The sequence below is a fragment of the Ruegeria sp. BB1 genome (genome assembly GCF_056539465.1).
This window is the reverse complement of sequence record NZ_JBQFVB010000013.1, coordinates 1-87,537: the sequence shown is the minus strand read 5'-3', so window position 1 is coordinate 87,537 and position 87,537 is coordinate 1. Positions and strand designations below refer to the sequence as shown.

The 87,537-nt window shown below is 55.2% G+C and carries 74 protein-coding genes and 2 pseudogenes; 31 read left to right on the top strand and 45 right to left on the bottom strand.

Annotated features, from left to right (window positions below; translation table 11 throughout):
• Window positions 1-303: 303 nt before the first annotated feature.
• Window positions 304-969, bottom strand: coding sequence for a sugar transferase (locus ACR0AL_RS20260; RefSeq protein WP_170352088.1), 666 nt, complete (start codon window positions 967-969; stop codon window positions 304-306).
• A 778-nt stretch (window positions 970-1,747) separates the two neighbouring features.
• Here ACR0AL_RS20260 and ACR0AL_RS20255 point away from each other — a divergent pair.
• The 9 genes and pseudogenes from ACR0AL_RS20255 to ACR0AL_RS20215 all read left to right on the top strand — a co-directional run.
• The gene (locus ACR0AL_RS20255) at window positions 1,748-2,830 is read left to right on the top strand and encodes an MHYT domain-containing protein (protein ID WP_480664433.1); all 1,083 of its coding nucleotides are present in this window, start codon (window positions 1,748-1,750) and stop codon (window positions 2,828-2,830) included.
• Between the two features lie 140 nt (window positions 2,831-2,970).
• Complete coding sequence (locus ACR0AL_RS20250) at window positions 2,971-3,804, top strand: FAD binding domain-containing protein (protein ID WP_480664431.1); 834 nt, start codon at window positions 2,971-2,973, stop codon at window positions 3,802-3,804.
• A gap of 14 nt (window positions 3,805-3,818) precedes the next feature.
• Window positions 3,819-4,313: a (2Fe-2S)-binding protein gene (locus ACR0AL_RS20245; protein ID WP_093963851.1), complete on the top strand. Its 495-nt coding sequence runs from the start codon at window positions 3,819-3,821 to the stop codon at window positions 4,311-4,313.
• Window positions 4,310-6,727, top strand: a complete 2,418-nt coding sequence (locus ACR0AL_RS20240; protein ID WP_170352090.1) for an aerobic carbon-monoxide dehydrogenase large subunit — start codon at window positions 4,310-4,312, stop codon at window positions 6,725-6,727. The genes ACR0AL_RS20245 and ACR0AL_RS20240 overlap by 4 nt, the downstream gene beginning before the upstream one ends.
• Before the next feature lie 53 nt (window positions 6,728-6,780).
• Window positions 6,781-7,647 carry an AAA family ATPase gene (locus ACR0AL_RS20235; protein ID WP_170551244.1) on the top strand — a complete coding sequence of 289 codons (867 nt, stop codon included), beginning with the start codon at window positions 6,781-6,783 and terminating at the stop codon, window positions 7,645-7,647.
• The gene (locus ACR0AL_RS20230) at window positions 7,647-8,834 is read left to right on the top strand and encodes a vWA domain-containing protein (RefSeq protein WP_480664429.1); all 1,188 of its coding nucleotides are present in this window, start codon (window positions 7,647-7,649) and stop codon (window positions 8,832-8,834) included. The genes ACR0AL_RS20235 and ACR0AL_RS20230 overlap by 1 nt, the downstream gene beginning before the upstream one ends.
• A 12-nt stretch (window positions 8,835-8,846) precedes the next feature.
• A complete protein-coding gene (locus tag ACR0AL_RS20225) occupies window positions 8,847-9,659 on the top strand; it encodes an XdhC family protein (protein WP_170352093.1) in 813 nt (270 codons plus the stop codon).
• 106 nt (window positions 9,660-9,765) lie between these two features.
• On the top strand, window positions 9,766-10,218 hold the full coding sequence (locus ACR0AL_RS20220) for an SRPBCC family protein (protein ID WP_170352094.1): 453 nt from the start codon (window positions 9,766-9,768) through the stop codon (window positions 10,216-10,218).
• A 100-nt stretch (window positions 10,219-10,318) separates the two neighbouring features.
• Window positions 10,319-10,423, top strand: a pseudogene (locus ACR0AL_RS20215) (IS5/IS1182 family transposase); the annotation flags it as partial.
• A gap of 216 nt (window positions 10,424-10,639) precedes the next feature.
• On the opposite strand, the gene ACR0AL_RS20210 reads toward ACR0AL_RS20215, so the two are convergent.
• From ACR0AL_RS20210 to ACR0AL_RS20185, 6 genes are read right to left on the bottom strand one after another with little or no spacing between them, the layout of a single operon-like run.
• Entirely contained in the window at window positions 10,640-11,434 is a 795-nt protein-coding gene (locus ACR0AL_RS20210; RefSeq protein WP_170352095.1) for a metallophosphoesterase, read from the bottom strand.
• Between the two features lie 2 nt (window positions 11,435-11,436).
• Window positions 11,437-12,246: a carbohydrate ABC transporter permease gene (locus ACR0AL_RS20205; RefSeq protein WP_170352096.1), complete on the bottom strand. Its 810-nt coding sequence runs from the start codon at window positions 12,244-12,246 to the stop codon at window positions 11,437-11,439.
• Window positions 12,243-13,136, bottom strand: coding sequence for a carbohydrate ABC transporter permease (locus tag ACR0AL_RS20200; RefSeq protein ID WP_170352102.1), 894 nt, complete (start codon window positions 13,134-13,136; stop codon window positions 12,243-12,245). The genes ACR0AL_RS20205 and ACR0AL_RS20200 overlap by 4 nt, the downstream gene beginning before the upstream one ends.
• A gap of 59 nt (window positions 13,137-13,195) precedes the next feature.
• Window positions 13,196-14,452 (bottom strand): ABC transporter substrate-binding protein, encoded by a 1,257-nt coding sequence (locus ACR0AL_RS20195; RefSeq protein WP_480664427.1) that lies wholly within the window; start codon window positions 14,450-14,452, stop codon window positions 13,196-13,198.
• Between the two features lie 56 nt (window positions 14,453-14,508).
• Window positions 14,509-15,525: an ABC transporter ATP-binding protein gene (locus ACR0AL_RS20190; RefSeq protein ID WP_170550624.1), complete on the bottom strand. Its 1,017-nt coding sequence runs from the start codon at window positions 15,523-15,525 to the stop codon at window positions 14,509-14,511.
• Window positions 15,526-15,527: 2 nt separating this feature from the next.
• The gene (locus ACR0AL_RS20185) at window positions 15,528-16,304 is read right to left on the bottom strand and encodes a DeoR/GlpR family DNA-binding transcription regulator (RefSeq protein ID WP_170637906.1); all 777 of its coding nucleotides are present in this window, start codon (window positions 16,302-16,304) and stop codon (window positions 15,528-15,530) included.
• Window positions 16,305-16,572: 268 nt separating this feature from the next.
• Between ACR0AL_RS20185 and ACR0AL_RS20180 the strand changes: the two genes are divergently transcribed.
• A complete protein-coding gene (locus tag ACR0AL_RS20180) occupies window positions 16,573-17,457 on the top strand; it encodes an HAD-IIA family hydrolase (RefSeq protein ID WP_170352100.1) in 885 nt (294 codons plus the stop codon).
• A gap of 81 nt (window positions 17,458-17,538) precedes the next feature.
• On the opposite strand, the gene ACR0AL_RS20175 is transcribed toward ACR0AL_RS20180, so the two are convergent.
• From ACR0AL_RS20175 to ACR0AL_RS20125, 11 genes are all read right to left on the bottom strand, one after another.
• Window positions 17,539-18,296 (bottom strand): IS5 family transposase gene (locus tag ACR0AL_RS20175; protein ID WP_170552435.1). Its coding sequence is split into 2 segments (ribosomal slippage): window positions 17,539-17,960 and window positions 17,960-18,296, totalling 759 coding nucleotides; the frame shifts between segments, so codons are not numbered across the junction.
• Between the two features lie 144 nt (window positions 18,297-18,440).
• Window positions 18,441-19,595, bottom strand: coding sequence for a Gfo/Idh/MocA family protein (locus tag ACR0AL_RS20170; protein WP_217360554.1), 1,155 nt, complete (start codon window positions 19,593-19,595; stop codon window positions 18,441-18,443).
• Entirely contained in the window at window positions 19,595-20,650 is a 1,056-nt protein-coding gene (locus ACR0AL_RS20165; RefSeq protein ID WP_170352000.1) for a sugar phosphate isomerase/epimerase family protein, read from the bottom strand. The genes ACR0AL_RS20170 and ACR0AL_RS20165 overlap by 1 nt, the downstream gene beginning before the upstream one ends.
• 27 nt (window positions 20,651-20,677) lie before the next feature.
• Window positions 20,678-21,736 carry a LacI family DNA-binding transcriptional regulator gene (locus tag ACR0AL_RS20160; protein ID WP_170351999.1) on the bottom strand — a complete coding sequence of 353 codons (1,059 nt, stop codon included), beginning with the start codon at window positions 21,734-21,736 and terminating at the stop codon, window positions 20,678-20,680.
• 7 nt (window positions 21,737-21,743) lie between these two features.
• A complete protein-coding gene (locus ACR0AL_RS20155; RefSeq protein ID WP_170351998.1) occupies window positions 21,744-23,366 on the bottom strand; it encodes a dihydroxyacetone kinase subunit DhaK in 1,623 nt (540 codons plus the stop codon).
• A gap of 11 nt (window positions 23,367-23,377) precedes the next feature.
• Window positions 23,378-24,370 carry an ABC transporter ATP-binding protein gene (locus ACR0AL_RS20150; RefSeq protein WP_480664424.1) on the bottom strand — a complete coding sequence of 331 codons (993 nt, stop codon included), beginning with the start codon at window positions 24,368-24,370 and terminating at the stop codon, window positions 23,378-23,380.
• A complete protein-coding gene (locus ACR0AL_RS20145) occupies window positions 24,363-25,460 on the bottom strand; it encodes an ABC transporter ATP-binding protein (RefSeq protein WP_170351996.1) in 1,098 nt (365 codons plus the stop codon). Before ACR0AL_RS20145 ends, ACR0AL_RS20150 begins: the two co-directional genes overlap by 8 nt.
• Before the next feature lie 2 nt (window positions 25,461-25,462).
• The gene (locus ACR0AL_RS20140; protein WP_480664422.1) at window positions 25,463-25,651 is read right to left on the bottom strand and encodes a hypothetical protein; all 189 of its coding nucleotides are present in this window, start codon (window positions 25,649-25,651) and stop codon (window positions 25,463-25,465) included.
• Window positions 25,648-26,586, bottom strand: a complete 939-nt coding sequence (locus ACR0AL_RS20135; RefSeq protein ID WP_170351995.1) for a carbohydrate ABC transporter permease — start codon at window positions 26,584-26,586, stop codon at window positions 25,648-25,650. The genes ACR0AL_RS20140 and ACR0AL_RS20135 overlap by 4 nt, the downstream gene beginning before the upstream one ends.
• Window positions 26,583-27,530 (bottom strand): carbohydrate ABC transporter permease, encoded by a 948-nt coding sequence (locus ACR0AL_RS20130; RefSeq protein ID WP_480664420.1) that lies wholly within the window; start codon window positions 27,528-27,530, stop codon window positions 26,583-26,585. Before ACR0AL_RS20130 ends, ACR0AL_RS20135 begins: the two co-directional genes overlap by 4 nt.
• 79 nt (window positions 27,531-27,609) lie before the next feature.
• A complete protein-coding gene (locus ACR0AL_RS20125) occupies window positions 27,610-28,929 on the bottom strand; it encodes an ABC transporter substrate-binding protein (RefSeq protein ID WP_170351994.1) in 1,320 nt (439 codons plus the stop codon).
• Window positions 28,930-29,316: 387 nt separating this feature from the next.
• Here ACR0AL_RS20125 and ACR0AL_RS20120 point away from each other — a divergent pair, with 387 nt between their 5' ends.
• From ACR0AL_RS20120 to ACR0AL_RS20105, 4 genes are all read left to right on the top strand, one after another.
• Window positions 29,317-30,096 (top strand): MOSC domain-containing protein, encoded by a 780-nt coding sequence (locus ACR0AL_RS20120; protein ID WP_480664418.1) that lies wholly within the window; start codon window positions 29,317-29,319, stop codon window positions 30,094-30,096.
• Window positions 30,097-30,327: 231 nt separating this feature from the next.
• A complete protein-coding gene (gene xylB / locus ACR0AL_RS20115; protein WP_480664416.1) occupies window positions 30,328-31,785 on the top strand; it encodes a xylulokinase in 1,458 nt (485 codons plus the stop codon).
• Window positions 31,782-32,729, top strand: a complete 948-nt coding sequence (locus ACR0AL_RS20110; protein WP_480664414.1) for an aldose epimerase family protein — start codon at window positions 31,782-31,784, stop codon at window positions 32,727-32,729. Before xylB (ACR0AL_RS20115) ends, ACR0AL_RS20110 begins: the two co-directional genes overlap by 4 nt.
• A gap of 1 nt (window position 32,730) precedes the next feature.
• Window positions 32,731-34,032 carry a cytochrome-c peroxidase gene (locus tag ACR0AL_RS20105; RefSeq protein WP_480649267.1) on the top strand — a complete coding sequence of 434 codons (1,302 nt, stop codon included), beginning with the start codon at window positions 32,731-32,733 and terminating at the stop codon, window positions 34,030-34,032.
• On the opposite strand, the gene ACR0AL_RS20100 is transcribed toward ACR0AL_RS20105, so the two are convergent.
• Together ACR0AL_RS20100 and ACR0AL_RS20095 are read right to left on the bottom strand one after the other, a co-directional pair.
• On the bottom strand, window positions 34,033-35,544 hold the full coding sequence (locus ACR0AL_RS20100; RefSeq protein ID WP_480649265.1) for a CRTAC1 family protein: 1,512 nt from the start codon (window positions 35,542-35,544) through the stop codon (window positions 34,033-34,035).
• Complete coding sequence (locus ACR0AL_RS20095; protein ID WP_480637876.1) at window positions 35,534-36,751, bottom strand: ROK family protein; 1,218 nt, start codon at window positions 36,749-36,751, stop codon at window positions 35,534-35,536. Before ACR0AL_RS20095 ends, ACR0AL_RS20100 begins: the two co-directional genes overlap by 11 nt.
• 151 nt (window positions 36,752-36,902) lie before the next feature.
• On the opposite strand from ACR0AL_RS20095, the gene xylF reads away from it, so the two are divergent.
• The 4 genes from xylF (at window position 36,903) to xylA (ending at window position 41,404) form a co-directional block, all read left to right on the top strand.
• On the top strand, window positions 36,903-37,922 hold the full coding sequence (gene xylF, locus ACR0AL_RS20090) for a D-xylose ABC transporter substrate-binding protein (protein WP_155150139.1): 1,020 nt from the start codon (window positions 36,903-36,905) through the stop codon (window positions 37,920-37,922).
• A 63-nt stretch (window positions 37,923-37,985) separates the two neighbouring features.
• A complete protein-coding gene (locus tag ACR0AL_RS20085; RefSeq protein WP_480664412.1) occupies window positions 37,986-39,284 on the top strand; it encodes a sugar ABC transporter permease in 1,299 nt (432 codons plus the stop codon).
• Window positions 39,284-40,087 (top strand): ATP-binding cassette domain-containing protein, encoded by an 804-nt coding sequence (locus tag ACR0AL_RS20080; protein WP_170351985.1) that lies wholly within the window; start codon window positions 39,284-39,286, stop codon window positions 40,085-40,087. The genes ACR0AL_RS20085 and ACR0AL_RS20080 overlap by 1 nt, the downstream gene beginning before the upstream one ends.
• A gap of 9 nt (window positions 40,088-40,096) precedes the next feature.
• Window positions 40,097-41,404, top strand: coding sequence for a xylose isomerase (xylA, locus tag ACR0AL_RS20075; RefSeq protein ID WP_170379767.1), 1,308 nt, complete (start codon window positions 40,097-40,099; stop codon window positions 41,402-41,404).
• A 973-nt stretch (window positions 41,405-42,377) separates the two neighbouring features.
• Here xylA and ACR0AL_RS20070 read toward each other — a convergent pair.
• The 5 genes and pseudogenes from ACR0AL_RS20070 to ACR0AL_RS20050 all read right to left on the bottom strand — a co-directional run bounded on the left by ACR0AL_RS20070 (window position 42,378) and on the right by ACR0AL_RS20050 (window position 45,912).
• Window positions 42,378-43,556 carry an acyl-CoA dehydrogenase family protein gene (locus ACR0AL_RS20070; RefSeq protein ID WP_480664410.1) on the bottom strand — a complete coding sequence of 393 codons (1,179 nt, stop codon included), beginning with the start codon at window positions 43,554-43,556 and terminating at the stop codon, window positions 42,378-42,380.
• Between the two features lie 192 nt (window positions 43,557-43,748).
• Window positions 43,749-44,768, bottom strand: a complete 1,020-nt coding sequence (locus tag ACR0AL_RS20065; RefSeq protein WP_480664408.1) for an AraC family transcriptional regulator — start codon at window positions 44,766-44,768, stop codon at window positions 43,749-43,751.
• A gap of 119 nt (window positions 44,769-44,887) precedes the next feature.
• A pseudogene (locus tag ACR0AL_RS20060) lies at window positions 44,888-45,682 on the bottom strand (acetyl-CoA C-acyltransferase); the annotation flags it as partial.
• A complete protein-coding gene (locus ACR0AL_RS20055) occupies window positions 45,628-45,771 on the bottom strand; it encodes an enoyl-CoA hydratase-related protein (RefSeq protein WP_302477241.1) in 144 nt (47 codons plus the stop codon). The pseudogene ACR0AL_RS20060 and the gene ACR0AL_RS20055, both read right to left, overlap by 55 nt.
• Window positions 45,772-45,912, bottom strand: coding sequence for a hypothetical protein (locus ACR0AL_RS20050; protein ID WP_302477243.1), 141 nt, complete (start codon window positions 45,910-45,912; stop codon window positions 45,772-45,774). It abuts the gene before it with no gap.
• A 1,670-nt stretch (window positions 45,913-47,582) separates the two neighbouring features.
• On the opposite strand from ACR0AL_RS20050, the gene ACR0AL_RS20045 reads away from it, so the two are divergent.
• The 3 genes from ACR0AL_RS20045 to ACR0AL_RS20035 all read left to right on the top strand — a co-directional run bounded on the left by ACR0AL_RS20045 (window position 47,583) and on the right by ACR0AL_RS20035 (window position 50,521).
• A complete protein-coding gene (locus ACR0AL_RS20045) occupies window positions 47,583-49,145 on the top strand; it encodes an arylsulfatase (protein WP_480664406.1) in 1,563 nt (520 codons plus the stop codon).
• Window positions 49,146-49,272: 127 nt separating this feature from the next.
• Window positions 49,273-49,647 (top strand): DUF4345 domain-containing protein, encoded by a 375-nt coding sequence (locus ACR0AL_RS20040; protein ID WP_480649257.1) that lies wholly within the window; start codon window positions 49,273-49,275, stop codon window positions 49,645-49,647.
• A gap of 16 nt (window positions 49,648-49,663) precedes the next feature.
• Entirely contained in the window at window positions 49,664-50,521 is an 858-nt protein-coding gene (locus ACR0AL_RS20035) for a DUF302 domain-containing protein (RefSeq protein WP_480664404.1), read from the top strand.
• A 162-nt stretch (window positions 50,522-50,683) separates the two neighbouring features.
• Here ACR0AL_RS20035 and ACR0AL_RS20030 read toward each other — a convergent pair whose 3' ends face one another.
• A complete protein-coding gene (locus tag ACR0AL_RS20030; protein ID WP_170351978.1) occupies window positions 50,684-51,550 on the bottom strand; it encodes a LysR family transcriptional regulator in 867 nt (288 codons plus the stop codon).
• A gap of 95 nt (window positions 51,551-51,645) precedes the next feature.
• Between ACR0AL_RS20030 and ACR0AL_RS20025 the strand changes: the two genes are divergently transcribed.
• Window positions 51,646-52,953 (top strand): aminotransferase class I/II-fold pyridoxal phosphate-dependent enzyme, encoded by a 1,308-nt coding sequence (locus tag ACR0AL_RS20025; RefSeq protein ID WP_480664402.1) that lies wholly within the window; start codon window positions 51,646-51,648, stop codon window positions 52,951-52,953.
• A 340-nt stretch (window positions 52,954-53,293) separates the two neighbouring features.
• On the opposite strand, the gene pcaF is transcribed toward ACR0AL_RS20025, so the two are convergent.
• Window positions 53,294-54,496, bottom strand: coding sequence for a 3-oxoadipyl-CoA thiolase (pcaF, locus tag ACR0AL_RS20020; protein ID WP_480664400.1), 1,203 nt, complete (start codon window positions 54,494-54,496; stop codon window positions 53,294-53,296).
• 378 nt (window positions 54,497-54,874) lie between these two features.
• Complete coding sequence (locus tag ACR0AL_RS20015) at window positions 54,875-56,299, bottom strand: phage head spike fiber domain-containing protein (RefSeq protein ID WP_170351975.1); 1,425 nt, start codon at window positions 56,297-56,299, stop codon at window positions 54,875-54,877.
• Between the two features lie 597 nt (window positions 56,300-56,896).
• On the opposite strand from ACR0AL_RS20015, the gene ACR0AL_RS20010 reads away from it, so the two are divergent.
• Window positions 56,897-58,981 carry a GumC family protein gene (locus ACR0AL_RS20010; RefSeq protein ID WP_480649251.1) on the top strand — a complete coding sequence of 695 codons (2,085 nt, stop codon included), beginning with the start codon at window positions 56,897-56,899 and terminating at the stop codon, window positions 58,979-58,981.
• A 188-nt stretch (window positions 58,982-59,169) separates the two neighbouring features.
• Window positions 59,170-59,931 carry a glycosyltransferase family 2 protein gene (locus tag ACR0AL_RS20005; RefSeq protein ID WP_170351973.1) on the top strand — a complete coding sequence of 254 codons (762 nt, stop codon included), beginning with the start codon at window positions 59,170-59,172 and terminating at the stop codon, window positions 59,929-59,931.
• A gap of 200 nt (window positions 59,932-60,131) precedes the next feature.
• Here the strand turns inward: ACR0AL_RS20005 and ACR0AL_RS20000 are convergent, their stop codons facing one another.
• The 6 genes from ACR0AL_RS20000 to ACR0AL_RS19975 all read right to left on the bottom strand — a co-directional run bounded on the left by ACR0AL_RS20000 (window position 60,132) and on the right by ACR0AL_RS19975 (window position 67,921).
• Window positions 60,132-61,958: a BCCT family transporter gene (locus tag ACR0AL_RS20000; protein WP_170351972.1), complete on the bottom strand. Its 1,827-nt coding sequence runs from the start codon at window positions 61,956-61,958 to the stop codon at window positions 60,132-60,134.
• Between the two features lie 121 nt (window positions 61,959-62,079).
• Window positions 62,080-63,087, bottom strand: coding sequence for an Ldh family oxidoreductase (locus ACR0AL_RS19995; protein ID WP_170352002.1), 1,008 nt, complete (start codon window positions 63,085-63,087; stop codon window positions 62,080-62,082).
• 52 nt (window positions 63,088-63,139) lie between these two features.
• Entirely contained in the window at window positions 63,140-63,790 is a 651-nt protein-coding gene (locus tag ACR0AL_RS19990; protein WP_170351971.1) for a DUF3726 domain-containing protein, read from the bottom strand.
• A complete protein-coding gene (locus tag ACR0AL_RS19985; protein ID WP_170351970.1) occupies window positions 63,787-65,478 on the bottom strand; it encodes a hypothetical protein in 1,692 nt (563 codons plus the stop codon). The genes ACR0AL_RS19990 and ACR0AL_RS19985 overlap by 4 nt, the downstream gene beginning before the upstream one ends.
• A gap of 14 nt (window positions 65,479-65,492) precedes the next feature.
• On the bottom strand, window positions 65,493-66,470 hold the full coding sequence (locus tag ACR0AL_RS19980) for a membrane dipeptidase (protein ID WP_170533864.1): 978 nt from the start codon (window positions 66,468-66,470) through the stop codon (window positions 65,493-65,495).
• Window positions 66,470-67,921, bottom strand: a complete 1,452-nt coding sequence (locus tag ACR0AL_RS19975) for an aldehyde dehydrogenase family protein (protein ID WP_480664399.1) — start codon at window positions 67,919-67,921, stop codon at window positions 66,470-66,472. Before ACR0AL_RS19975 ends, ACR0AL_RS19980 begins: the two co-directional genes overlap by 1 nt.
• A 107-nt stretch (window positions 67,922-68,028) precedes the next feature.
• Here ACR0AL_RS19975 and ACR0AL_RS19970 point away from each other — a divergent pair, with 107 nt between their 5' ends.
• On the top strand, window positions 68,029-68,931 hold the full coding sequence (locus tag ACR0AL_RS19970) for a LysR family transcriptional regulator (RefSeq protein ID WP_480664398.1): 903 nt from the start codon (window positions 68,029-68,031) through the stop codon (window positions 68,929-68,931).
• A gap of 55 nt (window positions 68,932-68,986) precedes the next feature.
• Window positions 68,987-69,124 (top strand): hypothetical protein, encoded by a 138-nt coding sequence (locus tag ACR0AL_RS19965; RefSeq protein WP_170351966.1) that lies wholly within the window; start codon window positions 68,987-68,989, stop codon window positions 69,122-69,124.
• A 91-nt stretch (window positions 69,125-69,215) separates the two neighbouring features.
• Here the strand turns inward: ACR0AL_RS19965 and ACR0AL_RS19960 are convergent, their stop codons facing one another.
• The 9 genes from ACR0AL_RS19960 to ACR0AL_RS19920 form a co-directional block, all read right to left on the bottom strand.
• Window positions 69,216-70,208, bottom strand: a complete 993-nt coding sequence (locus ACR0AL_RS19960) for an MBL fold metallo-hydrolase (protein WP_480664396.1) — start codon at window positions 70,206-70,208, stop codon at window positions 69,216-69,218.
• Window positions 70,209-70,329: 121 nt separating this feature from the next.
• Window positions 70,330-71,283, bottom strand: a complete 954-nt coding sequence (locus ACR0AL_RS19955) for a LuxR C-terminal-related transcriptional regulator (protein ID WP_480649236.1) — start codon at window positions 71,281-71,283, stop codon at window positions 70,330-70,332.
• A 136-nt stretch (window positions 71,284-71,419) separates the two neighbouring features.
• Window positions 71,420-72,913 (bottom strand): mannitol dehydrogenase family protein, encoded by a 1,494-nt coding sequence (locus tag ACR0AL_RS19950; protein WP_480649234.1) that lies wholly within the window; start codon window positions 72,911-72,913, stop codon window positions 71,420-71,422.
• The gene (locus tag ACR0AL_RS19945; RefSeq protein ID WP_170351962.1) at window positions 72,913-73,686 is read right to left on the bottom strand and encodes an L-iditol 2-dehydrogenase; all 774 of its coding nucleotides are present in this window, start codon (window positions 73,684-73,686) and stop codon (window positions 72,913-72,915) included. The genes ACR0AL_RS19950 and ACR0AL_RS19945 overlap by 1 nt, the downstream gene beginning before the upstream one ends.
• Complete coding sequence (locus tag ACR0AL_RS19940) at window positions 73,683-74,687, bottom strand: ABC transporter ATP-binding protein (RefSeq protein ID WP_480649232.1); 1,005 nt, start codon at window positions 74,685-74,687, stop codon at window positions 73,683-73,685. Before ACR0AL_RS19940 ends, ACR0AL_RS19945 begins: the two co-directional genes overlap by 4 nt.
• Window positions 74,688-74,699: 12 nt before the next feature.
• On the bottom strand, window positions 74,700-75,530 hold the full coding sequence (locus tag ACR0AL_RS19935) for a carbohydrate ABC transporter permease (protein WP_170351960.1): 831 nt from the start codon (window positions 75,528-75,530) through the stop codon (window positions 74,700-74,702).
• A 13-nt stretch (window positions 75,531-75,543) separates the two neighbouring features.
• Entirely contained in the window at window positions 75,544-76,410 is an 867-nt protein-coding gene (locus ACR0AL_RS19930; RefSeq protein WP_170351959.1) for a carbohydrate ABC transporter permease, read from the bottom strand.
• Between the two features lie 106 nt (window positions 76,411-76,516).
• Window positions 76,517-77,821, bottom strand: a complete 1,305-nt coding sequence (locus ACR0AL_RS19925) for an ABC transporter substrate-binding protein (protein WP_170351958.1) — start codon at window positions 77,819-77,821, stop codon at window positions 76,517-76,519.
• A 94-nt stretch (window positions 77,822-77,915) separates the two neighbouring features.
• Window positions 77,916-78,941, bottom strand: coding sequence for a LacI family DNA-binding transcriptional regulator (locus tag ACR0AL_RS19920; RefSeq protein WP_170351957.1), 1,026 nt, complete (start codon window positions 78,939-78,941; stop codon window positions 77,916-77,918).
• 122 nt (window positions 78,942-79,063) lie between these two features.
• Here ACR0AL_RS19920 and xylB (ACR0AL_RS19915) point away from each other — a divergent pair, with 122 nt between their 5' ends.
• Complete coding sequence (gene xylB / locus ACR0AL_RS19915; protein ID WP_480664394.1) at window positions 79,064-80,500, top strand: xylulokinase; 1,437 nt, start codon at window positions 79,064-79,066, stop codon at window positions 80,498-80,500.
• Here xylB (ACR0AL_RS19915) and ACR0AL_RS19910 read toward each other — a convergent pair.
• Window positions 80,497-82,092: a GMC family oxidoreductase gene (locus ACR0AL_RS19910; RefSeq protein ID WP_480664392.1), complete on the bottom strand. Its 1,596-nt coding sequence runs from the start codon at window positions 82,090-82,092 to the stop codon at window positions 80,497-80,499. The genes xylB (ACR0AL_RS19915) and ACR0AL_RS19910 overlap by 4 nt on opposite strands.
• A 108-nt stretch (window positions 82,093-82,200) precedes the next feature.
• Between ACR0AL_RS19910 and ACR0AL_RS19905 the strand changes: the two genes are divergently transcribed.
• From ACR0AL_RS19905 to ACR0AL_RS19890, 4 genes are all read left to right on the top strand, one after another.
• On the top strand, window positions 82,201-83,439 hold the full coding sequence (locus ACR0AL_RS19905; protein ID WP_170351954.1) for a TRAP transporter substrate-binding protein: 1,239 nt from the start codon (window positions 82,201-82,203) through the stop codon (window positions 83,437-83,439).
• Between the two features lie 68 nt (window positions 83,440-83,507).
• A complete protein-coding gene (locus tag ACR0AL_RS19900) occupies window positions 83,508-84,173 on the top strand; it encodes a TRAP transporter small permease (RefSeq protein ID WP_170351953.1) in 666 nt (221 codons plus the stop codon).
• A complete protein-coding gene (locus tag ACR0AL_RS19895; RefSeq protein WP_170351952.1) occupies window positions 84,173-85,531 on the top strand; it encodes a TRAP transporter large permease in 1,359 nt (452 codons plus the stop codon). Before ACR0AL_RS19900 ends, ACR0AL_RS19895 begins: the two co-directional genes overlap by 1 nt.
• Before the next feature lie 11 nt (window positions 85,532-85,542).
• Window positions 85,543-86,322, top strand: coding sequence for an IclR family transcriptional regulator (locus tag ACR0AL_RS19890; protein ID WP_170362725.1), 780 nt, complete (start codon window positions 85,543-85,545; stop codon window positions 86,320-86,322).
• Between the two features lie 88 nt (window positions 86,323-86,410).
• On the opposite strand, the gene ACR0AL_RS19885 is transcribed toward ACR0AL_RS19890, so the two are convergent.
• Window positions 86,411-87,388, bottom strand: a complete 978-nt coding sequence (locus tag ACR0AL_RS19885; protein WP_170351950.1) for an HpcH/HpaI aldolase/citrate lyase family protein — start codon at window positions 87,386-87,388, stop codon at window positions 86,411-86,413.
• Window positions 87,389-87,537 lie beyond the last annotated feature (149 nt).

Genomic DNA, 87,537 nt, shown 5'->3' with positions numbered 1-87,537 from the left:
ATCGGCGCCTCACTAACAACTTTCAAAACAAACGTCCCGAAACAATCCGCCAAAAAAAATATCCACAAAACACCTTGTGGCAATTCTGCAAGTAGACAGTTTGATACCCATTTTTTGGGCATTTTTAAAACATCTTAAAGTAGAGTCGTGCCCAAGCCATCTCCCCTTCGAAAAAGGGTAGAAGGCCATAGTTTCCTGACTTTCTTTAAGCTTGATCAGCTTGCCTGATCTGCGGCAGGCGTCTCAGATTTTGATCGCTGGAAAAATACGGATCTTCCGAAAGCCTCTACCGACGGAGATTGCTCAAGCTCCGCTTCGGCGTAGCATGATCGAAATGGTGCGCCACACGATCCAAGCTTCCATGATAAGCCCGGTATTTGCGATGTAGTACAGATCTGCCTCTACTTTTCGGCGTGTCGCATCTGTACCTTCGATATACCCAAGTTCAACCTGCGCCCAGCCACTGATTCCGGGGCGCACAAGGTGACGCGCCTGGTATCCGGGTATAAGCGACATATATTCTCGGGCATGCTCGATGTAATCCGGTCGAGGGCCTATCAAGCTCATTTCACCTTTGAAAACATTAATGATTTGCGGTAATTCATCAATGCGGGACTTGCGCAAGAAGCGACCAAGCTGGGTAATTCTGTCCTCTTCCAACGGGCAATCAGCACCCCGTTCAATTTTCTTGGTCGGGCGCATGCTGCGAAACTTGTATGCTGTGAATGGTTCGCAGTTTTTCCCCATACGCACCTGAGAATAAAATAGAGGCCCCTTGTTCCAAATTGGGTTCAAGACGAGCAGGACGATTCCAAAAAACACCGCGAGAGGCAACAGAACAAATACGCTCAGGACAAGATCAAACGCACGTTTTGCCAAGGCAAAAAAGACACTTGGTGCAGAGGCTGGAGCCCGCGCAAAGGCGGTGGATTCCCCGAGATCGTGCTCGGGTAAATTAAAATCAAACATAACTGCTCAAGAGCCTTAAGCTAATTATTTTTATACTCGTTTTAAGGGAGCACGTCTTTTTCTTAACCGTTTATCAACCACTTCAGGAGAGTGTCAATATATTTGAGTTAAATTTGCCTCAAGCCTTAAATGAATCGGATTCTAAGGCGTCTGGTTCACCGTCTTACCGGACCACTTTAGATCTGTTTGAAGGGTCCTAAGCATGTTGGAGAGGGCCCGAAGGAGCCCAGTCTAGCGAACCCATCTACGCGCGGTGTTCCTTACGTGTAATTGTCGGCGTCGAACAGCGATGCAAGGTGTCGGATTCAATTGCCAAGCCAAGGAATAGGGCAGGGGTAATCAACCCAATCGCCGCGCTCTTCAATATAACGCAGTCGAGCATTACAGCCCTATTGGTCATCGCGTTATTTTTCACTCATAAAGCTCTCCCGGATAGGTCGGTAGCAATAGGAGGCAGGCAAAATATCTGCAGCGGCGAAGCTTGCCTGGACGCAACTTGAATGGAATGTACCGTAATCGCCACCTTTCATGTCTAGAACTGCAACCACATTAACTATGAGCGATCCCTCTTCAGCCAGGACACTTTCGTGCAGACACGTTCCACCGCTGCTGCCGAATGGCGCGAACTCGGTGCCGGACACAGGACAGCTTTGCTAGCCTCACTGAGACTGATTCGAATTCCTCTGCGCGTGCTACTGCAGTCCGATCAGAGTAGATTGTACCGGGAATTTCAGTTTGCTAACGTCAGACACGCGCTGGGGAGGGCGTGTACACCTATATGCTGGACTATTCGCACAACGCCTGGCTTGTCGCGGCTTCTTTGGCCGTTGCGCTGATGGCCGGATTTACCGGCCTTTATCTGACGCATGGCGCGTCCCGGCTGGATAGCCAGCGCCGCAAGCTTGTCGTTGCTCTGGCTGCGGTCATTCTGGGCGGCGGTATCTGGTCGATGCATTTCGTTGCCATGCTGGGCCTGCAACTGCCGATACTGTTTTACTACGACGCTCTGATCACTCTGATCTCTGCGCTTGTAGCGATCCTGATGGTCGGGCTGGCGCTGCTGTTGCTGCATTTCCGTCCGCGTACGCCTCAGACGATGATCGGATCGGGGGTGATCGTGGGGCTGGGCATCGTGGTGATGCACTACATTGGCATGGCGGGAATGCAGCTATGCCGCCCCGTATACAATGTTCTGGACGTAGCTCTGGCGACGTTGGCCTCGGTGATCCTATCGGTCGCGGCTATTTGGGTTGCTTATGGCAACCGCACGCAACGCAATATTCTGCTGGGCACAGTTTGCTTTGGGTTGGCCGTTTTTACTATGCACTTTGTGGCGACCGGTCTGACCGATTTTGTGGCAAGTGACGCTGCCGGCGGTGCGGGGCCCGCGCTGGACAATCAGGTTCTGGCGATGGGCGTCACCGTTTCTGTTTTCCTGATCTGCGGAGCTTTTCTGCTGACCGGGATCTCGTTCATCGAACCGAAGGAAAAGCTGGCGCCCGAACGCACGCCGGAACCCGCAACCTTGCGCGCCGGTGTTCCGTTCGAGCGTGAAGGCCAGACATATTTCACGGAACCCGCCAGCGTTGCCGCCATCCGGGCCGAGGGGCATTATACTGTTCTCTATATGGGTGTTGAAAAACTATTCTGTCCATGGTCGATCACCGAGGCCGAAAACCGCCTGAAACCAGACGGGTTTTTGCGCGCCCATCGCAGCTATCTGGTGAACCCCAAACACGTCTCTAGCTTTGAACGTCACAAGGACAACGGCACCTGTTATTTTGACGGGGTCGACGCGTTGACCAAAGTGCCGGTCAGCCGGTCCCGCCTGACGGACATTCGCGAGGCTCTAGGCCTCTGATCGCAGTTCATGCAGCCCATTCGCATTTCGTGAAACAAGCTGCGCGACCTGTTTCCGATCGCTGGAAGCATTAAGTCACACGTTCTTTCCTACCTCGCAGGTTCCCCAAGGCACACCGCTCGGACCCAGGGAGGAAAAACATGATACCAGCCGGTTTTGAGTATCACCGGCCAGGCGACATCGCCACGGCCATCGGCATTCTACAGGAACACGGAGATGAGGCGCGCGTCATTGCGGGCGGGCACAGCCTGATCCCGATGATGAAGCTGCGCATGGCCGAGATGGGCCATCTGGTTGATCTGCAAGCCATTGATGAGCTGAAGGACATCGAGGTCGGTTCTGATTCCGTCACACTTGGCGCGATGGTAACTCAACATGAGTTGATAACCCATGATGGTCTGGCTTCGGCCGTTCCATTGATCCGCGAGGCGGCTTTGCAGATCGCGGACCCTCAAGTGCGCTATGTTGGCACTGTTGGCGGGAACGTCGCCAATGGCGACCCGGGCAACGACATGCCGGGCCTGATGCAATGCCTGAACGCCACGTTTGAACTATCGGGACCTGACGGCACCCGCAGTGTGGCAGCACGGGATTTCTATGAGGCCGCGTACTTTACTGCACGCGAGGATGAGGAAATCCTGACCCGGATTTCGATCCCCGTGCCAGGCTCCGGGGTGGGTCAGGCGTACGAGAAGCAGAAACGTAAGATCGGCGATTACGCGACGGCCGCAGCGGCAGTGATGGTTGGCAACGGACAGGCCTCGGTCGCGATGACCAACCTTGCGGACACGCCCATCTGGTCCGAAAGCGCAAGCAATGCGCTGGCCGACGGAGACGTCAGCGGCTGCGTCGCCGCAATGCTCGACGCAATTGACCCGGTGGCTGACAACCGCGGTCCCATCGAATTCAAGAAACACGTGGCCGCCGTGATGCTGCGCCGCGCCATCGACCTTGCGCAAAGCCGCGCGAGTTGAGGGGAGGAACAACCATGTCAAAAATGCACGTAAAACTAACAGTGAACGGCAAACAGGTCGAAGGTCTGGCCGAGCCGCGCACGCTGCTGATCCACTTCCTGCGGGAAGATCTGAAAATCACCGGTCCGCATATTGGATGCGAAACCAGCCATTGTGGGGCCTGCACCGTGGATATTGATGGCAAGTCCGTCAAGTCCTGTACAACCTTTGTGGCGCAGGTGAACGGGGCCGATATCACAACCGTCGAAGGGCTGACCAATGACGATGGTAGCCTTGGCGTTTTGCAAGAGATGTTTCGCGAACATCACGGGCTGCAGTGCGGCTTCTGCACGCCGGGCATGATCACCCGCGCGCATCGTCTGCTGCAGGAAAACCCGAACCCAACCGAGGAAGAAATCCGCTTTGGTATGGCTGGCAACCTGTGCCGATGCACCGGATACCAGAACATCGTCAAGGCGATCTCGGCCTCAGCTGACATGCTGAACGCTCAGAAGGAGGCCGCGGAATGAACGATCAAACCATGACCCCCGAAGAACGCGCCGCCAATCTCAAAGGGATGGGTAGCTCGCGCAAACGCGTCGAGGATGTGCGCTTTACCCAAGGCAAGGGCAACTACGTCGATGACATCAAGCTGGACGGGATGCTGTTTGGCGCGTTTGTCCGCTCGCCCTATGCTCATGCCCGCGTTGTCAGTGTGAACAAAGAGGCCGCGTTGGCCGTGCCCGGCGTTGTTGCTGTGTTGACAGCCGAGGATCTGGCTCCGCTGGGTTTGCATTGGATGCCGACGCTGGCAGGTGACAAGCAAATGGTGCTGGCCGATGGCAAGGTTCTGTTCCAGGGCCAAGAAGTCGCCTATGTCGTTGCTGAAAATCGATACATCGCAGCGGATGCGGCAGAACTGGTCGAGGTTGACTTCGAAGAATTGCCCGTTCTGACCGACCCGTTCGAGGCGCTGAAATCGGACGTTGTACTGCGTGAAGACCTTGCGGGTCAGACCGAGGGCGCCCATGGCCCGCGCAAGCATCACAACCACATTTTCACTTGGGAACAGGGCGACAAAGATGCGACGGAAGCCGTGCTGGGTGAGGCGGATGTCGTGGCCGAAGAGATGGTCTATTACCACCGGACCCACCCATGTCCGCTGGAGACCTGTGGCTGTGTGGCTTCGATGGATAAGGTAACCGGTAAGCTTACGCTTTATGGTACATTCCAGGCCCCGCACGCGATCCGAACCGTAGTGTCGCTGATCTCTGGTCTCGCCGAGCACAATATCCGGGTGATCAGCCCTGATATCGGTGGCGGCTTCGGTAACAAAGTTGGTGCTTATGCGGGCTATGTCTGCTCGGTTGTAGCCTCTATTGTCACCGGTCAACCGGTGAAATGGGTCGAGAATCGGATGGAAAACCTTATGTCTACCGCCTTTGCCCGCGACTACTGGATGCAGGGCAAGATCTCTGCGACCAAGGATGGCAAGATCACTGGTCTCTGGTGCCATACCACAGCAGATCATGGTGGATTTGACGCCTGTGCCGACCCAACGAAGTTCCCGGCCGGGTTCATGAACATCTGCACCGGGTCATATGACATCCCCACCGCTTATCTGGCTGTGGATGGGGTTTACACCAACAAGGCACCGGGCGGTGTCGCCTATCGTTGCTCGTTCAGGGTGACCGAGGCTGCGTATTTCATTGAGCGGATGATCGAGGTTCTGGCCATCAAGCTGAACATGGACGCGGCCGAGTTACGCCGGATCAACTTTATCCGCAAGGATCAGTTCCCATATCAGTCCGCGCTGGGATGGGAATATGACTCGGGTGACTATCACACCGCTTGGGACAAAGCGCTGAAGGCCGTGGACTATGATGGTCTGCGGGCGGAGCAGGCGCAACGGATCGAGGACTTCAAAGCCGGAAAGACCCGCAAACTGCTGGGCATCGGTCTGACGCATTTCACCGAAATCGTCGGGGCTGGACCAGTCAAGAACTGCGATATCCTTGGGTTGGGAATGTTCGACTCATGCGAAATCCGGATTCACCCAACCGGTTCCGCCATCGCACGGCTGGGGACGATCAGCCAAGGTCAGGGCCATGCTACGACTTTTGCTCAGATCATCGCCAGCGAGATCGGCCTGCCTGCCGATGACATCACGCTGGAAGAAGGCGACACTGATACCGCGCCTTATGGGCTTGGTACCTATGGGTCTCGGTCGACACCCGTGGCCGGCGCGGCAACGGCGATGGCCGCCCGCAAAATCCGCGCCAAGGCGCAGATGATCGCAGCCTACTTGCTGGAAGTGCATGACGACGACGTTGAGTGGGACGTGGATCGGTTCTCAGTCAAAGGTGCGCCTGAGCGGTTCAAGACGATGAAAGAAATCGCCTTTGCCGCATATAATCAGGCCATTCCGGGGCTGGAACCCGGTCTGGAGGCCGTAAGCTACTATGACCCGCCGAATATGACCTACCCGTTCGGGGCCTATATCTGCGTCATGGAGATCGACGTCGATACCGGCGAATGGGAGGTCCGGCAGTTCTATGCGCTGGATGATTGCGGGACCCGGATCAATCCCATGATCATCGAAGGTCAGGTCCATGGCGGCGTGACCGAGGCGTTGGCCATCGCTATGGGTCAGGAAATCGCCTATGATGAGATGGGCAACGTCAAGACCGGTACGTTGATGGACTTCTTCTTGCCCACCGCGTGGGAGACGCCCAACTACACCACTGATCACACGGTGACGCCATCTCCGCATCACCCGATCGGTGCCAAGGGCGTGGGCGAGAGCCCGAATGTCGGCGGTGTGCCTGCGTTCTCGAACGCGGTGCATGATGCTTTCCGCCCATTTGGCCTTGTTCAAAGCCACATGCCGCATGATCACTGGCGCATCTGGAAGATCGCCAATGGTCTTGGAATGCACGGCTAACAGGAAAGGCCGTCGCGTCGAAACTTGGTGCGGCGGCAATCCGGGAGAATGGCATGAGCTTGCAGGACATACAGCAAGGCCTCGCCGAGGTGGGCTATGTTGCCGACGACCGATTGGCTATGGCGTTGCATCTGGCGCAGACGCTTGGGCGTCCACTGCTGCTGGAAGGCCCGGCTGGGGTCGGTAAAACCGAGGTCGCCAAGGCGTTGGCAGCACAGCGCGCCGCGCGGTTGATCCGGTTGCAGTGCTATGAAGGGCTCGATGCCAGCCATGCGATTTATGAGTGGAACTACCAGCGCCAGTTGCTGGCTATTCGCGCAAGCGAGGCACAGGGTGGCACCAGCGAAGCGCAGTTGTTCAACGATGATTATCTGCTAAAGCGACCCTTGCTGGAAGCAATCAGCGAAGAAGAACCACCTGTTCTGCTGATTGATGAAATCGACAGGGCGGATGAGGAGTTTGAGGCCTATCTGCTCGAAATTTTGTCGGACTTTCAGATCACGATCCCTGAACTCGGCACCATCAAGGCGCGTTCGCGGCCCATCGTGATTCTGACGGCGAATGGCACTCGGGACTTGTCGGACGCGCTGCGGCGTCGGTGCCTGTATAGTTTCCTCGACTACCCATCGCGTGAAACGGAAATGGCGATCCTGAAAGCTCGCATGCCCGCAGTCGAAGGGCTGTTGGCGCGCCAGATTATTAGCGTTGTGCAGGCGCTGCGCAAAGAGGACTTGGAAAAGACCCCCGGCATCGCCGAGATGCTGGACTGGGCGGCCGCTCTTTCAGGGCTGGGCGTCAACGACATGGCGCAGTCCCGCAAAGACGTTCAGGCAACCCTTGTTTGTCTTTTGAAAACTGCAGCCGACTATGACGCAGCTCCGCCTGAAGTGATGGATCGCCTGATCGGAAAGGTGGCGTGATGCAGGTCACCCGCTTCCCCTCTCGCGCATCTGGTCTGTCGGATCGCATGTCCGGCTTCATCGAACATTTGCGTATGAACGGGATGCGAGTTGGTCCGGCTGAAACGGGGGACGCATTGGGTGCGCTGGCGGCGGTTGAGGCGACGGATGTCAGACAGGCCCAGCAGGCACTTTGCGCGTTGCTGGCTGGCGACGTCGACGATTGGCGGCGGTTCGATGATTTGTTCGAAACCTATTGGTTCAACACTGGCAAGCAACGCACGGGAACCGCCCAAACCGCGCATGTGCGGGTTCAATCTGCAAAGCCGATGATCTGGCAGCAAGAGAGCCAGGATAGTCAGGAATCCGAGACTGGCACGGATCAGGCCGCCGCACCTGATACCGGCGATGGGGAGGCCGTGGGGAGAGACGGGAAGCTAATCGCAACCCGTACGGCCAACCTGTCGCGCCGGGATTTGCGCGAACTGATGGATGAAGACGCCCTGAGGCAGGCGGAACAGGTCGCGACCGCCATCGCACGCGCCATCCGCGACCGCCGCTCGCGTAGGCGAAAGCAAGCTCTGCGGGGCTCTGCTTTGGACATGCGCCGGATTCAACGCGCCAGCCTTGCACGAGGAGGAGAGCCGATGGATCTGTATCGCCGCGCTCGCCCATCACGCCCAATGAGGATTGTGGCCTTATGTGACGTCAGCGGTTCCATGGCTGTCTATTCGCGGGTCTTTTTGGCCTTTTTGAAAGGATTGATCGGTAGTGGAGCTGAGGCAGACGCCTATTTGTTCCACACGCGTTTGATGCGTGTGACTGATGCACTGCGCGATCACGACACACTGCGCGCGGCTGGACGGCTATCACTCATGGCCGAAGGGTTCGGCGGTGGTACCGACATCTCGGGAAGCCTTGAGAAGTTTCTGAACGGATACGGTGCCCGGGCATTGAACGGGCGGACGATCGTTTTGATCCTCTCGGACGGCTATTGCAGCTCGTCACCTGAAGCCTTGGGAGAAGCGCTGGCTCAGGTTCGACGCAAGGCGCGGCGGATCGTCTGGCTGAATCCTCTTAAAGGATGGAAAGACTATCAGCCCATTGCTGCTGCCATGCAGGCTGCGGAGCCGTATCTGGATGCGCACTTACCGGCCAACACGCTCGACGCGCTGTCGGCGTTGGAACCCGAATTCCGAAAACTGTGAAAGGACACGGCTATGGCAGGTTTCGACATTTTCGACACGATTGAGGAGTTGCGTCAAAAGGGTGACGCCTTTTGCGTGGCAACTGTCCTTCGAACTGCCGACGCAACCTCGGCCAAGGCAGGTGGCAAGGCCGTGATTACGCGGGACGGGTGTATTTTTGGGCACCTGGGTGGAGCGTGCGTGCAGCGCGTCGTACGCGCATCGGCGCAGGAGGCACTTGCGGTTGGAATTCCGAAAATGATCCGCGTGAAACCTTCGGAAAAGGTAGTGGCGATGACAGATCCGGATGGTGTTGAGACCTTCAAAAGCGGTTGTCCTTCGGGCGGAACTGTCGACTTGTTGATCGAGCCGTATCAGCACACTCCGCGCCTGATCATATTTGGAGACTCTCCGATTGCACATGCGCTTGCCGCTCACGCGGCGCTGTCCGGGTTGCGTGTTTGCTTGCCTGAAGGTTCAGAAAGCTCGGTGGAATTCATCGGGTTTGATCCGAATGACCTAAGCGCATTGGGGGTTGAACCACGCGATTTCGCGGTGGTAGCCTCACAGGGGAAGGGCGATGGTGCAGCGCTGAAATCTGCGCTTGAATCACCAGCACGACGCGTTTCGATGGTCGCGAGCCACCGAAAGGCCAAGGTGTTGTGCGAGAGGTTGCAAGTGCAGGGAATGACCGTCGAGCAGACCAGTCGACTCAAGTCACCGGCCGGTCTGGATATCCATGCAATCGACCCGCACGAAATCGCCCTTTCGATCCTCGCCGAGATCATCCTCTGGCGGAATTCAGACAATTCCAAGGAGACATCGCATGATGAAAAAATGGCGTAAATGGTTGCAGTCCTTTCGGACTGTGAAGCCGGAACAGACCCCGGAAGAGGCGACCGAGACCGCACTTCGCGTTTTCCCAAGATGCTGTTGAGTAAAGGACTCTCAAATGGAACTAAATGACGAAATCCGAATCTCTGCTCCGCGTGACGTCGTGTACCGAGCGCTAAATGATCCGGATGTGTTGCGTGAGTGCATTCCCGGTTGTGAGGAATTGATCCAGCATTCTCCCGAGCATTTGGAGGCCAAAGTTGTGCTCAAAATCGGCCCCGTCAAGGCTCGGTTCAGCGGCGAAGTGACGTTGGACAACTCCAATGCTCCGGATGAGTTTTCCCTGACCGGTGAAGGAAAAGGTGGCGCTGCGGGCTTTGCCAAAGGGGGTGCGGATGTCAATCTTAGCACGGAGGGCGAGGAAACGGTTTTATCCTATACTGCCAAGGTCACAATCGGCGGAAAAATAGCGCAATTGGGCAGCCGGTTGATTGCAGGTACTGCAAAAAAACTTTCAGCCAAGTTTTTTGACAGGTTTGGGGAAATCGTCACCGAGCAAAACGTCGGTTAGGGTCAGGACTTCGGTAACGAGGTCTTCCCAATCAAGCGGTTTTGCGCAAAATTATTGATCCGCTGAAGCGGTGTTTTCAGGTCTTTACCTGTCCGACCTGCTATGGGAGTCGATCATGGATACTTTGAACCAAAGCAAAGCCGTTCCTCACAATCTGCAAATGATCGACAGCACCGTGATCCGCGCCCATCATCCACTTCCCGGCAGGGCATTGCGGTAACAATGTCCCGAGAGGGAGGCAGCGGGTGCCAAGCCATGGCCGCGATGATAAGTTACACCTTGGCACGCACTTTTTGTTGATCAGGCGCTGGCTGCATTGTTCGCACTGCGTGAAGGTGCACAATTACGAAAAATGCAGTTGCAGCGAATATCAGCAATGCGGACAAACTTGCCGTTCGTTTCCTGAGCCATGAAGTCCGCTTTAGAATGAAAACGGTCCCTCGGCAGTGTCTAGCGAAACAGCGCTCCATGTACCGCTCTTTCCGGTCTCGAGAACTGCGCAACCCGTAGGTCCAGAAAAAAACCCAACCGGAGCCACCGCGCGTCGGTCCAGTGCAAAACCGCTGCAAAGGCCCGGCGCTGTAATGGCAACGTGACCGCCAACGCGGCCAATGTGAACGCCGTGGACGTGCCCAGCCAACACCGTGATCTCTCCGGAGTGCACTGCAAGAATTTCTGCCAGATCGGAATGGTTTTCCAATCCGATAACATTCATGAAATCAATTCCGGTGCTAAATGGCGGGTGATGCAACATAACGACAACCGGCCCGTCAGACCCAGAAAGCTCCCGCTCCAAAAAATTAAGACTTTCCACGCGCAGCCTGCCACCGCCCTGTCCTTCAACCAGCGTGTCAAGCCCGATAACACGGGTATCGCCCACTGTGTCCGCCCAATCAATAAGCCCGTCCACCGGCATGATGTCCAAACCTGAAAATGCCTTTTGCATTGGCTTGCGCGCATCATGATTTCCAGGAACAACATAAATCGGCAGGTCAAACCGCTCCAGTTGTGCGCGCGCGAAATCGTAACTGTCCGGGCTGCCATCTTCGCTAACGTCACCAGTGACTAGAACCGCGTCGAGCGGGCCAAGAGCTTCGCCTCTTTCGATCAATCGGTCGATGACCCCAATCAGGATCGCGCGGGTATCAAGCACGCCTGAACACAAATCGCCGCGCGATACCGCGTGCAAGTCACTTAGATGAAGAAATGTCGCCATGACTATTTGATCCCCGCGCGCAGGAAGGCCTGAACGAATTGACGCTGGAACACGAGGAACGCGATCAACAAGGGCGCAACGGACATCATCGTTGCCGCCGAAATGACGCTTATATCCACACCATTTTCCGGTGCGCCGAAGATCGACAGGCCAACCGTCAGCGGTCGTGTGTCGGGCGAGTTGGTCACGATGAGCGGCCAGAGGAAGTTGTTCCAGTGGGTCGATACCGACACCAACGCATAAGCAAGATATGTCGGGCGTGCCAAGGGCACGTAGACTCGCCAAAGAATTCCGAACCAGCCGCAGCCTTCGACGCGCGCTGCCTCATGCAGTTCTATAGGAACGCCCTTAAACGCCTGCCGCATTAGGAAAATGCCAAAGGCAGAGGCCATATAGGGCATTCCGACGCCAAGAATCGTGTCAAACAATCCGAGGCGTGAAACCATTGCATAGTTTTCCACGATCAACACTTCGGGCAGGATGAAAAGTTGCATCAGCACTAGGATGAACACGAAATCCCGACCCGGAAACTGGACTTGGGCGAAGGCAAATCCTGCCAGCGTCGTGACGAAGAACTGACCAATAAGGATCACCGTCACTAAAAGGAAGGTGTTGAGGAAATAGCGTAGCCACGGCGCCCCCTCCCAAGCGGTGCGGAAATTGTCGAGCGTCCATGGCGACGTGATGTTAAAGTTGACCGCGTCAGAGGTGCTGTGGAAAGCCGCCCAAAAGGCAAAGACCAGCGGGGAAATCCAGATCACGGCCAACAACAATGCGCCAAAGGATTCGATATGTCTGGAAAATCCGCTCACTGGTAATGGGTCCGCTTGTCGAGAATGGTGAACTTGACGCCGGCAACTACGCCAAGCACGACAAGCACCAGGATGGTCATTGCCGCTGCGTGGGGCGCATCAAAGAAGGCAAAGGCCATTTCCCAGATGTAATAAAGGATAAGCTTGGAGGCGTCGTTGGGCCCGCCCTTGGTGAGGATGAACAAATGATCGATCAACTTCACAGAGTTGATCAACGCATTGACCATGATAAATAGCGTCGTCGGCATCAACAACGGCAGCACAATCCTGCGCGTATAGGTCCAGCGGCTGGCGCCTTCAATGTCGGCAGCTTCCTTGAGGTCCTCGGGGATCGTCTGCAAGGCCGCCAGATAGAAGACCATGAAAAACCCAGCCTCTTTCCAGATCGTCACGATAATTACAGCCCACAGGGCAGTTTCAGGCTGCCCCAGCCAGTTGATTGAGGGAAGGCCAAACAGACCGCCGATCTGGTCGAGCACACCCAATCCGGGAGTATAAAAAAACAGCCAAAGGTTAGCCGCTGCGATCATTGGCAAGACCGTGGGCGTGAAATAGGCGGTGCGTACAAACCCGCGCGCCGGGATCTTGGAGTTCGCCCAAAGCGCCATCGAAAGCGCAATTGCAATAGAAATAGGGATGGTCGCGCCCGCATAGATCAAGTTGTTCACGACAACTTTCCAAAAGGTTGGATCGGCAAACAGGTCGGCATAGTTCTCGCCGCCGACAAATTCGCTGGGGCGTCTTCTGGTTTCTCGGCTGAACAAGCTCGACCACAAGGTCGCAAGCGAAGGATAAAACGCAAAGGTCGTCAGCAGAATTGCCGCTGGAGACAACAGGATCCAACCGTAGATGGCCTGTCGACGACGCTCGATATTCACATGCTCTGCCATATAGCGACCCTCAAGGTTAGGTGCGTCGGGCATCTCTGCCCGACGCCAGGGAGTTGAGGTTACTGGTAATCACGCAGCAGGCGCACAGCCGATGTCTGGGCTTCTCCTAACGCGTCTTCAGCCGATTTTGCGCCGGTCAAAGCCGCCTGAATTGCGTTATTCAAACCCTCACGCACGCGTGCGGTTTCAAAGGTCGAGAACTCGGCAACCGCATTTTCCAGCTGGTTTCGGGCAACGAGAGCGGGTGGGAACTCTTCTGTATAGGATTTCAGCGCCTCGGTTTCATACGCCGCCGGAGACACGCCCATATAGCCGGTCGCGATGGACCACGCTGCCGCTTGCTCGGGTGAGGTCATGAATTCGATCAGCTTCATGGCCGCCGCGCGCTCTTCGTCTGATGTTTCCTTGAAAACATAGAAGTTGCCGCCGCCGGTAGGCGAACCCAGCCGCACATTGGCCGGAAGCTCGGCGACGCCAAAGTCAAAACTGGCGTTGTTCTTCACAGCCGTAAGGTTGCCGGTCGAATGCCACATCATCGAGGTCTGACCTTCGAGGAACGCCTGCCGCAGGGTACCCCATTCAACGGTGCCAGTGGGCATGATGCCATGCTCCTGCGACAGCGACTGCCAGAATTCCAACGTATCGACAACGGTTTCGTCATCGAAATAGGTGGTCAGGCCGTCATCGGACATCACCTCCTTGCCGTTCTGGATCGCCAACGCCTGGAACATCCAATAGGGATAGCCTGTCGATGGGATCATCAGGCCATAGGTGTCGTCGTTGGTCAGTGCCTTGCCCATGCTGATCAGCTCGTCCCAGGTCTTGGGCGGCGCCTCGGGGTCAAGACCTGCCGCACGAAACTGGTCCTTGTTGTAGTAGGCAACGATAGTTGAACGCTGGAACGGAATGCCCCAAGTTTTACCCTCGATCCGGCCATTGGCCATCAATGCAGGATAAAAGCTGTTTAGCCAGTCCGGGTTAACCCCGTCGATATCTTCGTAAGCCACGATCAGATCCTGCTCGATCAGATCATAGGCATCGATTGAGAACATCACCGCCAGCTGAGCCGGTTCACCCGATGCAAGTGCAGACAAGGCACGAACGCGCGTGTCATCATAGTTGCCTGAATAGATCGCGTTGACCTTGATGTCAGGGTTGGCGGCTTCAAAATCGGCAACGATGCCATCCACTACCTCGGTCAGCGCGCCGCCAACCGCGATAGGATAATACATTGTTAGTTCCGTCTCAGCCGCCGCCGCCGATGTCAGCGCAGTGGCCGAGACGGCAGCCAAACTTATTTTCTTAATAACGTTCATTTTTTCCTCCCAGTGATGACAGTTATTCTTGTCTTTCCAAAGTTTAGTTGCTTGACCTATCCGGCCAGTCGCTTGCCCATGTCGTCAAAGAAATGCAGGTCTTCATCGGCAAAGCTGATCTCCAGATCTTCTCCTGCCGGAATATGTTTTAGTCCGGGCATGGATACGGTCAGACCATTGGCAGCAGGATGTGACAGGCCAATGAAGGTCTCGGAACCCAGGAATTCGCATTCCGACACTTTACAAGTCAGCCTGCCCTTGCCCGATTCCACCACCTTCACCGCTTCGGCGCGAAGTCCAATTGTCGTGGCGCGCTCAAATCCCGGCACGCCTTCAGACTTGATCAGCGCCATTGGCGGGGCACCGACAAACTCGGCGACAAAGGTGTTAGCAGGCTTGTAGTAAAGCTCTTCCGGTGAACCTGTCTGCTGGATATGGCCGTCTTTCATCAGCACGACCATGTCGGCCATGCTCATCGCTTCGGTTTGGTCATGCGTGACGTAAACTACGGTGATGCCCAAATCGACCTGAAGTTTTTTGATGTCCTTGCGCACAGAGGCGCGCAGCTTGGCATCAAGGTTCGAAAGCGGCTCATCCATCAGGCACAGCGGCTGGTTTGCCACGATCGCACGTGCAAGCGCCACACGCTGGCGCTGACCACCCGACAATTCCCCCGGCTTACGCTGCTCATAGCCCAGCAAGCCAGTGATCTCGAGCGCGCGGGTCAGTTTCTCGCGCCGTTCCGCCGCACCGACTTTCCGCACCTTGAGGCCAAAAACAACGTTTTCCGCGACACTCAGATGCGGGAACAATGCATAAGACTGGAACACCATCGACAGATTGCGTTCTGCAGGGGCAGAAGTAGTGATGTCACGCCCGTCAATGACGATCCGCCCCTCATCCGGCAATTCTAGTCCCGACAGCAATCTCAGCGTCGTTGACTTGCCGCAGCCCGACGGGCCAAGCAGCGCTACGAACGAACCACGCGGGATCGAAAGATTAATATTCTCGACGCCAAGCTGCCCATTCCAGCGCTTAGCAATATTGTCGACGTGAACAAACGGTTCTGCCATATTCAGCGCTCTCCTTGTGAGTAAGTAATGGCTTCGCCCAAACTGTCTGCGAGATCGGAAAATTCAGGGCCCGGAGGACGGTCGCACACGACAACGTCGACATCCGAGATGTTGCCGCCCAATGCTGGCGCAATGCGACCAAATTTACTGCTGTCTATTACGAGAATCGATTTGGCTGCGTGCTGCTGCATTTTCATTCTCACCCGAACCTCAGCTGGATGAAATTCTAACAACCCACCATCATGCGCCACACCGGCAACGCCAAATATTGCGAACTCGGCACGAAACCTGTCAAAGAAGTCGGTTGCTTCTTCGCCGATAAAATCACGATCGGGCAGGCGCAGCTCGCCTCCTGGCAAAAGGATACGGTTTGAGATTTCATTACTCAGCGCCATCGCGGCACTTAGGTTGTTCGTGATGACCGTTAACTCCTGGTGGCCGGACAGTGCCTTAGCCACTTCGAGCGGAGTCGACCCAATTGAAAGGAACACGTTCGCCCCATTGGGAATCATGCTCGCAACAAGTTCGGAAACCGACCGTTTGCCACGTAAGTTCGTTCCGGCTCTCTGATCAAACGGGGTATTCAAACAGCTTTCAGCCAGCTCGATCCGCCCGTGCGCGCGTCGCAGGTTTTCACCGTCGCACAAAATGTCCAGATCACGGCGGATGGTTTGCGTCGAGACCCCTAGCATTTCCGCTAAGGCCCCCACACTGACACCGCCACGCTCTTGCACGATCTGCTGGATAAAATCCCTCCGTCTGATCTTCTTTGACGCCATTTATCCCCCTTCAAGTTGCCAAAACCATACCACCAAAAAACAACAAAACAACATTTTTTAGTCAAAACCACATGGAACGTTGAAGGGTGACTTGATCGCAAGTGTCGAAAAATTATAGTTTTCAAAGATTTGCGCGCAAAGCTTCAAAACCCGCTAGTGGCGACTTGCTAAAAATGTTGTTTTTTCTTCCATTTTATTTTGTTGATGTTACATTCCGAATTGCGTCAAACCTGTCGGGGACGCCCATCAAAAAAGGACATTTGGACACATGCTTGACGCCAACTCGATATTTTCGCGTTATCAGTCCATACGTCCCAGACTCCCAAAAGCAACATTCACCGCAGCCACTCTGGATATCGAGTCACTTCTGGATATTGGCAACGAAGTAGACGCCTTTGTTTTTGATGCTTTTGGCGTTCTAAATGTTGGGGAAACTCCGATTCCCGGCGCGGCAGCTCGTTTGAAAGAGCTCAGGAAGGGCGGACACCAGATTCGCATTCTTTCTAATGCTGCCAGCTATAATCACCAGGGCGCGACTGCAAAATTTCAGAAGCTCGGAATGCAGGTTGATGCAGATGAGATTGTAACCAGCCGAGACGCAGCCTTGGCAAACTTGAACGACGGTCTGTGGGGCTGCATCGCCTCGCCGTCTGACGACCTGACGGACATCTTATCCGAGACGATCAGGCTTGAGGCAGACCAGGCAGACTTTGACCGGGCTGACGGTTTCTTGTTTCTCTCGACCGAAATCTGGCGACAATCTCAACAATCCATGCTTTGCGACAGCTTGTTGGCCAACCCGCGCCCAGTGGTGATCGCAAATGCTGATCTGGCAGCGCCACGAGACTTCGGGTTCTCACTGGAGCCCGGTCACTACGGGCATTTGCTTGCAGATGAGGGCCTTCAAGACATCAGGTTCTTTGGCAAGCCATTTCCGGAAGTATTTGAAATGGTCGAAGCCACACTTCCAGGAGTTCCGCCCGAACGCATCGCGATGTGCGGTGACACTCTTCATACCGATATCCTTGGTGCAGCGGCACGGGGTTGGAGTACAGTCCTAGTCGCGCAAGACGGAGTGTTTTCGGGGCTGGATACTCGCACTTTTTGCGAGCAATCCAGCTTGACACCGAGCTGGCGCCTACTTCGCATATAGAAAACATCGTGATGCTCCCACTTTTGGAGAAGTATCAGACCGAAGGTTAGCCTTGGTTCGAACGTTGACTAGGGTCAGGACTCATAGCCAATAGATAACGAGTGCTGCGAGGACGATTGCTGACAGGAAGACCTTCGGGCACCTGTCGTAGCGGGTTGCCACACGCCGCCAATCCTTCAACCTGCCGAACATGATCTCGATCCGGTTGCGCCGTTTGTAACGACGCTTGTCGTACTTAACCGGTTTCTTCCGCTGCTTCCGGCCAGGGATGCAGGCGCGCATCCCTTTGTCTTTCAACGCTTCCCGGAACCAATCGGCATCATAGCCACGATCCCCGAGCAGCCAATCGACATCCGGCAGGCCGCTCAGCAGTGCCCGCGCACCAACGTAATCGCTGACCTGACCGGCGGTGATGAACAGGTTGAGCGGGCGTCCCCGGCTGTCGCAGATGGCATGCAACTTGGTGTTCATGCCGCCTTTGGTGCGACCGATCAGGCGTCCACGCCCCCTTTTTTGACGCCCAAACTGGTCGCGGTACGGTGGGCCTTCAGGTAGGCGGCATCGATCATCACGGTCTTCTCTTCACCGTGTTTGGTAGCCAGACCGGCCATCATCCGGGCGAAGATGCCTTTGTCGCTCCACCGCTTCCAACGGTTATAGAGCGTCTTGTGTGGGCCATACGCCGAAGGGGCATCGCGCCATCTCAACCCATTACGATTAATGAAGATAATGCCGCTCAACACACGTCGATCATCAACGCGTGGTTTGCCGTGGGACTTGGGGAAGAAAGGCTCAAGACGCGCCATCTGCGCATCCGTCAGCCAGAAAAGATCAGACATGGTCACCGCTCGATTTTCGAACCGTGAATCACGCAGCCAAGCGGAAATCAATGGGTCCTGACCCTAGAGGTTGGGTGCGCTTCGGTTTTTGGCAGATAGCCGTGCTGCCTTCCAAGATTTCTGCCTTATGCCCACAATCAGATTTTAAGTTAAGCTGACCCAAGCCGCATTCCTTGAAGAGCTTTGCACGCATGCGGCCACAAATTTAACACCATTGAGTCCGTCATGAACCGTTGGATAAACAACCGACCCGTCAGGTGAAATCCCATTTCGGAAGGCTTGGATTGCCTCTGCGGCCTCTCCATAGATATTCGCGAACCCCTCAAGATATCCCTCGGGATGTCCCGGAGGAACTCTACTCAACCGATTGGCTGCGTCACCAGCACCAGCACCATTTCGGGTTATCAAACGCTTGGGTTCGTTGTATGGCGTAAACCAAAGATAATTGGGATCTTCCTGGGCCCACTCCAGCCCACCTTTTTCGCCGTAGACCCGCAAACGAAGTGCGTTTTCATTGCCGGGAGCCACCTGAGACGACCACAGCATACCGCGCGCTCCACCTTCAAATCGAAGCAAAACGTGCGCGTTGTCATCGACTTTGCGCCCCGGCACAAAGGCCTGCAAGTCCGCCGCCAAGCTTTCCGCCTTCAGCCCGGTTACAAAGCAAGCGAGGTTGTAAGCATGAGTCCCGATGTCACCGGTTGATCCACCCGCGCCCGAGCGTTCGGGATCGGTTCGCCACTCAGCCTGTTTGAAATCCTGCTGCTCGGTCAGCCAGTCCTGGGGGTATTCAACCTGAACCACGCGGATCTTGCCGATATCTCCGTTAGCGACCATTTCACGTGCCTGCCGGACCATTGGATAGCCCGTATAGTTATGGGTCAGAATGAATAGGGCATTCGCGCTTTCCGCTGCTTTGACCAGCTTTTTTGCATCGGCAAGGGTCGAGGTGAGTGGCTTGTCACAAATTACATGAATACCGCGTTTCAGGAACTCGCGCGCGGCTGCATAGTGAACGTGATTTGGCGTGACAATTGAGACCGCCTCAATCCCGGATTTTAGTCGGGCTTCCCTTATCGCCATTTGTTTGAAATCTCCATAGACCCGTTCGAGCCCCAACGCCCGACCACTTTCAAGAGATTTCTCTGGCGTCGAAGACAAAGCACCGGCAACCAATTCAAACTTGTCGTCCAGTCGCGCCGCTATTCGATGAACGCCACCTATGAAGGCGTCGTTCCCGCCGCCAACCATGCCAAGTCGAATGCGGCCCGAGGTTTCTTCATTGCGTCCTGTGACCATCATTCAATCCCCAGCATTTTACGATTGGCTGCTTCGTCTGCGCCACCATCAGCGAAATCATCAAAGGCTTTCTCGGTAACACGGATAATGTGATCTGACACAAACTTAGCGCCTTCACGCGCTCCATCCTCGGGGTGTTTGAGGCAGCATTCCCATTCGACAACTGCCCAACCATCAAAGTCATTCGCCGCCATTTTTGAAAAGACCGCCCCGAAATCCACTTGGCCATCACCAAGCGACCGGAAGCGCCCGGCACGATCGACCCAGCTTTGATACCCGGAATAAACACCCTGCCGGCCGGTCGGGTTAAACTCGGCATCTTTGACATGGAACATCCGGATCCGATCTTTGTAGATGTCGATATTGTCCAGATAGTCGAGGCATTGCAGCACGTAGTGCGACGGGTCGTACAACATGCAAGCGCGTGGGTGATTGCCTGTCCGTTCAAGAAACATCTCGTACGTCACGCCGTCGTGGAGGTCCTCACCTGGGTGAATTTCGTAACAGACGTCAACGCCGCATTCTTCGGCATGATCTAGTATTGGCACCCAACGACGAGCAAGCTCCTCGAATGCCGTTTCGATCAAGCCAGCAGGGCGCTGCGGCCAAGGATAGACATAGGGCCATGCCAATGCGCCTGAGAATGTCGCATGCGCTGTAATACCCAAGTTTTTCGAAGCAGATAGCGCTTTTTTAACTTGGTCTACCGCCCATTCTTGCCGGGCTTTCGGGTTTCCTCTGACGCTTTCGGCTGCAAAACCATCAAACGCGCTGTCATAGGCCGGGTGAACGGCCACAAGTTGGCCCTGAAGGTGGGTTGAAAGTTCAGTGACTTCGACGCCATTTTCCTTGGCTTTGCCTTTGAAGTCATCGCAATAACTGGCGCTGGATGCGGCTTGTTCCAGGTCGAACAACCGGTCATCCCAACTAGGAACCTGAACGCCCTTGTATCCACAGTCAGCCGCCCATTTAGTGATCGCGTCCCACGAATTGAACGGCGCTTCGTCCCCCGCGAATTGCGCAAGAAACAATGCTGGACCTTTGATTGTTTTCATAAAATTTCCTCCCCAAAACCTGAGCCTCTATGGCGGTAAATTTTCCTTCAGATAGATATCGATACGGATACGTTCCTGTGCTTTGTTGAACGGAACCTTGTCCGAAGTTGCGCGTAATAGACGGACGGCAGAACGAACAATGTGCCCGGTATCTTGCGAGATTAAGGCGTCAAATGTGCCAAGCCTGAGCGCCTCACGACTGAGCGGAGTAAGCTCATGAGCTATGATCACCAGATCTTTGCTGAGTTTGTTCTCTGAAAGAAATTGAATCAGGCCCGCATTGCCCGCTGCTGACGAGTATATTCCGACCAGATCCGGATAGATTTCAAAGATTTCGGGCATCATCCTGTAAATCAGATCCGGGTCATCCCGACCCTCGACAGACGCTACGACTTCCAGGTTCGGAAATTCCTCAGCCACAACAAGGTCAAAGCCTTGACGACGCTCCAGATGGTCACGCGCCAAACGGGATCCTGTAAGAACCAAGACCTTGCCTTCACGATGGACAAATCTTCCCATCAGCTGAGCGGCGGTTCGTCCTGCCGAAACGTTATCAATTCCGACAAAGTGGTCTCGCTCAGAACTTGGCAAGTCAGACACCAAGGCAACAACCGGAACGCCTTTGTCCCTGAGCCTTTTTACAGCGTCGCGGACAGAAGGCGTTTCGGGCCCGAAAACGGCGACTCCGTCAACGTCCAAACTGTCGACAGCATCTAAAATGTTGACGATATCTTGCGGCTCGAACGGAGCAACGTTCTTTACTGCAACGCGCGTCCGTTGGATAAATTGGTCACGTGTTTGTTCAGCGATCTGACTGCTTATTGCCTCCACAAACTCGTTGTCCGTGTCTGGTAAAACAAAGAGGAAATTGTAGACGCGGTTTCGCGCCAGGTTGGCTGCGGCGGTGTCGCGCACATACCCCAGCTGATCAATCGCCTTCTGTACTTTCTGTACAGTCACTGCTCGCACGCCGGGGCGCCTGTTCAAGACCCGATCAACGGTCGCCAGGCTGACACCCGCCACGCGAGCGATGTCATTAACGGTTGGCTTTTTCACCAATTCTATTTTTTGTTTTTGATCTTCCACGTGTTCTTCAGCCCTCAATCTCCCGTGCCAAGCCTTCAAACAACAAAGCAACAGCTTCAGCGCCGGGATCGTTATGTCCAACTAGGTTTTCTTCGGGAACATAGGCCGCGCGGCCCGCCTTCGCACGACGAATATTTGCGGTGTTGTTCGCGCCTTCGCGGGCAGCTTTGGCTGCATGCGTCAAACCAGATGGCAGCGCGGCAAGTGCTGGTGCCAGGGCGTCAATCATTGTCCTGTCACCGACCTTGGCACCCCCAACCTGGCTGACGCGATTCAGGCCTTCGACCAGAGACTTCGATACCGAAGCCCCGCTCGCACAAGCATCACCAGCTGCGTTGAAGAAAATTGCGAGTATCACGCCAGAAGAACCACCCATTGTCTGGCTTAACTCATTTCCTAATGCCGGAAACAGTTGCGTCAGATCAGCAAGCGGCATGCGGTCAAGGCTACCTTGCAATGCTCTTGCGGCCGTCGCCAATGTGCTTCCTGTATCGCCATCTCCGGATTTCGCGTCCAGCTCGTTCAGGTTCTTCTCTGCGTTGATGAGCAGTTCAGACAACCGGGTGATCGTTTCCCTTGTGGCGGGATTGTTCGAAGGAATTGGATCGATAGGAGTCAGCCCATCAGGCAGAGGTGCGACTTTTATCGGGTCGATAGAATTGACGCCGGGCCAAGCCGCCAGGTCAACAGGCGCTTTAAGCGCCGATAAATCGTCCTGATCTACCGTCAGAATGGAAACAGAAAATCCATGCATATCCAGCGATGTCATCATTGGGGCCGGGCCTATGATGTGATGGGCAATACCAGTTTCGGACAAGGCATGCGTGAGGACAGCCATTTCCAACGGCGTTGTAGAACCCAGGTTGTTGACCAACGCCACACAACCCCCGGACCCCACCCGTTGTTTCAGCTTCTCCACAACTGTGGACATGGCCGATACAGCATTTGAGAATTCGACTTGCTGTACACCGGGCTCGCCATGGATACCCAAGCCAAGCTCTGCTTTTCCGGGGGCGATCCTGTCTTCTTTCGGAGATCCCGGAACGGTACAGGTGTCCAGGCTCATACCGATGCTGACGACCTTGGCTATGGTGCGTCTTGCTGCGGCGGTGACGGTGTCCAGATCAGCACCACTTTCTGCAAGCGCTCCGGCTATTTTGTGCACGAACAACGTACCTGCCACGCCACGTGGTTGCGGAAGGTCGGGCAGGGCGATGTCATCATCAACGACGACCATCTCTACCTTGCGACCCAATGCACGGGCGCGTTCAGCCGCTAGTCCAAAGTTCAGCCGGTCACCGGTGTAATTCTTGACGATCAGCAGGCACCCAGCTTCACCCGTGACCGCAAGAATGCCCGCCAAAACCGCTTCGACTGATGGGGATGCAAAGACTTCCCCGCAGACCGCGGCCGTAAGCATACCAGCACCAACAAAGCCCGCATGGGCGGGTTCGTGGCCAGACCCTCCACCAGAAACCAAGGCGACTTTCGACCTGTCCCAATCCGACCGGTAGACAACCTTGATATGCGGGTATCCGTCCAATCGGGTAAGTTGCCCTCCGGAGGAGGCTAGAAGACCATCAATGGCCTCTGTCACCAGGGTTTCTTTTGTGTTGAGGAACTGGGCCATGCTTTTGCTCCTTAATTCACTCGCGCGCCGGACGCGTCAAAATACAATGGGTTGTGTGGGCGGATTTTTATAGATTTTCCAGATGGATAGTCCTGATGGACATCAATCAAGGTCACAACCGGGTGACCGTTTAAGTCCAGGTGCAACCGCGTTTGATCCCCAAGATGTTCAGCGCGTATCACACGCGCTTCACTGCCTTCGCCTTCAATGATGTTTTCCGGGCGCAGGCCAATCTGCGGGCCTTTGTGATCGCCTCCGAACAACTCGGACGGCAAGATGTTGATCCGAGGCAGACCCAACCGGCTGGCTACGTAAACACTGCCCGGGTTTTCATAAATGTCCCGGGGTGTTCCGTACTGCACCAACCGGCCGTTTTCCAAAACCCCGATATGTGTCGCCATTGTCATGGCTTCGACCTGATCATGGGTCACGTACAGCAAAGTCGATCCCAGATCTGCCTGAATTCTCTTCAGTTCTACCCGCAAATCCGCCCGTAGCTTGGCGTCCAGAGAGCTGAGCGGTTCGTCCATCAGATATATCTGGGGGTCGCGCACAAGCGCCCGTCCAATTGAAACGCGCTGCATTTCACCGCCAGACAATTCAGTGGCTTTGTTGTCCATTTTGTGCGGGATCTGGAGGATCTCAGCGACTTCGTTTACCTTCCTCGTGATCTCATCCTCTGGTGTTTTCAGGATCGGCGACCGCAGAGGGAAAGACAGGTTTTCCCGCACTGTCATATGCGGGTACAGCGAGTATTGCTGGAAGACCATTGCTACATCGCGCTGAGCGGGAGTGTCTATTCCAACGTCACGCCCGGCGATGCGCACTGTTCCTGAGTCCAGTTTCTCAAGCCCTGAAATCAATCTCAGTGTTGTTGTTTTTCCCGCGCCAGTCGGACCCAACAACACCACAAAGGCACCGTTGGGGATCGTCATTGAGATATCATCCACCGCTGTGACGTTGCCGAATGACTTCGAGATGTTCTCCAAAACGACTTCAGCCATTGCTTAGTACCTCGTCGTTCAGAGCGGACCTCAACGCGCGCCCGGTAGATTTTTCAAACAAAGTTACTGCGGGGGAGCGGAACTCCAATCCCACTGTCTCACCGGGACTGACGACCTCGCGTGCATCAATGCGGGCTTTCAGTTCTCCGTTCGGACTTTGCAATGTTACGATCTGGGTGGTTCCAAGGTATTCTGCGGCCAGAACCTTGGCCCTGTATTCGCTCGCATCCGACAGAAAAACATGTTCGGGGCGAACGCCAAAAACCAAGTCACCTTCCGCCCCTTCCATCAATCTCGGTACGGCTTCGTCATGGCCGTTCAGTCGAACCGTTTCCGAGCCGGGTTCGACCTTTCCCTGAAACGGCAGGAAGTTCATCGAAGGAGACCCGATAAAATCCGCCACAAACATCGTCGCCGGTTTGTCGTAGATTTCCTGAGGTGTGCCAAATTGCTCGATCACAGCATTATTCATCACCACGATCTTGTCGCCCATTTGCATGGCTTCCAGCTGATCATGCGTGACGTACACAGTGGTCGCCCCCATGCGATCATGAAGCGCACGCAACTCTTCGGCCATGTGTTCCCGAAACTCAGCATCCAAGGCACCAAGGGGTTCGTCCATCATGAACGCCTTGGGCTCCCGAACAATCGCGCGACCCAGCGCTACGCGCTGTCTATCGCCACCTGAAAGTCCACCCACTGGGCTATCGAGTATGTCGTTGATCCCCAGAATTCCCGCGACTTCCTCTACTTTGGCTTTGACAGCAGCACGCGGCATGCCCTGCGATATCAGGGGGTAGCTGATATTCTTGCGCACGTTCATGTGGGGATACAGCGCGAACATCTGGAACACGAAGGCAATGTCCCGTTCTGATGGCGGCCGCTGGCTGATCTCTTCACCGTCCAGATAGATTTCACCCGACGTTGGAAGCTCCAACCCTGCAATCATCCGCAGTGTCGTCGTCTTTCCGCAGCCAGATGGCCCGAGCAGCATGAAAAACTCACCATCCTCAATCGTGAACGAGCTTTCGCGGACAGCCGTGAAGTCGCCGAACATCTTCTTTACGTTTTTGACTACGATCTGGGCCATTTCTACTCCGAGAAATGGCTGACGATGATGAACATGACGGTTCCGATCAGCGTGACGATGAAAGAGTAGGTGAAGGCCCAAAGGACAAAGGGCTGCATCAGCATAAAGACACCCAGTGCGATAAGGATGGTTGCGACCATCTCCCATGGGCCGCGGCGGAGCCGCATCAATCCGGTTAGAAAGTCGCTCATTTGCGCACGGCTCCGAATGTGATCCCACGCAGCAAATGTTTGCGCATCAGGATGGTGAAAATCATGACGGGGATGAGGAAGATCGTTGCACCGGCCGCCACGGCAGGCCAGTCCAGACCGCCGATACCGATAATGGTCGGGATGAACGGTGGTGCAGTCTGTGCGTTCGCGGATGTCAGCAGCACGGCAAACGCGTACTCATTCCAGGCGAAGATCAGGCAAAAGATTGCTGTTGAGGCTATGCCGGTCGCGGCTTGCGGCAGCACCACTTTGTAGAATGCCTGAAACCTCGTGTAGCCATCTATGAGGGCGGCCTCTTCGTACTCTCTTGGGATTTCGTCGATGAAACCCTTCAGCAACCAGACCGCCAGGGAAATATTCACACCCGTATACAGCAGGATCATTCCCAGATGCGTGTCGCTCAGCCCAAGGTTTCTGAACATCAGGAAGATTGGGATGGCAACAGCGACCGGGGGCATCATCCTTGTACTGAGGATGAAGAACAGCAGGTCGTCCTTTAGTGGGACTTTGAACCTGCTGAACGCGTAGGCGGCCAGCGTGCCAAGAAAGATACTCAAGAACGTCGAGCCGAATCCGATGATAACTGAATTCATAAAGCGCTCACCGAATTTGGATGGTCCGACAATCACCATGTCGTATTGGCGCACGATCTCATCGGCCCAGTTCTGCGGTGGGTTCGCTTCCAGAAATTCCTGCGTCTGCCGCGTGCGTGTGGTGAAGAGATTGACGTAGCCTTCAAGCGTTGGGTCAAAGACAACCTTGGGCGGGTAGCTGATCGCATCGGCTGGAGACTTGAAGCCAGTTAGCAAAATCCAAACCAGCGGGATCATCGTGATCAGCGCGTAAGTAATAACCAAGAAGCCTGCGATCCACTTGGACCGGTTCGAAGGTTCAGTGACGGAAAAATTACTCATCTCTGTTTCACCTTGTTCAGGGCTTTGACGTAGATCGACGCAAGGCCGAACACGGTGACGAAAAGGATGATCGCATAGGCCGAGGCATAGCCCGTACGCCACTTTTCAAAAGCCTCCCGCTTGAGATTGATTGAAGTGAGTTCCGTAACAGAACCGGGCCCTCCACCGGTTAGCTGAACCACTAGGTCGAACATCTTGAAGTTCTCGATCCCTCTAAACAGCACGGCCAGCATCAGGAACGGCAACACCATCGGGATGGTGATCGTAAAGAACTGCCGCAGCTTACTGGCTCGGTCGATCTCAGCTGCCTCGTAGATGTAGTCGGGAATGCTGCGCAGACCGGCCAGACAGATCAGCATCACGAAGGGGGTCCACATCCAGGTGTCGACAATCACGATTGCCCACGGGGCCAACGTGACCGATCCCAGCATTTCAAAGCTCGATGGGTCCTTGCCGGTAAACCAGGACACGATGTAGTTAAACAGGCCGATTTGAGGTTGATACAGGAACTTCCAGAAGTTCCCGACGACTGCAGGAGACAGCATCATTGGCAGCACGATAATCGTGGTCCAAAGATCGTTGCCCTTAAATTTCTTGTTGATCAACCATGCCAGAGAAAACCCGATCAGGACCTGGAAAAAAATTGTCCAGAACAGGAAATGCGCCGTCGCCTGCATATTCAGCCATGTGTCCGAGTCTGTCAGGATACGCTCGTAATTCCTGAGCCCGACATCTTTGACTTCACGCCCGATCCGGTTGGCCTTGTAGTTGGTAAAGCTTAGTTGGATGGTCCAGATCAACGGAAAGATGTTGATCGCCAGCAATAAGAAAATCGTTGGTGAGATGAATATCCAGGCGATCGCGCGGTCGGATAACCCTCGGATTTTTCGCGCAACTCGCTCGGGCGTTGCCTGCGCAACGCGATCTACGGTCCTGTCAGACATCTCTTTGCCAGTTCTTTTTGGTTTCGGACACACGGGTGAAGGTGGAGCGGGATAGCACCCGCTCCTAGCTGCCTCCAGACTACAGCTTGCCTTCGTCTTCGAAGACTTCCGTCCAATCTTCGATCAGAAGATCTAGCGCTTCTTGAGCTGTGCCTTGGTCGGCAACCACGTAGTCGTGGATGCGCTTCTGCATTGCCAGCAGCAGTTCCGCATAGGCGGGCTCTTGCCAGAAATCCTGAACTCCAGCCATTGCTTCCAGAAAGTCACCGGCAAACGGTTGGCTGTCTACGAAACCAGGATCTTCCAGAACCGAGTTATGTGCCGAATAGCCTCCAAGTTCCCACCATTTGGCCTGAACTTCCGGCTGTGCAAACCACTTAATGTACTCAAGTGCGGCGTCCTGTTTGTCAGAGTAGCTGACGACAGAAATACCTTGTCCGCCGAGTGTCGAGCCTGGCTGATTTTGTGGTGGGTTCACGAAGAAGTCGATCTTGTCACCGCCTGTATTGGGATCGGCATATAGACCAGGGAAGAACGCAAACCAGTTCATAGCCATAGCGACCTGACCGGACTTAAATGCATCCAAGCTCTCACCCATGTAGGAGTTGGTATATCCAGGAGGTGTCGCCGTTTTGTAGAATTCTTTATAGAACTCCAGCGCCTCAACCGCTTCCGGTGAGTTTACGGCGCCTTCCATGTCATATGAGCCCGGGGTGTTTTCGTATTTGAAGCCCCAAGGATACAGTGCTCCGGTCACACCCATGGTGATCCCTTCCGAGCCGCGCTCGGTAAAGATTGCTGCCCCATAGACGGTCTTGCCGTCGATCTCACGACCTTGGAAGAACTGCGCGATCTGCAATAGTTCTTTTTGAGACTCGGGCTCGCGTAAATCCTGACCAGTTGCTTCTTTGTATGCGGCTTGGATTTCAGGGTTTTCGAACCAATCCTTGCGATAGAACCAGCCATTTGCGTCACCCATCGCAGGCAGCGCGTAGTAATTTGGTGTACCCTTGGGCCAGGTTGAATAAGCGTAAACTGTGGCAGGTGCGAAGTCGTCCATGCTGATGCCTTCAGCGTCGAAAAAGTCGTTCAGTTGGACATAATGACCGTTTTCGGCGCCGCCGCCGATCCATTGGCTGTCACCAATCAGCAGGTCGCAGAGCTTACCCCCAGAGTTCAGTTCATTCAGCATCCGGTCCGCAAAATTTGGCCAGGGAACAAATTCGAAGTTCATCGAGTGGCCGGATTCTGCTTCGAATTCTTTTGATAGCTCAACAAGCGCGTTGGCCGGGTCCCATGCAGCCCAACAGAGTGTCAGATCTTCAGCATTTGCCTTGGTAGAAAGAGTAGTAGCGGCAAAGACTATTGCGCTGGCCGAGGCCAGTTTTGTGTAAGTCATCCATTCCTCCCTTTTTTGCGCCGTCAATCGAGGATGTGCGAATCGCGGCATACATCCAAGGCTATTTGAGGTACGCACCTCAAGTCCAGATATTTTTGAGGTTCGTACCTCAAGAGACCAGCTGAGATCGTAAATTTTGTCTCTTAGCTATTGATTCCTAAAGAAATTGTTCTTTGAACTTGATGCGCATGTATTTTTGGCAGCGAAGTATTGAATGGTCATATCGACTTAAATGGGCGCAGCCGTCATGCGGCCAACAGGTTCAGCGAACCCGCATCTGAAGCGTTCACAGATTATTTGGTCGATACCTTTGAGAATTCGAGATAGCGTCAAACAGCGCGAAAAACTCGGGACCGTGCATAACTCTTTTTGGTTAGGTGTTGACGTATGAGCAATCTCTCCATCGTCCGATTGAACCGCTACCCCATAAAAGGCTTGAGTTCCGAGCCTATGCGAACTGTGACGCTGCGAGCAGGAGAGGGCATTCCGGGCGATCGCCTGTTCGGATTTGCTCGCTACAACTCCGGTTTCGACATGCAGAACCCAATGCCACTGCCGAAAGATCGTTTTGTCGTTTTGTTGAACGAGGCTGCACTGGCAGGCATTCAGACCGGTTTTGAAATTGAATCCCAGTCACTTGAGATCAATGCGAACGGAAAGACACGACGCTTTGATATGCGAGAGTCTCAAGATCGGGAGAAGGCGGCAGAATTCCTTTCTTCTGAGATCGATTTAAAAGATCCAGAGCTTCCAAAGTTTGTTTCTTCTACTCCTCATAGGTTTACAGATGTATCTGTCGTATCGCCGCAAATGATGAACGCGATATCCGTTTTGAATCTGGCCTCTGTGAAAAAGTTGAGCGAACAACTGAACGCAGAAATTCACCCGGCGCGCTTCCGAGCGAATATTGAGATAGACGGAATACCTTCGTTTGCTGAGCTGGATGCAGTTGGATCAGTTTTAAGATTTGGCGATGTAGAATTGAAGATACTCTCACGTACGAAAAGGTGTGCAGCAACTGAAGTGAATCCGAAAACGGCCGAGCGCGACTTAAAAGTACCCTACCTTATTCGGAAATTGATGGGCCATATGGATATGGGCGTCTATGTCGAAGTGGTTAGTGGTGGAACGCTAACGGTCGGTCAAACCGGGGAAATACTCGCTTAAACCTTGCCTCCTGCCAAAGTGGCTTTTCTAAGAGGTTTGAGCCATGTTCGGTCAGACGATTAAACTCAACTCTTGCTCTGACTTTCTTTTGGCTATCCGGGGTATCGAAGGACGTCGAGTTCGAGCGTTCTGATCCAGAAACGATTGGAAGGCACTCCTTTGACGGAGCCTTGACAAGATTTCTGTTTCAAATAATTTTAGTCATTAAAATATTTAGTCAGGTGGTGCTCAATGTATCTGGGCTTAGATTTGGGAACGTCAGGTCTCCGCGGGATTCTGGTAGATGACTCAGGACACGTTGTCGGTGATGCCGAAGTCAGCATTTCCACCTCGACGCCCAAGCCTGGCTGGTCTGAGCAGGATCCTTTGGATTGGACCAACGCTTGCGACGAGGTTGTTGGGAAGCTTCGCGTCGGCAACCAGCAAGCATTCTCAAAATTGCGAGGTATTGGCCTAAGCGGACACATGCACGGCGCTACACTACTGGATTCTGATGGCGAAATATTGAGGCCCTGTATTCTTTGGAACGATACACGGTCAGCTGATGAGGCGAGGATACTGGATCAATCGCCAGAGATGCGCGCAATATCGGGAAACATCGTATTCCCCGGGTTTACGGCGCCGAAACTCGAGTGGTTGCGCAGCCACGAGCCGGATGTGTTTTCAAAGGTAGACAAGGTGCTGCTGCCGAAAGATTATTTGCGGTTTTGGCTTACTGGCGAATATATCTCAGACATGTCTGACAGCGCAGGAACATCCTGGCTTGACGTTGACACTCGGCAGTGGTCCGAAAGGGCGCTGGCCATAGGTCACATGCGTGTCGAGCAGATGCCGCGCTTGGTCGAAGGTAGTGATCCGGGTGGAGAGTTGAAGGTCCGTTTGAGGCAGGAGTGGGGGCTTTCGAATCCGGTTGTCGTGGCTGGAGGTGCTGGCGACAATGCTGCCGCAGCTTGCGGGATCGGGAGCATCAACGACGGCATCGGTTTTGTCTCACTCGGAACGTCTGGCGTGTTGCTTGTTGCGCGGGAAGCCTTTGCTCCTGATCCGGAAACAGCCGTACACTGTTTTTGTCATGCGGTTCCTGATCGGTGGATACAAATGGGTGTCATGCTTTCTGCAACGAACAGCATGAACTGGCTTGCTCGCAATCTAGGCGAACCCGTGGAAAGACTTGCTGCAGCTATGCCAGGAGAATTAAATGGACCTTCTGCGATCACCTTCCTGCCATATCTGTCAGGAGAACGGACGCCGCATAACAATAGCCATATTCGAGGCGCGTTTTTGGGCGTGGACATCTCGTCGGAATCCGCTGAGTTGACCCAGTCCGTAATGGAGGGTGTTTCTTTCGGAATGAGAGATTGCCTGGAAGCACTGAAGAGCACCGGAACCCAGCCAAATAGCCTTATGGCAGTTGGAGGAGGTGCGCGATCTCGGTTCTGGCTGGAAACCTTGGCTACTGTTTTGCAAGTTCCGCTGGAATTGCCAAAAGGCAGCGAATTCGGTGCCGCAATGGGCGCTGCACGACTCGCGATATGTGCTGCCAACGGCGTTGAACCGGCGCAAGTCATGACGCCGCCGGAAATTCAGGAACGCATTGAACCACGCGGCGATCTGATTGACGCCTACGAAAACGAATACCGGAGATACAAGCAATTCTATCAGGCGCTTGCGCCGCTGGCAGTAAGATGAAACCAGAAACGGGTAAAGCCTCTGGCATTGAAAATGCTATTCTCATCGATGGAAACATGCGTGTTTCGATCCTGAACTATGGGGCTATTACGCAGGGTTGGTGGTACAAGGACGTCCCGCTCATCCTTGGGTTCGAGGACCCAAATGAGTATCTCGCCGATACGCGTTACCTGGGCGCTATTGTTGGGCGCGTTGCCAACCGGATCAGAGGCGCGACGTTTGAATTGGATGGTGCCAGTTTTGAACTGAACGCCAATGAGGGCAAAAACACCCTGCATGGCGGCGACGATGGGCTGTCTAAACAGTTCTGGGAATTCGAACAGATTGCACAGAATGAGGCCCTGTTGAGTTACGTTTCTCGCGATGGGGAGAGCGGCTTTCCAGGGGAAATCAGGTTCGAGGTCAGGATCTGCCTACAGGGTTCACGCTTGGTCTATTCAGTAGCTGCACAACCTGACCGGCCGACGCCGATAAGCATTGCGCAACACAACTACTACACTTTGGGTGCCGCAGAAGGCGTAGACCAGCATACGCTTAAACTAACTTCAAATCGGTATCTGGACATCGACGATCAGGGTAATCCGTCGGGCAGAGTGCTTGCGACCAACGAAAACGGGTTGGATTTTTCAACGCCCAATATGATTGGAAGTGTGCCTGATGGGATTGATCACTATTTCTGCTTTGATCATGATCGCTGCCCAAAGGCTCCGGTGGCGGAACTCACTTCACCCTCTGGCCTTGCGTTGACAGTCTACTCTGACCAGCCCGGAGCACAGGTTTATTCGGGTTATGAGCTGACGAAACCACGTCGCGCTTCGCGTGGTGTGTGTATCGAGCCATCGGGTTATCCCAACGCACCGAATATCTCTTCGTTTCCCTCAATAATCTATACTCCGGAGAACCCGTATCGGCAGGAACTTATTCTAGAAGTTTCTAAGGAATGACATGAGAGCAGTTTCGCTATTCTTGATTATAGGCTCAACAATCTCAATGGTGGACGGTGCGCGTGCCCAATCGCTTGGTCCTTTGCCAGAGTTCCTCGATCCTGACTTTGTAAGTGCTGAGCTGGGGCGTTTGCTGTTCTATGACCCGATTTTGTCTGGCAACAAGAATATCAGCTGCGCGACCTGTCATCATCCCAGGCTTGGCACGTCCGACGGTGTTTCCCTTGGTATAGGGGAAGGGGGAATTGGGTTGGGTCCAGAGCGGACATTGGACCCAGAGAATACCCCGGAACAACGTATTCCTCGAAACTCACCGGGGCTTTGGAATCTTGGAGCCACTGAGTTCACGACGTTTTTTCATGATGGGCGACTAGAGGTAGACACAACGCAACCTGATGGTATCAGAACCCCGTTGGGTACTCATATGCGGTCTGGTTTCAAGTCCGCGCTGGCCGCACAGGCGATGTTCCCGGTTTTGTCGCCAGACGAAATGGCGGGTCACTATTCTGAGAATGACGTGAGCAAAGCGGTTCGCCTCGGATTTCTGACACAGCAAGGCGGTGCGTGGGATTTGATTGCAGAACGTGTTGCGGCCATTCCAGAGTACGAGCAGAGGTTTGAGGACTTAGCGCCGGATGATGAAATTACGTTCACGGCAATTGCCAACGTAATCGCGGACTTTATCGCGTTCGAGTGGCGCGCGGATAACAGCCTCTTCGATCGCGCGATGCGAGGTGAGGCTGAATTGCCAGAAGAGGCCGAAGTTGGCATGGGCCTGTTCTACGGAAAAGCTGGCTGCAGCAACTGCCATTCGGGCTGGTTTCAGACCGATCACAAGTTTCATTCGATTGCACTGCCGCAGATCGGTCCGGGAAAGGCGGCGCGATTTGAAAACCATGTCAGGGACGATGGGCGTCTTCGCGTAACCGGCGATTCCGAAGACGCGTTTGCTTTTCGTACGCCATCTCTGCGCAACGTGACCCTGACTGCGCCATACGGACACAACGGAGCCTATGCTGAACTTGAGGACATAGTACGCCATCATCTGGACCCGGTGGCGTCCTTGCGAAACTACTCGATCGAGATGGCCACCTTGCCGGACTTCCCCGGCTCTGACGACCAAAGGGCAATGTCGGATAATCAGCACTTGGGTGCGATTGCCCAAAGCAACAGCTTGTCGAAAGTAAGCCTGACGGATCAGGAAATCGACGCTCTTCTCAGATTTCTGGCAAGCCTTGAAGACCCGGCAGAGCGGTTAGGTGTGCCCGACCAAGTTCCAAGTGGGTTACCGGTTGAAAAGTAATCAGCGGTGAAGACGTATGATTTGGTTGGGCTGATAGTCCAACCACTCGTCTTTCGAACCATCCGGCCAGATCATACGAACCTGCACCTGGTCCTCACTCCCGAGCCCAAAATGCTGAAACCCAGCGATGCCACCAGCGTGACCGCCGCCGATTGTTAGCTCTCGGGTCTGAACACCCAGCGAGGTTTTGACTTCAACAAATCCACCAATCGCTACGTGATTGGATTGATCCTGAGTGACATCCAGCAATAGCCAGTTGCCACCTTGAGAAGTGTTCTGGCTGACTTCTAGCTCAGAACCTCGGTTGACGACCACCAGATCCAGCTTCCCATCGTTGTTCAGGTCAGCAATCGCCGCACCACGAGACTTAGCCATCGAGGCAGCACCGGCATCTGCTGCAGCTTCAATAAACTGTCCGTCGGAGTTCTGTAGTAGTAGGTTATTGGGGTCGTTCAGAGCTGCATCGGGCATCTGTTCTACGTTTCCCTTGGCCACGAATATATCGTCCCGGCCGTCGTTGTTGACGTCGCCAAACTGTGCGTGCCACCCGGTGGATGGCCTTCCGTCTCCGCCGATATGCGGTCTATGAGCGGTCGTACCCTTTTCGTAAGTCGCATCGAGCCAGGTCGGGCCGTTTGTCACTGGGTCAAAAATCTGGAGTTTCTGGTCACCCATCGAGGTCAGATAAACTTCGGGAAATCCGTCTCCTGTAAGGTCGCGAGAGGCGATCCCCATTCCCCAGATCGAAAATGGAAGCCAGCCTTCGTCTTCCGAGTATTGCCGAGGCTCGGGTTCCATCGCCCATAACTGCTCGTGACCGCCACGAACATAGTAGTGACGGTCGTTGCTGACGCGAAGATCAGCGCGGCCAGTTCGGGCCCAGTCCGAAAACAAAATAGAAAGTGAGCAGTAGCCGGGTTCAAGATGCAATGGCTCGTGATACAAGTCGCCTTCTGGGCGGTACAAAAGGATTGGCCCGCAGGATTCAAAAGGACCTTCGGGATCAAATCGATCAACATAAGTGCCAAACGCCAAGGTCGGTAAAGTTTGCCCGCTTTCCCATGTTGCCGAGAAGCCTGTGGTCCAGTGATCCTCGGACTGAAACCTGAGTTCAGTGAAAGGGCTGAATTGGCAGTCGGTATCGCCCCGAAGAAGCAGGTCTGGGCCAACACGCAAAATCGCCAAATCCACTATGCCGTCGCTATCAACGTCGAGAGGGTAGGCGCCGGTCACACCGGCCAGCGAAAGATCTTCAGGCGTCTTTGCCTGAAATGCTATCTGTTCCTTCGAGGTATTGATGAACAGTTGAGACCGGTTGGAACCGCCAGCCAAAAAGAGTTCTGGCAGCGAGTCCCCATTGCAATCGAAAACGGCCACACCACCGCCGACAAAATGCTCCCACCCGCCATCATAGACATGTTTTGGTACATCCACATTTGTAAACTGGGGAATAACAGTGTCCGCATTCGCAACTGTGCCCAAAGTCGCAAATATCGCAAACTCAAGACGCATTCGCCGTCAGCTCCTTGACCTTGAGAATTGAGATTTGTTCAATTCCATAGGCTGCCGCCCCCTTGGCCCACATCATGTCACCCCAGTGATGAACTTTGATCTGGGGCAAAGGTGCATCGACATTCACAACGCCGTTTTGAATGCGGGTCATAACTTCGTTGGAACACAAATGCTCAAAGCTCATTTGTGCCCCCGAGACGATAATGCACTCTGGGTCATACAAGTTGATCAGGTTGGAAATCCCGAGGCCAAACATCTGACCTGCGCGGGCAAGCACTGATGAAGCTCTGTCGTCACCTGAGTTGGCGCGGTCATGTATGTCGGAAACGGTTTCCATGTCGTTGGTATGACCGGTGACTGTCATCTCGCGGATCAAAGCATAGTCGCCCACATAGGCTTCTAGACATCCGCGTTGACCGCATTGGCAAAGGGCTCCGTCAAGTTGAACTTTGGTATGCCCAAACTCAGCGCCGCAGCCTCGTTCTCCACGGTATAGTTTGCCATCCAATACGATGCCAAGGCCAACACCGTGTTCGATCGTAACAACGAGGAAGTTCTTTAATCCCTTACACAAGCCAAAAAGCTGTTCGGCCTTGGCGACAAGATTGGCGTCGTTGTCGACGAATGCGGGGCAGGGCAGCTCATTTGAAAGCAAGTGGCTGAAATCAATATTTCTCTCAGTAATTGAGGATGACCAGTGGACAAAATTCTTGTTTGCATCGACCAGTCCAGCCACCCCGATAGAAACACCTGCCAAATGAGCGACAGTACGATCGATCTGACTGCAGGTTTCTTCAAGAGCTTCGCGGATCGCCGAAACAAATACTTGCGGCGACATTCTGGCGTGATCCAGAGCATATTTATGGGATGCGACTTCGTTACCTTCAAAGTCGACCAAGATAACGGAGATTACTTGCCGAGCCACCTTGAGGCCGGCCACAAGGTGCATCTGGCCGTCCAATTGCAGCAATACTCTGGGTCTGCCTCTCTTCCCCGACTTTGACTGTGCTTGGCTTTCAGTCTCCTTCACCAGCCCGGCCGAGATGAGATCAGCCGTGGCGGCGGTGACAGTCGCAGGGCTGGTTTGCAAGGCGGATGCAATATCGATCCGTGAGACGGACCCCTTGGCTCTGATGTGCTCCAATACCCGTAAGCGGGTCGTATTTCTTTGTTCCAAAGAAACCGGAGAGGCTTTGCTTTTCAGCATCTTGTCCTCGCGAATCTTGCTGTTGATCCAATCTATTTGAATTTGGCTGCGTCTTGTAGAGTAAATATTTTACTGACTGAAATAAATATGGTATTCAAATTTGTGAGAGCCGCGAATCGAAATGCGATGGCTCGGCATATGGGAGGAAATCATGAAGAGAATTCTCAGCTTTTCGGCTGTGGCCACTTTGTTGGCTTCGACCGCATTCGCAGAGCCAGTGGTCGGCGTAAGCTGGTCCAACTTTCAGGAAGAGCGTTGGAAAACAGACGAAGCGGCCATCAAATCGGCGCTTGAAGCAGGGGGTGCCGAGTACATCTCGGCAGACGCGCAGTCGTCTTCCGCAAAGCAGCTTTCGGACATTGAAAGCCTGATCGCCCAGGGTGTAGACGCGCTTATTATTCTGGCCCAGGACGCGCAGGCAATCGGACCGGCTGTTCAGGCTGCAGCGGACGAAGGTATTCCAGTCATTGCCTATGATCGCCTGATTGAGGACGACCGTGCGTTCTATCTGACCTTTGACAATGTGGAAGTCGGCAGAATGCAGGCCCGGGCTGTTTTTGAAGCCATGCCCAAGGGCAACTACGTGATGATCAAAGGCTCTCCTACTGATCCGAACGCAGATTTCCTGCGCGGTGGTCAGCAAGAGATCATCGGAGCAGCCGTCGACAGCGGTGACATCGTAATCGTTGGTGAGGCCTATACGGATGGCTGGTTGCCGGCGAACGCGCAGCGAAACATGGAGCAGATCCTGACCGCGAATGAGAACAACGTGGATGCGGTTGTTGCGTCAAATGACGGTACTGCAGGCGGTGTTGTTGCTGCGCTGACCGCACAGGGCATGGAAGGCATTCCGGTTTCCGGTCAGGACGGCGACCACGCAGCATTGAACCGTGTCGCACTGGGAACGCAGACGGTTTCGGTTTGGAAGGATGCTCGCGAACTTGGAAAGGCCGCTGGCGAAATCGCTGTCGCATTGAGCGGTGGGACAAGCCCTGCTGATGTCGAAGGCGCAGTTAGCTGGACATCACCGGGTGGGACCGAGATGAACTCGGTTTTCCTAGCGCCTGTTCCAATCACTAAGGACAACTTGTCCGTGGTTGTGGATGCCGGATGGATCCCGCTGGAAGATCTTTGCCAAGGCGTTGAAAACGGACCTGCGCCTTGTAACTAAACCACTCAGCCCTGGGCCTCTTAGTCTGGGCCTGGGGCAAATGCTGAAAATGAAAGATCGGAAATGACCGAAACTTCGTCTCAGCCGATACCTGAAAAAGCGAAACCCAGCCTGTTCCAGCAACTGGAACTGGACATGCGACTTTTGGGAATGATCGGCGCGTTTGTCATCCTGTGCATCGGATTCAACATCTTCACAGATGGAAGGTTCCTGACGCCGCGCAATCTATTCAACCTGTCCATCCAGACGGTTTCAGTGGCCATTATGGCTTGCGGAATGGTGTTCATTATCGTCACGCGACACATCGACTTGTCGGTTGGCGCACTATTGGCAACAACCTCGGCTGTGATGGCAATGACGCAAACCGAGCTTTTGCCGCAGGTACTTGGTATGGGTTTGAACAACCCGGCAACCTGGGCGATCACAATCGTTGTCGGGTTGTTTGTCGGCACACTGATTGGTGCGTTTCATGGCTGGATGGTTGGTTATCTGACGATACCAGCGTTCATCGTTACGCTTGGTGGATTTCTGGTTTGGCGAAACGTGGCGTGGTATTTGACCAGCGGCCAGACGATTGGTCCTCTGGATAGTACATTCCTGATGTTTGGCGGGACCAACGGGACATTGGGAACGACGACAAGCTGGCTGTTCGGCTTGTTTGCTACTGCGATTGCCATCTGGGCTTTGTGGAGTGGGCGACGCGCAAAAGCGTCACATGGTTTCCCGGTAAAACCTGTTTGGGCCGAGGCCACTCTGGCCGGGATAATCGCAATTGCTATCCTTGGGTACGTTTACATCGTAAACAGCTACTCCATTCCGACGCGCCGGCTGCAACGTATGTTCGAAGCGCGCGGCGAGACAATGCCAGAAGGGCTGGTTGTAGGATACGGCATACCGATTTCTGTCCTCATACTAATCATAGTAGCGGTTACCCTGACGATCGTGGCACGGAAAACCCGGTTTGGTCGATACATCTTTGCCACTGGTGGCAACCCGGATGCGGCAGAGCTTTCAGGTATCAACACTCGGCTGCTGACCGTGAAAATCTTTGCTTTGATGGGTTTCTTGTGCGCCGTGTCCGCGGTGGTCGCCTCGGCCCGCTTGGCAAACCACTCGAACGACATTGGTACGCTGGACGAACTTCGGGTCATCGCCGCTGCAGTGATCGGAGGAACCGCATTGTCGGGCGGCATCGGTACCATCTATGGCGCGATCCTTGGTGCATTGATCATGCAGGCGCTGCAATCGGGCATGGCAATGGTTGGCGTTGACGCGCCGTTTCAGAACATCGTCGTCGGCAGCGTCCTCGTGTTGGCCGTCTATATCGACATCGTTTACCGCAAGCGACTGGGGGCCAAGTGATGCAAGCTCAGGATACTCAGAAAAAAACTTCCGGCACTGGGCGTGGGTCAGGCGCGCCGCCATTGGTCGAGATGCGCGATATTTCGATTTCCTTCGGTGGGATCAAGGCCGTCGACCATGTGTCGGTCGATCTCTATCCGGGTGAAGTCGTTGGCCTGCTTGGCCATAACGGGGCCGGGAAGTCCACTCTGATCAAGGTTCTGTCCGGCGCCTATCAGATGGATCACGGTGAGATCCTGATTGATGGCAAGCCAGTCGAGATTGGCAATCCCCGTGACGCCCGGGCGAATAACATCGAAACGATATATCAGACGCTCGCCTTGGCCGACAATCTGGACGCGACATCGAACCTGTTCCTGGGGCGTGAGATGACGACGCCTTTTGGTTTGGTCAACGACGCAGCCATGGAGGCCGAGTGCCGAAAGATCATGGCTCAGCTCAACCCGAACTTTCAGAAGTTCAATGACCCGGTCTCCGCCTTGTCGGGCGGGCAAAGACAATCAGTGGCGATCGCTCGGGCTGTCTACTTCAACGCACGTATTCTGATCATGGATGAGCCGACAGCAGCGCTCGGGCCGCATGAAACTCAGATGGTGGCGGATCTGATCCACCAGCTAAAGGCGCAAGGCATCGGGATATTTCTGATCGATCACGACGTGCATGCCGTCATGGAACTGTGCGACCGCGCCTCGGTCATGAAGAACGGAAAACTGGTTGGGACGGTCGATATCGCAGACGTAACTGATGACGATCTATTGTCGATGATCATTCTCGGCAAGCAGCCAGCACAAAAAGCAGAGTAGGGGGCAGAAATGCCAAGTGGATTTTTTGAAGGGATCGAGAAGGTCCAGTTTGAAGGCGTGGACAGCAAGAACCCGTTGGCCTTTCGTCACTACGACCCGGATGAAATCATCATGGGCAAGCGTATGGAGGACCATCTGCGGTTTGCGGTGGCCTGGTGGCATTCATTCGCGTGGGAGGGTGGAGACCCCTTTGGTGGACCTACGTTCGAACGCCCATGGTATCCTCAGGACGATATGGGCCGGGCCCGCCAGAAGGCAGATATTGCATTCGAATTGTTTGAGCTTTTGGGGCAGCCATTCTTTTGCTGGCACGACGCTGATATCCGGCCTGAACAGGGAAATTTTGCCGATAACCTGCGCACATTGGAAGAAATCACCGATTATATCGGTGAAAAGATGCAAGTTTCTGGCACGAAACTGCTTTGGGGTACGGCCAATATGTTCAGTCATCGTCGCTGGATGTCTGGCGCCAGTACCAATCCTGATCCCGACGTTTTTGCGTTCGCTGCAGCGACAGTAAAATCCTGTATGGATGCAACTCACAAACTAGGCGGTGAAAACTATGTTCTGTGGGGAGGTCGTGAGGGCTACGAAACCCTTCTGAACACGGACCTGAAAACTGAATTGGACCACATGGGCCGTTTTCTGAACATGGTCGTAGAGTACAAACATAAGATCGGGTTCAAAGGCACCATTCTTGTGGAGCCGAAACCTCAGGAGCCTTCCAAGCACCAATACGACTATGACGCAGCTACTTGCATCGGTTTTCTCAGGAAGTATGGGTTGGAGAACGAAGTGAAACTAAATCTCGAGCAGGGCCACGCGATCCTTGCCGGGCATAGCTTTGAGCATGAAATTGCGGTTGCGGCTGCTGAAGGGATGCTGGGTTCGATTGATATGAACCGCAACGACTACCAATCCGGATGGGATACAGACCAGTTCCCGAACAATACACCGGAAGTTGCCCTAGCTTACTATTACATCCTGAAAGCTGGTGGTTTTACCACCGGGGGCACAAATTTCGACGCCAAAATTCGCAGGCAATCGATTGACGCTGTCGATCTGGCGGCGGCTCATATCGGCGGAATGGATATATGCGCACGTGGTTTGAAAGCAGCGGCTGCAATGATTGAAGATGGAGGTTTGGAAAACGCGCTTTCGCAACGCTACTCCGGTTGGAAGTCTCCCAAAGCGGAGTCCATGTTAGGCAGTAGTCTGGATGAAATTTCCGCTCGCGTTTTAAATGAAGGAATAAACCCAGAGCCGCAATCTGGACGCCAGGAAATACTAGAGAATTATGTGAACAGATTTGTCTAACTGCCAAACTTGGGTGTTTTCCACTGCTGTCAAAAGTCATGCCAAGCCGTCTTTGGTGCTGAGGGCACGAATGGAGGTTTTGTTCATAACCCGTCCATATAGACAAAACCCCTCCTTAATATGGTTGAATGGCCTCAATTCGTTTTGGGTCACAAATGATTGACGTTTGGGTCGCTAATGAGTGACGTAAATTATTGATTTATTAAAGTTTTATCTGTCGATTGAGTCAAATATCAGTGGCGTTCCACATTTCCTGTTGGACGTCACACGAACCTGACCCAACCGTCATAGTTGGACTAGATACTAGGTGAACGTTCGACATCAGAAGGCACCCCCCCAATGTTGGACATCAGTTGAATTTGATCTGACTTCCCTTTCGGAAAATCAGAGCTGATTTGCAGGTCAGACAGCGAAGCTGCCTGTGCCTGCTAATCTGCCACGTGGCGATCGCGGGAGGGGGCGAGGCAACGCTATTCGACAATAGTGGTGCGGCCCGCAGGCGCAGCCGAGGACACGGTGTTGTCTAATAGGGTTGCCCGAGGGGGAAGGCAGTGTCTTACCCCTGATGGCCAGGGGCGTTTGGCTTGTCCAAATCCCGTTGTCTCACAAAACAAAAGCATGAGCGCAGTACGCTATGCCACCGTTGGGAACGTTTACCTCAACACTCAATGGTCGGCAAAAAGTTTGATGTAACTGTTCTTAGTTCAGAGCGTCGTTAGAGGCTTTGAGCCCTTACCAGGCCTTCTCCCATTCCAATAACTTTTGCTCATGCAGCAAGCCACGAACCGCAATATGCGGACAGTCTGAGTGGCTTAGTTAGAGGCAGAGAAGCGGACAAAGGTTGAATTCGCTGCGGTTGCACCAAGGTCTGCAATATCGAGTAACCGGCCGCATATGCGCGGCTGGTCTTTCAATTTTACCGCTCTCTGAGGAGATTTTCAGGTCGGTTCCGCTTCACCGGGGGGTGGGACGTTCAGCCGGTTTCACCAAATCCTTTCGGTACTGGCAGATCAGGCAAGGACGCCGCTCGTTTTTGCAGGGCCCGCCCGATAACTACACGGCTGATTTCGGTTGTCCCGTCCACAATCCGCAGCATTTGCGCGAGGCGGGACAAACGATCCAGACCATAAGGCTGCAGCAGACCCATGCCGCCCAGCACTTGCGTGCAGGTATTTGCAGCCTTCACTGCGGCATCTGGCACAAACCGTTTGGCATGGGCGGCCATCAGTGGGCCCTCGGGCGTGCCAAGGGCCTCTGCCGCCTTGCGGTACAGTAGCTTCGAGGCTTCAAGATCGGTCGCAACCTCGCCCAGCATCCACTGGATCCCGTCCAGATCGAGGTTCCTGCCACCAAACATCTTGCGGTTCTTGGAATAGGACAGCGCCGTATCTAATGCAGCTTGCATCAATCCACAGCATCCTGACGCAATCGAAACGCGGGCAATATCGATCGCCATGAGTGAGCCTTGCAGGCCCTGGCCAATGGGCAGGATGATATTGTCTTCGCTCACCACGACATTGTCCATGTACATCTCGGCCAGAGGCAGGAAGTTGTAGGACGGGGTGTCGTAGAGCGGGCCAAAACTGAGGCCCGGAGCGTCGGCGGGAATGGCGATCATCGCCATATCCTTGTGGCCGGGTGCATCACTGGTTTTGACCACGGTGAAATAGATATCAGCCTCGGTCGCCAAGCTGACCCATGCCTTCGCACCGCTGATCGTCCATGTGCCGTCATCATTGATCACGGCTCGCGAATACATGTTTGTGGCATCCGATCCCGATTGCGGTTCGGTCAGCGCAAAGTTCGCCAGTTTGCGGCCAGAGGTCAGATCCCGCGCCCACTTTTCCTTGAAGGCATCTGTGCCATAGCCGCAGCCCGCGAAGGTGCAGATGTTATGCATCGACAGGGCAAAGGCATAAGCGCCATCTCCGAGCCCCAGTTGTTCGTAGACCTGAATGCCCTCTGAAAGTGGCAAGCCCTGGCCGCCAAACTCTTCGGGGGCGTACAGCCCAGTCAGGCCAGCGGCCCCGGCCTTGTCCGACGCATCACGGGGCCATGTCTTCGTGGCGTTCCAGGCGTCCACATTTGGCAGGATGACCTGCTCGGCGTGGTCGCGTGCGGCCTGGAGTATGGTGGCGAGTTTGTCTGACATTGGTGGATCCTTTCAAGGGCGATTGTTCTCAGATGACGCCACAACCCGGCAATCGTGGATGGCCAGACTGATGAGCTATGAAGGCGAAACTTCAGCTGAAAATGCTTCTCTGCGGCAAGATTTAGCGAGCCAGCCCGTTAAGCTCTATCTCGTGCGCTGACAGATAATTGTCCAAAAGTGACAAATGGCCGCTTATGTTTGTGATTTGCGGTATGAGCTGGGCGTGCTTCCGGTCCAGCGTTGAAAGGCCCGGTGGAAATTGGCCGCCGACGAAAATCCGACATCATGTGCGATGGCTTCAACGCTTTTGCGCCCCGCCTGAAGATCACGGATTGCGATGTCGCGCCGCAGGGCATCCTTTATGGCCTGAAACGACGTGCCATCCGCGTGTAGCCTGCGGATCAGGGTGCGCGGGGTCATGTGCATTGCGGATGCTGTCTGTGTTAAGGTCGCCGAATCCCAACCTGTCTGACCCAGATACGTGCGCACCCGCAGCGATTGGGTGTGTTCGCGGGAAGAGGTAAAAATCCAGTCTCGCGGCGCGTTTTGCAAAAACCGGTCAAGACCAGCTGTGCTTCGAGTCTGCACAGGGCCCATTACATTCGGATCAAACGCGATGGCGGTGGCGGGTTGGCCAAACCGCAGCGGTGCAGGAAAGATAATCGCGTAATCCTGATCAAAGTCCGGGCGATCAAACGCGAAATCAACGGCTTTAACCTGAACCTCATGCCCTGCCAGCCAAGACATGAGCCCGTGGGCAAGTTTGAGGATCAGCATGTGGCCAAACCGTTGTACAGGCGCATCTGTTTGCGGGTTCAGGCTCAGTGTGAGGGCGCTGTCAGCGTCATCCAGATCAAACTGATAGTCATCCAGCAGCAAATTCCAGAAGGTCGAAAACCGGTAAAGTGCAGATGGCAAGGATGTGGCTTCGCGCACTGTCGTCAGAAGGTGTTGCAGGGCACGCGGTCGCACGGGCCTGCTCCAAAGCCCCATCATCTCATCGCCGGTCTCAACTGCAGCAAGTTGATACAGGCAAACGATCTGATCCAGCGTGACGCGACCATTCGGCGAGCGCGTATCCGCGTTCAGACCGGACCGGCTAAGCAGCGACGCCATCTGCGCCTCTGGGCATAGGGCACGCAGCGCCGCCAGCCAGTCATCGACAAACTGGCTGGAAACCGTGGAAAGGATCGTTGGCGTGACATTGGTCATAACGCCTCAGGAGGTATCACCAATTCCGGTCGACATGAAATGCAGGCTTGCAGATAGCGGCCTTCGCAGCTGACAGAATGTCAGTGTCTCAACCAGATAACGCTCTGCGTGAACTCATTTCAGTGGGGTCCGGCGACTTCGAACAACGCTGCGGCCCCCATGCCTCCGCCAACACACATGGAGGTCACCACGTATTTTACGCCACGACGCCTCCCCTCAAGCAGAGCGTGCCCGACTTGTCTCGCACCTGTCATGCCGTAGGGGTGGCCAATCGATATCGCACCGCCGTTCACGTTGTAGATTTCGGGATCAATCCCAAGATGGTCGCGGCAATAGAGGACCTGGCAGGCAAAGGCTTCGTTAAGCTCCCAAAGGCCGATGTCTTCGATGCGAAGACCTGCATTCTTAAGCAGCTTTGGAATGGCAAAGATCGGGCCGACCCCCATCTCTTTCGGTGCGTTTCCTGCAACAGCCATGCCGCGATAGATACCTAGCGGTGTGAGGCCCTGCTGCTCAGCCACTTTGCCTCCCATGAGCACACAAGCCGAGGCCCCGTCAGAGAGTTGGCTTGCGTTTTCGGCAGTAACCACGCCTCCTTCGACAACCGGGTTCAACTGGCCAAGAGTTTCGGCCGTCGTGCCCGGCCGGTTGCCCTCGTCTTTTGACAAGGTCACCTCTTCCAGGGTTTCCTCTCCGGTTTCGCGGTTCTTGACCCGCTTAATCGCAGTGATCGGGACGATCTCATCTTCAAACGTACCAGCGGCCTGAGCCCGGGCGGTCCGACCTTGGGAAAGTGCAGCGTATTCATCCTGGGCGTCACGACTGATCCCATAGGTCCGCGCCACATTTTCCGCCGTCATCAGCATCGGCATATAGGCATGTTCAGATTGGTCGATAACGTTTGGATCATTTGCGTTGCCGCTTCCAGCCCGGCAATCCTTGGCAGCCTTTGGGTGCCCCCGGCGCCTGGCAGCAGCCCCAGCTTGATCTCGGGCAGCCCCATCTATGCATCCGGCGTGGCGACACGGTAATCACAGGCGAGTGCGATCTCCAGCGCACCACCCATCGCGGCGATAATGGGTTTCTTGCTGGTTTTAATCGTTACACACAGGTCTGGCAGGTCCGGCTTGTCCCAACCAGCCATATGTACCCGTCAAAAACGCAAACAACGCCAACAGGTAAAGGGCAGCAAATACGATGGTGGTCATTCTACAAACCAAGTCGAGCTTTACACAGAGCGAGTCAGTGCTGCGCAACCGTACTCAGCTACGCACCAAACTGGTCACAGAGCGCCTTCGTCGCCAAGGAACTCGATACCAGCTGTCGCGCCATCACTGTAAGCAATACAATTCCAAGGAGCACGGTCCTCGCCAACGCCGACGGTTACTTGTGTTCCCGCCTCGCTAAACGCAGACGACAGCACCACGACTTGCGAATTGTTCGTCGTATTGGCGACATCTCGCAGACATGCCTGCTGGGCAGGAGTCAGTTCTGAGGACGCAGTAGAGCTGCCAGTATCTTCACATGCTGCAACGGTTAGAGACCCAATTAGTACAGCTGTGGGGGTCATAAATCTCTTCATTCTTGTTCCCTCGTTGGTTCTGCCTAACATTTGGTCAAAGATGCACTACAAAATCAACTATTCGATTGTGTCGACATTTCTGCGCGATAGCGGGCGCTAAACGGGAATGATCTCTTTCGATGGCAAGAGTCTTTCGGGCGGCAGGTCCATTCAAGCTTCCGTTTTGGGCACGATGCATGCCGTAGCTGAAGCACTCTAGAATGACGATAACGCGGGACTAAGCCGCCTCTTACACGGCCGTCAATTTAAGCCGGAAAACCTCGTCTCATGATCAGAGCTTTTTGCATTTACTAACTTTCTGAACGGTGTTGTGAATTTTGGCGTAAAATCACAAGCCGTTTTGCGGAATATCTTTATATCGGCTGTGTTCCTGCGCGGGCGTAAAGTCCCGAACAGACAAATAGACTGGTCTGTCCCATGACCAGACTATCCCCGCGTTGCCAATCATCCCAGATTAGGGTGACGCGGGGAACTTTAAATCCAAGCGGCGGTCCTTGCCGTATTAAGCTTAACCCAATCCAATAGTGATTTGTGAGGGGGTAACGAGTTACGGCCTCGCCATTGTGCGGGGCCTTTTTTGTTGAAGGTAAAAAAGGCCAGCTTCACAATGCGGATCCACTCACACACTTGCATTGCGAAGCTGGCAAACAACTCTCCTACAGGGGGATGGTTAGTAGGAGGTGGCAGCACAATTATGGGACTGTGCAAGGCGAAATAACTACAGAATGACAGGATGCGCTAGGCGTTCATCGGTATAGGTTGGGTATCCGAAAGTATAGTTACACTCGAACAAGCTTAATCTGCGGTGCCAGCTTCGAAACACCCTCTCCGCACGGTGCAAAAAAGCTATACACCAGAACTTTCGGAAGGAGATGCCCGCCGGAGACGGCGGCATAGATAGGATATCTGACGTATTTTATGAAAACTGGAAGCGCCCAAAGCAGCTAGATACCCATTTTTTTCGGTTTTTCCGAGAGTTTACTACTGATGGCTTGGCCTAACTCACAATTCTGGCTCTTTTGGTAGGCGCCAAACTTGACACAAAAGGAAGGTCTGTATTGGGCTCGAACCCGTTGTTCGCTAAATCGCGACGAGTGTATGTTTGCAGACTTTGCGGCCGAAGATGTTTTAACACAAGATATGTTTGGCCTGATAAGTTAACGAATTAAACTGTTCCTCCAAGCCGATGTTTTTCCTATCGTTGGTGAGAAATTGCGTGTCGGGAGGTCTTAATGAACAAGCTTATCTCAGTAGCGGGTGCGGTCTGCTTTGCTTTAACAGGAGCTTGGGCCGACGAGCATGCCCCGCCCAACATTCTTGTCATCATGGCAGATGACGTGGGTTGGGCGAGCGTCGGCGTTTACCACGGAGGTGTCAAAAGCATCGAGACGCCGAACTTGGATCGCCTCTCGTCTGAGGGCGCTCGTCTCACAGATTATTATGCCGAGCCAAGTTGTACTGCCGGTCGATCAGCTTTCATGACCGGACAGTTGCCTATTCGGACTGGTATGCACACGGTAGGGCTGCCGGGGGATCCGATAGGGTTAAACCCAGATGATCCGACGCTTCCAATGTTCCTGAAAAAATTAGGGTACACGACGGGGCAGTTTGGTAAGAACCACTTGGGCGATCTCAACGAGTTCCTACCGACTATAAAAGGTTTCGACGAGTATTGGGGCTGGCTCTATCACTTGAATGCCATGGAATATACGTCTGATCCGGATTGGCCAGACGATCCAGAATTCAACGCGCAATTCGCACCGCGCAACATCATTCATTCTTTTGCCACAGACGAGGAGGACGAAACAGTCGATCCGCGATTTGGAAAAGTCGGGAAGCAGCGCATCATTGATGACGGACCTGCGCCGCCGGAACGCCAAAAGACTTTGGATGACGAAGTGACATCTTACACGAAGGACTTCATTTCTCGTGCAGTTGAGTCGGACACTCCGTTTTTTGTCTGGATGGCTCCAGCCCGTGCACACGTCTGGACCCACCTCAGCCCCGAATACGAAGCTATGTTGGGCAATGGGCGCGGACTTCAGGATGTTGTCATGAAGGAGTTGGATAACAACGTTGGTAACGTTCTCAGCCACCTTGAAGATCTGGGAGTCGCCGATAATACCATAGTGATGTTCACTGCCGACAATGGCCCGGAAACACTGACGTGGCCTGATGGTGGTACGACACCGTTTCATGGGGAAAAGGGTACTACCTGGGAAGGTGGCTTTAGAGTTCCTGCTATTATTCGCTGGCCGGGCAAAATTCCTGAAGGACAGGTTTTGAACGGCATCTTCAGCGGAATGGACTGGATGCCAACATTTGTAGCTGCGGCTGGAGGTCCGACAGATCTAAGAGAAAAGCTCCTAGAGGGATATGAAGGCTATAAAGTGCATCTCGATGGCTACAACCAACTATCTTACCTGACAGGTGAGGACGAAGAGAGCAATCGCCGCGAGCTGATTTACTATCAGGGTACGGACCTCCAAGCCGTACGCTACAACGATTGGAAAGCGCACTTTGTCGTTCAAAACCACGGCTGGTCAGGCCCGAAGGAAGAGTTGGTCGCCCCCTTGCTTTTCAACCTTCGCCGCGATCCTTACGAGAAAGCAGCGGAGGAAAGCGGGATGTACGTCCGCTGGATGGGTGAGAAAATGTGGGCATTCGGCCCAGCCGCCCGACTAGTGCAGGCACATCTCGCTACCTTCGAGGAGTTCCCTCCGCGCGGGAAGCCGGTCGCCAATCAAGACCATGTTGAAGAACAGACATCAACCGAAGGCGGCATCTCTCAGTAGAGGAAGCGAGGCAACCAATACGCCTTTCTCACTGCGGCGTGGGCATCCGGCTCGGATCATCGGATGCCCCAGAAAACCGATTAGGAATTTTGCAAAAAAGCGAAACCTCTACGAGAAGGAGTCCTCCATGAGTGCTAGATTAGTCCTTCTGCTTGCGGCCGTTGGCCTCGTGCCAATCGCGTTATCATACGGTCTGATGCCCGGCAGTTCGGTCCCAGCTTTGCTGGGATTTCCGGTGGAAGGGACCAACCAAACCCACGTGTTCCGCGCGATTATGGGTCTTTACCTGGCAAACGCGTTGTTTTGGTTGGCGGCCGCTTCGAAACCAGAATTACAACGCCCCGCGCTGTGGGTACTTTTTTTGTTTATGTCGGGACTGGCCGTTGGACGCATGCTAAGCATTCTTATCGATGGAGTTCCAAACGGGTTACTTCTATTTTATCTTGCGGCCGAGATAGCTTTTGCAGCTCTTGCGGCGGTTTCCCTGAGAAAAGTACAATGAAACAGGAAGTGTCAAAGTGCTGAGGTTTTTCTTTGTTCTCTCGATGATTACAACTGCGTCGGTTTCGACATCCGGTCTGGCACAATCGTCATCTGTCCAGGCTGCGGTGGACAAAAATTTTTTAGAGCTTGAGATTGCCGTTGACGAGGCGGGACCTACTCCAATCGCATCGATAGACCACTCGCGTCTGGCTAAAGCCGAAGGCGTAGAAATGCCCGCGTCTCGTGTGCTCATTTTCTCTGATCCTGAGATAAACACACCCATTCTGAAAGAGACCGTGCGAGCAGGTTTGGACCTTCCTTTTCGTGTTCTTTCCTTCGATCAGGATGATCGCCCGCAGATTACCTACACGGACTCCCAGTTTCTCAAAATCCGGCATGGGCTCACGGACGCGTCTTCGGTGCGTGTATTTCAGAGCAAGATGCTCGAAGTTCTAAACGACTTGGATGCAACACCAGCGCCGACCAACGGGTTGTTTGCCGACTATGGGGTCATCGAACTGCGATCTCAGCTCAGCGTACCAGAGGCAGTCGAACGTCTCAGGACAGCTGTGATGGGACAGGACGATACTGTCTGGTTTGGGGAAATCGATTTTGCGACCGGAGCATCCCAACTAGGGGTGGAACTGCCGGATGCAGTTCTCTTACTGTTCGGCGGACCAGCACCCGGTGGCATAGCTATGGCGGGCTTTCCGGCAATTGGTTTGGATGCCTTTTGCCAAAAACTTTTGGTTTACGCGAATGAAGAAGGCGGCTCCGTAGTCATTTTCAATGACATCGCTGCCCTCGCGGAGTTGCACTACGGTTTTTCAGCCGAACCTCATCACGGATTGAACAAACGGCTTACCGCAACATTTCGCACGGCAATTGAGTAGCCGCTGTTTGGAAAACGCACTAGAAACCCGTTACCGATTGGCCATCTTTTCGTCGTCCGCTTTGGGCTCTTCTTCCTCTTGGGACACATCGCAGAGAAAGGCCGGTGCGAGCCCAAACCTACGAAATGCTGCACCACGCTCGAATGGGGGCCTTGGGAACTTCTAGTAAAGCAGCGAAACGACTTGATCAGTTTCGGGTCTTCGCCTCGAGTCTTCGGGCAGTCGAGCGCACAAATGACGCCCCGTATGGCAGGTACGCTCGCTGGTACGTTTCAGCGAACCGTTCGCGAGCGCTTCTTCGATCAGGCACAGGTGCCCGATCAAGACGCCGGCACCGGCTTTGGCCTCTTCCACGGCAAGGCTGTAGAGGGAAAACTTCGGACCGTGTATCGGATCGCTTGTGGGCGTGGATGTCGCCTTTGACCAAACGGCCCAGTCATCTGCCCATGTCTGGTCGTGCAGAAGCGTCGTTGTCTCGAAGTCTACGACCCGTTCAAGAAGCGCGGGTGCGCACACCGGTACAATCTCATCGGCACAAATTGAGACCTGATCGGGCGATCCATCGGGCACATCGAAGAAAATCGCCAAATCGAACAGTTCTCTCGACAGGCTCGGCGGGGTTTCCATGGCGGTGACCGAGAAGTTGATCATGGGCAATTGCGCTCTGACCTTGCTCAGTCTTTTCGGCAACCAAAGCTGAGCGACGGAAGGAAGGGCTGCGATGTGAAAATCCACGTCCGGACCAAGGTTGCGCAAGGCGCGCGTTGCATCCGCCAACGCGTCAAAGGCAGATGTGAACCTTGAGACCAGCGATGCTCCGGCCTTCGTCAACTCCACCCCTTGGGCGTTACGGCGAAAGAGTGACATGCCTGCCCAATCTTCCAACGTCTTGATATGCTGAGAGATCGCGCCGGGAGTGACGCAAAGCTCATCCGCAGCCGCAACAAAACTCACATGTCGCGCAGCAGCTTCAAATGCCCGCATGGCGTTCAGCGGTGGGCCCTTCGGGCGTTTGGGGGCGACGCTCATTTCTTAGCCTTAGATTTTCTACGCCCAGAAATAGCAAATCTGCTTTGCGCTGTCACGCTCAAGGCGCCAGATTGGTGCAAACAGGAGGATGGCGTATGACACTTGCACAACGAAACTGGGTTCCCATAACGAGTGAAACTCTGGTTCAGGGCATTGCCAACAAGGCTGCGTCCACGTCCTCGGCCGATCTTCTGGCCCGGGTTCAGACACTCGCCGAGCGGAACCGTGTGATCCACGAGGAAGAATGCTTCAACCTCAATCCGGCGACCAATGTTATGAACCCCAAGGCAGAGGCGCTCTTGTCGTCAGGTATCGGATCGCGTCCGTCCTTGGGCTATCCTGGTGACAAGTATGAAATGGGATTGGAGGCGATCGAAGAAATCGAGGTTATCACCGCCCAGCTTTGCGCAGAGGTGTTCGATGCCAGTTTCGCAGAGGTCCGCGTGCCCTCTGGCGCGATTGCCAACCTGTATGGCTTCATGGCGACCTGCAAACCGGGTGACACGATTATCGCTCCGCCCGCGTCGATTGGTGGGCATGTGACGCACCATATCGCGGGCTGTGCGGGGCTTTATGGCCTGCGCACGGTCGAGGCTCCCGTAAACAAGGATGGCTACACGGTCGATCTGGATCAGCTTCGCGCATTGGTCCTGGCCGAACGACCCAAGCTGATCACCATCGGCGGCAGTCTGAACCTGTTTGAGCACCCTGTGGCCGACATTCGTACCATCGCGGACGAAGTCGGCGCTAAGGTCATGTTCGACGCTGCCCACCAATGCGGGATCATAGCGGGGCGGGCGTGGTCGAACCCGCTGAAGGAAGGCGCGCATTTCATGACGATGAGTACCTACAAAAGCCTTGGGGGACCGGCCGGGGGACTGATCGTCACCAACGATGCCGAGATCGCAAAGGCGCTGGATGCCATCGCGTTCCCCGGGATGACTGCCAACTTCGATGCTGCGAAGACGGCCGCTCTTGCGGTGACCATGCTGGATTGGAGGGACTTTGGGGAAGCCTATGCCAGGGGGATGATCGCAATGTCGCAAGCATTGGCGACCGCATTGGACAGAGAGGGCGTTCCGGTCTTTGCTGGGGCCGAAGGCTTTACGAACTCCCACCAGTTCGCCGTATTGGCCGAACCCTTTGGAGGCGGTCAGGCGGCGTCGAAAAAGCTGCGCCCGAATGGGTTTCTAGCTTGCGGCATCGGACTGCCATTGGCCGTGGTTGACGGCGATATGAACGGATTGCGCATTGGCACGCCAGAACTGGTCCGTTGGGGCATTACGACGGCCGATGCAGGTCAGCTTGCCGCGCTAATTAAACGCGGTCTCAACGGCGAAAATGTTGGAGAAGAGGTGGCGTCTTGGAGGCGAAACTTTGACACTCTCTGCTTTGTTCACTGAGACAGAAAGCGGACATTTGTGCATTCTTGGCGAACGTCAAGAAAGTTCGCGTCTCGTTGGTCCGATCGGCTTGCGGCGAATGCTTTTGGTTACCTTCCTTCCGGAATTGTCACTGTTCCTCCCGAAGATGCTTATGGGCATCCAATAGTGACGCAATAATCTGGAAACATGGTTGCGCCAGAGTCGAAAGGCTCCGGCGCAATTTCATTTTGAAACATCTATTTAGCGTTGGATCGCCCCGAGGCTGAGGCAAAGGAGTTACGCACCGGGCACCTGCATTGAAACCTCCATCGGCCAGTTTTTCCTACGTCCTCAGCTCTACCGAGCTTTCGTAAATCGATCAGACGGCTTCCAGCGCGATGGCGATACCCTGACCAACACCAACGCACATGGTGGCCAGCGCGCGTTTGTGACCACCTAACGACAGCTCCAGTGCCGCCGTTCCAGCGATCCGGGCCCCGGTCATGCCCAGCGGGTGCCCTAAAGCAATGGCTCCGCCATTTGGATTCACATGCGCGCTATCCTCGGCCAGACCTAGGGCGCGCAGAACTGCGATACCTTGCGCGGCAAAAGCCTCATTCAGTTCAACCACGTCGAAGTCTTCGGGATTCAGGCCCAAACGGGCGCACAGCTTTTGCGTGGCCGGGATCGGACCGATACCCATAATCCGAGGTGCCACACCCGCCGACGCCCCGCCAACGATGCGGGCCATCGGGGTCAGTCCGTATGTCCTGGCGGCCTCAGCCGAGGCGATGATCAGCGCGGCAGCCCCGTCATTGACGCCCGAGGCGTTGCCAGCCGTGACTGTTCCACCATTACGGAAAGGCGCGGGCAGGTTGGTCAATTTTTCCAGCGTCGTGCTGCGGGGATGCTCATCGGTTGCAAACAGAACTGGATCGCCTTTTCGCTGCGGCAGTTCGACCGGAGTAATTTCCTGTGCCAGCCGACCCGACGCGATAGCTTTGGCCGCGCGCTCTTGACTGCGAAGCGCGAATGCGTCCTGCGCGTCACGCGTCACATTGAAATCCTCGGCGACGTTCTCAGCAGTTTCCGGCATGGAGTCGACACCGTACTGTGACTTGATCACCGGGTTGATAAAACGCCAGCCAATGGTGGTGTCATAAACAGCATTCGCTCGTGAAAAGGCGCTTTCGGCCTTGGGCATAACAAAGGGTGCGCGCGACATGCTCTCAACCCCGCCAGCGACCACCAGGTCGGCATCACCACAGCGGATCGCCCGCGCGGCATTGATCACAGCATCCATACTGGACCCACACAGGCGGTTAATGGTCGTACCGGGGACAGCCACAGGCATGCCCGCAAGCAGCAATGACATGCGCGCCACGTTGCGATTATCTTCACCGGCCTGGTTGGCGCAACCGAATATCACGTCATCGACAGCATCCCAGTCAACGCGTGGATTGCGCGCCATCAAGGCACGTATAGGAACCGCGCCCAAATCGTCAGGGCGTACCGGGGCCAGAGTACCACCAAAACGGCCGATCGGCGTTCGTGTATAATCGCAGATATAGGCTTCGGTCATTGAGTTCACTTTCCTGCATGAGCCGTGGCGACATGGGAAACGGGTCGTTCGAAACGTAGGCTCGAGAGTATTTAAAAACAGTTTGAAAAAAATGGGAAATCCGAAATTTAACTTGTCCAGAATTTCTGGGCTGGTCATTCGATTACATAGAGAGGTGGCGCGGCCGTCTGACATTCGGCTGCACTTGTCTTGTTTCGGCCGACAAACAAGAGCGCTGACCGATCCCAGACCTGGCCAATCAGCGGACAGCAATTCGCCCAACCATGGCCCGAGTTTAAACCCGCGCATTGGTTTCGGTTTGGCGGAATACCTCCTGCGGTCAACCGCAAGAGGTGATTTCTAAGCAAATCCACTCATCGTAGAGTACCAGTTTGCGCTTTAACTCCTGACCGCCGCCCTCAGCTCAAGAAATTTCCGCAATTGTTCCGTTTCCGGTCCTGACAATGCGCGTCCAATTGCGCCATAGGCATAAAGAGACGCACCACCCGGCACCACCCTGTTACCCGCCCCGATGAGCTGGCCGCCACGGATCGTGACCCCGTTCTCATCTGCCCAAAATTCAGTGACGTCCGATCCCAGGTCAGGGAACTCAACGACAAGTTCGTCGTCAATTTGATCATTCGAAAGATACCAGAAAGCGCGCTGTCCAGATTCAGTGACGTCATACTGATTGATACGGTTCTGGTACGGTGTCGGTGCGGATCCGATTTCAAGCTGAGCCTGTGCAAGCAGAATGCCCTTCACACCATCCCCCAGAACATCGACCCCCATTTCCTCTCGGGGTCGAAGATAGAGGTTTTTGTTGCCCGTGCCGTTGTAGTCCAATTGTGTGGATACCCGGAAAAGACCGCTGCCAAGGCTTTCAACATAAGCTGAACCGGACAGGATTGCGCCCGTCGTCAAATCGACTTCGAAGGCCGCGCGCGACGCAGCAAACCCGTCGCCACCGATAAAGTGCAGGATTGGATATTCCGCCGCCGAGGCGACAACAGAGAATGTAACAGTCTGTTTGGCTTGGACAGCCGAAGGCAGGGCAACAAATGTCAGACCACTTTGGCCGACCCTCGCGGCCAGTTTCACCATCTCTATTTCTGGCAATCCCAGTGCAGTCGCAGTAAGAGATCCAGCACTATCGTTCCACCCTGCGAAACTCGCAGAGTTGTCCATCAAGTTCCTGATCCCACTCATCGGGTGCCGGGCAAGAAAAGGGCGCTGGTCGTCATTAAATTTCTGCGCGGCGTGGTATCCGGGAATGCTACGGGCCGCTATATCAGCAATGGTTATATCCGTCGGTCCCGATCGCCGCTTGATGCTAAGGTATTCTACCTTCGATTGTATAATAACGCTGTGCCGGCCTATTGTGGTAGGCAAGGGCGGGTTGCCCGTCACACCGCTGATAGACAGGCCACCAAAGCCATATGCGGTCACTGTATATTCTAGTCGGTACCATTCTCCGACCGTTAAAATATCAGTCTGCACGACGTTTGAATACGACCCATCGGGTGAGTGGATGCGCACTTGTCCGTTTGAAATGGTTGCATCACCGTTCGTATTCCAATGAGCCTCACCATCGTTTAACCCCCCGTCCGTGACAGCGTCAGGGCCAGGTTTAAGATCGTTCGATTTATCCAGCATCAACCCCACCGGTTGACCCGGACCCAGTATGGGCATCGTCCCTGCCCAGTTCTGAAACAGTGAGCGCATATCGGCGGGGTCGAGCCAAAGCGACGGGTTCAAGTTTTTAATACCGCCAGGACCATTGCGCGTCGCCAATGATGTGATGGAAAGGCCAAGATTAATCATTATTAACAACCCCTTTCACTTCATCGGTTGTTTGATGCCTGGGTTGATTGACAAAGGCTGGTTCAGCCTTGCTGGCAATTACTGCGCGGGACATTCTGTTGATCTCCAACTTATTGGATTGGTGCGACTTCATTGGATGAGATGCCAATTTGCCCTCAGATTTCCGTAGCTGCGTGTTCAGAAACCCGGGCTTTGCGGGTACTCATTCTCACTTGATGCATGACGTTAGCATTCAGTCATGGGTTGAGACTTGATCGTTCTTCACCCGGAATAATTTTCTAAGATTATTGATTTTTAATTAGGCGACCGTACGGGTTGATCGGAAGTCATGCGCCCATAGTCAGATAAGGGGGAAGTGGCTAGAAGCCTGGTTTGAACCGACCCAAACAGCAGTCATGAAATGCAGGGGCAAGGTGGTTTTCACCGCGGCTTTTTGAACTGGCAGTTTGGCATACGGGCGGGCCTTTATTTATGCGCTGGAACCTTGTAGAGAGCGGCTTCAAACGCGTTTCGCGTGTATCCGGCATTTGGGATAAATTATTTGATATGAAGCAATCTCCAATACACGAAGCACAGTTCAATTCGAGCCGGTCACCAATGGGTGACGCGCCAGAAGATGACGTGGTCGATTTAGGAGTTTTGATAGGCACATTATGGCGTGGAAAGTGGATCATTGCCCTGGCCACCGCCATAGCCATTTTGATCGGAGGGTATTACGCCTTTGTCGTCGCCGTGCCACTATACAGGTCGACTGCGGTGGTCATGCTGGAAACCGATCAAGCCAGCGTGGTTGACCTTCAAAGCGTAGTGGGCGGTCTGGCCGGAGACACCGCTGAAGTCAATTCCGAATTGGAAGTGCTGCAGTCCCGCGGCCTGATAGGCAAGGTCGTGGACAAGCTGGACCTCGTTTCTGATCCCGAGTTCAATTCCGATCTTCTGCCGGACTCGGCACTCGATGGAGTCAAACAGTTCGTCAAATTAGTGCTTGGCGCCGGAAGCGACCCCGAGCAGGTGGCCGAGGAATTGACCCAGCAGAAAACCCGGGACAGCGTGATTACTGCCCTGCTCAAGAAGCTCTCGGTCAAAATCGTGCCGCAAAGCTTGGTGTTCGAAGTTACGGTCGAGACGGAATCGGCACGCAAGTCAGCTCTGATAGCCGACACGATCGTCGAACTATACGTACTGAACCAGATCGAGGTAAAGTTTGAGGCCACCGAACAGGCGACGGCGTGGCTGACCGACCGTGTGGCCGAGCTGCAAGTCGAATTGGAAACGGCTGAGGCAAAAGTCAGCGACTTCAATGGGACGACTGCGCTGATCTCACCCGAAGCTCTACAGTTGCAGGAAGTGCAATTGAAAGATCTTCGTGAACGTCGTGTATCTGCCGAGGCAACCCGTGTCACGGCACAGTCCCGGTATGACGCACTGTCTTCCGCAGACAACCGCGCGGCTCAGGCTGAAGCCAGCCAGGACCCGCAGTTGCAACGTCTTTTCACGCAAATCGAGGATTCCGGTACGGGCGAGACAGTCTTTGACACCGCTTTTCAACGCCTTCTCGCGCGCACAGCGCTTGAAGTGCGGCGGTCGACGCAGCAGGTTCAGGCCCTGACACAATCGGCAGAAGACCTTGGGCAAAAGATCGCGCAGCAGAATGCGGACCTGATTACGCTGCAGCAATTGGTGCGTGAGGCCGAAGCGGTTCGGCTGCTTTATGAGTATTTTCTGGCACGGCTGAAAGAGACATCGGCGCAGGAAGGGATTCAAAAGGCGGATAGTCGGCAATTGTCACGCGCCGTTATTCCCAGCATCCCGACTTCGCCCCGAAAATCCCGAATGCTAATGCTCTCGGCCATACTGGGCCTCATGCTGGGCGGCGGGTTCGTCTTGTTGGCTGAAGCGCGACGCAAAGGCTATCGCTCTGCGCAGGATTTGGAACGCAAGACCGGCTACAGCGTTTTGGGTCAGATCCCGATCTTTCCTGCACGCGGGCGCCGCAAGGTTCTGGAATATCTGGCCGACAAGCCGTCCTCTGCCACGGCCGAGGCGGTGCGCAACCTGAGAACTTCGCTGATGCTGTCCAACGTGGACCGCCCGCCACAAGTTGTGGTTATGACCTCATCGCTGCCGGGCGAGGGGAAGACGACAAATTCACTGGCGTTGGCCCAGAACTTTGTCGGTATCGGCAAAAAGGTCTTGCTGGTCGAAGGCGATATCCGACGCCTGACCATGACAGCGCAGCTCAAGGGCGCACCCCAAAAAGGGATCGTGTCGGTTCTGTCCGGGGACGCCACGCCACAAGAGGTCATCTTTCAGGACCCGTTGCTGAACTGCGATATTCTGGCTGGTGAAGAGACCTCGGTGAATGCGGCGGACCTATTTGCATCAGAACGGTTCAAGGTTTTTCTGGACGACATGCGCAAGCTCTATGACGTCATACTGATCGACACGCCGCCAACATTGCTGGTATCCGACGCACGCCTGATTGCACGCAATGCGGATGCGGTGCTGCTGACCATCAAGTGGAATGACACATCCGCGCAAGACATCACCGAGGCAATGCGCCTGTTCCACACCGATAATCAGCGCTTAACCGGTCTTATTCTGGGTCAGATCAATGTCCAAAGCGCCAAGCATTACGGATATTCCTACGGAAGATATGCGTCCAAATATTACAGCGATTAAGGCTGTCAAAACGTCTTGGTTTAACGTGCGATTGACGTTTCAGTCGTTGCTGGCAGGACGGATCATTGCGGGGATGCAAAAAGGTAACCAGCCTCGCTTTCTGGTCGAACCTCAGCAAGGCTAAGTACGCTGCGGTTACGACGTTGTGAAAGATTGATATTCACGTTTGTTATTCTTTGGAATTATGCATGAAATTTTCTATCCTTACAGCAGTTTGGAACCGTGCGGCCACCCTTCCAGATGCCTTGCAAAGCCTGGATACACAAACCTACGACAACTACGAACATGTGGTTCAGGACGGAGGCTCTAGTGATGGCACGCTAGAGCTGCTCAATGCCCGAAACGATCCGCGTATGCGGCTGGTCAGTGAAACAGATCGGGGCCTTTACGACGCACTGAACCGCGCCACGGACCGAGCAACCGGTGATGTGGTCGGGTTGCTGCATTCTGATGACTTTTTTGCACATGCAGAGGTTTTGAATCGTGTTGCACAGGTCTTTGAGGAAACCGGCGCAGACGCGGTCTATGGTGATCTGGAATATGTGTCCGCGCGGGATACCAACAAGGTGGTGCGCCATTGGGTTTCTGGACCCTATGGCCCGCACAATCTGAAACGTGGATGGATGCCACCACATCCGAGCTTATTTATCAAACGCGATGTCATCACGCGGTGGGGTGGTTATGATGACAGCTTCCAGATTTCAGCAGATTATGACAGCATACTGCGTTATTTCGGCCAGGGCCGCATTTCAGCAGCCTATCTTCCGGAAGTTTTGGCCAAGATGCGCCTTGGCGGGGCCAGCAACGGCAGCGTCCGTCGAATTTTCAGGAAATCGACGGAAGATTATAAGGCAATCCGGCGCAATCAGGTTGGCGGTGCGCCCACTCTGATCATGAAAAACGCGCGGAAGGTGCCGCAGCTATTTATGAATAAGCTGAGATCAAACTAGGCTTGCACAGCTCATGCTTCGGGGCGGGCAAAGTGATTTGGTTGACCACGTCTAGGTCCACGCGGGCGACCTACGCAGCCCTGTCGATACTGAACCCACCGCAAATTTACGATAGTTCCAGACCCATAATAAGAGCTGGACAGACGCAAAAAAAACGCCGCCCTAGGGGGCGGCGTTGCTGATTGGTTTATTGGCTTAGGTTATTCAGCTGCCTGTGTTCCGGCGTCTTCGTGCCTGTCCCGCTGCCCGTCGCGATAAAGCGCCTTGGCCAGAGAAATACACATCAAACCCATCACCATAGTGAACGGCAGCGCGCCGATGATCATCGCATTGCGCAATGCGTCCATCGGGTTGTTCTCACCCGCTGCCAAGATCAGCGCACCGATTACGGCGGTCAGAATCACACCCCAAATGATGCGATGTTTGACGCCGGTCTCCTGACTGCCACCCGACATGATTGTGTTCATCACCAAAATCCCGGAGTCCGCAGAGGTAACCAGGAAGGTCATGATCAGGATCACGCACATGACGTTCAGCATTGACAACAACCCACCGTCGATCATGTAGGACAAAGTCACGAACAGCTTGTTGGTGTTCGACGCCCCAATGATCGCGCCCTCGGCCGCGCCTGCCAGTTCCAGATCGATCGCGGTGCCGCCCAGGACTGTCATCCAGGCAAAGCACACCAATGCCGGTGCGAACACGCAACCCAGGATGAACTCACGCACGGTACGACCCTTTGAGATGCGTGCCAGGAACAAGCCAACGAACGGCGAGAACGCGATCCACCAAGCCCAATAGAACGTGGTCCAGCCCGACTGCCAACCAAACTGACGGCCCTGTTCACCGGCTGCATAAGCTGCGGCCAGAGTTGCTTCGTCCAGTTCAGCTGCTGCACCTTCCAGACCGCTCTTGAAGCCGTCAAAGCTGCCCCAGGCGTTGGTAGCACCCCCCATCAGGTCTGCCGCATGGGCCTGTGCTTCTGCGGGCAGTGCTGCAGCAAAAGCTTCTGCCGACAGCGGCCCATAGGCGCCAAAGCTCAGCGAGATGAAGTGGAAGATATAGTCGACCATCGCCGAACCATAGGTGGTCATTGCAAAGACAAACGAGCCGAACACCACAAAAGTTCCCAGCAGGATAATCGACAACACAAGGTTCAGGTTTGATAGATACTTAACCCCGCGGCCGACACCCGAAACCGCCGAAATGATCGAAAGTGCCATGATAACGACCAGACCCGCGATCAAGCCCACCTTGGATGGTGCCGGAACGTCTCCGCTCAGGTCCATTACCCATTGCATACCGGTGATCGCATAGACCCCGTCGATAAACTGGCTGACACCAAAACCAATGGTGACCGAAACACCCAGGATGGTCGCAACCACGCCCAAAACGTCAACCACATGACCAAGAAAACCGTTCATCAGCTTGCCGAACAGCGGCGTCAGCGCCGCGCGGATCGTCAGTGGCATGTTACGCGTATAGGCGTAGTAGGCCAGAGACAGGCCCGTCACCACATAGATCGCCCAGGCGTGAAAACCATAGTGCAGGAACGTATAGCGATAGGCCGATTGGATCGCCTCGGGTTCATTGCCCGGAACATCCCCGGCAACCACAACGGGGTTTGAGCCCCACAACCCCAACGGTTCGGCCGTTGCAAACACCATCAGGCCCACGCCAAGACCGGCCCCGAACATCATCGAGAACCACGAAAAGTTCGAAAACTCGGGCTTTTCTCCGGGTGTGCCCATGACACGCTTACCGGTGCCCGGAAGGATGGCCACCACCGCCAGAAACAAAAAGAAAAAGCCCACGATGATGACGTAAAAGCCGTTGAAGCTCTCCAGTAATTTGCCGTTCCAGCTGCCCAGGGTGCCGTTGGCATTGGCCGGAAAGACCAAAGCCCAAAGCACCAGAGCAACCATGATCGCCTTGCTTATCAGCGCAATCGGGACGCTGTAGTTCTCATAAAAACCATCATCCGCGGTCTTTATTTCTAAGTCCGTAAACGGTTCCTTTATCGACATCTCTGTTCTCCCTTGTCGGTAAATGGCCTTTTTTATTTTTCGAAGTGCGCCATTCCCGCCAAATCTATAGGGGGTGCGCATATCAGTTTGTTATTCTCCGTCCGTTTATTGCCCTTTCGCGTCACAAAAGCGCACGGATCTTTTCAAGAAGGGCAGCGTTCACTGCGACACCTTCCTTTGCAGCCCCTTCTCTGTATGTCTTGCGACCGTCGCCTGGCAGGCGGGCACCGTCTTGCGAGCGGACCGACTCGATAAGAGCGGCCAGCTTGTCCTGAAACAGCCCGCCCGAAGTCGCCTGTGGGTCAATGGCAATAAAGAATTGACCGGTTTTCGGCGGGCCACCAGCCGTACCCGAGAATGGGCTGGCCACGGAACCCAACGTCGCACCCGCCATCGCAGCAGCCATCAGTTCGACGGTCAGGGCAATGCCGACACCCTTGTAACCGCCCGATGGCACCATCGAGCCTTTCAGACCAGCCTCGGGGTCGGTGGTGGGTTGGCCATTGGCGTCCAGCACCCAGCCTTCGGGCACAGATTTGCCTTCGCGGGCGTGCTTCATCACCTCGCTCTTGGCAATTGTGCTGGCGGACTGATCGATCAGCAGCGCGGCATTGCCATCGGCATCGGGGGCGGAAATCGAAAATGGATTGGTGCCGACAACGGGTTTCGCGCCACCCGACGGGGCAATCGAGGCAGGGGCATTGGTAAATCCGATCCCAAGCAGCCCGGCCTGCGCCAACCGCTGTGTATGCACGCCCAGAACACCGCAATTATACGAGTTGTTGACAGCCAGAACTGCAACGCCTTGTTCACGCGCTAGCGGGATCAGTTTCTCGAACCCCAAATCAATAGCACTATGGGCAAAGCCAGTGGCGGCATCCACTGTGACAACGGCAGGGCGAGGCTGTGTGACCACCGGTTTTGCAGTGCCGTCCACCTTGCCACATTCGACATGCTGAGCGTAGATCGGAATATAAGCCAACCCGTGTGACGCCACCCCATCCGCTTCGGTCATTGCAGTGGCGACCGCCAAAGGACGCGCGTTTTCCTCGGATGTTCCGGCTTTGACAAGCGCGCGAAAGGCCAGGTCTTCAATCTCGGACAGTGACAGGGTTTCAGTGGCGATCATCATATATTCCCGTTCGTAAGAGTTGTAAGCGCCCCGGTGCAGGAGCCGCATTTCAGTCGTTGTCGCTCAATCCCGCACCGGCGCCGCGCAAACGGCTTTCCTCGGTTGCGGGGGCGAACGTGCGATGGGCAAAGCCGCTGAGCCTGTTCCAGTTTTCCTCTGACACATCGGCGCGCAGCACCGGTTCACGACGCCCGGTCATTTCGGCGGGCGCGGAAAAGACCAGCTTGTTTGCGTGGCGCGCCTCAAGCGCATCGGGCGTTGCTTGTACGCAAACCTGTCGTCCGTCGGTGGCCAAGCGGGCCCCCTGCCATTCGGCAGAAACCGGCACGCCCAGACGCAACGCGGCACCGCCCATGAACGGCACTGCCAACAGGGGCAGGCTGACGTTCTCCATGGTGATCGATCCCCGATTCATCAGCCGCACGGCACAATCGCTCAGCGATGCCCCGGCGATCAGCGGACTCATACGCCGTGTGGGAGCATGCCATACTTCGGCGCTAAGAGAGACGGGCGACACGTCAATCGATGGAATGCGGTCGTTCATTTCCAGCAGATCGGCCAACATCCCAGCCCCCGAGAACCCGAAAGCCGACAGCCAGCGCGTGCCTTTGGCCGCCTCTTCGGCCAGCCCCCATGACAGGCCGGCACCGCGCGCGGCGCGTTTGCTCATGGCTTCGATTTCATTCAACGAATGGCTCATGCCACGGCCTCTTCAAGTTCGGGGAATACCCAGAAATCGGCGTTTTCAGAAGCCAATTCGTAGGGCAGGGGAGCATTCCCATACATGCAGATCCGAACCCAGCGGTCCGAGCGAGGATCAAACTTGGTCGCGCCAAAGAAGGACAGCTTGCAACGCAACATGTCGATGGGAAGTACTCGATCCGAGATCGTATTGTCCCGAATTTCAGCATAGGGTGCGCGACCTACGATCTGGACCCGACGCAGGACGTGGCGGTGTTCAGGGTGGCGCAGAAGAAAATCCGCAACCTGTGCCTCGTCCGACCAATGAGCCAGAGCCTGATACAACATTGCGGCATCCCGCCCGGGGGCCAGAGGCTGTTCATATTCCTCTATAGGTTCTTCAAAGCGTTCACCTAGGCGCGGTTCCAGCTTTTCCTCGGAAACATACCAAGCGCGAGCCTTGCTGGCCGGAGTGGTCCAATCTGTCTCGATCGCCCAGCCATAAATGTCCTTCAGCAGCGTCCGCAAATCGCCGATCTTCATCGCACCCGCTATCCGGAAGGTCGCGGTGTTATCTGCCGCCATACTTTCGGCAAACCCGTCTACCAGGTCCCCGTAAGGTTCCAGAATAAGCGAGGCAATCCATTCCTGCCCTTCCAGGGTCAGGTTCGTCTCGGCCCATGTGTAAAGCGTATTCCAGGGATAATCCGCATCAAGATTGGCACTGGCCAGATAATCGGTAACCTTGGCGACATCCCCACGAAGGGCCGCCAGTTTCTCAATCTGGATCGGGTGTTCCGAATGCCAGGTTTCGACGATCTGCGTGTTGCGCGTCAGCATTTCCCGGAACAGGGTGATTTCAGCCTCGGTTGCCTTTTGAACCGCACGGACGGCCTGAATGGCCCGTTCGCGGGCGGCCATCCAATTGTTGAACAGCACCGGGTGGTTCAGCAGAAACGGCGCCATGCCCAGACCTGTCGAGTTGCCGATGCCAATCGAACGGGCAATCCCTGGGTCCAGCCGCGCCGCGCGGGTTCCGTCTTTTGCCGCGCGCAGGTCTGCCATGTATTGCACCAGATCGGTCACGAACCAGCGCGTCAGATAGACCGACAACATCTCAACCTGGAAAGGCGCACGAAATTCGGGGCGGTCGGCGATCATCTCACGATCCGCAGCACCCAGTTTGCCCGAGCCGTAAACGGCTGTCGTGCGCATCAGGTAACCGACGTCTTCGATTTTCGCGACGGACGGCTGGCGTCCGCCAGCCAGTTCGCTGACGACATGCTCCCACAGGCGCACCGACCGGTTCGCGCGCGAGACCGATAGTTCTGTGCCGGTCACGCGCCCTGCTTCCTGAACCGGGATATTATGCGACAGGCGTTCGATGTCATCCGCAGTCGGCACACCATCGAACAATGTGAATGTGGCGTCCCAGGCTTCGGCAATCACCCGATCAGACCGTTTTTCAGGCGGCAGGTCATGGGCATAGGCGATCAACGAATATGACGCATCAGGCCCGTGCGCTGTATAAACAGCATGGCCGACGCCGTTTTCATCAATCTCGAAAGCAGTCTGCTCGAACCGCCAGTTTTCTCGGGCCAGACGCCGTGTCAAAACACGCATGAAGGATAGGCGCGATTGGTGCATCGATCCAAGGCGCGCAAGGCGCATCACCAGCTTAGGGTCGCGTTGGGAAACGTCAGTCATTCGGCCATGCCTCCTCAGCTTTCCGGCGGCCCGAAGTTGTCATTAAAGAAGCGATACCAGTTGCCTCCCATTATTCCGGCGATTTCGTCGGCGTTCAGGCCGGTCTGGCCCAAGCCATTCCTGATATTTCCAAAGTCGCGATTGTCCCGGAACCAATCTGGCATGGGCGGGAAACCGGGGGCTGAGGCAGAGCCCTCACCATAGTCAATTTCTTTGGTCCAGCGACCGACGCGCATCCATTCCACGATGCTGTCGGGTTGATCCTGGCACAGGTCGGTGCCGATCCCCAAATGCTGAGCGCCGTATTTGTCCGCAGTCCGCGCGATCATTTCGCAGAAACTCTCAAGCGTGCAGTCGGATTTGTCCTTGAGGTGATGAGGGTAGACCGAAAAGCCCAGCATCCCACCGTTTTCTGTTACGGCCCGAATAACCATGTCCCGCTTGTTGCGAAGGGCAGGCGACCACTCATGCGGATTGGCATGGGTGATGGCGATGGGACGTTCGGAAATCTCAGCCGCCTCGATGGTTGAACGATCTGCCGAATGGCTCATGTCCACCACAAGACCAACGCGGTTCATCTCTTTGATGACCTGCTTGCCCATGCGGGTGATGCCGGTGTCTTCGGCCTCGTAACAGCCCGTCGCCAGCAATGACTGGTTATTATAGGTCAGCTGCATGAACCGCGCGCCCAGATCGTGCAGGATTTCGACCAGACCGATATCGTCTTCGATGGGCGAGGGGTTCTGGAAGCCAAAGAACACCGCCGTCCGCCCCGTTTCTCGGGCCACGTCAATGTCGCTGGCCCAGCGGCCTTTCATGATGAGGTCGGGGTATTTCTCGAACCAACGGTTCCATTTCTCAAAATTTAGAACCGTTTCGCGGAAGTTTTCGTGATAGGCGATGGTGACGTGGATCGCGTCCACGCCCCCTTCGCGCAATTGACGGAATATTTTCTCCGACCAGTTGGCGTATTGCAGGCAATCGATCAGCATCAATCCGGCTTTCCGGCGCTGATATAGGCGGTCTTGACCGTTGTGTAGAACTCAGCCGCGGCTTTGCCTTGTTCGCGCGGGCCGTAAGAGCTGTCGCCGCGGCCACCGAACGGCACATGATAATCGGTGCCTGCGGTGGGCAGGTTTACCGTGACAACGCCGGTGCGCGCGTTGCGGCGGAAATGGGTGGCCCGAGCCAGCGATTTGGTCACGACGCCCGAGGTCAGGCCGAAATTAGTGTCATTGACGACGCTCAGCGCTTCATCATAGCTGCCAACCTTGATGACGCTGGTCAGTGGCGCGAACATTTCTTCGCGGTTGATGCGCATATCGTTGCGCGTGCTCAGGAACACACCGGGCGACATGTAAAAGCCTTCATGCGGCATATCCAAACGCTGCCCGCCACAAGCCAGTTCCGCGCCTTCGGATTTGCCCAGATCGACATAGGCCAAATTTTCAGCCAACTGCTGCTGGCTGACGACCGGGCCCATCTGAACCCCTTCCTCCAGCGCGTGGCCGACTTTCATCGCCTGCGCACCCGCAACCAGCTTTTCTACAAACGCGTCGTGAATGCCTGCGTGAACCACGAGGCGGGAGGAGGCCGTGCATTTTTGCCCTGTGCCACCGAACGCCCCGCCAAGGGCCAGCGTTACCGCCAGATCCAGATCGGCGTCGTCCATAACGGCCAGAGCGTTTTTCGACCCCATTTCCATCTGAACTTTGGTTAGGTTCTGGATGGCCGCCGTCGCGATACCCTTGCCGACCGGAACCGAGCCGGTGAAAGAAATCGCGTTGACCTTAGGGCTTTCGACAAGACGCTGACCGATTGATCGGCCCGATCCCATCACAAGACTGAACAGACCCTTAGGGATATCCTGACGATTGATGATCTCGGTTAGGGCCACCGCCGAGGCGGGCGTAATGTTGGCAGGTTTCCACACAACGGCGTTGCCATAACACAACGCCGGAGCGATTTTCCACGAAGCGGTTGCCGTGGGGAAGTTCCACGGGCTGATGATGGCGACAATGCCTACGGCCTCGCGACGCACATCAACCTCGATGTCGGGACGTACTGAATCAGCGTTCTCACCAATCTGGCGCAGACATTCAGCAGCGTAATAGGTAAAGAACTGACCGGCGCGATAGACTTCGCCCTTGCCTTCGGCCAGAGGCTTGCCCTCTTCCCGGCTGAGCAGGGTGCCCAGCTCTTCGGCACGGGACATCAATTCGTTGCCGATGGCGTTCAGAACTGCCTGTTTGCGCTCAAGCCCATAAGCCGCCCATTCGGCTTGTGCGACACGCGCCTGATCCAGCGTTGTCTCTAGCTGATCGGCGCTGGCCTGAGCAAACATACCAACCAAGTCGCTCAGATCAGATGGGTTGCGGTTTTCGATTTCGCTTTCACCTGCCAGCCACTCGCCAGCGATCAGGTTCTTTTGGATGTCAGCCATAGCTGTGTCGCCTCATTCAGAAAGTATCGATCAGGTATGGACCTCTTTGGGGTAATCAATCAAACTAAAATTATTGAACATTACTTCAGATAAGTTGAAATGATCGGATGACACTCAAAATCGAATTGCTTCGTGGCTTTGTCGCCGTCGCGCGTTGCGGCAACCTGACGGACGCGGCTTTGGTCCTGAAACGAACACCTTCTGCGGTGTCGATGATGATGAAACAGCTGGAAACCCATCTTGGAGAACCGCTGTTCGAAACGGACCGGAAAAACAAGCTCACTGCACTAGGAGAATTTGTGCTCGAACAATCAGAGCAGGAGGTTCAGCATTTCGAAAATACTGTACGGGCCATCGAAAATTTCGCTGACGCCAGTTTGGGACATGTTCGAATTGCCACAGTACCGTCAGTGGCTGGCACAATCATTCCGCAGGTTTTTGCCCGTAAAATAGACACATATGACAAAGTCCGGATCGACCTGCGCGATATGGATTCAAAATCGGTTTTGCATGAATTGTCACGCGGTCGAATTGATATCGGTATCGCAACACTGGGCGTCAACGGGTCCAGTCTGCACAGCCAGCTTTTGCTGACCGACCGGTTCGGCGTTCTGGTTGCCCCAAATCATCCGTTGGCCACGGGCACCGGCCCAGTCAACTGGAAAGCGCTGGAGAATGAACGTCTGATCGCCAATAGCTTATCCGACGGCATTCCGGGTCCAGAATCCGAAAAGATACACGCCAGATCGCGTTTATCGGCCCATAACCTGACCTCCATTCTGGGGATGGTCAGGGCTGGTATTGGCGTGACCATCCTGCCTGAAATGGCCGCAATCTCTTCAGGTCCGAGCGACCTTGTGTTCCGTCCACTGGCCGATGAGACCTTAAAGCGCCACATTCATCTGTTGCGCAAAGCGGGATCGGCGCTGTCACCCGCCGCGCGCAAATTGGAGAAGGACATCATTGAAACGGTCGAAGCTCTGACAACAGAGCATCTTTGTTTTCGATAAGAAAACGCCCCTGGACAACGAAATCGGGTTTTAACCGCGCAACGTGTCGCCCCGGTTGCTCAGAAAAGCGACTCGTGCCGAGGCCGAGGAATTGGCGGTGATGCCAGAATTGGCGGATGGTTGGAAAAGGGCGTTCAAGCGGATGGCAGCGGGTGAATACGACGAAGATGTTCAGCGGCGGCTAAACGGCTGAAGGTGAATTCGCCCTGAGGCTGCGTCAGCTTTACGTGAGTTAGTGGCAGGGCGGCCCGCGCGAAGGTAACCGCCCTACCGGCCTGCCTAGGTCAGGCTGTGTGTGCGTTGTGCCCAAAATACAGGAACTCGCGATCCATTCCGGCCACATCACCCGATTCGAGAGACAGGCTGGCCGAATCCAGCATCTTGTAGCTTTTTTGCGATTTCACCCATTCATCCGCATTCTGAAGCGTGGTCAGCGTGTAGCTTGTGGTCTCGCTCAGGTAATGCGTTGGAATGATGATCTTGGGCTTCAGCTTTTCGACGATGTCGTTGCCTTGCTTATAGTCCAGAATGTGCTGCGACCCGTCGACGGGCAATGTCAGAACATCAACCTGGCCAATCGCATCCCAGAATTCCTGTGGCGGATCGTGCCGGTTGTCGCCCCAGATCAGTGTGCGGATGCCGCCGGTTTCAATCAGATAAACCACCATGTCCATGTGGCTGACATTGTCCGGCGGGCAAGCTTGCACTCCGAACTCGCCCAGTGCGTTGGTCCAGTCGTACCAGCCCGGCGCGCGGCACACGTGTTTGTCCGCAAAACCGGTGATTTTGATGTCGGCGAATTCAAAGTTCCCGACCATCCGGTCCAGAACCATGGTCGAAACTGGACGGTGAATGGCGTCATGGTCGAAATGCGTATGCGTGGACATGCAGATATCGACCGGCGTTTCCGGGAATTCATTCTTGAACCACAGCCCCCACGCACCCGAAGGGTCATCGCGCCAGGGGTCGAACAGAACGGTGGCACCACCGGGTGATGTGATCTTGATGGCGCAGTGACCGTAATAGTCGATCCCGACGGTCCCATCCACGGATTGTCCTGTGGTTTTCTGCAATTCGATCACGCCGTTATTGTTGCCGGGTTGTGTCCAGTCGGTGGATTGCGCCTTGGCAGATGTCGTGGTCAGCAGCGAGGCCGCCCCACCAACACCGGCAGCACCCGCCGCCATAAAAAAGGACCGCCGCGACAGGCCCGGCGTCAACTCATCCTTGTCACCACGCAATAGCGTTGGCTTAAGGTCCAGGTCATCTCTTTCCATTTTTGGTATTCCCTGTTGTCTCTCGTTCCGGTCTTTGCCGGAACAGAAACAGGGTACCAAGCCGGTTTATTAAACAGTGCATCGAAAATCTACGGGGGAAACATGGGGGGATTCCCCATGTTCACTGGATCGACAACAGCAGGCTGCGCAGGTTCTTACCGCTGCGTTTCAAACCAAGCTTTGCGCGTATGTTGTTGCGGTGAAACTCGATCGTGCTGGGTTCGCGTGACAGCGTTCTCGCAATATCCTTGGTCGTCTGCCCCCGCATGATCAACTGTGCGATTTCCTGTTCGGTTGGTGTCAGGGATTCAAAGATCGTGGTCAGTTGCCCACTCATCTCAGAGGTGATGGATTTCAAGCTTTCTTCAGCAAGGTCCAGATAAATCCGACCGGCAGGGTCGCTGTCCATTCGGCCACGCAGCTTTGCCAGATGCGGAACGACTAACCCCTTTATCTGACTTAGAATCTTGGCATCATATTCCTGCCGCGAAGTTTCGACACTGCTCAGCAATACCCGCAACGCGGCATTTGCCTCTTCCAGATCTGCGGTCCGGTTGGCCACGCGCTGTTCCAGTTGATCCAGCGTGGTTTGCAATTCGGCCTCAAGCGCGGTGCGGCGGTCAATCTCAACCAGCAACGAAAGATCGGATTCTATGACCCTCGCGAATTCCTGCAGGCCCTCGCGGAACAGCATTGCGCGTTGGTTACGGCGCGAATCCAAAACGCAAATTGTTCCAAAAATCGTACCGTCGGGCCATTTGAGCGGATAGCCGATATAGAAACTCATCCCGTGTTCTAGGTCGTCATTGTCACACCATTCCGGGTCTTGGGTTGCATTTTCGACCGTCAGTTCGCCATCGCGTTTCAGAACGCCATAGCAATAAAGTTTCTCACTCAGGGTAAAACCGCATCCCACCTCATAGGGGTTGTTGTTACTTCTGCTTGTGACAAAAACAGAATGATGAGGCGCATGTGTCCGCATCACGAGACTTGCAGGGACATCGGCAACCCGGGCAATCAGATCGACGATCCGCTGCCATTTGGCGATGGTTTCCTGCGAAATTGTGGGTTTCAAGCCAACCTCCGAGCGCAACATAGGTTACCCGATGAAACCTATTTGCAGACATTGCCAGTATTTTTGCCCGAATTTGCCCGATATTCAAAATTTATCGCGAGTATTTGACCTCGAAAGCCGAAGGCCAGCCACCGGATTACCCGAGGTATCGCGCAATTGCCGCCCGGCTTCCCCGTTGCCATATGGTCCTGAGCCATTGGGAAAACGCTGTTGCAAAACCTTCTTCCTGGCCGATATCTCCGTAGAATTTGCTTTGTGCGATCCAGATCAAGGGGTCCGATTTCGCGGCTAGAGCAGCGTCATGCAATTCGGTCCAAAAGGGGTCATTTTCCGCGATTTCGCTTCCGTCTTCGCGAAGGCCCGCGCACATCCGGCACCAGAACGCCTCGGCCAGGGCGAGCCCGTCTACTGGCGATCCTGACGCCAGTGCGTCACGCAGCGATGGCAGCAAAAATCCGGGATGGCGGGACGAGCCGTCAAAGGCAACCCGGCGTGTCGTGTCGTGAATGGCAGTATTCGCAAAACGTCTCGCGACCAGTTCAAGATAGTCAGCAGGTGGTGTTCCAGGCACCGGCGCGACATGAGGTAATATACCCTCAGCCTGAACCTTTTTGAAAAAGGCTGTGATATCGTCGTCCTGCATACAGTCGGCAATCGTCGGGACATTCAGTATTTCCCCAACATTCGCAAGCAGTTGATGGCCGCCATTCAGAACACGCAGCTTCATGGCCTCGTACGTATGTACATTGCGGGTCAGTGTCACACCAACCTTTTCAAGCGCGGGACGATCAGCGCAGAAATCATCCTCGATCACCCATTGGCGAAAATTCTCATGCGAAACCGGGGCGCGGTCTTCGATACCCAGGGCGCGGCATTGCGAGATCACCTGATGTGTTGTGGCCGGCACGATGCAATCCACCATCGAATTCGGAAATGCCCCGTTCTGTTCGATCCAGTTGGCCAGATCAGGGTCAGACAACCGCGCCAATCCGACGATACAGTTACGCAGGATCGTTCCGTTGCCTTGCAGATTATCGCAGCTGAGCGCGGTAAAAGGTTTTAAGCCATGCGCTCGACGTTGCCCAAGCGCCGCAACGATGGCGCCGAAAGCTGTACAAGGTTGGTCAGGGTTTTGCGCATCGTGGCGGATATCTTGGTGGGTAGTGTCTAGCGCCCCGGTATTGGCGTCCAGAAAATACCCCCCTTCGGTGATGGTCAGGGACACGATGCGGATCGCTGGATCGGACATTTGTTGGATCAACGGCGCGTTCCCGGGTTCGATCGGCAGATAGTCAATCATCGGGGCAATGATTTCAGCGGACATGCCGGACGGGTCAAGTTCGATCAGCGTTGTCAGACAATCCTGGCTGACCAGCTTTTCCCGCATCCCGGCATCATAGGCCCGAACCCCTGCGCCGATAATCGCCCAGTCCTTTGCCAGGCCCTGCTGCATCAAACGGTGGATGTACCAGGCCTGATGTGCGCGGTGGAAATTGCCAAGACCGATATGCACGATACCCGGTCGCAATTCAGCGTGGCAATACGATGGCCTTCTGACTGCTGCGGGCAAGTCCGTAAGGGCATTACGACCCAGCGGTACCGGAGGTTTTGCGTTCGCCAGAGGATCCATCAGCTCATCCAGTTTCCGCCATCGACATTATAGGTTTGCGCGACGATGTATTTGGCCTCGTCCGAAGCCAGAAAAACGGCCATTCCGGTCAAATCTTCGGCGCGGCCCATACGGCCATAGGGAACAGCCGCCGCCACTTCGCGCTTTTTCTGCCCGGGGGCTTTGCCTTCGTGTTTGGCAAAGAACGCATCAACACCGTCCCAGTGTTCGCCGTCAACAACGCCCGGTGCGATGGCGTTCACGTTAATCCCGTGTTGGATCAGGTTCAGCCCTGCCGATTGCGTCAGCGAGATAATCGCCGCCTTGCTGGCGCAATAGACCGAAACCAGAGGTTCACCACGCCGTCCGGCCTGAGAGGCCATGTTTATGATGCGGCCTTTGACCCCGTGCGCGATCATGTGTCGTGCAACCGCCTGCATGGTGAAAAGGGTTCCGGCGACGTTGATGTCAAAAACGCGGTTGAAATCGGCGCGCTCGATCTCGGTGATCGGGGCGGCAGTGAATATCGCGGCGTTGTTGATCAGAATGTCGATGGGTCCGAAATGCGCGAGTGTTTGCGCGACTGCTTGGTCGATGCTGGACTGGTTGGTTACGTCCATCTCGATGGCTAGCGCAGGATCACCGATTTCGGCTGCGGCCTTTCGCGCACGGGTAATGTCGACATCGGCAATCGCAACACGCGCGCCCTCGGCAACATAGGCTTTGGCAAAGGCTAGGCCGATACCACGCGCGGCCCCCGTAATTAGGGTTGTTTTGCCGGCCAAACGCGTCATTCGATGCGCAATCCCTGTGCGTCAAACCGATGAATGACATCTGCACGTGGGGCCAGATGGACACGATCTCCATGACGGAAGCCGACCTCTCCATCCGCGCGCACGGTGATGGTTTCGGCCAACCCGGTTTCGTGGATATGAAAGAAGGTGTCCGACCCCAGATGTTCGGATACGCCAACGACACCAGACCATGGCCCGTCGCTTTCGGATACCGTGATATGTTCAGGGCGCACACCAATGGTGTGGGCCCCGTGTTTCGCGGCCTCTTCACCCTCGATAAAATTCATTTTGGGCGAGCCGATGAAGCCTGCAACAAACAAATTGCGCGGAGTGCGGTACAGCTCTAGTGGGCTGCCGACCTGTTCGATGACACCGGCCTGAAGCACCACGATCTTATCGGCCATGGTCATCGCCTCGACCTGATCGTGAGTCACGTAGATCATTGTTGTGGCCAGACGTTCGTGCAACTCGCTGATCTCAAGCCGCATGCCCACCCGCAACGCCGCATCGAGATTGGACAGCGGTTCGTCGAACAGAAACGCCGCAGGTTCACGCACAATGGCGCGGCCAATGGCAACGCGCTGACGCTGCCCACCAGACAACTGGCCAGGTCGACGATCCAGATAGTCTGCAAGGTTCAGTACACCTGCAGCGCCTTCGACGCGCTTGTCGATTTCCGCCTGATCCAGTTTGGCCATGCGCAGCGGGAATGCGATATTCTTGCGCACCGTCATATGCGGGTACAGAGCGTAAGATTGGAACACCATCGCCAGGCCACGTTTGGCGGGGGGCACGTCAGTGGCATCTGCCCCGTCAATATCGATAGAGCCCGAGGTGATATCCTCCAACCCCGCGATCAAGCGCAGCAAGGTGGACTTGCCACACCCCGAAGGGCCGACAAAGACCGTGAACTCGCCGTCCTCGATGGTCAGATCCAGAGGCGGAATGACCTGCACGTCGCCGAAGCTTTTGGTCACGGATTTAAGTTGAATACGTCCCATACGTCGTCTTCCTTATTTCACAGCGCCGAAGGTCAGGCCGCGGACAAGTTGTTTCTGGCTGAACCAGCCAAGGATGAGGATTGGTGCGATCGCCATGGTCGAGGCCGCGCTGAGCTTGGCAAAGAACAGGCCCTCGGGGCTGGAGTAGCTGGCAATGAAGGCAGTTAGCGGTGCCGCGTCGACGGCGGTCAGGTTGAGGGTCCAGAACGCTTCGTTCCACGCCAGAATGAAGTTCAGGAGAACTGTCGAGGCGATGCCGGGGATGGCCATGGGCGTCAATACGTAAAGGATTTCTTCTTTCAGTGTCGCCCCGTCCATCCGTGCGGCTTCCAGAATTTCACCGGGGATTTCGCGGAAATATGTGTAGAGCATCCAGACGATGATCGGCAGGTTGATCAGCATCAGCACCACGACCAGTCCACCGCGTGTGTCTAGCAGTCCCAGACGGATGAACAGCAGGTAGATCGGATACAATACGCCAACGGCAGGTAGCATTTTGGTGGAGAGCATCCACAACAGGATGTCCTTTGTGCGCTTGGACGGTACAAAGGCCATCGCCCATGCGGCGGGGACCGCGATGATTACGCCAAGAATGGTCGATCCGCCTGCGATGATGACGGAATTCCACAGGAACCGCATATAATCAGACCGTTCTTGCACGATGGCATAGTTCTCAAGTGTCCAGTCGAAATTCAGGAACAGGGGCGGGCTGGCAATCGCCTGTGCCTCGGTCTTGAAACTGGTCAGAATGGTCCAGAGGATCGGGAAAAAGATCAGCAGTCCAACGGCCCAGGCAAGGGCGGTGTTCAGCGATTTGCGGCGGGGTGTGACGGTGCGGGCCATGGGTCGTATCTCCTCACGCGTCCAGGTTTTTGCCGACGATGCGCATCAGGAAGATGGCAACGATATTGGCAAGGATGATGGCGTAGACACCTCCGGCTGATCCAAGGCCGACGTTTTGGCTTTCCAACACGCGCTGGAAGATCAGGTAGGTGAGTGTGCGGGTGCCGAATGCACCGCCGGTGGTCACGAAGATCTCGGCGAAGATCGACAATAGAAAGATCGTCTGGATCAGGATCACAATCGTGATTGCGCGGCTCAGGTGCGGCAAGACGATATGGTAAAAGCGCTTCAGAACCGGCGCGCCGTCCATCTCCGCTGCTTCCAGCTGTTCGCTGTCCAGCGACTGGATGGCAGTCAGCAGGATCAGCGTGGCAAAGGGTAGCCACTGCCACGACACGATCATGATGATAGACGTCATCGAGGCCTCGGACAGCCATGAAATCGGCTCGGCCCCAAAAAAGCGCCACAGATGCGCCAGAAGACCGTTCACCGGGTCCATGAACATGTTCTTCCAGACCAGCGCAGAGACCGTAGGCATCACAAAGAAAGGTGCAATCACAAGGATGCGGACAACACCCTGACCCCACATTGGTTGATCCAGCAGAATGGCCAGCAGGATGCCCAAAATCACGGTGATCACCAGTACACCACCAACGATCATCAACGTCGCCTGCACGGCAGGCCAAAACGAGCTGGAGGACACAAACCGGACGTAGTTGTCAAAGCCGACCCAGCCCAGATCACCACCGCGTAGGGGCAGGTATTTCTTGAAGGAAAAATACAGCGTCATTGTCAGCGGCACGAGCATCCAGCCAAGCAGCAGGACCACGGCGGGTGCCATCATTAGGCGGGCCACTGATCGGGAATGTTGGGTTGCCATGGCGCAAGACCTCTCTGTTCAGGCGCATACCAGCCTGCGAGAAAAACGTGGATTGTGGAAGGGTAGGGCGGGGGGCAGACCTCTGCCCACCCGCAATTGGAAGACGTCAGTAACCTGCGGCTTCCATCTCTTCTGCGGTGAAGGCCTGCGCTTTTTCAAGCGCCTCTTCCACCGATTGCTGTCCGGCGTAAACGGCCGAGAATTCCTGGCTCACTTGCGTAGCAATGCCTGCAAATTCAGGGATCGCAGCAAACTGGATGCCGACATAGGGCACCGGTTTCACCGTCGGATCATTTGGATCAGCCGACAGGATCGAATCCAGTGTCATCTGGGCGAACGGAACCTTCTGATACTCGGGGTTCTCGTACAGTGATGTACGCGCACCCGGCGGGACGTTGGCCCAGCCTTCGTTTTCGGCCACCAGCTCAATGTAGTCTTTCGAGGTTGCCCATTCGATGAACTGCTTGGCAGCATCCGCCTGTTCGGTGCCTGCAGGGATGGCCAGCGCCCATGCCCAAAGCCAGTTGGAGCGCTTGTCAACGCCTTCCGAATTCGGAGCTAAGGCGAAGCCGACTTTGTCGGCCACAGTCGAGTCGTCAGGATTGGTTACAAACGATGCCGCGACAGTGGCGTCGATCCACATGCCGCACTTGCCCTGCTGGAACAGCGACAGGTTTTCGTTGAACCCGTTAGTAGCGTAACCCGCGGGGCCGGATTCACTCATCATGTCGACGAAGAAAGTCAGCGCTTCGTTCCATTCCGGCTGATCAAACTGGGGTTTCCAGTCTTCGTCGAACCAGCGGGCACCAAAAGAATTTCCGGTCACGGTAATGAACGCGCCACCTTCACCCCAACCGGCTTTGCCACGCAGGCAAATACCGTTGATGTCGTTGTCTCGATCCGTCATCGCCGCAGCCGCCTCTCGGATGAACTGCCAGGTCGGCGCATCAGGCATTTCCAGACCGGCTTTCTCCATCAGATCAGTGCGATACATGATCATCGAGCTTTCGCCATAGAACGGAGCCGCGAACAGCGTCCCCTCATGGCTCAACCCGTTGCGCATCGCGGGCAGGATGTCATCTACATCATATTCAGCTGACATTCCTTCCAGCGGCACCAGCCAACCATTGGCGCCCCAGATCGGGGTTTCGTACATACCGATGGTCATGATGTCGAATTGGCCACCTTTGGTGGTGATGTCGGTGGTCACGCGCTGGCGCAACACGTTTTCTTCTAGCGTCACCCATTCGACATCGATGCCGGTCGCCTCGGTGAACTTGTCGGTATAGCCCTGCATCCGGATCATGTCGCCGTTGTTCACGGTCGCTATGGTGATGGATTGCGCGTGGGCCGCTGCCGTGGCGACGAATGTCAACGCCGTCGCCGCACGAAGTGCGTTTTTCAGATACATCCTTGTCCTCCCTGAGCTTGGATGCTGTGCAGGAAGCCTAGTTCATAAATTGTCGCGGCGTCAATAAAAACTTTACGCGCGTTAAATTTAATGTTCAGGCGGACTCGCGTAAAACAAGTCTTGCGGGAAACAAAGTTTCTGTTCGTTTTTCAAATTTCCCACCGCTTTCAATAAGTTCGAACAGTGTTTCGACACTGCGGGCAGCCACATTGTCATAGTCATGCGCCGCCGTTGTCAGGGACGGACATGTGAATTTTGCGAAGGGATGATCGTCATTTGAGGCCAATCGTAATGTGCAATCTTCCTTGCGCCCAACCCGAATCCCCTGTTCGTAGCAGGCCGCCAGGAATCCGATGGCGAGACGGTCATTGCTGCACAGCACCGAGTCGGTCCGCAGGCTGCGTTCTTCCAGCACTTTTCGCGCACCTTGCCGACCGATCTCTTCAAAGGCCCATCCTGTGCCGTCAATCTTGATGATATGCGGTTCAAACCCCAAACGCTCCATAACGTCGACATAGGCTATGCGCCGCTTGTTGGCATTTGGGTTGGCTGGGGTGCGCATTTCAAAGAACGATGGTGGTTCCCCGGTGCGGGTCATGTATTCCACGGTTTGTGACACAAAGCTGAAATTGTCCGAACCGATGAAAGCAGCCCCCATACCATCAAGGTTACTGTCGAACAGAACCGTTGGAACATCGGCGCAGAATTTTTCAATCGCTGACTGATCCGACGCACGGCCCAGCGGTGCTAACAGAACACCTGCTGGTTTCAGCGACCGTAAGCTGTCGAGTATCTCATTCTCCAGTTTTTGCTCGCCATGTGAGCTGAATAGAGACGGGCGATACCCCGCCGCGATACAGGATTGCTCCAGATAGCGCGCGATCTCGGCAAAAAAAGGATCAGCCAGATAGGGCACGACGATACCAATATTCTTGGTCAGCTTCCGGTTCTGATTTATGGCGTAAATATTAGGGCGATAGTCAAAACGCTCTAACGCCTCTTCGATGCGCGCCCGCGTTGTGGGCCTCACGCTGTCCGGGTCGTGGAAATATTTCGAAACCGTCGGCCGGGATATCCCGCTGAGGGCCGCGAACTCTTCCATGTTTTTAATCTTGGTCATGCCAATCTACCTGCGGATCTTTGCCGCTTTGATCTTATCATAGCTTTACATATTCTTTGCGCGCGCTAAAAAATCAATAGCCGGACATGTGCCGCACCTCGGACGCAGGGCAAGGGTTGTAAATGTATCTCGGGATCGACATCGGCACATCAGCGGTCAAGGTTGTCTGCGCCGACACGGCGCGAATAATCGCGACGGCATCGGTTGAAATGCAAACCTCTTCGCCACAGCCTGGATGGTCGGAACAGCATCCTGACCTGTGGTGGCGCGCCACCTGCAACGCACTACGCAAGCTGGGGGAACAGATTACGTTGGCGGACGTTCGGGCCGTCGGTCTGTCGGGTCAGATGCATGGGGCCGTACTGCTTGACCAGGACTTGTACCCAATCCGTCCGGCCATTTTGTGGAATGACAGCCGTTCGGCGCAGGAATGCGGTGAACTTCGCGATGCGTTGCCGCAGATCGGTCAGATCGCGGGCGTTCTGCCCCTGCCGGGATTCACTGCGCCCAAGATTTCATGGCTGAAGCAGCATGAGCCTCAAAACTATGACCGCATCGCTCATATCCTGTTGCCGAAGGATTATATCGGGCTGCGCCTGCACGGGGTCCTCGCGACGGATCCCTGTGATGCGGCGGGCACCCTTTGGCTAGATCAAGCCGTGCGGCAATGGCACAGCGGGATCGCCGAGGCGACCCATGTTGCGACCCACTGGCTGCCGCAAATTTCCGATGGGCACGAAGTTGTGGGCACAATTTCGGCAGATACGGCCAACCAGACCGGACTGAAGTCCGGCGTACCTGTTGTAGCAGGAGGTGGGGATGCGGCCACCGGCGCAGTGTCGCTGGGAGCAACCGAACCGGGGCGAGGGTTTATTTCGCTGGGCACTTCCGGTCAGCTATTCGTTGCGGATCGCGTGTATAAGCCAAACCCGGAACGATATGTGCATGCGTTTGCGCATACACTCCCTGATCGCTGGTTCCAGATGGCGGCAATGCTAAACGGCGCCAGGCCAATCGCGTGGATCGGCGGGCAGCTTGGATTGTCCTCGGCAGAAGTCATCGCAATGGCCGAAACAGCCCCGCAAGACCGAGTGCCGATTTTCCTGCCTTATCTGACAGGCGAACGCAGCCCTCACGGCGACCCGCATATACGCGCCTGTTTCTTTGGACTGGAAGACGCGACAACGCGTGCAGAAATTTGTCGCTCGGTGGTTGAGGCCATCGCGTTTTGTTTCGCCGACGCCGCCCAGAGTTTTGGCGACTCGATAGACGGCCTGTCGGATTTGGCCGCTATCGGCGGCGGCAGCCGGTCCGACCTGCTGCTTGGGTTGATTGCAACGGTGACAGGCAAACCCATCCTTCGATCCGAAGGGGCGGATTCCGGCCCTGCCTATGGCGCGGCTCGATTGGCGGCTTGCGGTGACAAAGCGCTGACTATTGAGGACCTTGCCATCCAGCCCGCAGGATCTGTCAGGTTCGATCCTGCGGAAATGGGCGCATTGTCGGACCGGCTTGGCCGGTTTCGCGCGCTTTACAAAGCAGTTCGTGCTGCCGTCTAGGCATCCGCTGCCAACAAATCGCTGGCCTTTTCTCCAATCATGATCGCAGGAGCGTTCGTATTACCGCTGACGATCTCGGGCATAATCGAACAATCCGCCACCCGCAGATTGGCAATTCCGTGGACTCTTAGCTTTGCGTCGACAACCGATGCCTCAGAGTTGCCCATCGAGCAGGTGCCGGTCGGGTGATAGATCGAGGTCGAATTTGACCGGGCCCAATCCAGCGTGCCTTCGTAATCGTCACTGCTCAGATCCGCCGAGGGCCTGAATTCCTCGGAAATCTTCGAATGCAACGGGTTCTGCTTAGCAATCCCGCGGGCGATGTTCACGCCGTCGACGATGGTTCGACAATCCGTTTCGGTCGACAGGTAATTCGGGATTATTTTGACGTACTTTGAAGGGTCTGGCCCGTTTAGGCGCAGCTCACCCCGGCTTTCCGGCCGCAGCTGACAGACGGACATGGTAAAGGCCGAAAACGGATGCACACCCTCGCCGGGGCTGTCGGCGGACCATGGTTGGACGTGGAACTGAATGTCCGGAGTTTCAACGTCGGGGCGGGTCTTCATGAACCCCGTCGCCAGGCTGGCCGCCATGGTCATCGGACCGGCACGGAACAGGGCGTACTTCAGAGCGATACGCGCCTGATTGAACAAGCTGCGGACCTCATCATTCAACGTAGGTTCATTGCATTTGAACACCAGCCTGGCCTGCAGATGGTCCTGCAATCCCTTGCCGACACCGGGAAGGGCGTGCAGCGGTTCGATGCCGTTTTCCTTCAGGTGGTCCGGGTCGCCGATCCCCGACAGCATCAGAATCTGGGGCGAGTTAATCGCACCACCGGACAGGATGATTTCGCGCCGAACTTTCAGGGTTTGCTCGGCGCCCGAACGATCCCGATAGACCAATCCGGTCGCCTTTTTGCCCTCCAGCGTGATCCGTGTCACCAGGGCCTTTGTGATGATGTTTAGGTTCTGTCGATCGCGGATGGGTTTCAGATACGCCACGGCAGCGCTACAGCGGCGGCCATTGCGCGTGGTTAGCTGGAAATACCCCACACCTTCTTGCTCAGCCCCATTGTAGTCTGGATTAAACGGATACCCTGCGGCCTGCGCGGCTGCGACCCAGGCGTCACAGATCGGGCGTTGGATGCGCATGTTTGACACCGACAATGGCCCGCCGACGCCGTGGAATTCATCCTCGCCACGCTCCTGATCCTCGCAACGTTTGAACAGGGGCAGAACGTCGTCCCACCCCCAACCTTCGTTGCCCATCTGACGCCAGCGGTCGTAATCCTCTTTCTGGCCGCGCACGTACAGCAACCCATTCAGCGACGAAGACCCGCCCAGCACCTTGCCACGCGGCCAGTCGATAGAGCGCCCATTCAGCCCTGGATCAGGTTCAGTACGATAACACCAATCGACCGAAGGGTTATGCATGGTTTTGAAATAGCCCACCGGGATGTGAATCCACGGATTGGTGTCGCGACCGCCGGCCTCGAGCAAAGCAACGGTCACGTTTGGGTCGGCGCTCAGGCGATTGGCGATGACACAGCCCGAAGACCCGGCCCCGACAACTGCATAGTCTACTTCCATGATCACCTCCCTGAAACTGGTTTCAAAAAGTTCTAGCCAAACGATGAGAAATATACTAGCCTTTTTTGATACAAAACGTCTCATTATTTGCGATCAGGGAGGTAAGCAATGGAGATCGGACGGAAACTAAGTGGTATTTCACGGCGGGATTTTTTCCGCGTGGCAGGCCGTTACGGTATGAGCTCAACTCTGCTGGCTGCGGGTGGGTTCGGTGGGGCGATGAGCCTGGCGAATCTGGCGCAGGCTGCCGAATCAACCTACGAAAAGCGCTTTTCGAAAGAGCCGAAGCACACGCTGAAATTCGGCGCATCGGGCTTTAATACCCGCAACTTGCTGATCGAGCGTGCGGGTGCAATCGAATTTGCGCGTGACCTGGAAGAGCGCACCGATGGCGAGATTCGCATCGAGTTCATCGGCGACAACCAGATCTGCGGTCAGTTGAGCTGCGTCGAGAAAACCCAGCAGGGGATCGTCGACATCTATGCCGCCTCGACTCAGAACTCGGCTGGTGGTGCGCCCTATCTGAACGTGCTGGACTATGCCTATATGTTCCCCAGCCGCGCGGCGCAGTACCACTTTTTCTACAGCCCGGCGAGCCAGCGCATCCTGCGCGATCCGCTAGAAAAACGGCACGGTCTGAAATTCCTGTTCACTCATTGTGAGCTGCGCGGTCTGCAGATGGGCGCGAACTTTGCCGACAAGCCAACCGTCACAAAGCTGGAAGAACTATTTGGCACCAAGAACCGTGTGACGGGTACGCAACTTGGCCGTATCGCCATGCAACTGCTGAACCTGAATCCGGTACCTGTCGCGTGGGAGGAAACGCTGGACGCGCTGAAAACCGGCCTGATCGACGGCGCCGAAACTTGGGCATCGGCTGTGGCCTACGCCAACATGGCGCCTGTGGTGTCACAATCGGTGAACCTGAAATTCTTCTGCGGTACCGAGCATACGTCCATGTCTTCGAAGGTCTTCGACAGTCTGGGCGGTGAGTTGCAGGATGCGGTGATGGAGTCTTCATACTTCACGCAGGCGCTGATCCAAGGTGCGAACGAAGCCGCGCTGTTGAACACCGTGGGTTTCTCGGAACCGCAATTGCCGCATACGATCTTCGCCGAAAACGGCGTACGCCCGGCCTTCCTGGCGGACGACCAAATTAAACTGGCCGAAGAAATGTGTGCCCCCAATTACAACCCCGAGCCTTGGGCACAATGGCGCGAGCGCATTAACAAATGGGCCGGTGGTATCGACACATATCAGGAGATCTACGACATCGCGCGTGAGATTCCCGCTGATACAATTGCGGAAAACGTCGAGCCACGCCGTTGGTGGAGAGGCGAAGCCTAACCTAAGCTTAATACGAACCGGCCCGGGTGGGCCGGTTCCACTAAACACCGACTGGGAGGACGGGGTTCATGTCATTTTGGGCAGATGTCGGCGCGATATTCAGTGCTTTACTCACCTTCGATTCATTCGAGATTCAATCCGCGCTGGAATCCGACGCAACATGGGTCGTAGGCGCAATCGTCTCGGCCCTGGGTGGGCTCCTCATCATGTGGATTTACCAAAAAGTGCCGTTTGTCGAACGCCACTTTGAACGTGCCGTGATGGTTTATTCCTACCTTGCGATTGCCTTCATCATCTTTTGGGGCGTGATTGACCGGTTCGTGTTCAACGATCAGGAGCCTTGGTCAACAACGATCCCGCCACTGCTGTTCATGGTGATGGCGTGGTTCGGCGCGTCTTATAACGTGCGGCTACGCACGCATCTAAGCTTTAGCGAATTTCGCACCTCTATGCCGCGCGGCGGGCAACTGGCTTGCCTGTTCCTAGATGCTGTCCTTTGGTTCATCTTCGCAGTGATCGTCATTGTGACCACCACACGGTTGGTGGCGCTGTCGGCATCGAACTTTCAGATCGTTCTGGGTACTGACAACATCATGCAGTGGTGGTTCCTGTTGGCCGCGCCGCTGTCGTTCTTTTTGATGGTTGGGCGGGTGTTTCAGAACCTCGCCGACGATCTGCACAACTGGAAAACAGGTGAGCCGCTTATCAAGCAGGCCGTGATTGGAGCAGACTGATGACAGACGGAACCATGGTCACACTGATCTCGCTTGGGGTCACCTTTCTGTTCATGCTGGGCGTGCCAGTGCTTCTGGTCATTGGCTATTGGGTTATTGGCTGTTCGTTTGTGCTGGGCCTGACGCTGGACAATATGGGGGCCGAGCTGCTGAATGTGTTCAACAAAGGCTTCGCCCTGCTGGCGATGCCGCTGTTTATCCTGACTGGCGACCTGATCAACAAATCCGGCATCGCGCGGCGGCTTAGTGATTTTGCATATGCCTGTCTGGGCTGGATACGCGGCGGGCTGGCAATGGCATCGCTGGGGGCTTGCGGGCTTTTCGCAGCGATCTCGGGGTCAAACTCGGCAACAACCGCGACCATCGGGTCGATGCTGCACCCTGAGATGGTCAAGGGCGGTTATGATGAACGCTTCAGCGCCGCAACAGCAGCGGCGGGTGGTACAGTTGGGATCATCATCCCACCGTCGATCATCTTCATCGTTTACGGGTTCCTGATGAACCTCCCGATTTCCGAGCTGTTTGTGGCGGGTATCCTGCCCGGCGCGTTGATGGTGTTTGGCATGCAATTTGCCTGCTGGATAATCTGCCGGATCAACGGCTGGGGATATTTGATCCCGTTGCAACTAAACCGGGTGCTGAAAACCGCGTTTGGTGCGTGGCTGGGCTTTTTCGCCATCGGATTGGTGTTGTGGGGCATCTACACGGGCAAGTTTTCACCAACCGAGGCGGCCGGTGTGACCGTAGGCTTCTGCGTCATCGCAGGGCTGGTCAGCTATCCGATCAACCGTGTCATGGGCGCACGCAATGACATTCCGCCGACCGAAAAAAGCTATGCTGAGATGTTCGTGGTCGAAGGCTTCACGATCCCCGAGATCCCCTCGATCGTGATCCGCTCGGCCCAGATCACTGGCATCCTTGCACCGCTGATCGCAATTTCGGTTGTGATGCAGCAAATCTTGTCGCTGCTCGGCGCGCAAGAGACCATCGGGAACTTTGTGACCTCGATGGGTGGTTATCATGCGGTGCTGTTCACCTCGATGGTGATCGTCTTCTTCTCGGGCATGGTACTGGAAAGCCTTCCGGTCACGATCATTCTCGCCCCGATCTTGGCGCCGATTGCCGCCTCGGTTGGCATTGATCCGATCCATTTCTCGGTGATTTTCCTTGTGGGTGCTTCTATCGGGTTCATCACGCCACCTTACGGGCTGAACCTGTATGTGGCGTCGGGTGTGACGGGCGTGCCTTATTTCCGGCTGCTGCGGTATACGGTGCCTTATCTGGTGGCTCTGTTGTCGGTCTGGATTTTGGTGTCGCTGGTGCCCGATCTGGCCTTGATCCTGCTGCCAAATAACTAGAATGTTGCGGGATGGCCGAGACGGAAACACAAGAAAAAGAAACTCAGATCCCAACGAACCTGCGCCTGTTGCTGATCCTTGAAGAGGTGGCTCGGCGCGGGGTAGCTGTTAAACCGTCAGACCTGATCGATGCATTGGGTCTGGCAAAACCCACCGTCCACCGCCTGCTGCAAACGGCCGAGGCCGAGGGGTTTCTGCAACGCGATCTCGACGGCCGGTCTTATGGCCCTGGCCGTCGTTTACGACTGCTTTCTGTCAACACCATGTCTGCCGAACATTTGCGGACTGCACGCCTGGCCATATTGCGCAGCGTGGCCGAGGAGGTAGGAGAGACATGCAACCTCGCCATTCCCGACCGCGAGGGGATGATCTATCTGGACCGGGTCGAAACCAAATGGCCCCTGCGCATTCAGTTGCCCGTGGGCACGCAGGTTCCGTTTCACTGCACGGCCAGTGGAAAAATGTACCTGTCCACGCTGCGTCAGAAAACGCTGGACGGGTTTCTTTCGGCCGGAAAATTGCAGCCGCAGACCGAGCGTTCGCTGACGGACCCCAAGGCAGTAAAGGCTGAAGTCCAACGCATTTCCGACAATCAGTATTCTACCGATGATGAGGAATTCATGACCGGAATGTCCGCACTTGCGGTGCCTGTTCAGGACGGGCAGGGCAGGTTGGTAGGGACGCTATCGGTTCACGCCCCGACCCAACGCCATGATGTCGGCAGCCTGATGTCGTTTCTGGAAACACTGCGGCAGGGCGCGGACAAACTTTCAAGTCTTCTCGCTGAGTGACCAGAAAAACGCAGCGCCAAACTGTACCAGTGGCCGATCCACAAAACCGTTTGGCGCTGTCCTATTTAGGTAGCCTAAGCCCTTCGGATCAAGCCGCTGCGATCTGGCCTGCTTTTTCGACCAGCACTTCGGCCTGACGGATTGAGGCATAGTCGATCAGACGGCCATCCAGAGACACAGCGCCTTTGCCCGCCGATTCAGCCTCGGCCATGGCGACAAGAATGCGCTGTGCCTTGGTGACTTCGGCCTCGGATGGCGACATGACCTCATTGGCCAGGGCAATTTGGCTGGGGTGGATGGCCCATTTGCCTTCACATCCCAGAACCGCCGCGCGTTTGGCAGCCGCTCGATAGCCGTCGGGATCCTGAAAGTCGCCAAATGGCCCATCGATTGGACGCAGTCCGTTGGCGCGTGCCGCAACCACCATGCGCGCCAGCGCATAGTGCCACATGTCACCCCAATGGGTCAGACGGTCACCATCGGCATCTGCGTCGGTCAACACGGAATAATCGGGGTTCACGCCGCCGATGATCGTGGTTCGTGCGCGGGTCGAGGCCGCATAGTCAGCCACTCCGAAATGCAGGCTTTCATTGCGTTTGGAAGCTGCCGCAATCTCGCTGACATTCTGCATCCCAAGCGCGGTTTCGATGATGTGTTCGAACCCGATCCGTTTCTTGTAGCCTTTGGCGTCCTCAATCTGCGTTACCAGCATATCGACCGCATAGACGTCCGCAGCGGTGCCAACCTTGGGGATCATGATCAGGTCCAGCCGTTCGCCAGCCTGTTCGACCACATCCACCACATCGCGATACATATAATGCGTATCCAGCCCGTTGATCCGCACCGACATGGTTTTGTTGCCCCAGTCGATATCGTTCAGCGCCTCGATGATGTTCTTGCGGGCCTGTTCCTTTTCATCAGGCGCGACCGCGTCTTCCAGATCAAGGAAGATCACATCTACATCTGATTGTGCGGCCTTTTCGAACATTCCGGGTTGGCTGCCCGGAACGGCCAGTTCGCTGCGGTTCAGGCGAGCAGGGGCTTGGTCGATGTTATGAAAGCTCATGGGTAAGGGTCCTTCGTCTTACAGGTTCGGATAGAGAGGGAAGCGCGCGCAGAGGTCTGCGACCTCGGCTTTGACCTTGGCTTCGACGGCGCTGTTGCCGTCTTCGCCATTGGCGGCCAGCCCGTCGACCACTTCGATGATCCAGTCGG

Excerpts from the sequence above, each read along its gene's own strand:
- ACR0AL_RS20260 (WP_170352088.1), bottom strand. The coding sequence starts at position 969 with ATGTTTGATTTTAATTTACCCGAGCACGATCTCGGGGAATCCACCGCC.
- ACR0AL_RS20255 (WP_480664433.1), top strand. The coding sequence starts at position 1,748 with ATGCTGGACTATTCGCACAACGCCTGGCTTGTCGCGGCTTCTTTGGCC.
- ACR0AL_RS20250 (WP_480664431.1), top strand. The coding sequence starts at position 2,971 with ATGATACCAGCCGGTTTTGAGTATCACCGGCCAGGCGACATCGCCACG.
- ACR0AL_RS20245 (WP_093963851.1), top strand. The coding sequence starts at position 3,819 with ATGTCAAAAATGCACGTAAAACTAACAGTGAACGGCAAACAGGTCGAA.
- ACR0AL_RS20240 (WP_170352090.1), top strand. The coding sequence starts at position 4,310 with ATGAACGATCAAACCATGACCCCCGAAGAACGCGCCGCCAATCTCAAA.
- ACR0AL_RS20235 (WP_170551244.1), top strand. The coding sequence starts at position 6,781 with ATGAGCTTGCAGGACATACAGCAAGGCCTCGCCGAGGTGGGCTATGTT.
- ACR0AL_RS20230 (WP_480664429.1), top strand. The coding sequence starts at position 7,647 with ATGCAGGTCACCCGCTTCCCCTCTCGCGCATCTGGTCTGTCGGATCGC.
- ACR0AL_RS20225 (WP_170352093.1), top strand. The coding sequence starts at position 8,847 with ATGGCAGGTTTCGACATTTTCGACACGATTGAGGAGTTGCGTCAAAAG.
- ACR0AL_RS20220 (WP_170352094.1), top strand. The coding sequence starts at position 9,766 with ATGGAACTAAATGACGAAATCCGAATCTCTGCTCCGCGTGACGTCGTG.
- ACR0AL_RS20210 (WP_170352095.1), bottom strand. The coding sequence starts at position 11,434 with ATGGCGACATTTCTTCATCTAAGTGACTTGCACGCGGTATCGCGCGGC.
- ACR0AL_RS20200 (WP_170352102.1), bottom strand. The coding sequence starts at position 13,136 with ATGGCAGAGCATGTGAATATCGAGCGTCGTCGACAGGCCATCTACGGT.
- ACR0AL_RS20195 (WP_480664427.1), bottom strand. The coding sequence starts at position 14,452 with ATGAACGTTATTAAGAAAATAAGTTTGGCTGCCGTCTCGGCCACTGCG.
- ACR0AL_RS20190 (WP_170550624.1), bottom strand. The coding sequence starts at position 15,525 with ATGGCAGAACCGTTTGTTCACGTCGACAATATTGCTAAGCGCTGGAAT.
- ACR0AL_RS20185 (WP_170637906.1), bottom strand. The coding sequence starts at position 16,304 with ATGGCGTCAAAGAAGATCAGACGGAGGGATTTTATCCAGCAGATCGTG.
- ACR0AL_RS20180 (WP_170352100.1), top strand. The coding sequence starts at position 16,573 with ATGCTTGACGCCAACTCGATATTTTCGCGTTATCAGTCCATACGTCCC.
- ACR0AL_RS20170 (WP_217360554.1), bottom strand. The coding sequence starts at position 19,595 with ATGGTCACAGGACGCAATGAAGAAACCTCGGGCCGCATTCGACTTGGC.
- ACR0AL_RS20165 (WP_170352000.1), bottom strand. The coding sequence starts at position 20,650 with ATGAAAACAATCAAAGGTCCAGCATTGTTTCTTGCGCAATTCGCGGGG.
- ACR0AL_RS20155 (WP_170351998.1), bottom strand. The coding sequence starts at position 23,366 with ATGGCCCAGTTCCTCAACACAAAAGAAACCCTGGTGACAGAGGCCATT.
- ACR0AL_RS20150 (WP_480664424.1), bottom strand. The coding sequence starts at position 24,370 with ATGGCTGAAGTCGTTTTGGAGAACATCTCGAAGTCATTCGGCAACGTC.
- ACR0AL_RS20145 (WP_170351996.1), bottom strand. The coding sequence starts at position 25,460 with ATGGCCCAGATCGTAGTCAAAAACGTAAAGAAGATGTTCGGCGACTTC.
- ACR0AL_RS20140 (WP_480664422.1), bottom strand. The coding sequence starts at position 25,651 with ATGAGCGACTTTCTAACCGGATTGATGCGGCTCCGCCGCGGCCCATGG.
- ACR0AL_RS20135 (WP_170351995.1), bottom strand. The coding sequence starts at position 26,586 with ATGAGTAATTTTTCCGTCACTGAACCTTCGAACCGGTCCAAGTGGATC.
- ACR0AL_RS20130 (WP_480664420.1), bottom strand. The coding sequence starts at position 27,530 with ATGTCTGACAGGACCGTAGATCGCGTTGCGCAGGCAACGCCCGAGCGA.
- ACR0AL_RS20125 (WP_170351994.1), bottom strand. The coding sequence starts at position 28,929 with ATGACTTACACAAAACTGGCCTCGGCCAGCGCAATAGTCTTTGCCGCT.
- ACR0AL_RS20120 (WP_480664418.1), top strand. The coding sequence starts at position 29,317 with ATGAGCAATCTCTCCATCGTCCGATTGAACCGCTACCCCATAAAAGGC.
- xylB (WP_480664416.1), top strand. The coding sequence starts at position 30,328 with ATGTATCTGGGCTTAGATTTGGGAACGTCAGGTCTCCGCGGGATTCTG.
- ACR0AL_RS20110 (WP_480664414.1), top strand. The coding sequence starts at position 31,782 with ATGAAACCAGAAACGGGTAAAGCCTCTGGCATTGAAAATGCTATTCTC.
- ACR0AL_RS20105 (WP_480649267.1), top strand. The coding sequence starts at position 32,731 with ATGAGAGCAGTTTCGCTATTCTTGATTATAGGCTCAACAATCTCAATG.
- ACR0AL_RS20100 (WP_480649265.1), bottom strand. The coding sequence starts at position 35,544 with ATGCGTCTTGAGTTTGCGATATTTGCGACTTTGGGCACAGTTGCGAAT.
- ACR0AL_RS20095 (WP_480637876.1), bottom strand. The coding sequence starts at position 36,751 with ATGCTGAAAAGCAAAGCCTCTCCGGTTTCTTTGGAACAAAGAAATACG.
- xylF (WP_155150139.1), top strand. The coding sequence starts at position 36,903 with ATGAAGAGAATTCTCAGCTTTTCGGCTGTGGCCACTTTGTTGGCTTCG.
- ACR0AL_RS20085 (WP_480664412.1), top strand. The coding sequence starts at position 37,986 with ATGACCGAAACTTCGTCTCAGCCGATACCTGAAAAAGCGAAACCCAGC.
- ACR0AL_RS20080 (WP_170351985.1), top strand. The coding sequence starts at position 39,284 with ATGCAAGCTCAGGATACTCAGAAAAAAACTTCCGGCACTGGGCGTGGG.
- xylA (WP_170379767.1), top strand. The coding sequence starts at position 40,097 with ATGCCAAGTGGATTTTTTGAAGGGATCGAGAAGGTCCAGTTTGAAGGC.
- ACR0AL_RS20070 (WP_480664410.1), bottom strand. The coding sequence starts at position 43,556 with ATGTCAGACAAACTCGCCACCATACTCCAGGCCGCACGCGACCACGCC.
- ACR0AL_RS20065 (WP_480664408.1), bottom strand. The coding sequence starts at position 44,768 with ATGACCAATGTCACGCCAACGATCCTTTCCACGGTTTCCAGCCAGTTT.
- ACR0AL_RS20055 (WP_302477241.1), bottom strand. The coding sequence starts at position 45,771 with ATGGGGCTGCCCGAGATCAAGCTGGGGCTGCTGCCAGGCGCCGGGGGC.
- ACR0AL_RS20050 (WP_302477243.1), bottom strand. The coding sequence starts at position 45,912 with ATGGCTGGTTGGGACAAGCCGGACCTGCCAGACCTGTGTGTAACGATT.
- ACR0AL_RS20045 (WP_480664406.1), top strand. The coding sequence starts at position 47,583 with ATGAACAAGCTTATCTCAGTAGCGGGTGCGGTCTGCTTTGCTTTAACA.
- ACR0AL_RS20040 (WP_480649257.1), top strand. The coding sequence starts at position 49,273 with ATGAGTGCTAGATTAGTCCTTCTGCTTGCGGCCGTTGGCCTCGTGCCA.
- ACR0AL_RS20030 (WP_170351978.1), bottom strand. The coding sequence starts at position 51,550 with ATGAGCGTCGCCCCCAAACGCCCGAAGGGCCCACCGCTGAACGCCATG.
- ACR0AL_RS20025 (WP_480664402.1), top strand. The coding sequence starts at position 51,646 with ATGACACTTGCACAACGAAACTGGGTTCCCATAACGAGTGAAACTCTG.
- pcaF (WP_480664400.1), bottom strand. The coding sequence starts at position 54,496 with ATGACCGAAGCCTATATCTGCGATTATACACGAACGCCGATCGGCCGT.
- ACR0AL_RS20015 (WP_170351975.1), bottom strand. The coding sequence starts at position 56,299 with ATGATTAATCTTGGCCTTTCCATCACATCATTGGCGACGCGCAATGGT.
- ACR0AL_RS20010 (WP_480649251.1), top strand. The coding sequence starts at position 56,897 with ATGGGTGACGCGCCAGAAGATGACGTGGTCGATTTAGGAGTTTTGATA.
- ACR0AL_RS20005 (WP_170351973.1), top strand. The coding sequence starts at position 59,170 with ATGAAATTTTCTATCCTTACAGCAGTTTGGAACCGTGCGGCCACCCTT.
- ACR0AL_RS20000 (WP_170351972.1), bottom strand. The coding sequence starts at position 61,958 with ATGTCGATAAAGGAACCGTTTACGGACTTAGAAATAAAGACCGCGGAT.
- ACR0AL_RS19995 (WP_170352002.1), bottom strand. The coding sequence starts at position 63,087 with ATGATCGCCACTGAAACCCTGTCACTGTCCGAGATTGAAGACCTGGCC.
- ACR0AL_RS19990 (WP_170351971.1), bottom strand. The coding sequence starts at position 63,790 with ATGAGCCATTCGTTGAATGAAATCGAAGCCATGAGCAAACGCGCCGCG.
- ACR0AL_RS19985 (WP_170351970.1), bottom strand. The coding sequence starts at position 65,478 with ATGACTGACGTTTCCCAACGCGACCCTAAGCTGGTGATGCGCCTTGCG.
- ACR0AL_RS19980 (WP_170533864.1), bottom strand. The coding sequence starts at position 66,470 with ATGCTGATCGATTGCCTGCAATACGCCAACTGGTCGGAGAAAATATTC.
- ACR0AL_RS19975 (WP_480664399.1), bottom strand. The coding sequence starts at position 67,921 with ATGGCTGACATCCAAAAGAACCTGATCGCTGGCGAGTGGCTGGCAGGT.
- ACR0AL_RS19970 (WP_480664398.1), top strand. The coding sequence starts at position 68,029 with ATGACACTCAAAATCGAATTGCTTCGTGGCTTTGTCGCCGTCGCGCGT.
- ACR0AL_RS19960 (WP_480664396.1), bottom strand. The coding sequence starts at position 70,208 with ATGGAAAGAGATGACCTGGACCTTAAGCCAACGCTATTGCGTGGTGAC.
- ACR0AL_RS19950 (WP_480649234.1), bottom strand. The coding sequence starts at position 72,913 with ATGGATCCTCTGGCGAACGCAAAACCTCCGGTACCGCTGGGTCGTAAT.
- ACR0AL_RS19945 (WP_170351962.1), bottom strand. The coding sequence starts at position 73,686 with ATGACGCGTTTGGCCGGCAAAACAACCCTAATTACGGGGGCCGCGCGT.
- ACR0AL_RS19940 (WP_480649232.1), bottom strand. The coding sequence starts at position 74,687 with ATGGGACGTATTCAACTTAAATCCGTGACCAAAAGCTTCGGCGACGTG.
- ACR0AL_RS19935 (WP_170351960.1), bottom strand. The coding sequence starts at position 75,530 with ATGGCCCGCACCGTCACACCCCGCCGCAAATCGCTGAACACCGCCCTT.
- ACR0AL_RS19930 (WP_170351959.1), bottom strand. The coding sequence starts at position 76,410 with ATGGCAACCCAACATTCCCGATCAGTGGCCCGCCTAATGATGGCACCC.
- ACR0AL_RS19925 (WP_170351958.1), bottom strand. The coding sequence starts at position 77,821 with ATGTATCTGAAAAACGCACTTCGTGCGGCGACGGCGTTGACATTCGTC.
- ACR0AL_RS19920 (WP_170351957.1), bottom strand. The coding sequence starts at position 78,941 with ATGACCAAGATTAAAAACATGGAAGAGTTCGCGGCCCTCAGCGGGATA.
- xylB (WP_480664394.1), top strand. The coding sequence starts at position 79,064 with ATGTATCTCGGGATCGACATCGGCACATCAGCGGTCAAGGTTGTCTGC.
- ACR0AL_RS19910 (WP_480664392.1), bottom strand. The coding sequence starts at position 82,092 with ATGGAAGTAGACTATGCAGTTGTCGGGGCCGGGTCTTCGGGCTGTGTC.
- ACR0AL_RS19905 (WP_170351954.1), top strand. The coding sequence starts at position 82,201 with ATGGAGATCGGACGGAAACTAAGTGGTATTTCACGGCGGGATTTTTTC.
- ACR0AL_RS19900 (WP_170351953.1), top strand. The coding sequence starts at position 83,508 with ATGTCATTTTGGGCAGATGTCGGCGCGATATTCAGTGCTTTACTCACC.
- ACR0AL_RS19895 (WP_170351952.1), top strand. The coding sequence starts at position 84,173 with ATGACAGACGGAACCATGGTCACACTGATCTCGCTTGGGGTCACCTTT.
- ACR0AL_RS19890 (WP_170362725.1), top strand. The coding sequence starts at position 85,543 with ATGGCCGAGACGGAAACACAAGAAAAAGAAACTCAGATCCCAACGAAC.
- ACR0AL_RS19885 (WP_170351950.1), bottom strand. The coding sequence starts at position 87,388 with ATGAGCTTTCATAACATCGACCAAGCCCCTGCTCGCCTGAACCGCAGC.